The 113,649-nt window shown below is 73.0% G+C and carries 96 protein-coding genes, 8 tRNA genes and 4 pseudogenes (2 of these 108 running past the window's edge); 25 read left to right on the top strand and 83 right to left on the bottom strand.

The features are described 5' to 3' along the window. Together ACH4PU_RS11445 and ACH4PU_RS11440 are read left to right on the top strand one after the other, a co-directional pair. Nucleotides 1-674: pseudogene (locus ACH4PU_RS11445) on the top strand (alpha/beta fold hydrolase) (it extends 178 nt beyond the left edge of the window). 758 nt (nt 675-1,432) lie between these two features. Then, nucleotides 1,433-2,077, top strand: a pseudogene (locus ACH4PU_RS11440) (lanthionine synthetase LanC family protein); the annotation flags it as partial. Nucleotides 2,078-2,310: 233 nt separating this feature from the next. Here ACH4PU_RS11440 and ACH4PU_RS11435 read toward each other — a convergent pair. The 3 genes from ACH4PU_RS11435 to ACH4PU_RS11425 form a co-directional block, all read right to left on the bottom strand. Further along, nucleotides 2,311-2,766 (bottom strand): Lrp/AsnC family transcriptional regulator, encoded by a 456-nt coding sequence (locus ACH4PU_RS11435; protein WP_004948618.1) that lies wholly within the window; start codon nt 2,764-2,766, stop codon nt 2,311-2,313. Nucleotides 2,767-2,855: 89 nt separating this feature from the next. Next, the gene (locus ACH4PU_RS11430; protein ID WP_398269903.1) at nt 2,856-4,448 is read right to left on the bottom strand and encodes an amino acid permease; all 1,593 of its coding nucleotides are present in this window, start codon (nt 4,446-4,448) and stop codon (nt 2,856-2,858) included. Between the two features lie 355 nt (nt 4,449-4,803). Next, nucleotides 4,804-6,246 carry a GuaB1 family IMP dehydrogenase-related protein gene (locus ACH4PU_RS11425; protein WP_398269516.1) on the bottom strand — a complete coding sequence of 481 codons (1,443 nt, stop codon included), beginning with the start codon at nt 6,244-6,246 and terminating at the stop codon, nt 4,804-4,806. A 248-nt stretch (nt 6,247-6,494) separates the two neighbouring features. Between ACH4PU_RS11425 and ACH4PU_RS11420 the strand changes: the two genes are divergently transcribed. Continuing rightward, nucleotides 6,495-7,043 (top strand): GNAT family N-acetyltransferase, encoded by a 549-nt coding sequence (locus ACH4PU_RS11420; protein WP_398269513.1) that lies wholly within the window; start codon nt 6,495-6,497, stop codon nt 7,041-7,043. Here the strand turns inward: ACH4PU_RS11420 and ACH4PU_RS11415 are convergent. Beyond that, the gene (locus tag ACH4PU_RS11415; protein WP_398269510.1) at nt 6,983-8,584 is read right to left on the bottom strand and encodes an MFS transporter; all 1,602 of its coding nucleotides are present in this window, start codon (nt 8,582-8,584) and stop codon (nt 6,983-6,985) included. The genes ACH4PU_RS11420 and ACH4PU_RS11415 overlap by 61 nt on opposite strands. Before the next feature lie 185 nt (nt 8,585-8,769). Between ACH4PU_RS11415 and ACH4PU_RS11410 the strand changes: the two genes are divergently transcribed. Then, nucleotides 8,770-9,762 carry a LysR family transcriptional regulator gene (locus tag ACH4PU_RS11410; RefSeq protein WP_398269507.1) on the top strand — a complete coding sequence of 331 codons (993 nt, stop codon included), beginning with the start codon at nt 8,770-8,772 and terminating at the stop codon, nt 9,760-9,762. Here the strand turns inward: ACH4PU_RS11410 and ACH4PU_RS11405 are convergent. From ACH4PU_RS11405 to fmt, 4 genes are all read right to left on the bottom strand, one after another. Continuing rightward, the gene (locus ACH4PU_RS11405) at nt 9,696-10,682 is read right to left on the bottom strand and encodes a sugar-binding transcriptional regulator (protein ID WP_152265528.1); all 987 of its coding nucleotides are present in this window, start codon (nt 10,680-10,682) and stop codon (nt 9,696-9,698) included. The two genes, ACH4PU_RS11410 and ACH4PU_RS11405, sit on opposite strands and share 67 nt — an antisense overlap. Before the next feature lie 150 nt (nt 10,683-10,832). After that, nucleotides 10,833-11,519: a ribulose-phosphate 3-epimerase gene (gene rpe / locus ACH4PU_RS11400; RefSeq protein ID WP_398269504.1), complete on the bottom strand. Its 687-nt coding sequence runs from the start codon at nt 11,517-11,519 to the stop codon at nt 10,833-10,835. 535 nt (nt 11,520-12,054) lie between these two features. Further along, entirely contained in the window at nt 12,055-13,497 is a 1,443-nt protein-coding gene (locus ACH4PU_RS11395) for an RsmB/NOP family class I SAM-dependent RNA methyltransferase (protein WP_398269501.1), read from the bottom strand. A 40-nt stretch (nt 13,498-13,537) separates the two neighbouring features. Beyond that, complete coding sequence (gene fmt, locus ACH4PU_RS11390) at nt 13,538-14,482, bottom strand: methionyl-tRNA formyltransferase (RefSeq protein ID WP_398269498.1); 945 nt, start codon at nt 14,480-14,482, stop codon at nt 13,538-13,540. Nucleotides 14,483-14,765: 283 nt separating this feature from the next. On the opposite strand from fmt, the gene ACH4PU_RS11385 reads away from it, so the two are divergent. Further along, nucleotides 14,766-15,284 carry a hypothetical protein gene (locus ACH4PU_RS11385; RefSeq protein WP_398269495.1) on the top strand — a complete coding sequence of 173 codons (519 nt, stop codon included), beginning with the start codon at nt 14,766-14,768 and terminating at the stop codon, nt 15,282-15,284. Nucleotides 15,285-15,827: 543 nt separating this feature from the next. On the opposite strand, the gene ACH4PU_RS11380 is transcribed toward ACH4PU_RS11385, so the two are convergent. From ACH4PU_RS11380 to pyrR, 14 genes are all read right to left on the bottom strand, one after another. After that, complete coding sequence (locus ACH4PU_RS11380) at nt 15,828-17,972, bottom strand: primosomal protein N' (protein ID WP_398269492.1); 2,145 nt, start codon at nt 17,970-17,972, stop codon at nt 15,828-15,830. Nucleotides 17,973-18,281: 309 nt separating this feature from the next. Beyond that, on the bottom strand, nt 18,282-19,490 hold the full coding sequence (metK, locus tag ACH4PU_RS11375; RefSeq protein WP_185946194.1) for a methionine adenosyltransferase: 1,209 nt from the start codon (nt 19,488-19,490) through the stop codon (nt 18,282-18,284). 185 nt (nt 19,491-19,675) lie between these two features. Continuing rightward, complete coding sequence (coaBC, locus tag ACH4PU_RS11370; protein WP_398269489.1) at nt 19,676-20,878, bottom strand: bifunctional phosphopantothenoylcysteine decarboxylase/phosphopantothenate--cysteine ligase CoaBC; 1,203 nt, start codon at nt 20,876-20,878, stop codon at nt 19,676-19,678. A gap of 114 nt (nt 20,879-20,992) precedes the next feature. Next, a complete protein-coding gene (gene rpoZ, locus ACH4PU_RS11365) occupies nt 20,993-21,265 on the bottom strand; it encodes a DNA-directed RNA polymerase subunit omega (RefSeq protein WP_004948662.1) in 273 nt (90 codons plus the stop codon). Between the two features lie 86 nt (nt 21,266-21,351). Then, entirely contained in the window at nt 21,352-21,942 is a 591-nt protein-coding gene (gene gmk, locus ACH4PU_RS11360) for a guanylate kinase (protein WP_398269486.1), read from the bottom strand. A 38-nt stretch (nt 21,943-21,980) separates the two neighbouring features. After that, entirely contained in the window at nt 21,981-22,304 is a 324-nt protein-coding gene (locus tag ACH4PU_RS11355; RefSeq protein WP_398269483.1) for an integration host factor, read from the bottom strand. 247 nt (nt 22,305-22,551) lie between these two features. Further along, nucleotides 22,552-23,406: an orotidine-5'-phosphate decarboxylase gene (gene pyrF / locus ACH4PU_RS11350; RefSeq protein ID WP_398269481.1), complete on the bottom strand. Its 855-nt coding sequence runs from the start codon at nt 23,404-23,406 to the stop codon at nt 22,552-22,554. After that, on the bottom strand, nt 23,403-24,518 hold the full coding sequence (locus ACH4PU_RS11345; protein ID WP_398269478.1) for a quinone-dependent dihydroorotate dehydrogenase: 1,116 nt from the start codon (nt 24,516-24,518) through the stop codon (nt 23,403-23,405). Before ACH4PU_RS11345 ends, pyrF begins: the two co-directional genes overlap by 4 nt. Nucleotides 24,519-24,597: 79 nt before the next feature. Beyond that, entirely contained in the window at nt 24,598-27,909 is a 3,312-nt protein-coding gene (carB, locus tag ACH4PU_RS11340; protein ID WP_398269475.1) for a carbamoyl-phosphate synthase large subunit, read from the bottom strand. After that, the gene (gene carA / locus ACH4PU_RS11335; protein ID WP_398269472.1) at nt 27,902-29,059 is read right to left on the bottom strand and encodes a glutamine-hydrolyzing carbamoyl-phosphate synthase small subunit; all 1,158 of its coding nucleotides are present in this window, start codon (nt 29,057-29,059) and stop codon (nt 27,902-27,904) included. Before carA ends, carB begins: the two co-directional genes overlap by 8 nt. Next, on the bottom strand, nt 29,056-29,643 hold the full coding sequence (locus ACH4PU_RS11330; RefSeq protein ID WP_398269470.1) for a hypothetical protein: 588 nt from the start codon (nt 29,641-29,643) through the stop codon (nt 29,056-29,058). Before ACH4PU_RS11330 ends, carA begins: the two co-directional genes overlap by 4 nt. 1 nt (nt 29,644) lies before the next feature. Continuing rightward, nucleotides 29,645-30,937 carry a dihydroorotase gene (locus tag ACH4PU_RS11325; protein WP_398269467.1) on the bottom strand — a complete coding sequence of 431 codons (1,293 nt, stop codon included), beginning with the start codon at nt 30,935-30,937 and terminating at the stop codon, nt 29,645-29,647. Continuing rightward, nucleotides 30,937-31,953, bottom strand: a complete 1,017-nt coding sequence (locus tag ACH4PU_RS11320) for an aspartate carbamoyltransferase catalytic subunit (RefSeq protein WP_398269464.1) — start codon at nt 31,951-31,953, stop codon at nt 30,937-30,939. Before ACH4PU_RS11320 ends, ACH4PU_RS11325 begins: the two co-directional genes overlap by 1 nt. Nucleotides 31,954-32,042: 89 nt before the next feature. Continuing rightward, nucleotides 32,043-32,624, bottom strand: coding sequence for a bifunctional pyr operon transcriptional regulator/uracil phosphoribosyltransferase PyrR (gene pyrR / locus ACH4PU_RS11315; RefSeq protein WP_185946188.1), 582 nt, complete (start codon nt 32,622-32,624; stop codon nt 32,043-32,045). Between the two features lie 222 nt (nt 32,625-32,846). Here pyrR and bldD point away from each other — a divergent pair, with 222 nt between their 5' ends. Next, entirely contained in the window at nt 32,847-33,347 is a 501-nt protein-coding gene (gene bldD, locus ACH4PU_RS11310; protein WP_004948690.1) for a transcriptional regulator BldD, read from the top strand. Between the two features lie 101 nt (nt 33,348-33,448). Here the strand turns inward: bldD and nusB are convergent, their stop codons facing one another. From nusB to rpsD, 15 genes are all read right to left on the bottom strand, one after another. After that, on the bottom strand, nt 33,449-33,877 hold the full coding sequence (nusB, locus tag ACH4PU_RS11305; RefSeq protein WP_185946187.1) for a transcription antitermination factor NusB: 429 nt from the start codon (nt 33,875-33,877) through the stop codon (nt 33,449-33,451). A 2-nt stretch (nt 33,878-33,879) separates the two neighbouring features. Beyond that, entirely contained in the window at nt 33,880-34,446 is a 567-nt protein-coding gene (efp, locus tag ACH4PU_RS11300; RefSeq protein WP_004948697.1) for an elongation factor P, read from the bottom strand. 48 nt (nt 34,447-34,494) lie between these two features. Next, on the bottom strand, nt 34,495-35,601 hold the full coding sequence (locus tag ACH4PU_RS11295) for an aminopeptidase P family protein (RefSeq protein ID WP_398269457.1): 1,107 nt from the start codon (nt 35,599-35,601) through the stop codon (nt 34,495-34,497). A 61-nt stretch (nt 35,602-35,662) separates the two neighbouring features. Next, nucleotides 35,663-36,355, bottom strand: a complete 693-nt coding sequence (locus ACH4PU_RS11290) for an AAA family ATPase (protein WP_398269900.1) — start codon at nt 36,353-36,355, stop codon at nt 35,663-35,665. A gap of 141 nt (nt 36,356-36,496) precedes the next feature. Further along, entirely contained in the window at nt 36,497-36,943 is a 447-nt protein-coding gene (gene aroQ / locus ACH4PU_RS11285) for a type II 3-dehydroquinate dehydratase (RefSeq protein ID WP_398269897.1), read from the bottom strand. 5 nt (nt 36,944-36,948) lie between these two features. After that, the gene (gene aroB, locus ACH4PU_RS11280) at nt 36,949-38,040 is read right to left on the bottom strand and encodes a 3-dehydroquinate synthase (protein ID WP_398269454.1); all 1,092 of its coding nucleotides are present in this window, start codon (nt 38,038-38,040) and stop codon (nt 36,949-36,951) included. A gap of 7 nt (nt 38,041-38,047) precedes the next feature. After that, the gene (locus tag ACH4PU_RS11275) at nt 38,048-38,584 is read right to left on the bottom strand and encodes a shikimate kinase (RefSeq protein ID WP_398269451.1); all 537 of its coding nucleotides are present in this window, start codon (nt 38,582-38,584) and stop codon (nt 38,048-38,050) included. Further along, nucleotides 38,581-39,765 (bottom strand): chorismate synthase, encoded by a 1,185-nt coding sequence (aroC, locus tag ACH4PU_RS11270; RefSeq protein WP_398269448.1) that lies wholly within the window; start codon nt 39,763-39,765, stop codon nt 38,581-38,583. The genes ACH4PU_RS11275 and aroC overlap by 4 nt, the downstream gene beginning before the upstream one ends. Before the next feature lie 177 nt (nt 39,766-39,942). Beyond that, nucleotides 39,943-40,770, bottom strand: coding sequence for a shikimate dehydrogenase (locus tag ACH4PU_RS11265; protein WP_398269445.1), 828 nt, complete (start codon nt 40,768-40,770; stop codon nt 39,943-39,945). Further along, a complete protein-coding gene (gene mltG, locus ACH4PU_RS11260; RefSeq protein WP_398269442.1) occupies nt 40,767-42,761 on the bottom strand; it encodes an endolytic transglycosylase MltG in 1,995 nt (664 codons plus the stop codon). Before mltG ends, ACH4PU_RS11265 begins: the two co-directional genes overlap by 4 nt. A gap of 123 nt (nt 42,762-42,884) precedes the next feature. Next, a complete protein-coding gene (ruvX, locus tag ACH4PU_RS11255; RefSeq protein ID WP_398269894.1) occupies nt 42,885-43,355 on the bottom strand; it encodes a Holliday junction resolvase RuvX in 471 nt (156 codons plus the stop codon). Beyond that, nucleotides 43,352-46,021, bottom strand: a complete 2,670-nt coding sequence (gene alaS / locus ACH4PU_RS11250) for an alanine--tRNA ligase (protein ID WP_398269439.1) — start codon at nt 46,019-46,021, stop codon at nt 43,352-43,354. Before alaS ends, ruvX begins: the two co-directional genes overlap by 4 nt. Beyond that, nucleotides 46,021-46,353 (bottom strand): DUF6167 family protein, encoded by a 333-nt coding sequence (locus ACH4PU_RS11245; RefSeq protein ID WP_185946177.1) that lies wholly within the window; start codon nt 46,351-46,353, stop codon nt 46,021-46,023. Before ACH4PU_RS11245 ends, alaS begins: the two co-directional genes overlap by 1 nt. 7 nt (nt 46,354-46,360) lie before the next feature. Continuing rightward, complete coding sequence (locus ACH4PU_RS11240) at nt 46,361-46,792, bottom strand: DUF948 domain-containing protein (protein WP_398269891.1); 432 nt, start codon at nt 46,790-46,792, stop codon at nt 46,361-46,363. A 216-nt stretch (nt 46,793-47,008) separates the two neighbouring features. Next, nucleotides 47,009-47,623, bottom strand: coding sequence for a 30S ribosomal protein S4 (gene rpsD, locus ACH4PU_RS11235; protein ID WP_004942368.1), 615 nt, complete (start codon nt 47,621-47,623; stop codon nt 47,009-47,011). A 188-nt stretch (nt 47,624-47,811) separates the two neighbouring features. Here rpsD and ACH4PU_RS11230 point away from each other — a divergent pair, with 188 nt between their 5' ends. Then, entirely contained in the window at nt 47,812-48,513 is a 702-nt protein-coding gene (locus ACH4PU_RS11230) for a DUF2470 domain-containing protein (protein WP_398269434.1), read from the top strand. A 253-nt stretch (nt 48,514-48,766) separates the two neighbouring features. On the opposite strand, the gene ACH4PU_RS11225 is transcribed toward ACH4PU_RS11230, so the two are convergent. The 4 genes from ACH4PU_RS11225 to ACH4PU_RS11210 form a co-directional block, all read right to left on the bottom strand. Beyond that, nucleotides 48,767-50,116, bottom strand: coding sequence for a replication-associated recombination protein A (locus ACH4PU_RS11225; RefSeq protein ID WP_398269431.1), 1,350 nt, complete (start codon nt 50,114-50,116; stop codon nt 48,767-48,769). Between the two features lie 83 nt (nt 50,117-50,199). Continuing rightward, nucleotides 50,200-50,859 (bottom strand): vitamin K epoxide reductase family protein, encoded by a 660-nt coding sequence (locus ACH4PU_RS11220; RefSeq protein WP_398269428.1) that lies wholly within the window; start codon nt 50,857-50,859, stop codon nt 50,200-50,202. Nucleotides 50,860-50,917: 58 nt separating this feature from the next. Continuing rightward, nucleotides 50,918-52,180 (bottom strand): histidine--tRNA ligase, encoded by a 1,263-nt coding sequence (gene hisS / locus ACH4PU_RS11215; RefSeq protein ID WP_398269425.1) that lies wholly within the window; start codon nt 52,178-52,180, stop codon nt 50,918-50,920. Nucleotides 52,181-52,190: 10 nt separating this feature from the next. Next, the gene (locus ACH4PU_RS11210) at nt 52,191-52,910 is read right to left on the bottom strand and encodes an MBL fold metallo-hydrolase (RefSeq protein ID WP_398269422.1); all 720 of its coding nucleotides are present in this window, start codon (nt 52,908-52,910) and stop codon (nt 52,191-52,193) included. Nucleotides 52,911-53,101: 191 nt separating this feature from the next. Here ACH4PU_RS11210 and ACH4PU_RS11205 point away from each other — a divergent pair, with 191 nt between their 5' ends. Beyond that, the gene (locus ACH4PU_RS11205) at nt 53,102-53,965 is read left to right on the top strand and encodes a peptidylprolyl isomerase (protein WP_398269419.1); all 864 of its coding nucleotides are present in this window, start codon (nt 53,102-53,104) and stop codon (nt 53,963-53,965) included. A 242-nt stretch (nt 53,966-54,207) separates the two neighbouring features. After that, a complete protein-coding gene (locus ACH4PU_RS11200) occupies nt 54,208-55,437 on the top strand; it encodes a DUF349 domain-containing protein (RefSeq protein ID WP_398269416.1) in 1,230 nt (409 codons plus the stop codon). A 53-nt stretch (nt 55,438-55,490) separates the two neighbouring features. Here ACH4PU_RS11200 and ACH4PU_RS11195 read toward each other — a convergent pair whose 3' ends face one another. From ACH4PU_RS11195 to ACH4PU_RS11140, 12 genes are all read right to left on the bottom strand, one after another. Then, nucleotides 55,491-58,025, bottom strand: coding sequence for a RelA/SpoT family protein (locus ACH4PU_RS11195; protein ID WP_398269413.1), 2,535 nt, complete (start codon nt 58,023-58,025; stop codon nt 55,491-55,493). 155 nt (nt 58,026-58,180) lie between these two features. Next, nucleotides 58,181-58,747: an adenine phosphoribosyltransferase gene (locus ACH4PU_RS11190; protein WP_398269410.1), complete on the bottom strand. Its 567-nt coding sequence runs from the start codon at nt 58,745-58,747 to the stop codon at nt 58,181-58,183. After that, entirely contained in the window at nt 58,744-59,877 is a 1,134-nt protein-coding gene (secF, locus tag ACH4PU_RS11185) for a protein translocase subunit SecF (RefSeq protein WP_398269407.1), read from the bottom strand. The genes ACH4PU_RS11190 and secF overlap by 4 nt, the downstream gene beginning before the upstream one ends. Nucleotide 59,878: 1 nt before the next feature. After that, on the bottom strand, nt 59,879-61,657 hold the full coding sequence (gene secD / locus ACH4PU_RS11180; RefSeq protein WP_398269405.1) for a protein translocase subunit SecD: 1,779 nt from the start codon (nt 61,655-61,657) through the stop codon (nt 59,879-59,881). Between the two features lie 147 nt (nt 61,658-61,804). Beyond that, nucleotides 61,805-62,350 carry a preprotein translocase subunit YajC gene (gene yajC / locus ACH4PU_RS11175; RefSeq protein WP_398269403.1) on the bottom strand — a complete coding sequence of 182 codons (546 nt, stop codon included), beginning with the start codon at nt 62,348-62,350 and terminating at the stop codon, nt 61,805-61,807. A gap of 164 nt (nt 62,351-62,514) precedes the next feature. Then, nucleotides 62,515-63,594 (bottom strand): Holliday junction branch migration DNA helicase RuvB, encoded by a 1,080-nt coding sequence (gene ruvB / locus ACH4PU_RS11170; protein ID WP_398269400.1) that lies wholly within the window; start codon nt 63,592-63,594, stop codon nt 62,515-62,517. A 130-nt stretch (nt 63,595-63,724) separates the two neighbouring features. Beyond that, a complete protein-coding gene (gene ruvA / locus ACH4PU_RS11165) occupies nt 63,725-64,339 on the bottom strand; it encodes a Holliday junction branch migration protein RuvA (RefSeq protein ID WP_398269397.1) in 615 nt (204 codons plus the stop codon). Continuing rightward, nucleotides 64,336-64,887 carry a crossover junction endodeoxyribonuclease RuvC gene (gene ruvC, locus ACH4PU_RS11160; protein ID WP_398269394.1) on the bottom strand — a complete coding sequence of 184 codons (552 nt, stop codon included), beginning with the start codon at nt 64,885-64,887 and terminating at the stop codon, nt 64,336-64,338. Before ruvC ends, ruvA begins: the two co-directional genes overlap by 4 nt. A gap of 201 nt (nt 64,888-65,088) precedes the next feature. Continuing rightward, a complete protein-coding gene (locus tag ACH4PU_RS11155) occupies nt 65,089-65,841 on the bottom strand; it encodes a YebC/PmpR family DNA-binding transcriptional regulator (protein WP_398269391.1) in 753 nt (250 codons plus the stop codon). A 58-nt stretch (nt 65,842-65,899) separates the two neighbouring features. Continuing rightward, nucleotides 65,900-66,493 (bottom strand): pyridoxal 5'-phosphate synthase glutaminase subunit PdxT, encoded by a 594-nt coding sequence (gene pdxT / locus ACH4PU_RS11150; RefSeq protein WP_398269388.1) that lies wholly within the window; start codon nt 66,491-66,493, stop codon nt 65,900-65,902. An 80-nt stretch (nt 66,494-66,573) separates the two neighbouring features. Further along, nucleotides 66,574-67,482, bottom strand: coding sequence for a pyridoxal 5'-phosphate synthase lyase subunit PdxS (gene pdxS / locus ACH4PU_RS11145; RefSeq protein ID WP_398269386.1), 909 nt, complete (start codon nt 67,480-67,482; stop codon nt 66,574-66,576). A 230-nt stretch (nt 67,483-67,712) separates the two neighbouring features. Next, nucleotides 67,713-68,267 (bottom strand): hypothetical protein, encoded by a 555-nt coding sequence (locus ACH4PU_RS11140; RefSeq protein WP_185943568.1) that lies wholly within the window; start codon nt 68,265-68,267, stop codon nt 67,713-67,715. A gap of 254 nt (nt 68,268-68,521) precedes the next feature. Here ACH4PU_RS11140 and ACH4PU_RS11135 point away from each other — a divergent pair, with 254 nt between their 5' ends. Continuing rightward, nucleotides 68,522-69,208, top strand: a complete 687-nt coding sequence (locus tag ACH4PU_RS11135) for a VC0807 family protein (RefSeq protein WP_398269383.1) — start codon at nt 68,522-68,524, stop codon at nt 69,206-69,208. A gap of 412 nt (nt 69,209-69,620) precedes the next feature. Here the strand turns inward: ACH4PU_RS11135 and ACH4PU_RS11130 are convergent, their stop codons facing one another. From ACH4PU_RS11130 to pgsA, 3 genes and pseudogenes are all read right to left on the bottom strand, one after another. Further along, nucleotides 69,621-71,096 (bottom strand): glycosyltransferase family 4 protein, encoded by a 1,476-nt coding sequence (locus ACH4PU_RS11130; protein ID WP_398269381.1) that lies wholly within the window; start codon nt 71,094-71,096, stop codon nt 69,621-69,623. A 239-nt stretch (nt 71,097-71,335) separates the two neighbouring features. Continuing rightward, a pseudogene (locus ACH4PU_RS11125) lies at nt 71,336-72,280 on the bottom strand (phosphatidylinositol mannoside acyltransferase); the annotation flags it as partial. Further along, nucleotides 72,277-72,942, bottom strand: a complete 666-nt coding sequence (pgsA, locus tag ACH4PU_RS11120; RefSeq protein ID WP_398269378.1) for a phosphatidylinositol phosphate synthase — start codon at nt 72,940-72,942, stop codon at nt 72,277-72,279. The gene pgsA and the pseudogene ACH4PU_RS11125, both read right to left, overlap by 4 nt. A gap of 317 nt (nt 72,943-73,259) precedes the next feature. On the opposite strand from pgsA, the gene ACH4PU_RS11115 reads away from it, so the two are divergent. Both ACH4PU_RS11115 and ACH4PU_RS11110 read left to right on the top strand, forming a co-directional pair. After that, on the top strand, nt 73,260-75,473 hold the full coding sequence (locus tag ACH4PU_RS11115) for an elongation factor G-like protein EF-G2 (protein WP_398269376.1): 2,214 nt from the start codon (nt 73,260-73,262) through the stop codon (nt 75,471-75,473). Nucleotides 75,474-75,656: 183 nt separating this feature from the next. Next, entirely contained in the window at nt 75,657-77,306 is a 1,650-nt protein-coding gene (locus tag ACH4PU_RS11110; RefSeq protein WP_398269373.1) for a hypothetical protein, read from the top strand. A gap of 16 nt (nt 77,307-77,322) precedes the next feature. Here the strand turns inward: ACH4PU_RS11110 and ACH4PU_RS11105 are convergent, their stop codons facing one another. The 6 genes from ACH4PU_RS11105 to ACH4PU_RS11080 form a co-directional block, all read right to left on the bottom strand. Beyond that, nucleotides 77,323-78,579 (bottom strand): beta-propeller fold lactonase family protein, encoded by a 1,257-nt coding sequence (locus ACH4PU_RS11105; RefSeq protein WP_398269371.1) that lies wholly within the window; start codon nt 78,577-78,579, stop codon nt 77,323-77,325. After that, nucleotides 78,579-79,367: a polysaccharide deacetylase family protein gene (locus tag ACH4PU_RS11100; RefSeq protein WP_398269369.1), complete on the bottom strand. Its 789-nt coding sequence runs from the start codon at nt 79,365-79,367 to the stop codon at nt 78,579-78,581. Before ACH4PU_RS11100 ends, ACH4PU_RS11105 begins: the two co-directional genes overlap by 1 nt. A gap of 96 nt (nt 79,368-79,463) precedes the next feature. Beyond that, nucleotides 79,464-80,024: an HIT family protein gene (locus ACH4PU_RS11095; RefSeq protein ID WP_398269366.1), complete on the bottom strand. Its 561-nt coding sequence runs from the start codon at nt 80,022-80,024 to the stop codon at nt 79,464-79,466. Nucleotides 80,025-80,092: 68 nt separating this feature from the next. Continuing rightward, nucleotides 80,093-82,072 (bottom strand): threonine--tRNA ligase, encoded by a 1,980-nt coding sequence (gene thrS, locus ACH4PU_RS11090; protein WP_398269364.1) that lies wholly within the window; start codon nt 82,070-82,072, stop codon nt 80,093-80,095. 81 nt (nt 82,073-82,153) lie between these two features. After that, nucleotides 82,154-83,320, bottom strand: coding sequence for a hypothetical protein (locus tag ACH4PU_RS11085; protein ID WP_398269362.1), 1,167 nt, complete (start codon nt 83,318-83,320; stop codon nt 82,154-82,156). Next, entirely contained in the window at nt 83,320-83,922 is a 603-nt protein-coding gene (locus ACH4PU_RS11080; RefSeq protein WP_398269359.1) for a DUF4365 domain-containing protein, read from the bottom strand. Before ACH4PU_RS11080 ends, ACH4PU_RS11085 begins: the two co-directional genes overlap by 1 nt. Before the next feature lie 166 nt (nt 83,923-84,088). Between ACH4PU_RS11080 and ACH4PU_RS11075 the strand changes: the two genes are divergently transcribed. Continuing rightward, nucleotides 84,089-84,814 (top strand): exonuclease domain-containing protein, encoded by a 726-nt coding sequence (locus tag ACH4PU_RS11075; RefSeq protein WP_398269356.1) that lies wholly within the window; start codon nt 84,089-84,091, stop codon nt 84,812-84,814. 41 nt (nt 84,815-84,855) lie between these two features. Here the strand turns inward: ACH4PU_RS11075 and ACH4PU_RS11070 are convergent. Continuing rightward, nucleotides 84,856-84,927, bottom strand: a tRNA-Val gene (locus tag ACH4PU_RS11070). Nucleotides 84,928-85,270: 343 nt separating this feature from the next. Continuing rightward, nucleotides 85,271-85,342 (bottom strand) — tRNA-Val (locus tag ACH4PU_RS11065). A gap of 289 nt (nt 85,343-85,631) precedes the next feature. Between ACH4PU_RS11065 and ACH4PU_RS11060 the strand changes: the two genes are divergently transcribed. Together ACH4PU_RS11060 and ACH4PU_RS11055 are read left to right on the top strand one after the other, a co-directional pair. After that, nucleotides 85,632-86,045: an SsgA family sporulation/cell division regulator gene (locus tag ACH4PU_RS11060; protein WP_004942301.1), complete on the top strand. Its 414-nt coding sequence runs from the start codon at nt 85,632-85,634 to the stop codon at nt 86,043-86,045. Nucleotides 86,046-86,278: 233 nt separating this feature from the next. Beyond that, nucleotides 86,279-86,848: a CGNR zinc finger domain-containing protein gene (locus ACH4PU_RS11055; protein WP_185945900.1), complete on the top strand. Its 570-nt coding sequence runs from the start codon at nt 86,279-86,281 to the stop codon at nt 86,846-86,848. Nucleotides 86,849-86,864: 16 nt separating this feature from the next. Here the strand turns inward: ACH4PU_RS11055 and ACH4PU_RS11050 are convergent, their stop codons facing one another. Further along, a complete protein-coding gene (locus ACH4PU_RS11050) occupies nt 86,865-87,062 on the bottom strand; it encodes a hypothetical protein (protein WP_004942298.1) in 198 nt (65 codons plus the stop codon). 59 nt (nt 87,063-87,121) lie between these two features. Continuing rightward, nucleotides 87,122-87,562, bottom strand: a complete 441-nt coding sequence (locus ACH4PU_RS11045) for a hypothetical protein (RefSeq protein WP_398269352.1) — start codon at nt 87,560-87,562, stop codon at nt 87,122-87,124. Between the two features lie 211 nt (nt 87,563-87,773). On the opposite strand from ACH4PU_RS11045, the gene ACH4PU_RS11040 reads away from it, so the two are divergent. Then, nucleotides 87,774-88,310: a DsbA family protein gene (locus tag ACH4PU_RS11040; protein WP_398269349.1), complete on the top strand. Its 537-nt coding sequence runs from the start codon at nt 87,774-87,776 to the stop codon at nt 88,308-88,310. Between the two features lie 30 nt (nt 88,311-88,340). Here the strand turns inward: ACH4PU_RS11040 and ACH4PU_RS11035 are convergent, their stop codons facing one another. The 3 genes from ACH4PU_RS11035 to ACH4PU_RS11025 form a co-directional block, all read right to left on the bottom strand. Then, a complete protein-coding gene (locus ACH4PU_RS11035; RefSeq protein ID WP_398269346.1) occupies nt 88,341-89,159 on the bottom strand; it encodes a GNAT family N-acetyltransferase in 819 nt (272 codons plus the stop codon). 61 nt (nt 89,160-89,220) lie between these two features. Further along, entirely contained in the window at nt 89,221-90,042 is an 822-nt protein-coding gene (locus ACH4PU_RS11030) for an aminotransferase class IV (protein WP_398269343.1), read from the bottom strand. Continuing rightward, complete coding sequence (locus ACH4PU_RS11025; RefSeq protein WP_398269341.1) at nt 90,039-91,106, bottom strand: chorismate-binding protein; 1,068 nt, start codon at nt 91,104-91,106, stop codon at nt 90,039-90,041. Before ACH4PU_RS11025 ends, ACH4PU_RS11030 begins: the two co-directional genes overlap by 4 nt. A gap of 172 nt (nt 91,107-91,278) precedes the next feature. Between ACH4PU_RS11025 and ACH4PU_RS11020 the strand changes: the two genes are divergently transcribed. The 6 genes from ACH4PU_RS11020 (at nt 91,279) to ACH4PU_RS10995 (ending at nt 91,812) form a co-directional block, all read left to right on the top strand. Next, nucleotides 91,279-91,351, top strand: a tRNA-Gly gene (locus tag ACH4PU_RS11020). Between the two features lie 33 nt (nt 91,352-91,384). After that, a tRNA-Cys gene (locus tag ACH4PU_RS11015) sits at nt 91,385-91,458 on the top strand. A 1-nt stretch (nt 91,459) separates the two neighbouring features. Next, nucleotides 91,460-91,534, top strand: a tRNA-Val gene (locus ACH4PU_RS11010). Between the two features lie 20 nt (nt 91,535-91,554). Next, nucleotides 91,555-91,626 (top strand) — tRNA-Val (locus ACH4PU_RS11005). Between the two features lie 16 nt (nt 91,627-91,642). Continuing rightward, a tRNA-Val gene (locus tag ACH4PU_RS11000) sits at nt 91,643-91,717 on the top strand. A 20-nt stretch (nt 91,718-91,737) separates the two neighbouring features. Further along, nucleotides 91,738-91,812 (top strand) — tRNA-Val (locus ACH4PU_RS10995). A 192-nt stretch (nt 91,813-92,004) separates the two neighbouring features. Here ACH4PU_RS10995 and ACH4PU_RS10990 read toward each other — a convergent pair. Further along, nucleotides 92,005-92,223 carry a hypothetical protein gene (locus tag ACH4PU_RS10990; RefSeq protein ID WP_398269339.1) on the bottom strand — a complete coding sequence of 73 codons (219 nt, stop codon included), beginning with the start codon at nt 92,221-92,223 and terminating at the stop codon, nt 92,005-92,007. Nucleotides 92,224-92,855: 632 nt separating this feature from the next. On the opposite strand from ACH4PU_RS10990, the gene ACH4PU_RS10985 reads away from it, so the two are divergent. Continuing rightward, on the top strand, nt 92,856-94,115 hold the full coding sequence (locus ACH4PU_RS10985; RefSeq protein ID WP_398269888.1) for a protein kinase: 1,260 nt from the start codon (nt 92,856-92,858) through the stop codon (nt 94,113-94,115). A 24-nt stretch (nt 94,116-94,139) separates the two neighbouring features. On the opposite strand, the gene ACH4PU_RS10980 is transcribed toward ACH4PU_RS10985, so the two are convergent. The 10 genes and pseudogenes from ACH4PU_RS10980 to ACH4PU_RS10935 all read right to left on the bottom strand — a co-directional run bounded on the left by ACH4PU_RS10980 (nt 94,140) and on the right by ACH4PU_RS10935 (nt 110,343). Then, complete coding sequence (locus ACH4PU_RS10980) at nt 94,140-95,897, bottom strand: nuclear transport factor 2 family protein (RefSeq protein ID WP_398269337.1); 1,758 nt, start codon at nt 95,895-95,897, stop codon at nt 94,140-94,142. 8 nt (nt 95,898-95,905) lie between these two features. Beyond that, the gene (locus ACH4PU_RS10975; RefSeq protein ID WP_398269334.1) at nt 95,906-96,925 is read right to left on the bottom strand and encodes a terpene synthase family protein; all 1,020 of its coding nucleotides are present in this window, start codon (nt 96,923-96,925) and stop codon (nt 95,906-95,908) included. A 143-nt stretch (nt 96,926-97,068) separates the two neighbouring features. Continuing rightward, entirely contained in the window at nt 97,069-97,893 is an 825-nt protein-coding gene (locus ACH4PU_RS10970) for a TrmH family RNA methyltransferase (protein ID WP_398269331.1), read from the bottom strand. Nucleotides 97,894-97,937: 44 nt separating this feature from the next. Further along, nucleotides 97,938-99,191 carry a uroporphyrinogen-III C-methyltransferase gene (cobA, locus tag ACH4PU_RS10965; RefSeq protein WP_398269328.1) on the bottom strand — a complete coding sequence of 418 codons (1,254 nt, stop codon included), beginning with the start codon at nt 99,189-99,191 and terminating at the stop codon, nt 97,938-97,940. Between the two features lie 339 nt (nt 99,192-99,530). After that, nucleotides 99,531-101,285: pseudogene (gene cobT, locus ACH4PU_RS10960) on the bottom strand (nicotinate-nucleotide--dimethylbenzimidazole phosphoribosyltransferase); the annotation flags it as partial. Nucleotides 101,286-105,236: 3,951 nt separating this feature from the next. Next, complete coding sequence (gene cbiE, locus ACH4PU_RS10955; protein ID WP_398269325.1) at nt 105,237-106,475, bottom strand: precorrin-6y C5,15-methyltransferase (decarboxylating) subunit CbiE; 1,239 nt, start codon at nt 106,473-106,475, stop codon at nt 105,237-105,239. A 139-nt stretch (nt 106,476-106,614) separates the two neighbouring features. After that, nucleotides 106,615-107,271: a GNAT family N-acetyltransferase gene (locus ACH4PU_RS10950; protein WP_398269322.1), complete on the bottom strand. Its 657-nt coding sequence runs from the start codon at nt 107,269-107,271 to the stop codon at nt 106,615-106,617. A gap of 267 nt (nt 107,272-107,538) precedes the next feature. Next, nucleotides 107,539-108,408 (bottom strand): MetQ/NlpA family ABC transporter substrate-binding protein, encoded by an 870-nt coding sequence (locus ACH4PU_RS10945; RefSeq protein WP_398269318.1) that lies wholly within the window; start codon nt 108,406-108,408, stop codon nt 107,539-107,541. Nucleotides 108,409-108,505: 97 nt separating this feature from the next. Next, nucleotides 108,506-109,291: a methionine ABC transporter permease gene (locus ACH4PU_RS10940; protein ID WP_398269315.1), complete on the bottom strand. Its 786-nt coding sequence runs from the start codon at nt 109,289-109,291 to the stop codon at nt 108,506-108,508. Beyond that, complete coding sequence (locus ACH4PU_RS10935) at nt 109,288-110,343, bottom strand: methionine ABC transporter ATP-binding protein (protein WP_398269312.1); 1,056 nt, start codon at nt 110,341-110,343, stop codon at nt 109,288-109,290. Before ACH4PU_RS10935 ends, ACH4PU_RS10940 begins: the two co-directional genes overlap by 4 nt. 476 nt (nt 110,344-110,819) lie before the next feature. Here ACH4PU_RS10935 and ACH4PU_RS10930 point away from each other — a divergent pair, with 476 nt between their 5' ends. Both ACH4PU_RS10930 and ACH4PU_RS10925 read left to right on the top strand, forming a co-directional pair. After that, the gene (locus ACH4PU_RS10930) at nt 110,820-111,179 is read left to right on the top strand and encodes a hypothetical protein (protein WP_398269309.1); all 360 of its coding nucleotides are present in this window, start codon (nt 110,820-110,822) and stop codon (nt 111,177-111,179) included. Between the two features lie 2 nt (nt 111,180-111,181). After that, a complete protein-coding gene (locus ACH4PU_RS10925; protein WP_185945877.1) occupies nt 111,182-111,607 on the top strand; it encodes a hypothetical protein in 426 nt (141 codons plus the stop codon). A gap of 203 nt (nt 111,608-111,810) precedes the next feature. Here ACH4PU_RS10925 and ACH4PU_RS10920 read toward each other — a convergent pair whose 3' ends face one another. The 3 genes from ACH4PU_RS10920 to ACH4PU_RS10910 all read right to left on the bottom strand — a co-directional run. After that, entirely contained in the window at nt 111,811-112,314 is a 504-nt protein-coding gene (locus ACH4PU_RS10920) for a GNAT family N-acetyltransferase (protein WP_398269305.1), read from the bottom strand. Between the two features lie 85 nt (nt 112,315-112,399). Next, nucleotides 112,400-112,960 carry an RNA polymerase sigma factor gene (locus tag ACH4PU_RS10915; RefSeq protein WP_398269302.1) on the bottom strand — a complete coding sequence of 187 codons (561 nt, stop codon included), beginning with the start codon at nt 112,958-112,960 and terminating at the stop codon, nt 112,400-112,402. A gap of 99 nt (nt 112,961-113,059) precedes the next feature. Then, a protein-coding gene (locus tag ACH4PU_RS10910; protein WP_398269299.1) for a glycerophosphodiester phosphodiesterase crosses the window boundary here: on the bottom strand, nt 113,060-113,649 show its final stretch. 610 nt of this gene lie beyond the right edge of the window; only the last 590 of its 1,200 coding nucleotides appear in the window; the start codon falls outside the window, past its right edge; its stop codon occupies nt 113,060-113,062.

Here is a 113,649-nt window from a genome sequence, read left to right as displayed (position 1 = left end):
ACGTCTGGGACATGCCCGGCTACGGGCAGTCGGAGAAGACCGCGGGACAGGACGTCTCCCTGGCCGCCCAGGGTCGCGTCTTCCGCGAACTCCTGGCCCACTGGGAACTGGCCGAACCCCCTGGTCGTGGCGGCCCACGGCTTCGGTGGTGCCGTCGCCCTGCGCGCCCACCTGCTGCACGGCGTCCGCTACCGCGCGCTCGCCCTCGTCGACCCGGTGGCACTGGCCCCGTGGGGCTCGCCGTTCTTCCGCCTCGTCGGTGCACACTCCCCCGTCTTCGAGCAGTTGCCGCCCGCACTGCACGCCGCGCACGTCCGCGAGTACATCGGCACGACCGGCGGGCCCGGCCCACACCCCGCCGTCCTGGAGCGGCTCGCCGACCCCTGGCTCGGCGCGGCGGGCCAACCGGCGTTCTACCGGCAGATCGCCAGGCCGACCAGCGTCACACCGACGAGATCCAGGGCCGCTACGGCGAGACCGACCTCCCGGTCACGGTGTGCTGGGGCACGGACGACGCGTGGATCCCGGTGGAGAAGGGCCGTGAGCTGGCCGCAGCGATACCCGGCGCCTCCTTCGAGCCGATCCCCGGCGCGGGCCACCTGGTCCAGGAGGACGCCCCCGCCCAACTCGCCATCATTTTGCACGAGTTCCTCCGCTCGACGACGGTTTCCTGACCCTTGGAACAGCGGCGCCCCATGGCCGAAAACCGCCCGCGCGCCCGCAACGCGTGGTGCTAGCGTTCCTGACGAGCACCACTGGGACGACGCCTCGGCTGCGGCGTCCCTCACACGGGGGAATATGCGGGGGACAAGAGGGGACCACCTTCACCTGCGACAAGGCCTTCCGGTCGCACGGCCGGCCATCGTGAGCGCACCGGATTCCGCCGCGGGCCCGATGGCCTGATCCCAAGTGCCGTGCGGCACTGCAGGGTTCCGCGCGGCACGGCCGTTCCGCGTCGCGTCGGGTTCCAAACCCCGTTCCCCGATCCCGCGAACGCGTCGCCGCCCCCGGAACCACCGCCGTCCGCACCTCCGCGGCGCACCCGAACCGCGCCCCCCTTCCGCACGACGCCGCCGGACGGCCCCCGAGGAGCGCCCCAGGCCGCCCCGCGCCACCACCGCCGTCCACCGGGCGCCCCCTGGCCCTGATCGGCGCGGCGGAGGAGATCGGCGACCGGCTGCTCCGGCTCGCCGTCACCGGAGGCGACGCGGTGGGCCGGCTCGGCACCCGCTCCCCCGGCCCCGGTGTCCCCGAGGTCGTCCCGGTGGGCACGGACCTCTACGGAGGGCTGTCCGGGATCGGCCTCTTCCTGCTCCGGCTCCCCCGGGTCACCGGCGCCCGCCGCTTCCGCGACCCGGCGGACCACATCGCGGACGAGGTCGCCCGCCGCGTCACCGGCGGCGAGGCCCCCGCCGCCGGGGCCCTCTACCTGATGAGCCACGACCTTCCGGGCGGGCGGCCCCGCCGGCCGCTTCCGGGCGGTCCGCGACGCGGTCCTCCCCACGCTGCGGACGGCCGCCGCCGGGGACACGGCCTACGGCGTGATCGACGGCGCCGGGGGGTACGTCCTGGTGTGCCTGGCGGCGTACGCGGCCGCCGGCGACCCGGAGTCCCCCTGGAGGCGGCCCGGCTCGCGGGGGACCACCTAGCCGCCCACGCCGAACCGACGGGCGCCGGGCTCGGCCGGCGGCACGCGGGCATTCCCGTCTCCAGGCCGCTCACCGGCCTGGCCCACGGCACGTCGGGCGCCGTCGTCGCCCTGTCCCGGCTCACCGCGCTGCGCCCCGACGAGCGGTACGACGCGGTGATCGACGGAGCGCGGGCCTACGAGGTCGGCGTGTTCGAGCCCCACACGGGCAACCGGCCCGACCTGCGGGAGCACGCGCCCGTACGGCACTGGTCGGCCTGGTGCCACGGCGCGGCGGGCGTCGGCCTGGCCCGCGCGGAGCCGCTGACGTCGGCATACCGGCCGACGGCCACCGAGCTCAGGCCGCAGAACTGCGCCGCGCCCGGCCCCGCCCTCGCCGGCCGGGACAACCACAGCCTGTACCACGGCAGCCTCGGCAACCTAGAACCGCTGCTCTACGCCGAGGGCTGGGCCTCGCCCGCCCGGACGGACTCGCGGAACGGCTGTCCGCCGTCCTGGAGCGGGTACGGCGGACAGGCCGGCGCTCGGGTGCCCCGGCGGGCGAGAAGGTGCCCGGTCTGCTCACGGGCCTGGCCGGGATCGGCCACGATCTGCTGCGGTTCGCGGCACCGGAGAGGTGCCGTCGGTCCTGCCGCTCGCACCGCCCGCCTGAGGAGCGGACGTCAGGACGGCGCCCCCGAGCTGAACCGCCGCAGCAGCGGCGACAGCACCAGCACCGACTTCGTCCGCTCGACGAACGGCTCGCCGGCGATGCGCTCCAGGACCCGCTCGAAGTGCCGCATGTCGGAGGCGAAGATCTGGACGATGGCGTCGGCCTCACCGGTGACGGTGGAGGCGGACGCCACCTCCGGGTAGCGGGAGAGGCCGCGGTGGATCGCCTCGGGCGAGGTGTTGCGGCGGCAGTAGAGCTCGATGAAGCCCTCGGTCTCCCAGCCGAGGGCCCCCGGGTCCACCCGGACGGTGAACCCGGTGATGGCCCCTTCGGCACGCAGCCTGTCCACGCGCCGCTTCACCGCGGGCGCGGACAGGCCGACCTCGGCACCGATGTCGGCGTAGGACCGCCGGGCATCTTCGGCCAGGGCGTGCACGATACGTTCGTCGAGCTCGTTGAGTCGCACTGCGGGTGAATCACTTTTCTACGGGATCCTGCTTTTCCTCCAGCAGTAGATCACGTATCCGGTGTCCGTCCCGACTCGCGGCGGCCGGGCTAGCCCTTCGCGGGGGCCTCGACGGCGTCCGGACCGGCAGGACCGCCGGAACCGTCAGGACCGGCCGGGCCGTCGTCCGTCCCGCCGTTCAGACGCGAGTTCCGCATGCCGTAGGCGAAGTAGATGACGAGACCGACGACCAGCCAGGCCCCGAAGACCTCCCAGGTGATCGTGGAGAGCCGGTACATCATGAAGAGGCAGAGCCCGAAGCCGATCACCGGGAAGATCATGCCGAGCCGCAGCCGCACTCCGCCGGGGAGCGGCACGCGGACCCCGGACAGCGGGACGGTGAAGGAGCGCTTCATGTCCGGCCGCTTCACGGCGAGGACGATGACGGCCACGTTGACCAGGGCGAAGGCGAAGAGGGTGCCGATGCTGGTGGCGTCGGCGAGCTCGGCCAGCGGGACCGCGGCGGCGAGGATGCCGCAGAAGGCGCAGGTGATGACCGTGTTGGCCACCGGGACGCCCTTGCGCGGGCTGACCTTGGCGAACGTCTTGGGGATCAGGCCGTCGCGGGCCATCGCGAAGAGGATGCGGGTCTGGCCGTAGAGGACGGTCAGCACCACGCTGGCGATGGCGATGACGGCACCGGCCGCCAGCAGCACGGCCCAGAAGCTCTGGCCGGTGACGTCCTTCATGATCCCGGCGAGCGCGGCCTCGGAACCCTCGAACTGCTTCCACGGCAGGGCGCCGACGGCGATCGCGGCGACCAGGACGTACAGCGCGGTGACGATCAGCAGCGACAGCATGATCGCCTTGGGCAGGTCCTTCTTCGGGTTCTTGGCCTCCTCACCGGCGGTGGAGGCGGCGTCGAAACCGATGTACGAGAAGAACAGGCTGGCCCCGGCGTTGCTGACGCCGGCCAGCCCCAGCGGCATGAACGGCGAGTAGTTGCCGGCCTTGATGCCGGTGAAGGCCACGGCGCAGAAGAGCAGCAGGGCGGCGATCTTCACCCCGACCATGATGGCGTTGGCGCGGGCGCTCTCCTTGGCGCCGCCGAGCAGGAACGCCATGCAGAGGAGCACGACGAGCAGGGCGGGCACGTTGAAGATGCCGCCGTCACCGGGCGGGTTGGCCAGCGACGCCGGGATGGTCACGCCGATCGTGCCGTCCAGCAGCTCGTTGAGGTACTGGCCCCAGCCGACGGCCACGGCCGCGACGGAGACGCCGTACTCCAGGATCAGGCACCAGCCGCAGATCCAGGCGACGATCTCGCCGAGCGTGGCGTAGGAGTACGAGTACGAGGAGCCGGAGACCGGGATGGTGCCGGCCAGCTCCGCGTAGGAGAGCGCGGAGAAGAGCGCGGTGAGGCCCGCGAGGACGAACGAGATCACGACGGCGGGGCCGGCGTCCGGCACGGCGGTGCCGAGCACCACGAAGATGCCGGTGCCCAGGGTGGCACCGATGCTGATCATGGTCAGCTGCCACATGCCGAGCGAGCGGCGCAGCGTGCCGCCCTCGCCCTGGCCGCCCTCGGCGACCAGGCGCTCGACCGGCTTGCGCCGCATCAGACGGGAACCGGTCCCGGCGGGCGGCTGCGGGGGGCGCTTGCCGTTGCCGGCGGCAGGGGGCGCTGTGTCTTGGTCCAGCACGGGGGTCGCTCCGTTCATCGCGGCCAGTGGAGCCACCGGTACCGCAAGCGGCCACCCGTCGGTTGCGTCGGCAGGGGGACGACCGAGAAAGGAGGGGGACCGCGAGCCAGCGGTACCCGCCACTCCACGTACTGCGCGGAACCCTACGAGGTAGGGGCCCGCGCTCGTAATGCACCATTCTTGCGCATGCCCGTACGATCGTTGCGTCTGCGTGCCAAGAATGGGCGTTCGTTGCATGTCACCTTACGAATCGGTACATGTAGGCGTCAACCACAGCAGACGGCGGTCGGGCGGAAAACGACGAAAAGGGGCGCGGCCGGATCGGCCGCGCCCCTCTTCCGGGCAGGTGTGACGACTACTGCCAGCTGGCGTGCAGCGGCTTGCCCTCCGCGTAACCGGCGGCGCTCTGGACGCCGACGACGGCCCGCTCGTGGAACTCCGCGAGGTTGCTCGCGCCCGCGTAGGTGCAGGACGAGCGGACGCCCGCGATGATCGAGTCGATCAGGTCCTCGACGCCCGGGCGGGTCGGGTCGAGGAACATCCGCGAGGTGGAGATGCCCTCTTCGAACAGGCCCTTGCGGGCGCGGTCGTAGGCGGACTCCTCCGAGGTGCGGTTGCGCACGGCGCGGGCCGAGGCCATGCCGAAGCTCTCCTTGTACAGCCGGCCGTCGGCGGACTGCTGAAGGTCGCCCGGGGACTCGTAGGTGCCCGCGAACCAGGAGCCGATCATGACGTTGGAGGCTCCGGCGGCCAGCGCCATCGCCACGTCGCGCGGGTGGCGGACGCCACCGTCGGCCCAGACGTGCTTCCCGTACTTCTTCGCCTCGGCTGCGCACTCCAGCACCGCGGAGAACTGCGGCCGGCCCACGCCGGTCATCATGCGGGTGGTGCACATGGCGCCGGGGCCCACACCGACCTTGATGATGTCCGCGCCGGCCTCGATCAGGTCGCGCACGCCCTCGGCGGCGACGATGTTGCCCGCGACGATCGGGACCCGCGGGTCCAGCGACCGGACGGCCTTGATCGCGGCGATCATCGACTCCTGGTGGCCGTGCGCGGTGTCCACCACGATGGTGTCCGCACCGGCGTCCAGCAGCGCCTTGGCCTTGCCGGCCACGTCGCCGTTGATGCCCACGGCGGCGGCGATGCGCAGCTTGCCGTCGGCGTCGGTGGCCGGGGTGTACAGGGTGGCGCGCAGGGCGCCCTTGCGGGTGAGGATGCCCGCCAGCTTGCCGTCCTTGTCGACGGCGGGGGCCAGCTTGCGGTGGGCCGCGTCGAGCTGGTTGAACGCCTCGCGCGGGTCGATGTCGGCGTCCAGGAGCAGCAGCTCCTTGGACATGACCTCGGAGAGCTGGGTGAAGCGGTCCACGCCGGTCAGGTCGTGCTCGGTGACGACGCCGACGGGCCGGTGGTCCGCGTCCACGACGACGCCGGCGCCGTGCGCCCGCTTGGGCAGCAGGGACAGCGCGTCGGCGACGGTCTGGGTGGGGGCGAGGACGATGGGGGTGTCCAGCACGTGGTGCCGGCTCTTGACCCAGGTGATGACGTCGGTGACGACCTCGATCGGGATGTCCTGGGGGATGACCACGAGGCCACCGCGGCGGGCGACGGTCTCCGCCATGCGGCGGCCCGCGATGGCGGTCATGTTGGCGACCACGAGCGGAATGGTGGTGCCCGTGCCGTCCGGGGCGGACAGGTCCACGCCCTGGCGGGAACCGACCGCGGAGCGGCTCGGCACCATGAAGACGTCGTCGTACGTCAGGTCGTACGGCGGCTTCTGATCGTTGAGGAAACGCATACTGGCTCTCTCACCTGCAGGAATAGAACTACGAAGCGGGTGGGGAGTCAGCTCGAACCAGCGCCGGATCGGGCTGAGGTTCCTGGACCCATCATCCACGATGACTCGGGCTGTTGGCCAATGACTGTGAGATTTCGCGGCATTCCTGTGGATTCGGCCAGCCGGCCGCGACGGCCCCTGTGGCATCGGCCAAGCGTCGGCCGAGCCCGGCCGGAGGGGCCGCCGGCCGGGCTCCGTACGGTGGCGCCATGACGTACCAGGAGATCATCTGCCGCCCCTCGGGACCGGAGGACGACGCGGCCGTGGCCGCCCTCGACGGCTCGTTCACCACCGACACCGTCTACGAGGTGACCGCCTCCCCCGCCGGCTTCGCCCTCCGCCCGGTGCCGGTCGATCCGCCCGTCCGCAAGGTGTTCCCCGACGACGAGCCGGACGGCGACGGCGACGGGGGTGACGGCACCGGCCGCCGGTACGCGGCGTTCGACGGCGACGTGCTCTGCGGCTTCGTCGCCACCTCCTACGAGCCGTGGAACCGCCGGCTGACCGTCGAGGACATCGAGGTGGCCCCGGAGTACCGGGGGCGGGGCGTCGGCCGGGCCCTCATGGAACGCGTCCACGAGCGGGCCCGGGAATGCGGCGCGGGGCATGTGTGGCTGGAAGTCACCAACATCAATGCCCCTGCCATCCGTTCCTATCTCCGCATGGGTTTCTCGTTCTGCGGAATGGACACCACGCTTTATTCCGGTACGGAATCCGCAGGGGAAATCGCGCTGTTCATGAGCCGCCCCTGCCCCTGAGCCGGCCCGCCCTCCGGCGCCTGCGCCGGCCCCCTCGACCCGCTCAAGCCGCCATCCGTACCGGCCGCCTCTCCACCATCCGTACGGGCGGCCGGACCGGCCCCGGCCCGCTCCGGCGCGGGCTCCCCGGCGAGGGCGGCGGCCGCGGCCGCCGCCGTGCGCCGCGCCCTCGGACCGGTGGTCACGGCCCCCAGCACGGCGACGACGACGCCGCACGCCGTGACGATCCACCACCCGCCGTGGCTGGCCGCGGCGAAGTGGGTGCGCGCGGGCCCGTCGAGGTGCGCGGAGACCACCGTGCCGATGACGGCCACGCCGGACGCCTGGCCCACCTGCCGGGCGGTGGACATCATCCCGGCCGCCATGCCGGCCCGTTCGGCGGGCATCCCGGTGACGGCGGTCGTGGTGATCGGCGGGTTCATCAGCCCGAACCCGAGGCCGAACAGCGCGTGGTCGACGAGCAGCCACGCCGTGGGCGTGTCCGAGCCCACCCGGGTCAGCCCCAGGGCGGCCAGCGTGATCGCCGTACCGGCGACCACCAGCGGCAGCCGGGGCCCGCGGGCCGCCACCAGCCGTCCGGACACCGGCCCGGCCACCAGCATCATCGCGGCGAGCGGCAGGGTGTACAGCCCCGCGTCCACCGCCGACAGACCGCGGACGCCCTGCAGGTAGAGCGGTTCCACGAAGAGGAACCCGCCCAGCGCCCCCACTCCGCAGAACCCGATCACGCTCGCCCCGCTGAAGGGCACACTGCGGAAGTAGCGCGGTTCGATCAGCGGCTCCGCGTGCCGCCGCTCGTACCCGACCAGGGCCACCAGGGCGACGGCGGCCAGCGCGAACAGCGCGACGATCGGCGCCGACGCCCAGCCGTGCTCCCGGCCGGTGATCACCGCGTACACCAGGGAGGCCAGCAGCACCACGACGAGGACCTGTCCCACCGGATCGAACCGGCGCACCCGGGACGCCTTGGACTCGGGGACGAAACGGCGGCACAGCACCACCGCCGTGATGCCGATCGGCACGTTGATCCAGAAGATCGCCCGCCAGCCCACCGAGTCCACCAGCGCCCCGCCGGCCACCGGCCCGAGCGCCATGCTGATGCCGAGCACCCCGCCCCACACCCCGATCGCCCGGGCCCGCTCGGCGCGGTCGGTGAAGGTGTTGGTGATGATGGCCATGGCCACCGGGTTGAGCATGGACCCGCCCACCGCCTGCACCACCCGGAAGACGACCAGCCAGCCGAGCCCCGGCGCGAAGCCGCACAGCAGCGACCCGGCGGTGAAGACCACGAGACCGGCCGTGAAGGTGCGCCGCCGCCCGATGCGGTCCGCCGTCGAGCCCGCGAGCATCAGCAGACTCGCCAGCACCAGGAGATACGAGTCGACGATCCACTGCAACCCCGCCATGGAGGCGTGCAGTTCGGTCGACAGCGCCGGCAGGGCGATGTTGACGGCCGAGCCGTCCAGGCTCACCAGCAGCAGACTCGTACAGCAGATCAGCAGCACCAGGACGCGCCGTCGGCGTCCTATATCGTCCGGCATGTGTTCCCCTCCCGTTCCCGGGACCGGCCCGGTGGTTTTCCGGCCCTTTCCCGACGATTCGGGGACGATTTTTCCGGAACTCCCGGAATTCCCGGAGTTCCGCCACCCGCCCCTACGCGTTCCGGGCCGCATTCAGAATCCGGCATTCCTCGCATGACTTCAAATGCAATTCCGGCACTCGTAAGATGCACCACGTGCATACACGCCTGGATCTGAACCTGCTCGTGGCCCTGGACGCGCTGCTGGAGGAGTGCTCGGTCACCAGGGCCGCCGAGCGGCTGGGGATCACCGAGCCCGCCATGAGCCGCGCGCTCGGGCGCATCCGGCGGGCCGTCGGCGACCCGGTGCTGGTCCGCGCGGGGCACGCCATGCAGCCGACGCCGCACGCGGTGGCCGTCCGGGCGGAGGTGCACGCGCTGGTGCAGCGGGCCCGCGCGGTGCTGGCCCCGGCCGCGGGACCCGCCCTGGAGACGCTGGAACGGACCTTCACGGTGGTCGCGAACGACGCGGTCGTCACCTCCGTCGGTGACCACCTGGTGTCCCGGCTGGAGGCCCGCGCACCCGGCGTCACCGTCCGCTTCCTCGCCCAACTGGCGGGCGAGGGCTCACGGTTGCGCGAGGGCGTCACCGACCTGGAGATAGGGGTGCTCCGGTCCACCGCCCCGGAGATACGCACCGAGCACCTGGGCCGCGACCGCCACGTGCTCGCCATGCGGGCCGACAACCCGCTCGCGGAGGGCGAACTCACGGTCGAGCGGATCGCCGCCGCGCGGCACCTCCAGACGTCCCGGCACGGCCGGACCGGCCATCCGCTCGACGACGCGCTGGCCGAGACCGGCCACCGGCGGCGGGTCTCCGCGACCGCGCCGACCTACGCGGCGACACTGCTGCTCCTGATGGGCTCGCGGAGCTTCGTCTCCGTCATCCCCTGGCTGCACCACCGGCACACCGTCGAGACGCTCGGCCTGACCGTCCGCGAACTGCCGTTCGCCCTGCCGCCGATCAACCTCTCCCAGGCGTGGCACCCGCGCGACGACGCGGACCCGGCGCACCGCTGGCTGCGCGCCCAGGTCCGCGAGGCGGTCGGGACGGTCCTCGGACCGCGGGACGCTCAGACGTCCGGGTCGGCGCGCTCCAGCGCCGGGCGGGGGCCGGGGGCGGACTCGGTCAGCAGGTAGTCCGCCGCGGCCGTGTCCGTCACCAGGCTGGTGACCAGGCCCGACCGCAGCACCGCGCCGATCGCCGCCGCCTTGCGCGCGCCGCCCGCGATGGCCACGACCTCGGGGATGCGGCGGAGCCGGTCGGCCTCCACGGTGATGCAGCGCTCGCCCAGGTCCCGCCCGATCCGCCGGCCCTCGGCGTCGAAGAGGTGCGCCGACATCTCGGCGGCGGCGCCCAGCGACGCGTAGTGGGTGCGCTCCTCGTCCGACAGCATGTCGTAGACCGTGGAGATGCCCGGCTCCCAGGAGCCGATGGAGACGGCGGCGACGGTCACCTTGTCGAAGTACTCGAAGGCCCGCGCGATGCCCGTCTGCCCGCGCAGCGCGGCGGCGGTGGCCGGGTCCGGGAGCAGCATCGGGGCGTAGATCGGGTGCGCCTCGCCGCCGGAGACCTGGGCCGCCCGGCGGACGGCCTCGACGGAGCCGCGCTCGGCGGTGCCCGCGTCGTAGACGCCGGTGAGCTGGACGACGGTGCAGGGCGGCAGCCGGTGCAGGGCCGCCGCCATGTGGATGGTGGAGCGGCCCCAGGCGAGGCCGAGGACGTCGCCCTCGTTGACCAGCTCGCCGAGCAGTCCGGCGGCCACCTCGCCCAGGTTCTCCGGGTCGGGGGCGTCCTCGGCCGCGTCGGCCGGGGACTCGACGACGACGGCGTGCCGCAGGCCGTAGCGGGCGCGCAGCGCGTCGGACCGCTCCGCGTCCAGCTCGGCGGGCACCCGGATCTCGATGCGCACCAGATCGCGTTCGAGCGCCGTCTCCAGCACCCGGGCCACCTTGAAGCGGCTCACGCCGAACTCCTCGGCGATCTGGATCTTGGACTTGCCCTCCAGATAGAAGCGGCGGGCCATGGCCGCCGCCTGCACGAGTTCGGCGGGCCCCATCGGCGTCACTGAACGGCCCGTCGACACCGCGTTCTCCTCACTGCTGCGTTCACCTTGTGGACTCGACCGTCACATCCTGTCAGAAAACGGCGGTCCCGATCTTCGTCCGGTCCCGGCCGCGGTCCCCGGCGACCTCCGGACCCGGTGGTGTCAGTGCCCGCAGGCCCAGGGCGCGGCCGAGGTGGCGGCCTCCGCGAGCTCACGCAGTGAGCGTACGGCGGCCGCCGGGTCATCGGTACCGTAAACGGCCGAACCTGCGACGAACACGTCGGCGCCCGCCTCGGCGCACCGCTCGATGGTCTCCGCCGAGACCCCGCCGTCCACCTGGAGCCAGAGCTCCAGACCGTGCCGGGAGATCAGCTCCCGGGTGCGACGGATCTTCGGCAGCATGATGTCCAGGAACTTCTGCCCGCCGAAGCCCGGCTCCACGGTCATGATCAGGAGCATGTCGAGCTCGGGGAGCAGGTCCTCGTACGGCTCGATCGGCGTCGCGGGCTTGAGCGCCATCGACGCCCGCGCCCCCTTGGCCCGGATCTCCCGCGCCAGCCGGACGGGGGCGGCGGCGGCCTCCACGTGGAAGGTGACCGACCCGGCACCCGCCTCCACGTACTGCGGGGCCCAGCGGTCCGGGTCCTCGATCATCAGATGGCAGTCCAGCGGCGTGGACGTGGCCCTGCTCAGCGACTCGACGACCGGCACCCCGAGCGTGAGGTTGGGGACGAAATGGTTGTCCATCACGTCGACGTGGAGCCAGTCGGCGCCCTTCACGGCCTGCGCCTCGTCGGCCAGGCGGGCGAAGTCCGCGCTGAGGATGCTGGGGTTGATCTGGACGGTCATGCCCCAAGCCTGCCATGCGGAGGCGGCCGCCCGGACAGGGAGGGTCGCCCTCGCGGAGGGCGGCGGCCGGTTCCCCGGAGCGGAGCCCGTCGGACGCGACGCCGGGCGGGCGACGAGATCCGGAGGCCGGCGCCGAGCCCGGCCCCTTGCCGCTCCGGCCCGCGGTCGACCGGCTGCCCGGGGCGGGCCCCCGGCCGGGCGGCGACCTCCTCGTGGACAGCACGTTCCCGCACCGCTCACGGACCTCCGTCCGCCGGGCGGCGCGGCTGCGGCGACCTCGCCCACGCCGGAGGCACACCGCGGACCGCCGCGCGTGCGGAGACGGGGACGTCCGCTCCCGGGAGTGGTGTCAGGGGGCCGGTCCGACGCCCGCTGCGGCCGGCCGCTGGGCGGAGCACCGCCGTCGGCGGCCGCCGGGGGCGACTCTCGGGAGGCCGCCCGGCAGCCGGCCGTGCCAGGCCCGCCGGGCACCCGGTCGCGGTCGCGACCGCGAGGCTCCGGCCCCGGCGCCGCGCGGGATCCCGGAGCCGGCCGGTCAGCCCGTGCTCCGCAGCAGCGCCAGGTACATCGCGTCCGTGCCGTGCAGGTGCGGCCAGAGCTGGACGTCCGGGCCGTCGCCGAGCGCGGGGACGCCGCCGAGCAGCGGGCGGGCGTCGATCCACTCGGCCTCGACGCCGTCGCGCTTGAGGACGTCCTGGACGACGGCCCGGGTCTCCGCCGGGTGCGGGGAGCACGTGGCGTAGCCGACGACGCCGCCGGTCCGCACGGACCGCAGGGCCTCGTGGAGCAGGTCGCGCTGGAGCGGCCCGAAGCCGGCCACGTCCTCCGGGCGCCGGCGCCAGCGGGCCTCGGGGCGGCGGCGCAGGGCGCCCAGGCCGGTGCAGGGGACGTCGACGAGGACGCGGTCGAAGGTGCCCTCGCGCCACGGCGGGCGGGTGCCGTCGGCGGTGACGACCTGGTACGGGCCGGGGTTGCCGGCCAGGGCGCGGCCGACCAGCCGGGCGCGGTGCGGCTGGCGCTCGGCGGCCAGCAGGGCGGCGCCGCGCTCCGCCGCCAGGGCGGCGAGCAGCGCGGCCTTGCCGCCGGGGCCCGCGCAGCCGTCGAGCCAGCGCCGGTCGGGGCCGTCCAGCGGCGCCGCGGCGAGGGCGAGGGCGACAAGCTGGCTGCCCTCGTCCTGGACGCCGGCCCGGCCCTCGCGCACGGCGTCGATCGCGCCGGGCTCACCGCCCTCGACGAGCCGGACGGCGTGCGGCGACCAGCGGCCCGGCAGGGCGCGGTCCTCGCCGAGCGCCGTCAGCAGCTCGGCGGCGGAGGCCCGGCCGGGCCGGGCGACGAGGGTGACGTCGGGCCGCTCGTTGTCGGCGTCGAGCAGGTCCTCGATGCCGGCGCGGCTGCCGCCGAGCGCGTCCCACAGCGCGGAGACGATCCAGCGCGGGTGCGCGTGGACGACGGCGAGGTGCTCCTCGGGGTCGTCCTCGTAGGGCGGGGCGACCCGCTCCAGCCAGCCGTCCAGGTCGTGCGCGGTGACCTTGCGCAGCACGGCGTTGACGAACTTCGCCCGGCCGTCGCCGCAGACCACACGGGCCAGTTCGACGGTGGCCGACACGGCCGCGTGCGGCGGGATGCGGGTGCCGAGCAGCTGGTGGACGCCGAGGCTGAGCACGTCCAGCACCGGCGGGTCCACCTCGCGCAGCGGCCGGTCGACGCAGGCGGCGATGACCGCGTCGTACGTCCCCTGCCGGCGCAGCGTGCCGTAGACCAGCTCGGTGGCGAGGGCGGCGTCCCGGGCGTCGAAGTCCTCGTGCTTCTCCCGCGCCTTGCGCAGCAGCGGGGGGAGCACCAGGTTCGCGTACGCGTCGCGCTCGTCGACGGCCCGCAGCGCCTCGAAGGCGAGGATCCGGACCGGGTCCTTCTTGGGCCGGCGGTGCGGCTTCGCAGGGCGGCCGTTCTTCCGGCGAGGCGGCTGCTGATCGTTCACGAAAGGTGCTCCGGAGCTGGGGGTGACGAAGGGGTCCAGCCTACGCCGCCGGGCCGTCCCCGAGCTTCTCGCCTGCGGCGATGCGGACGCCGCGGGCCCAGTCGGCGGCCTGCATGGGCTTCTTGCCCTGCGGCCGCACCCACTGGAGCTCGACGGCGTGCGAGCCGGTGCCGACGTGGACGCTCTTCTTCCCGGCGGCGATCTCCCCGGGCGCGAGGCCCGTGCGCTCCGGCGCGAGCGCCAGCGACATGACCTTCAGCCGCTCGCCGCGGAACACCGTCCACGCGCCGGGGGCGGGGGCGCAGCCGCGGACGACGCGGTCGCAGCGCAGGGCGGGGGCGGTCCAGTCGATCCGGGCGTCCTCGACGCTGATCTTGGGGGCCAGGGAAATGCCCTCGGCGGGCTGCGGGACGGCCTCCAGGGTGCCGTCCTCGATCCCGTCCATCGTCGCGGCGAGCAGCCCGCCGCCGGCGAGCGCGAGCCGGGTCAGCAGGTCACCGCTGGTGTCGGTGGGACGGACCTGCTCGGTGAGGACGCCGTAGACGGGACCCGAGTCGAGGCCCTCCTCGATGAGGAAGGTGGAGGCGCCGGTGACCTCGTCGCCGGCCATCACCGCGTGCTGCACGGGGGCGGCGCCGCGCCAGGCGGGGAGCAGCGAGAAGTGCAGGTTCACCCAGCCGTGCCGGGGGATCCCCAGGGCGGCCTTGGGCAGCAGCGCGCCGTAGGCGACGACCGGGCAGCAGTCCGGCGCGATCTCGCGGAGCCGGGCGAGGAAGTCCTCGTCGCGCGGCCGGTTCGGCTTGAGGACCTCGATGCCGGCCTCCTCGGCGCGCTCGGCGACCGGGCTGGCGACCATCCGCCGGCCGCGTCCGGCCGGGGCGTCCGGGCGGGTGACCACGGCGACGACCTCGTGGCGGTCCGAGGCGAGCAAGGCGTCGAGGGCGGGGACCGCGACCTCGGGAGTACCGGCGAAGACGAGCCTCATGGGTGGCGAACTACCTCTCACGCGCCGAGCGGAACGGCGCACAGTCTAGGACGTGCGCGGCTCGGCCGCCCCGTCGGCCTCACGGCTCGGGCGAGGGGCGTGCGACCGACCGCACGCCCCATTCCGGCGGATGTGCGCCCCCATAGCGTGACCCGTCCGGCCTTGGCGCGTTGGGTCAAGAGAGATTGACCGACCCACCGGGCCGCCACCGCGGCCCGCTCCGACTGTCCGTCAACTCTCGTCCGTAAGCACCCCGTTCACCGCCGGTCCGAGAGGCTTGTTGATGCCCGACCACGCAACTCATGACGCCCAGGCACGAGCCAGCCTGCATCTCCTGGTCCGGGACATCGAGCGGGTCCGCCGGCAGGTGGATGCGCTGCGTACCCTGACCGCTCAGCTGGGCAATGTCTACCGTCCACGCCGCACGGGCCCCTCGGCGGGCTTCGTCGTCTACGGCCGGGCCCCCGCCCCGACCGTCCGGCTGGCGCAGGAGCTGCGCGACAGCGTCGAGACGCTGGTGACGGCGGCGGTGGACTTCGACCGCTCGCTCGGCTTCTCGTGGGACGCGGTGGGCTCGGCGCTGGGCGTCACCAAGCAGGCGGTCCACCGCCGCTACGGCGCCCGCCGCGCCAACGGCCAGACCTCCACGGAGCCGGCCCCGGCCCCCGAGCAGGCCGCGACGGTCGGCGCCCCCCCGGTCGTCCCCGTCGTCCCGGCTGCCCGCTCGGTCCCGGGCCAGCCCGCGAGCTCCCACCGCGAGGAACCGCGCCCGCCGGCGTTCCCGGGACCGCGGAACGGGTGAGGGCCCGCAGGGGCGGTGCGGGCGGTTCCGGTTGCACCCCCTGCGGCCCGACGCGGCTGACGGCGTACGAGCCGGCTGGGTGCCGTCCCCGTGGTCGCGGCCGTCACCGGGCCGGCCGCGTCGGGAGGGCGACCGAGCCGGTCCGACCGGCGGCGACGAAACGGCCGCACGACGGCGTCGACGCGAAGCCGGCCCCGAGTCGCACCCGAGCACTCGACCAGGCCGGTCCACCCGCCCGGGCCGACCGGCCACGAGACAACGCCGGCCCATTCCGCGGCCCCCCAACGACGACCGGCAGCAAACGGCATCAGGGCGAACCGGCAGGAAGCGGCCACCCGGACCCGGCCGCCCCCTCCGGCTGCCGGCGAGCCGGTCCGCCACCGGCATCCCGGGCTCCTCGGACCGTACGCGACGGATCGAGCACCGATCGCCCGCGGACGCCCTGGTTTCGGGGCGGTGCCGACCGGCCGGCGCCCTGCGTCCGTCCACGATGCTCCGGCCCGCGCCGGGAGGCCGGTCGGGCATCCGGTCCGGGCCCTCCGCTCAGCCGATGTCCGGCGGGTCCATCCGCAGGCGCACCGGTTCGCCGTCCCTGCGGGCGAGGCGGACCGCCTGGGCGGTTCTCAGAGCGGCGGCCAGGGCGGCACCCCGGCCGGGGCGGACGCGGACCAGGGCCCGTTCCCAGTGCTCCCCCGGCGGCGGGTCGCCAGGGCGGCGCGGGCGGCCGGCGGCCGCCGGGGGCACCGGGACGGGCCCGAGGACGTCGGCCCCCTCCGGCAGCTCCGCCGCCGCCAGGAACTCCGCGACGGCCTCCGGCGGCCCGCTGACCGCGGCCATCCGGGAGACCGGCGGGAAGCCCAGCTCCGCCCGTTCGGCGAGCTCCCGCACCGCGTGACCCGCCGGGTCCCAGCGGACCAGCGCCTGCACCGGACGCAGCGTCGGCTCGGCCACGACGACGACCGTGCCGCCCGCCTCCTGCCCCCGCACCAGCGCGGACGCCGCCAGCCAGCGGCGCAGGGTCTCCTCCCCCGCCCGCAGGTCGGGCAGGCCGAGCAGCGCCCAGCCGTCGAGCAGCAGCGCCGCGGCGTAACCGCCCTCGGCGACCGGCTCGGCGCCCGGTGTGGCGACGACCAGGGCGGGGGCGCCGGGGACGGTGTCCAGGACGTGGTCGCGGCCCGAGGTGCGGACCGGGACGGCGGGGAACGCCCGGCCGAGCTCCTCGGCGGTCCGCCGCGCCCCCACCACCTGGGCGCGCAGCCGGGACCCGGCGCACTCGGGGCAGTGCCAGTTCACCGCCTCCACCCCGCACCAGCCGCAGTGCAGCGCGCCGTCCGCGCCATGCGCCTCCAGGGGGCCGGCGCACCGGCCGCACCGCGCGGGCTCACGGCAGCGCTCACAGGCGAGCCGGGGGACGTAGCCCCGGCGGGGCACCTGGACCAGCACCGGGCCATGCCGCAGCCCCTCCCGGGCCACCTGCCAGGCCAGCGAGGGCAGCCGGGCGGCACGCGCCGCCTCGTCCCGGGCGAGGTCGCCGTCGCCGACCGTGCGGACCAGCGGCGCGGCGGCCCGGACGCGGGCCCGGTCGGCGGCCAGCGGCAGCGCCCACCCGGTACGGACGAGCTGCGCCGCCTCGACGCTGCACCCGAAGGCGCCGAGCAGGAACGCGGCCTTCTCCTGGGCCGCGCGCAGCAGCAGCACCTCGCGGGCGTGCGGCTGCGGCGCGTGCTGCTCGGCGTGGCTGGAGTCGGCGTCGTCCCAGATCGCGACGAAGCCGAGGTCCTGGACGGGCGCGAACATGGCGGCACGGGTGCCGACGACGGCCCGTATCGCGCCGCGGTTGACCGCGAGCCAGCGCCGGTAGCGCTCCTCCGGGCCGGTGTCGGCGGTCAGCAGGACGTGCCGGCCGGGCCCGAGCAGCGCGGTGAGCGCGGCGTCGACCCGGGCCGCGGCCCGCCCGTCGGGGACGACGACCAGCGCTCCGCGCCGCGAGGCGAGCGCGGCCGCGGCGGCCCGGGCCAGCTCGTCGGCCCAGTGCGGCCCGGGCAGGGCCGTCCACACCGCGCGCGGGCTCTCGCCCCGGGCGACGGCCTCCAGATAGCCGGGGCCGGTCGGGTAGCGGGCCCAGCCGCCGGGGTCCGGCGCGGCCGGCGGGGGCAGCAGCGGCCCGGACGGCTCGCCCTCGATCCGGGCGTGCCGGGGCGGCACGGCCAGCTGGAGGACGTCGGCGAGCGAGCCCGCGTACCGGTCGGCGACGGCCCGGCAGAGCGCGAAGAGCCGCGGGCCGAGGACGGGTTCGGGCGAGAGCACCTGGGCGATGGCGGCGAGCGGCCCCCGGTAGTCGGACTCCGGCACCCGCTCCACGATGAAGCCGTCCAGCAGGCCGCCGCCCTCGCGACGCCCGTCCCGCACGTTGCGCGTGCCCGCGCCGAAGCGCACCCGGACGCGGGCGCCGGGGCGGGCGTCGGCGTCCAGCTCGGCGGGCACCGCGTAGTCCCACAGCTTGTCCAGGTGCACCGGCCCCTTGTCGACCAGCACCTTCGCGACCGGCAACTCCTTCGCCAGCGCGGCGCCGCGCCAGGTGCGCGGCTTGGCCCGGGGCTTCTTCGCCTTGCGCACGGTTTCGCGGATCAGCGCGAGCTGCTCCCCCTGTGGGGGGGCTGTTTCGGGGTGCCCGTTCTCGCTGCTCACAGCTTCAGTCTTAGCAGAGGGGTCGGACAGTGGGGGTGGGTGTGCCCCGGTCCCTCCCCTTCGCCGATTCCTGGGGGCTGTACCCCCAGACCCCCGAAACCGCGCTCCGCGCGGTTGTCCTCAAGCGCCGGACGGGCTGAATCTCAGCCCGTCCGGCGCTTGAGGACGCGCACCGCAGGTGCGCTCGGGGGTGCGGGGGCGCGCCTCCGCAAGAAACGGTGAAAGGGCGGGACCGGGGCCCCCAAAAAAAAAAGGGGACGGCCCCGGAGCGATTTTTCGCTCCGGGGCCGTCCCGATGACCGCAAAGGCCTACAGACCCGCGGCCTTCCGCAGCGCGTCCACGCGGTCCGTCCGCTCCCACGTGAAGTCCTCGTGCTCACGACCGAAGTGACCGTACGCGGCCGTCTGCGCGTAGATCGGCCGCAGCAGGTCCAGGTCGCGAATGATCGCGGCCGGCCGCAGGTCGAAGACCTCGGAGATGGCGTGCTCGATCTTCTCGGTGTCGACCGTGGCCGTCCCGAAGGTCTCGACGAACAGCCCGACCGGCTCCGCCTTGCCGATCGCGTAGGCGACCTGCACCTCGCAGCGGGCGGCCAGCCCGGCGGCGACGACGTTCTTCGCGACCCAGCGCATCGCGTACGCGGCCGAGCGGTCGACCTTGGACGGGTCCTTGCCCGAGAAGGCGCCGCCACCGTGGCGGGCCATGCCGCCGTAGGTGTCGATGATGATCTTGCGGCCGGTGAGGCCGGCGTCGCCCATCGGGCCGCCGATCTCGAAGCGGCCGGTGGGGTTCACCAGCAGGCGGTAGCCCTCGGTCTCCAGCTTGATGCCGTCCTCGACGAGCTCCTTGAGGACGTGCTCCACGACGTACTCGCGGATGTCGGGGGCGAGCAGCGAGTCCAGGTCGATGTCGGACGCGTGCTGCGAGGAGACGACGACGGTGTCCAGGCGGACCGCCTTGTTGCCGTCGTACTCGATGGTGACCTGGGTCTTGCCGTCGGGACGCAGGTACGGGATGGTCCCGTTCTTGCGGACCTCCGTCAGGCGGCGCGACAGGCGGTGCGCCAGGTTGATCGGGAGGGGCATGAGCTCGGGCGTCTCGTCGCAGGCGTAGCCGAACATCAGGCCCTGGTCGCCCGCACCCTGCTTGTCGAGCTCGTCCTCATCGCCCTCGACCCGCGCCTCGTAGGCGGCGTCCACACCCTGCGCGATGTCCGGGGACTGCGATCCGATCGAGACCGAGACGCCACAGGAAGCGCCGTCGAAGCCCTTCTTGGACGAGTCGTAGCCGATCTCGAGGATCTTGTTGCGGACCAGCGTGGCGATCGGCGCGTACGCCTTCGTGGTCACCTCTCCGGCGACGTGCACCAGGCCGGTGGTGATCAGGGTCTCGACGGCGACCCGGGAAGTCGGGTCCTCCTTGAGGAGGGCGTCGAGAATGGTGTCGCTGATCTGGTCAGCGATCTTGTCGGGGTGACCCTCGGTCACGGATTCCGAGGTGAACAGGCGGCGGGACACATCGCTCCCTGGGGTTGCAGCGGCTGCTGGCTGATCATTGGTGGCTCCGGACGAGAGCTGCGCTCGTGCACGGACCGGTGTCAGTTTATCCGGCCTTTGCTCCCTGCGGACCTCCTGTCCAGCATCACTAAGGACCCGACTAGTGACACTCGTCACCCTGTTCGCCGCTGGCGCATGCGAGCGGGTTATGCCAGGCGGCCGGTGACGAGATCCCAGACGACGTCCGCCAGGTCCTCCTTGGGTCCGTGCGGGACGGAGGTCTCGCCGCCGTCGGCGGCCAGGACGACGGCCTCGTTCTCCGTCGAGCCGAAGGTCCGGCTCTCCCCCACCTCGTTGACCACCAGGAGGTCGCAGCCCTTGCGGGCGAGCTTGGCGCGGCCGTTGGCCAGGACGTCGTCCGTCTCGGCCGCGAAGCCCACGACGACCTGCCCGGGCCGGGCCCGGTCCGCCGACAGCTCGGCGAGGACGTCCGGGTTGCGGACGAGTTCGACGGGCGCGGGCTCCTCGCCGTCCCGCTTCTTGATCTTGCCGGGGGCGTACTGGGCGGGCCGGAAGTCGGCGACCGCGGCCGCCATCACCACGGCGTCCGCGTCGGCCGCGGCCTTGAGCACCGCCTCCCGCAGCTGCACCGCCGTCCCCACCCGCACCACGTCCGCGCCGGCCGGGTCGGGCAGTTCGCTGTTGGCCGCCACCAGCGTGACCCGGGCGCCGCGCGCCACGGCGGTACGGGCCAGGGCGTAGCCCTGCCGGCCGGAGGAGCGGTTGCCGAGGTAGCGCACCGGGTCCAGGGGCTCCCGGGTGCCGCCGGCGCTGATCACCACGTGCCGGCCGGCCAGGTCCCGGCCGCCGGTGCCGCGGGCCAGCACGCGTCGGCAGATCTCGAAGATCTCGGCCGGCTCGGGGAAACGGCCCTTGCCGGTGTCCACGCCGGTCAGCCTGCCGACGGCGGGCTCGACGACGACGGCGCCCCGGCGGCGGAGGGTGGCCACGTTCTCCTGGGTGGCCTGGTTCTCCCACATCTCGGTGTGCATGGCGGGCACGAAGACCACCGGGCAGCGCGCGGTGAGGAGGGTGTTGGTCAGCAGGTCGTCGGCGAGCCCGTGGGCAGCTTTGGCCAGCATGTCGGCGGTGCAGGGGGCGACCACGACGAGGTCGGCCTCCTGGCCGATCCGCACGTGCGGCACCTCGTGGACGCTTTCCCACACCTCGGTGCCGGCCGGGTGCCCGGACAGCGCGGACCAGGTGGCCTCGCCGACGAAGTGCAGCGCCGAGGCCGTCGGGACGACGCGTACGTCGTGGCCCGACTCGGTGAGCCGGCGCAGCAGCTCACACGCCTTGTAGGCGGCGATCCCGCCGCTGACCCCCAGCACGACCTTGGGCTTGTCCATCGCTCGCCTCTCCCCGGCTCTCGTTGTGCAGGCTTCCATGACACACCAAGGGCCCGGCAGTGGTGCTGCCGGGCCCTCGGTGAACGTATCCCGTCGCTTGCCGCGCGGAGTCGCTTACTGCGCCGGGGCCTCGATGGCCTCGGAGGTGAGCAGACCCGCATTGATCTCGCGGAGCGCGATGGAGAGCGGCTTCTCGTGGACGTGGGTGTCCACCAGCGGACCGACGTACTCCAGCAGGCCCTCGCCGAGCTGGGAGTAGTACGCGTTGATCTGGCGCGCGCGCTTGGCGGCGTAGATCACCAGGCTGTACTTCGAATCGGTCGCTTCGAGCAGCTCATCAATCGGCGGGTTGATGATGCCCTCGGGCGCGGTGATGGAAGAGGACACTCTCTGCCTTCCGAAGGGGGTGAAGAAAGTCGTGATGCGCGAATGGGGCGTACCGGGTGCACGGGACGTACGGGGTGTACCCCTGCTCATCGGAGCAAGGCTAGCAGCTCCCGCGCGACGGCCTCGACGGAGGTGTTGACCAGGGTGGTGTCGAACTCCGACTCCGCCGCCAGCTCGGTACGGGCCGCGGTCAGCCGCCGCTCGATGACCTCGGGCGACTCGGTCCCCCGGCCGGTGAGCCGGCGGACCAGCTCGTCCCAGCTCGGCGGCGCGAGGAAGACCAGTTGGGCGTCCTCCATGGACGCGCGGACCTGCCGGGCGCCCTGCAGGTCGATCTCCAGCAGCACCGGCTCGCCGGCCTCCAGGCGGTCCAGGACCGCCTGGCGCGGCGTGCCGTACCGGTTGCCGGCGAACTCGGCCCACTCCAGCAGCTCTCCGTTGGCGACGAGCTTGTCGAACTCCGTGTCGTCGACGAAGAAGTACTGGACACCCTCCCGCTCGCCGGGGCGCGGCTTGCGGGTGGTGCAGGAGACCGAGAGCCACACCTCGGGGTGGGCCTTGCGCATGTGGGCGACGACCGTGCTCTTGCCGACCCCGGAGGGGCCGGAGAGCACGGTCAGCCGCGGACGTCTGGCCGGGGGGACGGGGGTCGTCCCCCGGGAGACTGCAGTACTCATGCAGCGATTATCCCGGTTTCCGGGAGTGCCCGGTAACGTCAGGCCGCGGTGCTGCCGAACTCCCGCTCAAGAGCCGCGATCTGGTTCGTACCGAGCCCGCGGACACGGCGGCTCTCGGAGATCCCGAGCCGCTCCATGATCTGCTTGGCGCGGACCTTGCCCACGCCGGGCAGGCTCTCCAGGAGGGCGCTGACCTTCATCTTGCCGATGACGTCATCCTCCTGGCCCTGCTTGATCACTTCGTGCAGCGAGGCGCCGGAGTGCTTGAGCCGATTCTTGACCTCGGCGCGGGCCCGGCGAGCCGCGGCGGCCTTTTCGAGCGCGGCTGCGCGCTGTTCAGGGGTAAGGGGCGGAAGAGCCACGCCTACGTCACCTCGGATGTCGAACTGTCGGATAAGGACCGGTGAGAACCTAGTCGGCCCACACCTGGGGAGCAACGAGCAACGCGCTTGCACGTTCGCTCTTGTCGGAGACTAGCGGCCGATCCCGCTCCAGTCAGCGAGAACAGCGGAAAAGTCCTGGTCAGCCTTGCTCGACCAGGACTTTTCCGGACATAGCGGCCGGGGAAATCTCGTAGGGTGCGGCACACCGGCCCCCGGCGGACCGGGATCAGGCGAGGCCGACCGCCTCCCGCACCTCGTCCGCGAACCGCTCCGCGCTCTCCCGCAGGGCCGCGACGTCGGGTCCGTGCCGGAGCACGCCCCGGCTCACGTTGGGGACGACGTCCCGGACCGCCGCGCCGAAGACCTTCGGCAGATCCGCCGCGGTGGCGCCCTGGGCGCCGATGCCGGGGGCGAGCAGCGGGCCGTTGATGGCCGGATCGACACCGGCCGCGGTGAGCCCGCCGGCGAGCGTGGCCCCGACGACCGCACCGAAGGAGCCCATCGGGGCGGCGTCGGCGTTCTCGGCGCGCAGGTGGTCCAGCATCGTCGCGGCGACGCTCCGCCCGTCCGCGCGGAGCGCGTGCTGCACCTCGGCACCCTCCGGGTTGGAGGTGAGGGCGAGGACGAAGACGCCGGTGCCGGTCGCGTGGGCCAGGTCCAGGGCCGGGCGCAGGGCGCCGTAGCCGAGGTACGGGCTGACGGTGACCGCGTCGGAGAAGAGCGGCGCGGCGGGGTCGAGGTAGGTCTCGGCGTAGGCGGCCATGGTGGAGCCGATGTCGCCGCGCTTGGCGTCCATCAGCACCAGGGCGCCGGCCGCGCGGGCGTCGGCGACGGCCCGCTCCAGGACGGCGATGCCGCGCGAGCCGAAGCGCTCGAAGAAGGCGGACTGGGGCTTGAGGACGGCCACCCGGTCGGCGAGCGCCTCCACGGTGGTGCGGGCGAACCGCTCCAGGCCCGCGATGTCGTCGCCGAGGCCCCAGGCGGAGAGCAGGGCGGCGTGCGGGTCGATGCCGACGCAGAGCGGGCCGCGCTCGTCCATGGCGCGGCGGAGACGGGCGCCGAAGGGTTCCAGGGGGGTCACGCGGTCACCTTCCGGTGCTCGGCGCCGACCGCGTCGGCGAGGGTGGCGTAGGGGCTGGCGGCCAGTTTCTCGGCGAGGCCGCGATGGATGGCGCGGCACCAGAAGGGGCCCTCGTAGATGAAGGCGCTGTAGCCCTGGACCAGGGTGGCGCCGGCCAGGATGCGCTCCCAGACGTCGTCGGCGGTCTCGACGCCGCCCACGCCGACGAGGGTGATGCGGTCGCCGACGCGGGCGTACAGCCGGCGCAGGACCTCCAGCGAGCGCTCCTTGAGGGGGGCGCCCGAGAGGCCGCCCGCGCCGATGGCCTCGACCGTGCGCTGCGGGGTGCGCAGTCCGAGGCCCTCGCGGGCGATGGTGGTGTTGGTGGCGATGATGCCGTCGAGGCCGAGTTCGACGGCGAGGTCGGCGACGGCGTCCACGTCCTCGTCGGCGAGGTCGGGGGCGATCTTCACCAGCAGCGGGACGCGCCGGTCGGTGACGGTGCGGTCGGCGGCCTCGCGGACGGCGGTGAGCAGGGGCCGCAGCGCCTCGGTGGCCTGGAGGTTGCGCAGCCCGGGGGTGTTGGGCGAGGAGACGTTGACGACCAGGTAGTCGGCGTGGGCGGCCAGCCGCTCGGTGGAGGTGACGTAGTCGGCGACGGCCTCCGCCTCGGGGACGATCTTCGTCTTGCCGATGTTGACGCCGACCGTGGTCCGGAAGACCGGATTCCGCTCGGCCAGCCGGCGGGCGACCGCGGCCGAGCCGTCGTTGTTGAAGCCCATGCGGTTGATCAGCGCGCGGTCGGCGACCAGGCGGAACAGCCGCTTCTTGGGGTTGCCGGGCTGCGGCTGGGCGGTGACGGTGCCGATCTCGACGTGGTCGAAGCCGAGCATGGCCATGCCGTCGATGGCGGCGGCGTTCTTGTCGAAGCCGGCGGCGAGGCCGAAGGGGCCGTGCATCCGCAGGCCCAGGGCCTCGGTGCGCAGCTCCTTGCTGCGGGGGGCGAGGACGGCGGCGACGAGGGTGCGCAGGACGGGGATCCGGGCGACCGCGCGGATCCAGGCGAAGGCCAGGTGGTGGGCCTGCTCGGGGTCCATGCGGCGGAAGACCAGCCGGAAGAAGAATCGGTACATTTCGGGCCTTCTGGGCAGCAGAGAAGGGGACGGAGGGCGTACGGAGAGGGGGACACCTCCCGGTGTCCCCCTCCGCGTCCTACGCCTCGCGGGCGGCGGTCAGCCGGCGCGCGTGCTCCTGGAGCGAGCGCACGCCCACCTCGCCGCGGGACAGCGCCTCGATGCCCTGGACGGCCGCGGCCAGCGCCTGGACCGTGGTCAGGCAGGGCACCCCGCGGGAGACGGCCGCGGTACGGATCTCGTAGCCGTCGAGGCGCCCGCCGGTGCCGTACGGGGTGTTGACGATCAGGTCGACCTTGCCGTCGTGGATCAGCTGGACGATCGTCTTCTCGCCGTTCGGGCCCTCGCCCTCGCTCAGCTTGCGGACGACGGTCGCCTTGATGCCGTTGCGCCGCAGCACCTCGGCGGTGCCGGAGGTGGCCAGCAGCTCGAAGCCGTGGGCGACCAGCTCCCGGGCCGGGAAGATCATCGAGCGCTTGTCCCGGTTGGCGACCGACACGAACGCCCGGCCCCCGGTCGGCAGCGCGCCGTACGCCCCCGCCTGCGACTTGGCGTACGCCGTGCCGAAGACGTCGTCGATGCCCATGACCTCGCCCGTGGAGCGCATCTCCGGGCCCAGGACGGTGTCCACACCGCGGCCGGAGGTGTCGCGGAACCGCGTCCACGGCATCACGGCCTCCTTGACCGAGATCGGCGCGTCCAGCGGCAGCGTGCCGCCGTCGCCCTGCGCCGGGAGCATCCCCTCGGCGCGCAGCTCGGCGACGGTGGCGCCCAGCGAGATCCGCGCCGCGGCCTTGGCCAGCGGCACCGCGGTCGCCTTCGAGGTGAAGGGGACGGTGCGCGAGGCGCGCGGGTTGGCCTCCAGGACGTAGAGGATGTCCCCGGCCATCGCGAACTGGATGTTGATCAGGCCACGGACGCCCACGCCCTTGGCGATCGCCTCCGTGGAGGTGCGCAGCCGCTTGATGTCGTGGCCGCCCAGGGTGATCGGGGGCAGCGCGCAGGCCGAGTCGCCGGAGTGGATGCCGGCCTCCTCGATGTGCTCCATGACGCCGCCGAGGTAGAGCTCGTGGCCGTCGTAGAGCGCGTCCACGTCGATCTCTATGGCGTCGTCCAGGAAACGGTCGATCAGCACCGGGTGCTCGGAGATCAGGCCCGCGTGCCGCTCCAGGTAGCCGGCCAGCGAGGGCTCGTCGTAGACGATCTCCATGCCGCGCCCGCCGAGCACGTAGGACGGCCGGACCATGACCGGGTAGCCGATCTCGGCGGCGATGGCCTTCGCCTCGTCGAAGGAGAAGGCCGTGCCGTACTTGGGCGCCGGCAGCCCGGCCTCGGTGAGGACGCGGCCGAAGGCGCCGCGCTCCTCGGCCAGGTCGATGGCCTCGGGCGAGGTGCCGACGATCGGCACGCCGTTGTCCTTGAGCGCCTGCGCCAGGCCCAGCGGCGTCTGCCCGCCGAGCTGCACGATCACGCCGGCGACCGGGCCGGCCTGCTGCTCGGCGTGCACGATCTCCAGCACGTCCTCCAGGGTGAGCGGCTCGAAGTAGAGCCGGTCGGAGGTGTCGTAGTCGGTGGAGACCGTCTCGGGGTTGCAGTTGACCATCACGGTCTCGTAGCCGGCGTCGCTGAGCGCGAAGGAGGCGTGGACGCAGGAGTAGTCGAACTCGATGCCCTGGCCGATGCGGTTGGGACCGGAGCCCAGGATGATCACCGCGGGCTTCTCGCGCGGCGCGACCTCGTTCTCCTCGTCGTACGAGGAGTAGAAGTACGGGGTCCGGGCCGCGAACTCGGCGGCGCAGGTGTCCACCGTCTTGTACACCGGGCGGACGCCCAGCGCGTGCCGCACCTCGCGGACGACCTTCTCGCCGACCCCGCGGATCGCGGCGATCTGGGCGTCGGAGAAGCCGTGCCGCTTGGCCTCGGTCAGCAGCTCCGGCTCCAGGGTGTCGGCCCCGGCGAGCTCCTGGGCGACCTCGTGGAGCAGGAAGAGCTGGTCCACGAACCAGGGGTCGATCCGGGTGGCCGCGAAGACCTCGGCCTGGGTGGCGCCGGCCCGGATGGCGGCCATGACGGTGTTGATCCGTCCGTCCGTCGGGACGGCCGCCTTCGCCAGCAGCTCGGTCTTGTCGCCGGGCGCGGAGACGAAGTCGAACTGCGAGCCCTTCTTCTCCAGCGAGCGCAGCGCCTTCTGCAGCGCCTCGGTGAAGTTCCGGCCGATGGCCATGGCCTCGCCCACCGACTTCATGGTGGTGGTGAGGGTGGCGTCGGCGGCCGGGAACTTCTCGAAGGCGAAGCGCGGGGCCTTGACCACGACGTAGTCGAGCGTCGGCTCAAAGGAGGCCGGGGTCTGCTCGGTGATGTCGTTGGGGATCTCGTCCAGCGTGTAGCCGACGGCGAGCCGGGCCGCGATCTTCGCGATCGGGAAGCCGGTGGCCTTGGAGGCGAGCGCGGAGGAGCGGGAGACGCGGGGGTTCATCTCGATGACGATGACCCGGCCGTCCTCGGGGTTGACCGCGAACTGGATGTTGCAGCCACCGGTGTCCACGCCGACCTCGCGGATGACCTCGATGCCGATGTCGCGCAGCACCTGGTACTCGCGGTCGGTGAGGGTCATCGCCGGGGCGACGGTGATCGAGTCGCCGGTGTGCACGCCCATCGGGTCGAAGTTCTCGATGGAGCAGACGACCACGACGTTGTCGTTCCGGTCGCGCATCAGCTCCAGCTCGTACTCCTTCCAGCCGAGGATGGACTCCTCCAGGAGCACCTCGGTGGTCGGGGAGAGCGTGAGGCCCTGGCCGGCGATGCGGCGCAGCTCCTCCTCGTCGTGGGCGAAGCCGGAGCCGGCGCCGCCCATGGTGAAGGAGGGGCGAACGACGACCGGGTAGCCGCCGAGCGTCTCGACGCCGGCGAGCACCTCGTCCATCGTGTGGCAGATGACCGAGCGGGCGGACTCGCCGTGCCCGATCCGGGCGTGGACGGCCTCGACGACGGCCTTGAACTGCTCGCGGTCCTCGCCCTTGTGGATCGCCTCCACATTGGCGCCGATCAGCTCGACGTCGTACTTCTCCAGCGTGCCCGCCTCGTGCAGCGAGATCGCGGTGTTGAGCGCGGTCTGGCCGCCCAGGGTGGGCAGCAGGGCGTCGGGGCGCTCCTTGGCGATGATCCGCTCGACGAACTCGGGGGTGATCGGCTCGACGTACGTGGCGTCGGCGATCTCCGGGTCGGTCATGATCGTGGCCGGGTTGGAGTTGACCAGGATGACCCGCAGGCCCTCGGCCTTGAGGACCCGGCACGCCTGGGTGCCGGAGTAGTCGAACTCGGCCGCCTGACCGATGACGATCGGGCCGGAGCCGATGACCAGGACGGACTGGATATCGGTGCGCTTAGGCACGCTGGCCCTCCATGAGCGAGACGAAGCGGTCGAACAGGTACGCGGCGTCGTGCGGTCCTGCGGCTGCCTCGGGGTGGTACTGGACGCTGAAAGCCGGCCGGTCGAGCAGCCGGAGCCCCTCGACCACGTCGTCGTTGAGGCAGACGTGGGAGACCTCGACGCGGCCGTAGGGGGTGTCGGCGGGCCCGTCGAGCGGGGCGTCGACGGCGAAGCCGTGGTTGTGCGCGGTGACCTCGACCTTGCCGGTCGTACGGTCCTGCACGGGCTGGTTGATGCCGCGGTGGCCGTACTTCAGCTTGTAGGTGCCGAAGCCCAGCGCGCGGCCGAGGATCTGGTTGCCGAAGCAGATGCCGAAGAGCGGGGTCTTCCGCTCCAGCACCGCCCGCATCACCGCGACCGGGTGGTCGGCGGTGGACGGGTCGCCCGGGCCGTTGGAGAAGAACACGCCGTCCGGGTTGACCGCGTAGACGTCCTCGACGGTCGCCGTGGCGGGCAGGACGTGGACCTCTATGCCGCGCTCGGCCATCCGGTGCGGGGTCATGCCCTTGATGCCCAGGTCGACGGCGGCGACGGTGTACTTCCGCTCGCCGACGGCCGGGACGACGTAGGTCTCCTTGGTGGCGACCTCGGCGGAGAGGTCCGCGCCCGCCATCTCGGGGGCCTGCCGCACCTGCTCCAGCATGGCCTCCTCGCCCGGCAGGGCCGCGCCGGAGAAGATGCCGACCCGCATGGCGCCGCGCTCGCGCAGGTGGCGGGTGAGGGCGCGGGTGTCGATGCCGCTGATCCCGACGACGCCCTGGCGCTCCAGTTCCTCGTCGAGGGAGCGGCGCGAGCGCCAGTTCGACGGGGTGCGGGCGGGGTCGCGGACCACGTAGCCGGCCACCCAGATGCGGGACGACTCGGGGTCCTCGTCGTTGACGCCGGTGTTGCCGACGTGCGGCGCGGTCATCACGACCACCTGGCGGTGGTACGAGGGGTCGGTGAGGGTCTCCTGGTAACCGGTCATACCGGTGGAGAACACGGCCTCGCCGAAGGTGGTGCCCACGGCCCCGTAGGCCCGGCCGCGGAAGACGCGGCCGTCCTCCAGGACGAGTACGGCGGGAAGCGCCCCTTTCCTCTGCGAGGGGTTCCCCGGGTGCGAGGTCGTCATCGTGCGCCTTCCGTCGTGCTGTTCAGGTTCTGCAAGGTGGTGAGCTCCTCGACCCAGGCCGGGTGCTCCGCCACGCGATCGGCCCGGAAGCCGGAGTCGATCAGCCGGTCGCCGTGCTGCCAGGTGATGATCAGCAGGCCGCCCTCGGTGAGGACCTTGCCGGCGATGCCCTTGTCGAGGCGGGCGCCGCGTACGGCGTCGGCGGGGATCAGGAAGTCGGTGGCGCCGGGGCGCAGCACGCTCACGCCCTCGTCCGTGAGGGTGAGCTCGGCGCGGCTGCGGGTGCCGAGGCCCCCGGCGACGATGCGGTCCAGCCACTGTCCGGCGGTGGTGGAGCCGTGGTACCGGCCGGTGAGGGTGAGCCGGGCCGGACCCGGCTCCTCCGGGACGGCGGGCAGCGGGGGCAGGTCGCCCTGGAGCGTGCCGCGCCACTTCCAGCCCTCGCGCATCAGCCAGTAGAGGAGCGCGATGAAGAGCAGCAGACCCACGACCCAGCCGGCGCGCGCCGCCCAGTCGGTGACGGCCTGCGACTTCTGCTCGTCCGCGAGGTTGGAGATCGCGAGGTTGGTGATCAAAGGTGTCACGTCAGATTCCCGTCAGCTTCCCGTCGGCGACCGTCGCCCGGCCCCGCAGGAAGGTGTGGGTGACGCGCCCCGGCAGCTCGCGGCCCTCGTAGGGGGTGTTGCGGCTGCGGGAGGCGAAGCCCGCGGGGTCCACGACACCACGGTAAGCGGAATCGACCAGGGTGAGGTTGGCGGGCTCACCGGCGGCCACGGGCCGGCCGTGTCCGGCGAGGCGGCCGATCCGGGCCGGGGTGAAGGACATCCGGTCGGCGACGCCCGCCCAGTCCAGCAGGCCGGTCTCGACCATCGTGTGCTGGACGACCGAGAGGGCGGTCTCCAGGCCCACCATGCCCATGGCCGCGGCGCCCCACTCGCAGTCCTTGTCCTCGTGCGGGTGCGGGGCGTGGTCGGTGGCCACGCAGTCGATCGTCCCGTCGGCGAGCGCCTCGCGCAGGGCCATCACGTCGGCCTCGGTGCGCAGCGGCGGGTTCACCTTGTAGACCGGGTTGTACGAGCGGACGAGCTCGTCGGTGAGGAGCAGGTGGTGCGGGGTGACCTCGGCGGTGACGTTCCAGCCCTTGGACTTGGCCCAGCGGACGATCTCCACCGAGCCGGCCGTCGAGAGGTGGCAGACGTGCAGCCGGGAGCCGACGTGCGCGGCGAGCAGCACGTCGCGGGCGATGATCGACTCCTCGGCGACGGCCGGCCAGCCGCCCAGGCCCAGCTCGGCGGAGACGACGCCCTCGTTCATCTGGGCGCCCTCGGTGAGCCGCGGCTCCTGGGCGTGCTGGGCGACGACGCCGTCGAACGCCTTCACGTACTCCAGGGCGCGCCGCATGATCACGGCGTCGTCCACGCACTTGCCGTCGTCGGAGAAGACGCGGACGCCGGCGGCGGAGTCGTGCATGGCGCCGAGCTCGGCGAGCTTCTTGCCCTCCAGGCCGACGGTGACGGCGCCGACGGGCTGTACGTCGCAGTAGCCGGACTCCTTGCCGAGCCGCCAGACCTGCTCGACAACGCCGGCGGTGTCGGCGACCGGGAAGGTGTTGGCCATGGCGTGCACGGCGGTGTAGCCGCCGGTGGCCGCGGCGCGGGTGCCGGTGAGGACGGTCTCGGAGTCCTCGCGGCCGGGCTCACGGAGGTGGGTGTGGAGGTCGACCAGGCCGGGCAGCAGGACCTTGCCGTCGGCCTCGATCACGGTCGCGCCGTCGGCCTCGATGCCGTTGCCGACGCGGGCGATGGTCTCGCCGTCGATCAGGACGTCCTGGGCGGGGCCGCCGAGCACCTTGGCACCGCGGATAAGGATCTGGGGCATTACTTGTTCTCCTCGGTGCGGGTGTTCGTGGTGGCGACGGCGGACTCCGAGCCGCCGAGCAGCAGGTAGAGGACGGCCATCCGGATGGAGACGCCGTTGGTGACCTGCTCGACCGCCGTGCAGCGGCGGGAGTCGGCGACCTCGGCGGTGATCTCCATGCCGCGGTTCATCGGACCCGGGTGCATGACGATCGCGTCCTCGGGCATCCTCGCCATCCGCTGGGCGTCGAGGCCGTAGCGGCGCGCGTATTCGCGCTCGGTGGGGAAGAACGCGGCGTTCATCCGCTCGCGCTGGACGCGCAGCATCATCACGGCGTCGGACTTGGGGAGCACCGCGTCCAGGTCGTAGGAGACCTCGCAGGGCCAGTGCTCGACGCCGATGGGCACCAGGGTGGGCGGTGCGACGAGAGTGACCTCCGCGCCCAGCGTGGTGAGCAGGTGGACGTTGGACCGGGCGACGCGGCTGTGCAGGATGTCGCCGACGACCGTGATCCGGCGGCCGTCCAGGTCCTTGCCGAGCCCGGCGTCGGGGCCGACCAGGCGGCGGCGCAGGGTGAAGGCGTCCAGCAGGGCCTGGGTGGGGTGCTCGTGGGTGCCGTCGCCGGCGTTCACCACCGAGCCGTTGATCCAGCCGGAGGTGGCCAGCCGGTGCGGGGCGCCGGAGTCGTGGTGGCGGATGACGACGGCGTCGGCGCCCATCGCCTCCAGGGTGAGCGCGGTGTCCTTCAGGGACTCGCCCTTGGAGACCGAGGAGCCCTTGGCGGAGAAGTTGATGACGTCGGCGGAGAGCCGCTTGGCGGCGGCCTCGAAGGAGATGCGGGTCCGCGTCGAGTCCTCGAAGAAGAGGTTGACGACGGTCCTGCCGCGCAGGGTCGGCAGCTTCTTGATCGGCCGGTCCGCGACGCGGGCCATCTCCTCGGCGGTGTCGAGGATCAGGACGGCGTCGTCGCGGCTGAGGTCGGCGGCCGAGACGAGGTGGCCGCGGGTACGGGGGCTCCCCCCGGAGAGGTGCAGCATCCGGATGCTCCGTGGTTGAGGGTGTGCGTGAGGACGGCCGGGCGTGCGGCGTCGCGGGTCCGGGGTACGGACCCGTGCGGGGAGGGCTGCTAGCGGCCCTCGGCCGGAGCGGTGGCGCCCACGCCGAGGAGCACGCTGTCGCGCCCGTCCTCCTCGGTCAGCTGGACCTTGACCGTCTCGCGCAGCGACGTGGGGAGGTTCTTGCCGACGTAGTCGGCGCGGATCGGCAGCTCGCGGTGGCCGCGGTCGACCAGGACGGCGAGCTGGACCGCGCGGGGGCGCCCGATGTCGTTCAGGGCGTCGAGCGCGGCGCGGATGGTGCGGCCGGAGAAGAGCACGTCGTCGACGAGGACCACGAGACGGCCGTCGATGCCGTCGCCGGGGATCTCCGTGCGGGCCAGCGCCCGGGCCGGGCGGAGCCGCAGGTCGTCGCGGTACATGGTGATGTCGAGGGAGCCCACGGGCATGGTGGCGCCGGTGATCTCGGCCAGCTTCGCCGCGAGGCGGTGGGCGAGGTAGACCCCTCGGGTGGGGATGCCGAGCAGGACGACATCGTCGGCGCCCTTGGCGCGTTCGACGATCTCGTGGGCGATGCGGGTGAGGACCCGGGCGATGTCGGGTGCTTCGAGCACGGGACGCGCGGGACCGGCCGCGGATGCGGTGGTGTCCATGAGAAACGGACCTCCTTCTCCGCCTCACAGGACGGACGTTAAAGGACGTCGGAATTGCGTGGTCCACAGTAGCAGCCGTCCGGGGGTGCCCCGGCCCCGGCCCCTGACGGCGGAAGCCGTGGACCATTCGGCTTGACGAAGCCAGATTACGCTGCGTAACCTCACAGTGAGTTACCAGCCACGCGGCAGAGCCGCACATTGATACCGCGTCCGGGGAGCTTTATGTCCAGCGAATACGCCAAACAGCTCGGGGCCAAGCTCCGCGCCATCCGCACCCAGCAGGGCCTCTCACTCCATGGTGTCGAGGAGAAGTCCCAGGGCCGCTGGAAGGCCGTGGTGGTGGGCTCGTACGAGCGCGGCGACCGTGCCGTGACCGTGCAGCGCCTTGCCGAGCTGGCCGACTTCTACGGGGTGCCCGTCCAGGAGCTGCTGCCCGGCACCACGCCCGGCGGCGCGGCCGAGCCCCCGCCGAAGCTGGTCCTGGACCTGGAGCGCCTCGCCCACGTCCCGGCCGAGAAGGCGGGCCCGCTCCAGCGTTACGCGGCGACCATCCAGAGCCAGCGTGGCGACTACAACGGCAAGGTGCTGTCGATCCGCCAGGACGACCTGCGCACCCTCGCCGTGATCTACGACCAGTCGCCCTCGGTGCTCACCGAGCAGCTGATCAGCTGGGGTGTGCTCGACGCGGACGCGCGCCGCGCCGTGCAGCACGAGGACGCCTAGCCTTATCGGCCCGAGTCCGGCCCGTATGCGAACCGCCAGGGGGCGGGGAACCTTCCGGTTCCCCGCCCCCTGGCGGTTGTCGATGTGGCGGTCGTGGCGCGTCAGGCCCGGCGGATGCCCGGCTTGAGCTCCTTGAACCGGCCGAGCAGACCGTTGATGAAGGCCGGCGACTCGTCGGTGGAGAACTCCTTGGCGAGCTGCACCGCCTCGTCGATCGCCACCGCGTCCGGGGTCCCGTCCTCCCAGATGAGCTCGTAGGCCCCGAGCCGGACGATGTTCCGGTCGGCGGCCGGCATCCGGTCCAGGTCCCAGTCGACCGCGTAGGTCTCGATCAGCTCGTCGATCCGGGCGACGTGCTCGGCGTAGCCCTCGACCAGCTGCATCGTGTACTCGTTGACCGGCGGCTGCCGGTCGTCCGAGCGCGAGTGCCGGATCCAGTCGGCGAGGACGTCCAGCACGGACGCCTCTCGCTGGTCGGCCTCGAAGAGGATCTGGAAGGCGCGCTTCCGGGAGTTGCTGCGGGCGGCCACGGTTAGCTGTTCACCCGGCCGAGGTAATCGCCGGTGCGCGTGTCGACCTTGATCTTCTCGCCCGTGCTGACGAACAGCGGGACCTGGATCTCGTAACCGGTCTCCAGCTCGGCGGGCTTGGTGCCACCGGTGGAGCGGTCGCCCTGCACACCCGGGTCGGTGTGCTTGATGGTGAGCTCGACGGCGGCCGGGAGCTCGACGTAGAGCACCTCGCCCTCGTGCGTGGCGACCGTGGCCTCGAAGCCCTCGATCAGGAAGTTCGCGGCGTCGCCGACGGCCTTCCGGTCGATCATGAGCTGGTCGTAGTCCTTCATGTCCATGAAGACGAAGTACTCGCCGTCCATGTACGAGAACTGCATGTCGCGGCGGTCGACGGTGGCCGTCTCGACCTTCACGCCGGCGTTGAAGGTCTTGTCGACGACCTTGCCGGACAGCACGTTCTTGAGCTTGGTGCGCACGAAGGCGGGGCCCTTGCCGGGCTTGACGTGCTGGAACTCGACGACGGACCAGAGCTGGCCGCCTTCGAGCTTGAGCACCATGCCGTTCTTGAGGTCGTTCGTGGAAGCCACGGTTGCGGAATCTCCTGGACTGAAGCTGCGACCCCGAAGAGGCACGCGCTACAGCGCGAGCAGCTCCTTGGTCGTGATGGTGAGTAGCTCGGGACCGCCGTCCGCCTCGGGGCGGACGACGAGCGTGTCATCGATCCGGACGCCGCCCCGCCCCGGGAGGTGAACCCCCGGATCTACGGTGACCGGCACGCAAGCGTCCAGTTTACCCATGGCCGCGGGCGCGAGCCGAGGGTCCTCGCCGTTTTCGAGTCCGACCCCGTGACCGATCCGCGGACCGAGCCGCTCGCCGTGGCCCGCGGCCTCCAGGACGCGCCGTGCCGCGCGGTCCACGTCCCGGTACGGCGTCCCCGGCAGCAGCGCCTCCCGCCCGGCCCGCTGGGCCGCGAAGACCTGCTCGTACAGTTCGATCTGCCAGTCCGCCGGAGAGGTGCCGATGACGAAGGTACGGGCGATCTCGCTGTGGTAGCCGTGGTAGTCGGCGCCCAGGCAGACCGAGAGGAAGTCGCCCTCCTCCACCCGCCGGTCCGAGGGTACGTGCCCGGCCAGCCCGGAGTCGGGCCCGGTCCCCACCGAGGTGGGGAACGCCGGCCCGGACGCGCCGTGGTCCACCAGGCGGCGCTCCAGCTCCAGGGCGAGGTGCCGCTCGGTCCGGCCGACGAGGATGGACTCCAGCAGCTCCCCCAGCGCCTGGTCGGCGATCTCGGCGGCGATCCGCAGGCAGGAGATCTCCTCCTCGTCCTTCACCAGCCGCTGCTGCTCCACGGCCGGCCCCAGGTCGTCCAGCCGCAGCCCCGGCGCGACGGCCCTCAGAGCGCGGTGACGCCGTACGGTCAGGTGGTGCTCCTCCACCGCCAGCGAGCCGGCCCCGGCCGCCGCGGCCCGCTCCGCGCCCGCGACGGCCGGGTCGCCCTCCGTGCCGGGCAGGACGAAGACGCGCAGATCGCCTGCGGGCCGGGCGGCCGACGCGGCGTCGAACGGGTCGGAGGCGCAGAGCAGCACGTCGTGGACGGGCCCGACCAGCAGGGCGGCGTCGGCCGGGGCATGGCCGGCGAGGTAGCGGACGTTGGCCCCGCCGGTGACCAGCGCGGCCTCGCTCCCGTTCGCCAGGCACCGCTCCAGCAGCCGTGAACGGCGCGCCGCGTACACGTCGGACATGCCCCGAGCGTACGTTCGGCGGCCGGAAGCGGCCGCTCCGGCGCGTCCGACCGGGGTGCGGCTACCAGGCCGGCGGAGTGGCGAAGGAGCGGGCCACGGCCTCGTCGATCAGCCGCGCCGTGGTGGCCACGTCCTGCTGCGAGTTGTCGATGATCGGCAGCCCTGAGCCGTACCAGCCGGCCATCCGCCCGTGGATGCGCGCCACCTCCTCGTCGCCCAGCCGCCGGTTGCCGCGCCGCTCGGCGTTGCGCTCCAGCACCACGTCGAGCCCCGGCAGCAGGACGACGGGCAGCAGGCCCGGGCCGATGTGCCGCTTCCAGCCGCCCAGGCCGACGGCGGGCCGGTCCGGGAAGACCGCGTCGTCGAGGATGCAGGAGATGCCGTTGGCCAGGAAGTTCCGGGCGGCGAAGCCGCAGGTGCGGCGGGCCAGCCGGTACTGGGCCTCGGACCGTTCGTTCCACCCGGCCTGCGGGTCGGCGAAACCGGCCCGCACCCACTCCCGGACGTCGTCCAGGCTGATGTGCGCCGTGGGCGCCCGACGGGTGTCGGCCCAGTACCGGGCCGCCGTCGTCTTCCCGGCACCGGCCGGGCCGATCAGCAGGACCGCGACGGGGGCGGTGGCGGGGTCCAGGGGTACGGGCGCGGGCATCGGCGGGGGGATGGGGGGTAGCGGCTGTCCCACTGGGCGCTGCATCCGGTGGCACTCCGTCTCGTGCGGTGGGTCGTTGTGGTGGGGGGTGCCCCGGTCCCTCAGACCCTCTTGTCCTCAAACGCCGGACGGGCTGACTGTTCAGCCCGTCCGGCGTTTGAGGACAAAGGGGTCTGGGGCGCAGCCCCAGGAAACGGTGAAAGGGCGGGACCGGGGCACCCTACCCCCTCAACCCAGACGCTCCGCTCAGCCCCGGAGTTCCTCCGCGAGCGCCCGCAACGCGAGCCGGTACGACCCGACACCGAACCCGGCGATCGTCCCGGACGCGACAGCGGAGATCACGGACGTATGCCGGAACTCCTCCCGCGCATGCGGATTGGAGATGTGCACCTCGATCAGCGGAGCGGTCCGCTGCGCCGCCGCGTCCCGCATCGCGTACGAGTAATGCGTGAACGCACCCGGGTTGATGACGACGGGCAGCCGCTCGTCCGCCGCCTCGTGCAGCCAGCGGACCAGCTCCCCCTCGTCGTTGGTCTCGCGGACGTCGACGTCGAAGCCGAGCTCCGCGCCGAGCCGGGCGCACTCCTCGACGAGCCCGGCGTACGAGGTGGACCCGTAGACGTCGGGCTCACGGGAGCCGAGCCGCCCGAGGTTCGGCCCGTTGAGCACGAGAACCCGACGGGCGGCGCTCACGCCGCTCACGCCGCGATCTCCGCATGCGCGGCCAGCAGCATCGCCGGATCCGGAGCCTCCAGCACCACCGGCTTCGCCAGCCCGTCGAGCACGATGAAGCGCAGCCGGTCGCCCCGCGTCTTCTTGTCGATCTTCATCGTCTCCAGCAGCTTGGGCCACTGGTCGCCCCGGTAGGTCACCGGCAGCCCCACGGACTCCAGCACCGCGCGGTGCCGGTCGGCTGTCGCGTCGTCGAGCCGGCCGGCGATCCGGCCGAGTTCGGCGGCGAAGACCATGCCGACGGCGACGGCCGCGCCGTGCCGCCAGTTGTACCGCTCGTTCTTCTCGATGGCGTGGGCGAGGGTGTGCCCGTAGTTGAGGATCTCGCGGAGGCCGGATTCCTTGAGGTCCTGGGAGACGACGTCGGCCTTGACCCGGATGGCGCGCTCGATGAGCTCGGCGGTGTGCGCACCGGACGGGGTGCGGGCGGCCTCGGGGTCGCTCTCGATCAGGTCGAGGATCACCGGGTCGGCGATGAAGCCGGCCTTGATGACCTCGGCGAGCCCGCTGACGTAGTCGTGGACCGGCAGCGACTCCAGCGCGGACAGGTCGCAGAGCACCCCGGCCGGCGGGTGGAAGGCGCCGACGAGGTTCTTGCCCTCGGCGGTGTTGATGCCGGTCTTGCCGCCGACGGCGGCGTCGACCATCGCCAGCACGGTGGTGGGCACCGCGATCCAGCGCACACCGCGCAGCCAGGTGGCGGCGACGAAGCCGGCCAGGTCGGTGGTGGCGCCGCCGCCGACGCCGACGACGACGTCGGTGCGGGTGAAGCCGGACTGCCCGAGCGCCTTCCAGCAGTAGGCGGCGACCTCGGCGGTCTTGGCCTCCTCCGCGTTCGGCACCTGGATGGCGATGGCCTCGTAGCCCTGGTCGGCCAGGTCGGCGCGGAGGACCTCGCCGGTCTCGGCCAGCGCCTCCGGGTGCAGGACGGCCACGCGCCGGGCGTCCGTCCCGATGAGCGCGGGCAGTTCGCCCAGCAGCCGGTGCCCGATCAGGACCTCGTACGGCGCGGTGCCGGCGGTGCCGGCGACCTGGATACGGGTGGGTGCGTCGGTCATGCGTTCCTCACTGCGAGGTGTCGTGGGTACGGGCGCCGGGCGGGCGCAGGCTGTCGAGTACCGCGTCGGTGACCTCGGCCGGGCTCCGGCCTCCGGTGGCGACGACGAACCGGGCGACCTCGGTGTAGAGCGGGCGGCGGGCCTCCATCAGCTCCCGCCACCGCTTGCGCGGGTTGACCGCCAGCAGCGGGCGCGGCGCGTCCAGCCCCACCCGCCGTACGGCATCGGCCAGGTCGACGTCGAGGAAGACGACGGGCAGCCCCTTGAGCAGCGCCCGGGTGTCCGGGTCCATGACGGCGCCGCCGCCGAGCGAGAGCACCCCGGGGTGCTCCGCCACGGCGGCGCGCACGGCCTGCCGCTCCAGCTCGCGGAAGTGCGGCTCGCCCTCGTCCAGGAAAATCTCCGGGATGGGCTTGCCGGCGGTCCGCTCGATGTCGGCGTCGGTGTCCCGGTAGCCGGTGCCGAGCCGCTCGGCGAGCAGCGCTCCGACGGTCGACTTCCCGGCTCCGGGCGGGCCGACGAGGACAGCGACCGGCCCGGTCACTTGATGGCCAGGTTGTCGAGGTAGCCCTGGACGTTGCGGCGGGTCTCGGTGACGCTGTCGCCGCCGAACTTCTCCACCACGGCGTCCGCCAGGACGAGCGCCACCATCGCCTCGGCGACGATGCCGGCCGCGGGGACGGCGCACACGTCGGAGCGCTGGTGATGGGCCTTGGCGGCCTCGCCGGTGGTGACGTCGATGGTGGCGAGCGCCTTCGGCACGGTGGCGATGGGCTTCATCGCGGCGCGGACGCGCAGCAGTTCGCCGGTGGTCAGGCCGCCCTCGGTGCCGCCGGAGCGGCCGGACGTGCGGCGCACGCCCTCCTCGGTGGCGACGATCTCGTCGTGCGCCTTCGAGCCGGGCACCCGGGCCAGGTCGAAGCCGTCGCCGAGCTCGACGCCCTTGATCGCCTGGATGCCCATCAGGGCGGCGGCGAGCCGGGCGTCCAGCCGCCGGTCCCAGTGCACGTGCGAGCCGAGGCCGACGGGCACGCCGTAGGCGAGGACCTCGACGACGCCACCGAGGGTGTCCCCGTCCTTGTGCGCCTGGTCGATCTCGGCGACCATCGCCTCGCTCGCGGCGGCGTCGAGGCAGCGCACCGGGTCGGCGTCCAGCCGCTCGACGTCCGACGGCTTCGGGTACACGCCGTACGGCGCCTTGGCGGCGGCCAGCTCGACGACGTGCGAGACGATCTCGATGCCGGCCGCCTCCTTCAGGAAGGAGCGCGCGACGGCGCCGAGCGCGACGCGGGCCGCGGTCTCCCGCGCGGAGGCCCGCTCCAGGACCGGACGGGCCTCGTCGAAGCCGTACTTCTGCATGCCGGCGAGGTCCGCGTGGCCGGGGCGCGGCCGGGTCAGCGGGGCGTTGCGGGCGAGCTCGGCGAGCTCGGCCGGGTCCACCGGGTCGGCGGCCATGACCTTCTCCCACTTGGGCCACTCGGTGTTGCCCACCATGACCGCGACCGGGGAGCCCATGGACAGGCCGTGCCGCACCCCGCCGAGGAAGGTCACCTCGTCCCGCTCGAACTTCATCCGGGCGCCGCGCCCATAGCCGAGGCGCCGCCGGGCCAGGTGGTCCGCCACCATCTCCGTGGTGACCGGGACGCCCGCGGGCAGCCCCTCCAGCGTCGCCACCAGGGCCGGACCGTGCGACTCCCCGGCCGTCAGCCAGCGCAACCTGCTCAACGGAACTCCTCTTGCTCGCGCCTCGGATCGTGGGACGGCGCGACCGACCCGTGGTACGGTCCGCCGCCCCCGATCCTCCCATGGCCGGGGCGGTATCCCGGCGCCGGTCCGCGTTCCGGACGTTTTCCGCCCGTTCCGGGAGCCGTCGGGAGCGGTCGAGGAGCCCTCGGGAAGAGGTCAGCGGGCCGCGAGGGCCGCTTCCCCGGCGGCCCGCATGGCCGCGAGCGGTGCCGGCGAGACGCCCGTCATCCGCTCGACCTGGAGCACCGCCTGGTGGACGAGCAGGTCGAGGCCGCCCAGGACCGTGCCGCCGCGCGCGGCCCAGGCCGCCGCCAGCGGGGTCGGCCAGGGCTCGTAGAGGACGTCGAAGAGGGTGCCGGGCCGGTCCGGGACGGCGGCCGCGAGCGCGTCCGCGGCCCCGGCCGGGGTGGTGGCGACGACCAGCGGGGCCTCGAACGCCTCGGCGGCGCGGGACCAGTCGGCGGTGCGGACGGGCACCCCGAGCCGTTCGCCCCACTGCCGCATCTCGGCGGCCCGCTCGGCGCTGCGGACGTAGGCGGTGACCTCGCCGGCGCAGATCCCGGCGAGCGCGGCGAGCGCCGAGGAGGCGGTGGCCCCGGCGCCCAGCACGGCCGCCGAGGCGACCTTGTCGACGCCGCGCTCGCGCAGGGCGGCGACCAGGCCCGGGATGTCCGTGTTGTCGCCGGTGAGCCGGCCGTCCGCGCCGACGAGGACGGTGTTGACGGCCTCGACGGACCGCGCGGTGTCGCTGATCCCGTCCAGCAGCGGGATGACCGCCCGCTTGAGCGGCATGGTCAGCGAGAGGCCGGCCCAGCTGTCGTCCAGCCCCTCGACGAAGGCCGGGAGCGCGGCCTCGTCGATCTCGTACCGGTCGTACGTCCACTCCCCCAGGCCGAGCGCGGCATACGCGGCCCGGTGCAGGACCGGGGAGAGCGAGTGGGCGATGGGCGAGCCGAGGACGGCGGCCCGGCGGCGCGCGGTCACTGTCCGGCCGCCTTCCGGTGCTCCTGCTCGTACTGCTGGCGGTTCCTGTTGTGCTCCGCGTTGGTCACCGCGAACAGCGTCTTGTCCTCGTTGATCGAGACGAAGTAGTACCAGGGCCCGGAGGCGGGTTCGAGCGCGGACTTCAGGGCGTCCATGCCGGGGTTGCTGATCGGCCCGGGCGGCAGGCCCTTGGCGTAGTAGGTGTTGTACGGGTCCTTGAACTTGCGCAGGTCGTTGACGGAGCCGGTGTCCAGGGTGGACTGGCTCTTGGCGTAGTTGACCGTGGAGTCGAAGTCCAGGAGGCCGTACGTCTCCTTGTTGTCCGGCTTGAGCCGGTTGTAGACGACCCGGGCGATCTTGTCGAAGTCGTGCTTGTACTTGCCCTCGACCTGGACGAGGCTGGCGACGGTGATCACCTGGAGCGGGGACTTCAGGCCCAGCTCCTTGGCCTTGCCCTCCAGGTCCTGCTGCTCGTAGTTGGCCTTGGCCCGCTTCACCATCTGCCGGAGGATCTCCTCCGGCTTGGTGCCCTTGCCCGCGTTGTACTGCGACGGGAAGAGGAAGCCCTCCAGCGGGTCCTTGACGTTCGGGTCGGCGGTCGCCCAGTCGGGCAGGCCCAGGTTCTTCGCCTGCGCCTTGGCGACGTCCTTGGTGGTGCCCGGCTTGAGCTCCAGCTTCTTGTCGATGGAGCCGTAGACCTCGGCGGCCCGGATGCCCTCGCGGATGGTCAGCAGGTTCTTGGTGTCCGTCATCATCGTGACGGCGGACTCGGCCGACATCTCCTTGTGCAGGGTGTACGTACCGGGCTGGATGAGCTTGGTGCCCGCCGCCTCGGTGAACGCCCGGGCGCTCTTGACCACGCCGTTCTTCTGGAGAAGGTCACCCATCTGGGTGAGACCGGTGCCCTTGGGGATGTCCACCTGGACGGATCCGGTGCCCTCGCCCTCGTAGTCGGGCGCGGGGCCGTAGTTCGTCTCCCAGTAGTCGTAGCCCAGGTAGCCGAGGCCGCCGACGGCGCCGATCAGCACCACCGCGACGACCAGGCAGGCCGTACCGCTGCGGCGCTTGGGCTGCTTCTTGCCCTTGCCGCCGGACCCGCCGCCGCGCCGGCCGCGCCGCGGCTCGTCGTCGGCTGTGTCCCCGTCGGCCTCGTCAGTCTCGTCCGCGAGGCCGCCCGGGAGGAGGTCTATGGCCGGGGACGACCGGGGGGCCGGGGCCGTGGCGGACTTGGAGAGCAGGGAGTGCTCGCCGGAGGACTCCTCCAGCCACTCCTCGTGCGGCTCCTTGGCGGGCGCCTGCCGCGGCACCCGCTGCTCGCCCGGACGTGGGTGCTGACCCGTGTCATAGGACTGCTGCGGATGCTGACCCGTGTCATAAGACTGCTGCGGATGCTGACCCGTGTCATAAGACCGCTGCGGATGCTGACCCGTGTCATAAGACCGCTGCGGGTGCTGACCCGTGTCATAAGACCGCTGCGGGTGCTGCCCGGTGTCGTACCCCTGCTGCGGGTGCTGCCCGGTGTCGTACGACGGATGCGGGTGCTGACCCGTGTCATAGGACGGCTGCGGATGCTGACCCGTGTCGTACCTCTGCTGTCCGCCCGGCTGCGGGTGCTGCCCGGTGTCGTACGTCTGCTGCTGTACGTGCGGGTGCTGACCCGTGTCGTAGGGCTGCCCGTCCTGCCCCGGGTATCCGCCGCCCGGCCCGTAGTAGCCGCCGGAGCCGCCCGAGGGGCCCGCCTGCTGCTGTCCGTACCCGGCATGGCCCTGGGACTGCGTGTGGGGGTCACCGTAGTGGCCCCCACCGCCCTGCGACGACTGCTCCCAGCCGTACTGCTGCTGTTCGGGAAACCCCTGGTCCGGATGGTGCTGCTGACCGTAGTACGGCTGCTGCTGCGGAGGATGCTGCTGACCCTCGTACCCCGGGTCCCCGTGGTGGGGGTCGCCGGGATTCCACGGTTGGGAGCCGGAACCCCGGCCGTACTCAGTCATCTATCCCCTAGAGCCGCACAGCGGCAGCCGGGCGCCCCGGAGGGCGCGGGTCCGATCGTCTGGTCCTGTAGGGATGGCGTTCGAACTAGCTGCCATGTCGCGCGGAAGGTTACCGTATCGCGATCAGATGACCACTTCGACGGGTTCGCCCGGAGGGCGCCCCGACGTCCTTTCGATCTCCAGGGCGTTCTGCAGGATGATGACGGCCGCCGCCTGGTCGACGACGGACCGGCCCTTCTTGCTGCTGACTCCGGACGCGCGCAGCCCCTGGGCCGCGGTGACCGTGGTCATCCGCTCGTCCACCAGCCGGACGGGCACCGGCGCGACGCGCCGGGCCATCTCCTTGGCGAACGTGCGCACCTTGGCCGCGGCCGGCCCCTCTCCCCCCTTGAGGGAGCGGGGCAGGCCGACGACGACCTCGACGGGCTCGTACTCCGCGACGATCGCCGCGAGCCGCTTGTGGGCCTGCGGGATGTCCCGTCCTGGCACGGTCTCGACCGGCGTGGCGAGGATCCCGTCGGGGTCGCACGAGGCGACCCCGATCCGGGCGTCCCCGACGTCGACGGCGATGCGTCTGCCACGTCGCACGGTCAGGCCGCTTCCGCCACGAGGCGCTCCACGGCGGCGATGGCGTCGGCCACGGCCTCCGGGTTCTGGCCGCCGCCCTGGGCGACGTCCGGCTTGCCGCCACCGCCGCCGCCGAGCGTCTTGGCGGCCGTACGGACCAGGTCGCCGGCCTTGAGACCGCGCTCGCGGGCGGCCTCGTTGGTGGCGATGACGGTCAGCGGGCGGCCGTTGGCCACGGTGAACAGGGCGACGACGGCCGGGCGGCCGCCGGTGATCCGGCCGCGGACGTCGAGGACCAGCTTGCGCAGGTCGTCGGCGCCGGTGCCGTCCGGGACGGTGCCGGTGACCAGGGCGATGCCGTGGACGTCCTTGGCACCCTGGGCCAGCCCGGCGGCGGCCTGGAGCACCTTCTCGGCGCGGTAGCGCTCGATCTCCTTCTCGGCGTCCCGCAGCTTGGCGAGCATGCCCGAGATCTTCTCCGGCAGCTCCTCCGGGCGGCCCTTGACCAACTCGGTGAGCTGGGCGACGACCGTGTGCTCCCTGGCCAGGAAGTCGTACGCGTCGGCGCCGACCAGGGCCTCGACGCGGCGCACGCCGGAGCCGATCGAGGACTCGCCGAGCAGCTTCACCAGGCCCAGCTGGGCGGTGTTGGCGACGTGCGTACCGCCGCACAGCTCCTTGGAGAAGTCGCCGATGGTCACGACGCGTACCCGCTCGCCGTACTTCTCGCCGAACTCGGCGATCGCGCCGGACTTCTTGGCCTCGTCCAGACTCATGACCTCGGCGTGGACGTCGAGTTCGTGCGAGAGGACCTCGTTGATCCGCTGCTCGACGTCGGTGAGGACGGTGCCGGGCACGGCGGTCGGGGAGCCGAAGTCGAAGCGGAAGCGGCCGGGCGAGTTCTCCGAACCGGCCTGGGCGGCCGTCGGGCCGAGCGCGTCGCGCAGCGCCTGGTGCGTCAGGTGGGTGGCGCTGTGGGCGCGGGCGATGGCCCGGCGGCGCTTGACGTCGATGACGGCGTACGCCGAGGCGCCGACCGTCACCTCACCGACCTGGACGACGCCCTTGTGGACGTTGACGCCCGGAACGGGCTTCTGCACGTCGCGGATCTCGACCACGGCGCCGTTGTGAAGCTTGATACGCCCCTGGTCGGCCAGCTGGCCACCGCCCTCGGCGTAGAACGGCGTACGGTCGAGGACGATCTCGACCTCGTCGCCCTCGGAGGCGGCCGGCGACGGCACGCCGTCGACGAGCAGGCCCACGACGGTGGCCTCGTTCTCGGTGAGGGTGTAGCCGGTGAAGTCGGTGACACCGGCGGTGTCGGCCACCTCGCGGTAGGCGGACAGGTCGGCGTGGCCGGTCTTCTTCGCCTTGGCGTCGGCCTTGGCGCGGTCCCGCTGCTCCTTCATCAGGCGGCGGAAGCCGTCCTCGTCCACGGAGAGGCCCTGCTCGGCGGCCATCTCCAGGGTGAGGTCGATCGGGAAGCCCCAGGTGTCGTGGAGCAGGAACGCCTTGTCGCCGGAGAGGACCGTGCCGCCGGCGGCCTTGGTCTCGGTCACGGCGGTGTCGAGGATGTTCGTGCCGCCCTTGAGGGCCTTGAGGAAGGCGGCCTCCTCGGCGAGCGCGACGGTCTCGATGCGCTTGCGGTCCTCGACGAGCTCCGGGTACTGCTGCCCCATCGTGTTGATGATCACGTCGAGCAGGTCGGCGACGACCGGGCCGGTGGCGCCCAGCATCCGCATGTTGCGGATGGCGCGGCGCATGATGCGGCGCAGGACGTAGCCGCGGCCCTCGTTGCCGGGGGTGACGCCGTCGCCGATGAGCATCACCGAGGTGCGCATGTGGTCGGCGACCACGCGCAGCGAGACGTCGGAGGCGTCGGCCTTGCCGTAGGCGACGCCGGTGAGCTCGGTGGCCTTGTCGATGACGACGCGCAGGGTGTCGGTCTCGTACATGTTCCGGACGCCCTGCAGGATCATCGCGAGGCGCTCGAGGCCGAGGCCGGTGTCGATGTTCTTGGCGGGGAGGTCGCCGAGGATCGGGAAGTCCTCCTTGCCGTCGCCGGCACCCCGCTCGTACTGCATGAAGACCAGGTTCCAGATCTCCACGTACCGCTCGTCGTTGACGGCCGGGCCGCCCTCGGGGCCGAACTCGGGGCCGCGGTCGTAGTTGATCTCGGAGCAGGGACCGCAGGGGCCGGGGACGCCCATGGACCAGAAGTTGTCCTTCTTGCCCAGGCGCTGGATGCGCTCGGCGGGAACGCCGACGGTGTCCCGCCAGATCCGCTCGGCCTCGTCGTCGTCCTGGTAGACGGTGATCCAGAGCTTCTCGGGGTCGAGGCCGTAGCCGCCGTCGGCGACGGACGAGGTCAGCAGCTCCCAGGAGAGCTTGATCGCGCCCTCCTTGAAGTAGTCGCCGAAGGAGAAGTTGCCGCACATCTGGAAGAACGTGCCGTGCCGGGTGGTCTTGCCGACCTCCTCGATGTCCGGCGTGCGGACGCACTTCTGCACGCTGGTGGCGCGGCTGAACGGCGGCTTGACCTCACCCAGGAAGTAGGGCTTGAAGGGCACCATGCCCGCGGGCACGAGGAGCAGCGTCGGGTCGTCCGCGATGAGCGACGCCGACGGCACGACGGTGTGCCCACGCTCTTCGAAGAAGCGCAGCCAGCGGCGGCGGATTTCAGCGGACTCCATCAGTGGTCCTCTTTCCGGGTGAGCGAGTGGTGGGGATGGGTGGGTTCGACGACGACGAGGTGCGGGCGTCCGGCGGGCAGCGCCCGGGCCTCCTCCGGCTCCGGCCCGGCGGTGAGGCCGAGAGCGTCCTTGAGCGCCGCCTCGCGGTGCGCCATGCCGTCGCGGACGTCGAGCGCGAAGTGCTTGACGCGGCGGCCGGCGAGCACGGCCCGGTCGGCCGCCTGGAGCGCGAGGCTCTCGGGGGTGAGCTTGTCCAGGGTGCGGTTCACCTTGGTGGTGGCCCACACTCCGGCGGCCACCCCGGTGGTGAACCAAAAAGCACGGCGGAACATTTCCGGATCAGCCCTTCCCACGGGTACGACGGCCGCCGCGCCGGGCGGACGGCAGCTTCTTGCCGACGCTCCGGCCGGTGATCACGGTGCGCTCGGATTCGGCGGGGGCGCCCTTGCGCCCGATCGCCTGCCGCACCCCGTAGCCGAAGGCGGCGACCTTCACCAGCGGTCCGCCGAAGGCGGAGGAGACGGTGGAGGACAGCGCGGAGGCGTTGGCCGTGACCTCCTGGACGTCCGCGGCGATCGAGTCGACGCGGGCGAGCTGCGTGTGGGCGGACCGGACGGTCGCCGAGGCGTCGGCCAGCAGCGGCACGGCCTGCTCGGTGACGTCGGCGACCAGCTTGGTGGCCGCCTTCAGCGTCTGCGCGAGCCGTACCAGGACAAGGGCGATGAAGGACACCAGGATCGCCCAGAAGACGGCCACGAGGATCCCGGCCACCTCTCCACCGGACACTGCACCGCTCCCTGCTGTCGTCGCTGGTCACACGTTGGAAACGTCGGGTACCGACCATATCGCGCCGTGGGTGGCGGCCCGTACTCCGTTTCGAGGCCCGGAGCGCCCCGGAAAACGCGGTGGCCCGCCACCCTGCCGCCACGAGGGCGGAGGGGCGACGGGCCAGGCGTGCAGAAGGTTCCCGCGGGTCCTACGGCCGGCTTAGCGGGCGTAGTACTCGACGACGAGCTGCTCGTCGCAGATGACCGGGATCTCCTTGCGGTTCGGGTCGCGGTCCAGGCGGAAGGCCAGGGCCTGCAGGTTGACCTGCAGGTAGCGCGGGGTCTCGCCCTCACCCGCGTAGCCACCCTCGCGGGCGACCTGGAAGGGGTGCTTGGCGCGGCTGCGCTCGCGGACCATCACGACGTCGTCGGGACGGACGCGGAAGGACGGCTTGTCGACCTTCTTGCCGTTGACCTCGATGTGGCCGTGGACGACCATCTGGCGGGCCTGGTAGATGGTGCGGGCGATGCCGGCGCGCAGGACCAGGGCGTCCAGACGACGCTCGAGCTCGATGACCAGCGCCTCGCCGGTCTTGCCCTCGGCCTTCTTGGCACGGTCGTAGGCGCGCGCCATCTGGCGCTCGCTGATGTCGTACTGCGCGCGCAGACGCTGCTTCTCGAGCAGACGGACCTTGTAGTCCGAGTTCTGCTTGCGGCCGCGGCCATGCTCGCCCGGCGGGTAGGGACGGGCCTCGAAGTACTTGACGGCCTTCGGCGTCAGGGCGATGCCGAGCGCACGAGACTTCTTGACCTTGGGACGCGACTGGTTAGGCACGTTCTCCAGACCTCCGAAATAGGTTAGGTTAGGCTCACCTTACTCAAGGAGATCGCATGTCTCGCCCGGGGAACACCAGTCACGTCACGGACAGCACGAAGAAGGCCGGCGCAACTGATGGCGCCGGTACGACGGAGGTCCGATCAGATCGTGGTCAGCCGCGTCCCAGCGGACTTGAAACCGCCCGGATGCCGTCAGCAGCCGAGCGCACACGAACTCTCGTACAGAGTACATGCTCCGCGGTACTGCTCGTCCCCGGCCTGGAGGCCGCCCGCCCCGAACCCCTCACCCCCGAGGTACGGACCGTCGGCCCCGACGGCGACGTGTACCTCGTCCACCCGGCCGACTCCCCCGTCGTCCGCGCGGCCACCCACGCCGAGGCCGACGACCTCCCCGCCGTCCTGGAGCTCACCGACGTCGCCCCCGTCTCCGTCCCCAACCGCATCCGCGGCCGCGCCTGGCTCTCCGGCTGGCTCACCTGCGTCCCCGGCGTCGCGGAGCCGGGCCGCATGATGGTGCGGCTGGAACTCGGGAACATCTCCGTGGACGACCTCTGGGGCATCGACACCGTCTCGCCCGACGACTTCGCGGGCGCCGCGCCCGATCCGCTCGTGGAGTACGAGACGGAGCTCCTCCAGCACCTCCACGCCGGGCACGGCGACCAGGTACGCGGCCTGTGGCGCCTGCTCGACGCCCAGCGCCGGAGCACGGGCGCCGCCGTACCGCTGGCCCTGGACCGCTTCGGCTTCCGGGTCCGCTTCACGCGCGACGGCTCGGGCAGCCCGGCTGAGCGGTCCTTCGACGCACGGTTCGAGTTCCCGGAGCCGGTGCGGGATGTGGCGGGGTTGCGGCGGGAGATGCACCGGCTGTTCGACGCGGCGGAGGAGTGAGGGGCGGGATGCCCCGGTCCCGCCCTTTCTCCCCCGGCTACCGCTGGGAGGTGCCCCCAGTTTCTTGCAGGGGCTGCGCCTCCGCATCCCCGAAACCGCGCTCCGCGCGGTTGTCCTCAAGCGCCGGACGGGCTGGAGTGTGCGCCCGGGCGCGCTAATCAGCCCGTCCGGCGTTTGAGGACGAGCGGCGAAGCCGCGACAAGCGGGGTCTGGGGCGCAGCCCCAGGAATCGGCGAAGGGGCGGGACTGGGGCTCACTCCCCCCGCAAACGCTCCCGCACCCGCTCCACCACGTCCGCGTACCGCCCCTCCGCCCCATGCCGAGTAGGCGAGTAATACCGCCGACCATGCACCGCATCCGGCGCATACTGCTGAGCCGCAATGCCACCCGGCAGATCATGGGGGTACTGATACCCCTCCCCGTGCCCCAGCTTCGCGGCCCCCTTGTAATGCCCGTCCCGCAGATGCGCGGGCACCGGCCCGGCCAGCCCGCCCCGCACATCGGCGAGCGCCGCGTCGATGGCGAGATAGGCCGCGTTCGACTTCGGCGCGAGCGCCAACGCGATGGCCACCTGCGAAAGAGTGATCCGCGCCTCGGGGAAACCGATCATGGCGACGGCCTGCGCCCCGGCGACCGCCGTCTGCAGCGCGGAAGGATCCGCGAGCCCGATGTCCTCGCTGGCGGAGATCATCAGCCGCCGGGCGATGAACCGAGGGTCCTCCCCCGCCTCGATCATCCGGGCGAGATAGTGCAGCGTGGCGTCCACGTCCGACCCGCGAATCGACTTGATCAACGCACTCGCGACGTCGTAGTGCTGGTCCCCGTCGCGGTCGTACTTCACCGCGGCCCGGTCGACCGTCTCCTCCAGCGTCTCCAGGGTGATCTCGCCCTCACCCTTGTCGAGCGCCGCCCCCGCCGCCGCCTCCAGGGCGGTGAGCGCCCGCCGCGCGTCGCCGCCAGCGATCCGCAGCAGGTGTGCCTCCGCGTCCTCGGGGAGGGTGACCGCGCCGCCGAGCCCGCGCTCGTCGGCGATGGCGCGGTGCAGCAGTCCGCGCAGGTCGTCGTCGGTGAGCGCCTGGAGGGTGAGCAGCAGGGAGCGGGAGAGGAGCGGGGAGATGATCGAGAAGTAGGGGTTCTCGGTGGTGGCGGCGATGAGGGTGACCCAGCGGTTCTCCACGGCGGGCAGCAGGGAGTCCTGCTGGGCCTTGCTGAAGCGGTGGATCTCGTCGAGGAAGAGGACGGTCTCCTTGCCGTAGCCGCCGGAGGCCCGGCGGGCGCCGTCGATGACGGCCCGGACCTCCTTGACGCCGGCGGTGATCGCGGACAGCTCGACGAAGCGCTTGTTGGTGGCCTGGCTGACGACGTACGCGAGGGTCGTCTTGCCGATGCCGGGCGGGCCCCAGAGGATCACCGACGAGGGCCCGGCCGGCCCGCCGCTCGCCTCGCCGACCAGCCGGCGCAGCGGCGATCCCGGCTTCAGCAGATGGCCCTGCCCGACGACCTCGTCGAGGGTGCGGGGGCGCATGCGGACGGCCAGGGGACTGCTCGACGGGTCTTTCTCCCGGCGGTCCTCTTCTGCGGCGGTGAACAGGTCGGGTTCCACGCTCGAAACCCTATGCCACCCCACTGACAACGCCGCCGGACGGTCGTCGTCCGGCGGCGTTGTAGCAGGTCAGAAAGGCGACCTCAGGACTGGCCGGTCCAGAACGACCACCAGTTCGTCAGGATCGCCAGCCCGATGACGCCGATCCACAGCACCGGTACCACCCAGTGGAACTCCAGCACCACGTTCCGCACCGCGTTCGGCAGCGGGATGAAGCGGTGGCGGATGTTCTGCACGGTGACGTAGCAGAACATCACGATGGTGGCGACCCAGGCGAGGCAGCACCACAGGCAGAGCGAGCCGATGACGTACAGCGACTGGTACTGGAGCCAGGTGCAGAAGCCGACGCCGAAGAGGGTGCCGGCCTGCATGCCCAGCCAGTACCAGCGCGGGAAGCGGGCGCCGGAGAGCACCGCCAGGCCGATGGCGATGATCGCGCCGTAGCAGACCAGGCCGAGCATCGGGTTGGGGAACCCGAAGGCGTGGGCCTGCTCGCTCTCCATGATGTTGCCGCAGGCGACGACCGGGTTGAGGCTGCACCCGGGGGTGAAGCTTTTCCCGGCCGCCTTGGCCTCGAGGATCTTGTTCTTGTCGATCGTGATGACCCAGGCGGCCAGCAGCCCCATGGCACCGGTGATGACCAGCAGCAGTCCGAAGGCACGACTGCCGCCCACCGCACCGGTGGCGGGCCCGTCCCGCTCCGCGCCGTCGGTGTCGGAGCGGTCTAGAGCCGAGGTCGTCATAGCGCCATAGATCCCATCAGTCGTCCGATGCGCCCATTCTGCACCAGGCGGCGGTCGATCAGCCCTGCCTGTCCCGGAGTTCACTCACGACGGTGCCGACCGGGACGGCGGTCTGCTCGCCGCTGCCCAGGTCCTTGAGCTGGACGACGCCTTCGGCCAGGTCGCGTTCGCCCGCAACCAGGGCGTAGCGGGCGCCGGAGCGGTCGGCCGATTTCATGGCGTTCTTGAGCCCCTTCCCGCCGAACGCGAAGTCGGCGGCGATGCCGGCCCGGCGGAGTTCGGTGACGACGCCGAAGAGGACCCGGCGGGCCTCGTCGCCCAGCGGGACCGCGTACACCTCGGTGGCGGCGGGGAGTTCGAGCTCGATGCCCTCGGCCTCCAGTGCCAGCACCGTGCGGTCGACGCCCAGCGCCCAGCCGACGGACGGCAGGGCCGGGCCGCCGATCATCTCGGACAGGCCGTCGTAGCGGCCGCCGCCGCCGACCGCGGACTGCGCGCCGAGGCCGTCGTGGACGAACTCGAAGGTGGTGCGCGTGTAGTAGTCCAGGCCGCGCACCAGCTTCTCGTCGTCCTCGAAGGCGACGCCCGCCGCGGTCAGCAGCGCGCGCACCTGCTCGTGGTACTCCTTGCACGCCTCGCAGAGGTGGTCGCGGAGCATGGGGGCGCCGACGAGCTGCTTCTGGACGGCCTCGCGCTTGTCGTCGAGGACCCGCAGCGGGTTGATCTCGATGCGGCGCCGGGTGTCGTCGTCCAGGTCGAGGCCGCGCAGGAAGTCCTGGAGGGCGGCCCGGTAGGCGGGGCGGCACTCCTTGTCGCCGAGCGAGTTGAGCAGCAGACGGAAGTTCTTCAGGCCGAGCGACTTGTACGCGTCGACGGCCAGGATGATCAGCTCGGCGTCCAGCGCCGGGTCCTCGGCCCCGATGGCCTCGGCGCCGACCTGCGAGAAGTGGCGGTAACGGCCCTTCTGCGGGCGCTCGTAGCGGTAGTACGAGCCGGAGTACCAGAGCTTGACCGGGAGGTTGCCGCCCTTGTGGAGGTTGCCCTCCAGCGCGGCGCGCAGCACGGAGGCGGTGCCCTCGGGGCGCAGTGCGAGCTGGTCGCCGCCGCGGGTGGTGAGGGTGTACATCTCCTTGGTCACGATGTCGGTGGACTCGCCGACGCCGCGCGCGAACAGCTCGACATTCTCGAAACCGGGGGTCTCCACATAGCCGTAGCCGGCCCGCCGCACCGGCGCGGCGATGGCCTCGCGCACGGCGAGGTAGACCGCCGAGTCCGGCGGGGTCAGGTCGTAGGTGCCCTTGGGGGCCTTGAAAGTGCTCACGAAAGCTTCGTCACATTCCTCGTCGCGGAGCCGGGGTGCCGGTTCCGGGGCCGTACTGCGCCTGGGCCACTTCCCGCAGGTAGGGGTTGGTGGCGCGCTCGCGGCCGATGCTGGTCTGGGGGCCGTGGCCGGAGAGGACCACGGTCGAGTCGTCGAGGGGCAGGCACACGCGGGCCAGGGACTCGAGTATCTCGGCGTGGTCACCGCCGGGCAGGTCGGTGCGTCCGATGGAGCCGGCGAACAGCAGGTCGCCTGAGAAGAAGACCGACGGGATGTCGCTCGACTCGGGCAGCCGGAAGGTCACCGACCCCTTGGTATGGCCGGGCGCGTGCGCGACGGTGAACTCCAGACCGGCGAGGTCCAGGGTGCTGCCGTCGGCGAGCTCCTTGACGTCGTCCGGTTCCCCCACGGTCAGCTCGCCGAGGAGCTGCGCGCCGATGGAGCGGCCGAGTGCCTTCTCCGGGTCGCTCATCATGTAGCGGTCGGCGGGGTGGATCCAGGCGGGGACGTCATGGGCGCCGCACACCGGGACGACCGAGGCGACGTGGTCGATGTGGCCGTGGGTGAGAACGACCGCGACGGGCTCGAGCCGATGCTTCCTGAGTGCTTCCTCGACTCCCTGGGCGGCCTGGTGGCCCGGGTCGATGATCACGCACTCCTCACCGGCGGCGGGGGCGACCAGATAACAATTGGTCCCCCAGGCCCCGGCGGGGAACCCGGCAATCAGCACATTCGTCCTTAAATGTCGGCCTGCGTTGGCGTGGCAGGGATCCGGCAGGCGTGCCCGGCCGGTGCGCCGGTCACGTTTATGCCGGTTCAGAGCCTACCGGCGGCACCTCCGCCGCCGCGAACCCGTATACGGTACGGGCACGCTCGCAACAGGCGTTCCGACGGATCGATACGGCACGAGGAGACGACCCGGTGGTCACTAACGAGCAGCGGCGGCGGCAGCTCGCACGGGAGAAGTTCGAGCGGCAGCAGCAGCGCCGCGAGGCGCAGCGGCGCAAGGCCCGCAACCGGAACGCGTTGATCGCGGCCGGCCTCGCCGTGCTGATCGCCGCGGGCGGTACGGCGGTGGCCGCCGGCGCGCTGGGCGGCGACGACAAGAAGGACGACAAGGCGTCGGAGGCGACCCCGAGCGAGCTCCCCACTCCCTCGAAGGGCCCGGACCCGTGCGCCAAGCCCGCCGCCGGCAGCCCGGCGAAGAAGACGTGGAAGTCGGAGCCGTCGATGACGGTCGACACGTCCGCCTCCTACACCATGGACCTCAAGACCACCTGCGGGTCCATCGACCTGAAGCTGGATGCGGCCAAGGCCCCCCACACCGTCAACTCGCTGAACTTCCTGGCGGGCCAGGGGTACTTCGACCACACCAAGTGCCACCGCCTCACCGGTGAGGCCGCGGGCATCTACGTCCTCCAGTGCGGCGACCCGCAGGGCACCGGCGCGGGCGGTCCGGGCTACACGCTCGCCGAGGAGAACCTCAAGAGCGACCTGCTCCAGGAGCCCAAGGACGAGCAGCTCAAGCAGGCGAAGATGAAGATCTACCCGGCCGGGACGATCGCCATGGCCAAGACCCAGCAGCCGCATTCGACGGGCAGCCAGTTCTTCCTCGTCTACAAGGACAGCCCGCTGCAGCCGGACTACACCCCGGTCGGCACGATCGGCACCGAGGGCCGCAAGACTCTCGACAAGATCGCCGGCGCCGGGATCCAGGGCGGGGCCCCGGACGGACCCCCCAACGCCACCGTCGTGGTGGACAAGGCGACGGTGACGAAGAGCTGATTCCGCACCCGTGGCCGAGCGGCGAAATTCCGGTCGCGGGATACGGACAGCCGGGCCACCGGTCGCCTATGTTGGCGTTGTGTAGGGTGCCTGCTCCGGCGGCTGCGAGGCACCCGAAACAGCACCGAACGCCAGTGAAATGATCAAGCCGCCGGACCGGGCGGGGCGCGGCTCCACCGGGGACAACTGTGGACGATGCGCGCGGGCCGCGAACGGCCCCCGCATCATGTGGAGGAGGCGCTGTGAGCAGCGACCCGTGGGGCCGCGTCGACGAGACGGGGACGGTGTACGTGCGTACCGCCGACGGCGAGAAGGTCGTCGGCTCGTGGCAGGCGGGGAGTCCGGAGGAGGCTCTCGCTTACTTCGAGCGCAAGTACGAGGGCCTGGTCGTCGAGATCGGCCTCCTCGAACGCCGGGTCAACACCACCGACCTGTCGACCAAGGACGCGATGACCGCGATCGACCACCTGCGTTCGCAGGTCGACGAGCACCACGCGGTCGGCGATCTGGACGCGCTGCGCGGGCGGTTGGACAAGCTCGTCGAGACGGTCGACAAGCGCCGCGAGGAGCGCAAGGCGGCCAAGGCCAAGCAGACGGACGAGGCCAGGACGGCCAAGGAGGCGCTGGTCGCCGAGGCCGAGGAGCTGGCCGCGAGCGAGCAGTGGCGCTCGGCCGGCGAGCGGCTGCGGGCCCTGGTGGACACCTGGAAGGGCCTGCCGCGGCTGGACCGCAAGACCGACGACGAGCTGTGGCACCGCTTCTCGCACGCCCGCTCGGCGTTCTCCAAGCGCCGCAAGGCCCACTTCGCCTCGCTGGACGCCCAGCGCGAGGAGGCCCGCAAGGTCAAGGAGAAGCTGGTCGCCGAGGCCGAGGCGCTGTCCGGCTCGACGGACTGGGGCGCCACCGCGGCCCGTTACCGCGAGCTGATGGCCGACTGGAAGGCCGCCGGGCGCGCCCAGCGCGAGGCCGAGGACGAGCTGTGGGCCCGGTTCCGCGGCGCGCAGGACGTCTTCTTCCAGGCGCGCGGCGAGGTGTTCGCGGAGCGCGACGCCGAGCAGCAGGCCAATCTGGGGCTCAAGGAGGACCTGGTCGTCGAGGCGGAGAAGCTGCTGCCGGTGACCGACCTCAAGGCGGCCCGGGCGGCGTTCCGTTCGATCAACGAGCGCTGGGAGGCCATCGGCCACGTGCCGCGGGACGCCCGGCCGAAGATCGAGGGCCGGATGCACGCCGTGGAGCGCGCCATCCAGGAGGCCGAGGAGGCCGAGTGGCGGCGGACCAACCCGGAGGCGCGGGCGCGCGCGGCCGGGCTGACCGGGCAGCTCCAGGACGCGGTCGACAAGCTCCGGGCGCAGATCGACAAGGCGCGCGCGGCGGGCAACGAGGCGAAGGCCGAGAAGCTCGGCAAGGAGCTGGCGGGCCGTGAGGCGCTGCTGGACCAGGCGCTGAAGGGCCTGCAGGAGTTCGGCGGCTGACCGGCCGCGCATGACGAAGGCCCCCGGCATCCGCCGGGGGCCTTCCGTCGTTCCTACGGCCTGCGGGCCGACGTCACGCGGTACACGTCGTAGACGCCCTCCACGCCGCGCACCGCCTTCAGCACGTGCCCCAGGTGCTTGGGGTCGCCCATCTCGAAGGTGAACCGCGAGGTGGCCACCCGGTCCCGGGAGGTCTGCACCGCCGCCGAGAGGATGTTGACGTGCTGGTCCGACAGGACCCGGGTGACGTCCGACAGCAGCCGGGACCGGTCCAGCGCCTCCACCTGGATGGCGACGAGGAAGACGGACGACTGGGTGGGCGCCCACTCGACGTCGATGATCCGCTCCGGCTGCTGCGACAGCGAGTCGACGTTGACGCAGTCCGCGCGGTGGACCGAGATGCCGTTGCCGCGGGTGACGAAGCCGATGATCGGGTCGCCGGGCACGGGCGTACAGCAGCGGGCGAGCTTGACCCACACGTCGTCGACGCCCTTGACGACCACGCCCGGGTCGGCGGACGAACGCCGCTTGGAGCGGCCGCGGATGGGCGCCGACTCCTCGATGTCCTCCGTCGCCGCGTCCTCGCCGCCGAGCGCCTGGACGAGCTTCTGCACCACGCCCTGGGCGGCCACATGGCCCTCGCCGATGGCCGCGTAGAGCGAGGAGATGTCCGGGTAGCGCATCTCGTGCGCGAGGGTGACCAGCGAATCGCCGGTCAGGATGCGCTGGATGGGCAGGTTCTGCTTGCGCATCGCGCGGGCGATGGCGTCCTTGCCCTGCTCGATCGCCTCGTCCCGGCGCTCCTTGGAGAACCAGGCGCGGATCTTGTTGCGCGCGCGGGGGGACTTGACGAAGCCCAGCCAGTCGCGGGAGGGGCCGGCGCCGGGCGCCTTGGAGGTGAAGACCTCGACCAGGTCGCCGTTGTCCAGGGTCGATTCGAGCGGCACCAGCCGCCCGTTGACCCGGGCCCCTATGGTGCGGTGGCCGACCTCGGTGTGCACGGCGTAGGCGAAGTCGACCGGCGTGGCCCCGGCGGGCAGCGCTATGACGTCGCCCTTGGGCGTGAAGACGAAGACCTCGTTGCGCGACAGGTCGAAGCGGAGCGACTCCAGGAACTCGCCCGGGTCCTCCGTCTCCTTCTGCCAGTCCAGCAACTGCCGGAGCCAGGCCATGTCGTTGACGGTGTCCTGGTTCTTGCCGGCGTTCTTCGGCACGTCCGTACGGATCTTGGAGGCACCGGCGACGGCCTCCTGCTTGTACTTCCAGTGCGCGGCGATGCCGTACTCGGCGCGGCGGTGCATGTCGAACGTCCGGATCTGGAGCTCGACCGGCTTGCCGCTGGGCCCTATGACCGTCGTGTGCAGCGACTGGTACATGTTGAACTTGGGCATCGCGATGTAGTCCTTGAACCGCCCGGGCACCGGGTTCCACCGGGCGTGGACGGTGCCGAGCGCCGCGTAGCAGTCGCGGACGGTGTCGACGAGGACGCGGATGCCCACCAGGTCGTAGATCTCGGCGAAGTCCCGGCCCCGCACGATCATCTTCTGGTAGACGCTGTAGTAGTGCTTCGGCCGGCCGGTGACCGTGGCCTTGATGCGGGCGGCGCGGAGGTCGGCCTGGACCTCGTCGGTGACGATCGCCAGGTACTCGTCCCGCTTGGGCGCGCGCTCGGCGACGAGCCGGACGATCTCGTCGTACATCTTGGGGTAGAGGATCGCGAAGGCGAGGTCCTCCAGCTCCCACTTGATGGTGTTCATGCCCAGCCGGTGCGCCAGCGGGGCGTAGATCTCCAGCGTCTCGCGGGCCTTCTTCTCCTGCTTCTCCCGCTTGAGGTAGCGCATGGTGCGCATGTTGTGCAGCCGGTCGGCGAGCTTGATCACGAGGACCCGGGGGTCCTTGGCCATGGCGACGACCATCTTGCGGACCGTCTCGGCCTGGGCGGCCTCGCCGAACTGCACCCGGTCCAGCTTGGTGACGCCGTCGACGAGCAGGGCGACCTGGTCGCCGAAGTCGCGGCGGAGGTCGTCGAGGCCGTACTCGGTGTCCTCGACGGTGTCGTGCAGCAGCCCGGCCATCAGCGTCGCCGGGTCCATGCCCAGCTCGGCCAGGATGGTGGTCACGGCGAGCGGGTGGGTGATGTACGGGTCGCCGCTCTTGCGCTTCTGCCCGCGGTGCCAGCGCTCGGCGACCTGGTAGGCGCGCTCGATCTGGCGCAGCGTGGAGGCGTCCGCCTTGGGGTCGTTCCCGCGGACGATGCGGAGCAACGGCTCCAGCACCGGGTTGTACGGGCTCTGCCGCTGTACGCCCAGCCGGGCGAGGCGGGCGCGGACCCGGCTGGAGGAGGCGGAGCGGGCGCTCGGCGGCGGCGTGGGGCGCGGGCCGGCGCTCTCCTTGACCAGGTCGCCTCCCGGGGCGGCCTGCGGCCGGTCCCGCTTTCCGGGATCGGGCGCGGCCGCGCCCTGCGGGCGGCCCGTGGGCTCGGGCGTGCCCGCGGCAGCCGCGGCGTCCGGCGCCGGCTGGTCGGGCTGTGCCGCTGGGGATGCCCCCGGACGGAGTCTGGGGGAGAGCGGCTGGGCCTTGTCTGGCAAGAGCACTCCTCATGCGGGGTCCGGTCCCCGAACAGGTCCGGACTGCCATGGTATCGATCCGGGCCGTGAAGCCGCCTCCCGCCCGGCGGGGGCGAGGACGCACGGAACGGGCCCCGGGGTTCTCCCCGGGGCCCGTTCCGTGCGTGCGGTACGGCTCAGACGCGGATCAGCGCGTCCACCGGCGCGTCGCCGAGCACCTTCTCCAGCCGCTCACGGCCGGGGAGGAAGCCCAGCTCCATCAGGACGGCGACGCCCACGGGCTCGGCGCCGGCCCGGCGGATGAGCTGGAGCGACGCCTCGGCGGTGCCGCCCGTGGCCAGCACGTCGTCGATGACCAGGACCCGGTCGCCGGGGGCGAACGCCTCGGCGTGTATCTCGATCTCCGCCGTGCCGTACTCCAGCTCGTACGCCTGCGACAGGGTCGCGCCGGGCAGCTTGCCGGCCTTGCGGACGGGCACGAAGCCGACCCCGGCCCGGACGGCCACGGGGGCCGCCAGGATGAAGCCGCGGGCCTCCAGGCCGACGACCTTGTCGGCCCGGTACCGGGCGCACAGCTCGGCGAACGCCTCGGTGAGGGCGGTGAACGCCTCGGGGTCGGCGAGCAGTGGCGTGATGTCCTTGAACACCACGCCCGGCTTCGGGTAGTCCGGCACGTCGTGGATGCGGGCGAGCAGCAGCTCGCGCAGGCCCTCCGCGGCGCCTTCGGCGCTCCAGGCGGTCATCGGCGCTTCCCCCCGCGTCCGCCGCGGTTGCGGCTCACCGGCTGCCGGCGCTGCCCGACCACACCGGCCGGGGACGCGTCCTGCGGCTCGTCCTCGGCCTCGTCGGCCTCGTCGGCCTCCTGGGCCCCGCCCTCGTCCTGCGCCGAGTCCGCCTTGGCGGCCTGCGCGGCGCGCTTGGCGTGGACGCGCCGGGTGAGGGCCTTCATCTGCGGGTCGCGTTCCTTGAGGTCGGCGACCAGCGGGGTGGCGATGAAGATCGACGAGTAGGCGCCGGCCGCGAGGCCGACGAACAGGGCGAGCGAGATGTCGTTCAGCATGCCCGCGCCCAGGAAGCCGCCGCCGATGAACAGCAGACCGGCGACCGGCAGCAGGGCGACGACCGTGGTGTTGATGGAGCGCACCAGGGTGCCGTTGAGGCTGCGGTTGGCGATCTCGCTGTACGTCCAGCGGGTCTGCTTGGTGAGGTCCTTCGCGCTCTCCTTCAGGCCGTCGAAGACCACGACGGTGTCGTAGAGCGAGTAACCGAGGATGGTCAGCAGACCGATGACCGTACCCGGGGTGACCTCGAAGCCCACGAGGGCGTAGATGCCCACGGTGATGGTGAGGTCGTGGATGAGGGCGACGAGGGCTGCCAGCGCCATGCGCCACTCGAAGGCGATGGCGAGGTAGATCACCACCAGGATCATGAAGACGCCGAGGCCGGTCCAGGCCTTGTCGGCGATCTCCTCACCCCAGCTGGGGCCGACGATGTCGGTGTTGATCTTGTCGGGGTGGACGCCGAGCTTCTTGGCCAGCGCCTCCTGGGTGACGTGCGACTTCTTCTCGTCCAGCTCGCTGACCTGGACGCGCAGCTTGCCTTCACCGGTCTTCTGGACGATCGCCGTGTGGCCCGAGGCGGTCTCCACCGTCTCCTTGGCCGCCTCCACCGAGACCGACGTCTTGTCGGTGGTGTTGAAGATCGCGCCGCCGGAGAACTCGATGCCCATGTTCAGGCCGCGCACCGCCAGGCCGACGATGGCCGTGATGGTGATGAGGATCGAGATGCCGTACCAGATCTTCCGCTTGGCGACGAAGTCGTAGCCGACCTCGCCTCGGTAGAGCCGGGCGCCGAGGGTGCCGAGTCGTGACATCTCACGCCTCCTTCGGGTCGACAGGGGCGGAGGGACGACGGCGGGAGGCCCGCAGCGGCGGCTTGGCGCCGAGCCGCTTGGGGTCGAGACCGGACCACGGGTGGCCGCTCGCGAAGAACTTGCGGCGGGCCAGGAGCGTCATCAGCGGCTTGGTGAAGAGGAAGACCACGACGACGTCGAGCAGCGTGGTCAGACCGAGGGTGAACGCGAAGCCCTGGACCTTGCCGACGGTGACGATGAAGAGCACCGCGGCGGCGAGGAAGGACACGAAGTCGGAGACCAGGATCGTCCGGCGGGCGCGCGGCCAGCCGCGCTCCACGGCGGGGCGCAGGCTGCGGCCCTCGCGGATCTCGTCCCTGACCCGTTCGAAGTAGACGATGAACGAGTCGGCGGTGATGCCGATGGCCACGATGGCACCGCAGACGGCCGGGAGGTTCAGGGCGAACCCGATGGCCTTGCCGAGCAACACCATGATCGTGTACGTCAGGACCGCCGAGGCCGCGAGGCTGGCGAGCGCGACGAGCGCGAGGCCGCGGTAGTAGACCACCAGGTAGATGACGACGAGCGCGAGGCCGATGGCGCCCGCGATCAGGCCGGCGCGCAGCTGCTCGCCGCCGAGCGCGGCGGAGACGGTGGTCTCCGTGACGATGTCGAAGGACAGCGGCAGGGCACCGTACGACAGGATGTTGGCGAGGTCGTCCGCGCTGGACTGGTCGAAGTTGCCGCTGATCTCGGCGCTGCCGCCGGGGATCGGACCGTTGACCCGGGGGGCGGAGACGGCCTGGCCGTCCAGGACGATCGCGAACCGGTTCTGCGGATCGGGCTTGGCGGCGAGCTTGCCGGTGATGTCGGCGAACTGCTTGGAACCGCTGCCGTTGAACTTCAGCTGGACCTGCCAGCCGGTGGCCCGCTGGGTGTCGAGGGCGGCCTTGGCGTCGGTGACGTCCACGCCCTTGACGGCGACGGGGCCGAGGAGCAGCTTCTCCTGGCCGTCCTTGTCGCACACCACGATGTCGTTCTCGGGCTTGGCGTCGCCGGCCGCCTTCGCCGCCTGGGACCGGGCTTCCTTGGTGGAGCAGTCCAGGGCGGCGAACTGCTTCTGCAGGTCGTTGGAGGCGCCGTCCGAGGGCTTGGGGGACGGCGTGGGCGGCTTGGGCGCCTGCGGGGCCTTCAGGGCCTCCGTGACGGCGCGGCCCTGGCTGTGGGACCCGGACGGGGTGGCCGAGGAGCCGGGGGCGGACGCGGTGGGCGTGCCGGAGGGCTTGCCCTTCTTGTCCTTCTCGGCGTCCTTCGCCTTGTCCTTGCTCTTGTCGCCCTTGTCCTTGCCGGTGCCGGCCGACGCGCTCGGCGTGGGCTCGGGCAGCTTGCCGGCGGGCGCGGCGACCAGCACCGGACGGAAGGCGAGCGAGGCGGTGGTGCCGACCTGCTCACGGGCCTGCTTCGCGTTCGTCCCCTTGGGGATGTTCACGATGATGTGCTTCTTGCCCTGCGTCTGGACCTCGGACTCGGTCACGCCGAGACCGTTGACACGCCGCTCGATGATGCCCGCGGCCGTGTTCATGTTGGTCGTGGTGATCGCGTTGGGCTGGCCCGGCTGGTTCTTCGCCTCGAGCGTGAAGCTCGTGCCGCCCGCCAGGTCGATGCCCAGGCGGGGGGTGGTCTGCCCGGAGGCGAACATTCCCCCGACGAGCGCCACCATGGCGATCAGGATGAAGGCCAGGACTCTGCCCGGCCTGCCCTGGCCGCCCGGGGACCTGCGGCCCTTCTTCGGTGCTGCCACCTTGTCGTTTCTCCCTGTCCAACCGCCCGGCGTCGGGTGTTCGCCGGGCGGCCACGAAGTTTGTGGGGACCTGCCCCCCGCCGGAGCCTAGACCGTCAGCGAACCGCGACGCACCGAGCGGTGGGTGCGTCGCGGTTCGGGGTGGGGCTACTTCGCGTCGGAGTCGCCGTCCCGCTTGCCGTCCTTCGGCTCGGCCTTGGGCTCCGCCTTGGCGGCGTCCGCGGGCTTCTCCGCCGTCACGGCCTTGTCCTCCGCGGCGGCGTCGGCCTTCGCGGGGGCGTCGGCGGCGGTGTCCTTGCCGAGGTCGATCTTCTTCTCGCCGGCCTTCTCGGCCACCCCGTCCTTGTCGGCCCCCTCGGTCAGGGACGAGAGGTCGTCCGGGACGACCGGGGCGTCGTCGTCGGACCCCTCGATGCCGTGGATGATGCGGTTGTACTCGTCGTCCGGCAGGACGGCACCGATGGCGTTCTTCGCGTAGATCGCGTGAACGCCCGGGGCGACCTCCAGGAGGACGGAGTCCTCGCTGACCTCCTTGACGGTGGCGTACATGCCGCCGATCGTCCGCACACCGGTGCCCGGCTGCATGTGGTCGCGCATCTGCGCAGCCTGGCGCTGCTTGTTCTTGGCCGACCGGGTCATCAGGAACATGGCCCCGATGAGCACGATGAACGGCAGGAGAGTCACGATATTCACGGGACGGGATTTCCTTCACACGACCGCTTGGGGATGCGGCCTGGTCTACGGGGGTGGTATGCCGCGCCATACGGACGGCATCGGCGGAGTCTAAGCGAGTCCGCACCAATGGAACAACGCCCAGCATGGCACCCCGGTTCCTGGCCGGACCAGCCCCCGCGCCGTCACTCCGTGAACAGGGAACGCTGCCCGGGCCCGCCCTGTCCGGCTCCGCCCGCACCCCCGGCGACCTGCGGCGGCACCATCCCCAGGTGCTCCCAGGCGGCGGGCGTCGCGATCCGGCCTCTGGGGGTGCGGGCCAGCAGCCCCTCCCGGACGAGGAAGGGCTCGGCGACCTCCTCGACGGTCTCGCGCTCCTCGCCGACGGCCACGGCCAGCGTGGACAGGCCGACCGGGCCGCCGCCGAACAGCTTGAGGAGCGCGGTGAGCACGGCCCGGTCCAGCCGGTCCAGGCCGCGGCCGTCCACCTCGTACACCTCCAGGGCCTGCGCCGCGATCTCCCGGGTGATCAGGCCGTCGGCCTTCACCTGCGCGTAGTCGCGGACCCGGCGCAGCAGCCGGTTGGCGATCCGGGGCGTGCCGCGCGAACGCCCGGCGATCTCGGCCGCCCCGCCGTCCTCCACGGTCACGTCGAGCAGCCCGGCGGACCGCCGGACGACGCGCTCCAGCTCGGCGGGGGCGTAGAACTCCATGTGCCCGGTGAAGCCGAAGCGGTCGCGCAGCGGGGGCGGCAGCAGGCCGGCCCGGGTGGTGGCGCCGACCAGGGTGAAGGGCGGCAGCTCCAGGGGGATGGCGGTGGCGCCTGGGCCCTTGCCGACGATGACGTCGACGCGGAAGTCCTCCATCGCCATGTACAGCATCTCCTCGGCGGGCCGGGACATCCGGTGGATCTCGTCGAGGAAGAGGACCTCGCCCTCGGTGAGCGAGGAGAGGATCGCGGCGAGGTCACCCGCGTGCTGGATGGCGGGGCCGGAGGTGATGCGGATGGGGGCGCCCATCTCGGCGGCGATGATCATCGAGAGGGTGGTCTTGCCGAGCCCCGGGGCGCCGGAGAGCAGGACGTGATCGGCGGTGGCACCGCGCTGCCGGGCCGCCTTCAGCACCAGGTCGAGCTGCTCGCGCACGCGCTCCTGGCCGATGAACTCCTCCAGGTCCTTGGGCCGCAGGGCGGCTTCGACGGCCTGGTCGTCATGATCGGCGACGGCACCGACGAGCCGCTCGCCCGCGGGAGCTTCGAAGTCCACGGTGAAACCTCATGGTTGGGGACAGTTCCAGCCCGTCCGGCGTTTGAGGACAACCGCGCGGAGCGCGGTTTGGGGGCGCGGGGGCCCGCCCCCGCGAGAAACGGGTAGGGGCGGGGAGAGACCCCCTTCCTCACCGAGCCCGGTTCAGGCTCTGCAAGGCAGCCCGCAACAGCTGCCCGACCTGCGGTGCACCCCCGGCGGCCGCCGCCTGCGGAGCCACGGCCTCAACCGCTTCCTCCGCGTCGCGCGGCGCGTACCCGAGCCCGACGAGCGCGGCGTGCAACTGCTCGCGCCAGCCGGCGGGAGCCGAGGAGACGGCCGCGGCGGCCGGCGCGGACCCGACCGGCGCCCCCAGCCGGTCCTTGAGCTCCAGCAGCAGCTTCTGCGCCCCCTTCTTGCCGATGCCCGGCACGGCGGTGAGCGCCTTCTCGTCACCCGCGGCGAACGCGCGCCGCAGCGCGTCCGGGGAGTGCACGGCCAGCATGGCCTGGGCGAGCCGCGGGCCGACGCCGCTGGCGGTCTGCAGCAGCTCGAAGGTCTGCCGCTCGTCGTCGTCGGCGAAGCCGTAGAGGGTCAGGGAGTCCTCGCGGACGACGAGGGAGGTGGCCAGCCGCGCCGGCTCCCCCACGCGCAGCGTGGAGAGCGTGGTGGGCGTGCACTGGACGGCCATGCCGACGCCGCCGACCTCGACGACGGCGGTGTCCGGGGCGAGGGCGGCGACGGGGCCGGAGACGAAGGCGATCATCGGGTGCCCTTCGGAAGGCGTACGGGAGCGGTGGTGCGGCGGTGGGCGGCGACCGCCTGCTGGAGGCGGCCCGTGGCGGGGGCGCGCCAGATGTGACAGATGGCCAGGGCGAGGGCGTCGGCGGCGTCGGCCGGCTTGGGGGGCGCGTCGAGCCGGAGCAGCCGGGTGACCATGGAACCGACCTGCGCCTTGTCGGCCCGTCCCGAGCCGGTGACGGCCGCCTTGACCTCGCTGGGGGTGTGCAGGGCGACGGGCAGCCCGCGGCGGGCGGCGCACAGCATGGCGACGGCGCTGGCCTGGGCGGTGCCCATGACCGTGCGCACATTGTGCTGGCTGAACACCCGCTCGACGGCGACGTACTCGGGCCGGTGCTCGTCCAGCCACGCCTCTATGCCGCGCTCCACGAGCACCAGCCGCTCGGCGGTGTCCGCCTCGGCGGGCGTCCGGACGACGCCGACGCCCAGCATGCGCAGCGGGCGTCCCGCCGTGCCCTCGACGACGCCGACGCCGCACCGCGTCAGCCCCGGGTCCACCCCCAGCACGCGCACCGCGCCCCTCCTTCGGTCAACTGTTCCGGCAGGCTACCGGGCGGCACTGACAACGCCCCGGAACCGACAGCGCGACGGGCCGACGGGAGGTGTCCCGTCGGCCCGTCGGCGGCCGCTCGACTGTCGTGCGCCAGGCGCCCGCTGAGGATCACGCGCCTGCTGAGGACCAGGCGTCCACTGAGGATCGGGCGTCCCCGGGGATCAGGCGTCGACCTTCGCCATGACGTCGTCGGAGACGTCGAAGTTGGCGAAGACGTTCTGCACGTCGTCGCTGTCCTCCAGGGCGTCGATCAGCTTGAAGATCTTGCGCGCGCCCTCCTCGTCCAGCTGCACCTGCATGGTGGGGACGAAGTTGGCCTCGGCGGAGTCGTAGTCGATGCCCGCCTCCTGGAGCGCGGTGCGGACCGCGACCAGGTCGGTGGCCTCGCTGAGGACCTCGAAGCTCTCGCCGAGGTCGTTGACCTCCTCGGCGCCCGCGTCCAGGACCGCGCCGAGGACGTCGTCCTCGGTCAGCTCGCCCTTGGGGACGATGACGACGCCCTTGCGGTTGAACAGGTAGGAGACCGAGCCCGGGTCGGCCATCGAGCCGCCGTTGCGGGTCATGGCGACGCGGACGTCACCGGCGGCGCGGTTGCGGTTGTCGGTGAGGCACTCGATGAGGACGGCCACGCCGTTGGGGCCGTAGCCCTCGTACATGATCGTCTCGTAGTCGGCGCCACCGGCCTCCAGGCCGCCACCGCGCTTGACCGCGGAATCGATGTTCTTGTTCGGGACCGACTGCTTCTTCGCCTTCTGGATGGCGTCGTAGAGGGTCGGGTTGCCGTCGATGTCGACGCCGCCCATGCGGGCCGCGACCTCGATGTTCTTGATCAGCTTCGCGAAGAGCTTGCCGCGCTTGGCATCGATCACGGCCTTCTTGTGCTTCGTCGTAGCCCATTTAGAGTGGCCGGACATCCGCCTGTCTCCTTCGCGTAACCCATACTGAACGAACGACAGAGATCCTACCGGGATCTCAGCCGCGCGAGGCGCGGACCATGTCCACGAACAGCCCGTGCACCCGGTGGTCTCCGGTCAGCTCCGGATGGAAGGACGTGGCCAGCACGTTCCCCTGCCGCACGGCCACCGTGTGGCCGTCGTGCACGGCCAGGACCTCGACGGGCGCCCCGGTGGACTCGACCCAGGGGGCCCGGATGAAGACGCCCTCGACCGGGCCGCCCGGCACACCGGTCATCTCGACCGACGCCTCGAACGACTCGTTCTGGCGGCCGAAGGCGTTGCGGCGCACGATCATGTCGATGCCGCCCAGAGTCTCCTGGTCCTCACGGCCGTCCAGGATCTTGTCGGCGAGCATGATCATGCCGGCGCAGGTGCCGTAGACGGGCATCCCGGACCGCACCCGCTCCCGGAGCGGTTCCAGCATGCCGAACACCACGGCCAGCTTGGACATGGTGGTGGACTCGCCGCCGGGTATCACCAGGCCGTCGACCTCGGCGAGCTCCTCGGGGCGGCGGACCGGACGGGCCGTCGCGTCGGCGGCCGCCAGGGCCACGAGGTGCTCGCGGACGTCGCCCTGGAGGGCGAGGACACCGATGGTGGGGGTGGACACGATCGTCCTGCCTCTCGGTCGTACGGGCCGGTGGGCGGCCCGCGCCTGTGCCGCGGGCCGCCCACCGGGGACTGCGGGGACTACCAGCCGCGGTTGGCGTACCGCTCGGTCTCGGGGAGGGTGTCGCAGTTGATGCCGACCATGGCCTCGCCCAGGTTGCGGGAGGCGTCCGCGATGACCTTCGGGTCGTCGTAGAAGGTGGTGGCCTTCACGATGGCCGCGGCGCGCTTGGCCGGGTCGCCGGACTTGAAGATGCCGGAGCCGACGAAGACGCCCTCGGCGCCGAGCTGGCGCATCAGCGCGGCGTCGGCCGGGGTGGCGACACCACCGGCGGAGAACAGCACGACCGGCAGCTTGCCGAGCTCGGCGACCTCCTTGACCAGCTCGTACGGGGCGCGCAGCTCCTTGGCGGCGGCGAACAGCTCGTTGTTGTCGAGGGCGCGCAGCTTGCCGATCTCGTTCTTGATCTGGCGCAGGTGGCGGACGGCCTCGACGACGTTGCCGGTGCCGGCCTCGCCCTTGGAGCGGATCATGGCCGCGCCCTCGGCGATGCGGCGCAGGGCCTCGCCCAGGTTGGTGGCGCCGCAGACGAACGGGGTGGTGAACGCCCACTTGTCGCTGTGGTTGACCTCGTCGGCCGGGGTCAGGACCTCGGACTCGTCGATGTAGTCGACACCGAGCGACTGGAGGACCTGGGCCTCGACGAAGTGCCCGATGCGGGACTTGGCCATCACGGGGATGGAGACGGCGCCGATGATCTCTTCGATCATGTTCGGGTCCGACATCCGGGCCACGCCGCCGTCCTTGCGGATGTCGGCCGGAACCCGCTCCAGGGCCATGACCGCCACCGCGCCCGCGTCTTCGGCGATCTTCGCCTGCTCGGCGTTGACGACGTCCATGATCACGCCGCCCTTGAGCTGCTCGGCCATGCCGCGCTTGACGCGCGCGGTGCCGGTCTCGGGGTTGGGGGACGTGCTGGTGGTGGACACGATGCGACCTCACTATCCGGGGCGTTGATCCTGCAGCGTCATCAAAGCCGTCCGGGCGGTGGGGTGAAAGGGCCAATTTCGGGTGGGTGGCCTGTGCGGGGCGGGAGGTGGCCCGTCCCGGCGGGGTACGGGGGCGGGGCGGGAGGTGGTCGTTCCTGCGGGCTACGGGGGCGAGGCCGGAGGTGGTCCGTCCCAGTGGGGTACGGGGGCGGGGCGTGTGCCGGCGGCCGTCAGCCGCCCGGCCGGTCGACGAGGGCCGCGGGGGGCTCGTCGTCCATCTCGAAGGCGAGCGGGAAGGGGGCGTGACCGGCCAGCCGGAACCAGCGCACCACCCGGTGGCGGCGCACGGCCCGGGCGGCGCGGACCGCGTCGTTGTGGAAGCGGCGGGCCATCGGCACCCGGCGGACCGCCTGGTCGAGCTCCACCAGGGACTCCTCCCCGCCCGGCGCCTCGCGGACGGCCGTCGTCTGCGCGGTCTCGGCGAAGACCGCGCGCAGCGCCTGGCTCAGCTCGCTCTCGGCCACCTCCCGCTGCTCCTCCTCCGCCTGCCGGGCCGCGTGCGCGGCCTGGTAGAGGACGATCGACGCGGCCGGGTCGAGGACCCCGGCGGTGGCGAGCTCCTGGGCGACCGAGGCGCGGCGCAGCAGTTGGGCGTCCAGAGCGGCGCGCGCCGCGTCGATGCGGCTGTGCAGGCGGTCCAGGCGGCCGGCGGTCCAGCTGAGGTAGATGCCGACGAGGACCAAGGCGGCCACCGTCCACACGAAGATCCAGAGAGAATCCGTCACGCCGGGTCACAGTACCCGCCCGGGCGGCGGCCGACGGCCACCTCCCCGGGCTCCCCGGACCGCCTCCCCGGGCTCCTCCGGCGGCCTCTCCACCCGTGGGTGGACGACGGGTGGAGACGGGTCCCGGAGGAATCGACCCGTGCTCCGATCCGTCTCCACCCGGCCCGCGCCTAGCGTCGTGAGTGGCAGAACTCCCGTCCTCGCGGCGGGGTTTCGCCACTCCCGGGAAACCGTCGAGGCAAGGGGGTCGCCCCATGCGACCGCACGTCCCGCGCGCCAGGCGCGCCCTGCTCACCACACCGATCGTCGTCATCGTCCTCCCGCTGGTGCTGTACTACGTGCTCCGCGCCCAGGGAGCCCCCGCGTGGCAGGCGTTGCTCCTCAGCAGCCTCCCGCCGGTCGCGCACTCCGTTACGGCGGCCGTCAGGGACCACCGGGTCGGATACATCGACCTGCTGGTGATCGGCCTGCTGGTCATATCCGCGGCGACCTCGCTGGTCAGCGGGGATCCCCGGGTGCTGCTGCTGAAGGACGCGGCACTCCCGGCGGCTCTCGGGCTGGGCATGGGAGCGACCCTGTGGACCGCCCGGCCGTTCGCCTTCCAGTTCGGCCACCAGTTCCGCTCGGGCGCGGCGGCCGAGCGGGCGGAGCGGTACTGGCGGGAGTCCTCCGCCTTCCGGCAGGCGCTGCGGTCGCTCACCCTGCTGTGGGCCGCCGCGGAACTGCTCGACGCGCTGCTGAGCACGACGGAGGCGCTGCTCCTGCCCGTCGACGCGGTACCGCTGCTGGGCCGCGTCCAGTCACTGGCCGTCGTGGGCGCGGTGGCGGTCCTCAGCATCCGCCGCAGCCGGCGGTTCCGCGACCGGCACGGGATACCGCTGTTCGGCTTCCGGGAACCGGCGGAGGCGGAGATACGGGACCGGGCCCCGGACCCGGTGTGAACCGGGGGCCGGCGGGCACTCGGGGCGCGGCGTCGGGGGCCCGGGGGCTCCGGCCGCCACGTCCGTCAGGCCGGCGGACGCGGTGCCGGGGCGACGGGAAAGCTGCCGAAGCCGGCGTCCGGGTGCACTCACGGCGCGACGGGAGGACCGGAGCGCTGCCCGGCCGTTGCACGTCGCGGTCTTGGGAATCGGGGCCGGTACGGGGGTCCGGCTCCGGGAACGGGAACCGTGTACGGGCATGCCGGCTACGGCCTTCACGGCCGTCCTGGGCTGTCCCTCCGGCGCCCGGCCGGTAGGGGATGAGCGGGTCCCAGGGCCGGTCGCCATGGAACCGGACCGGGACGGCCGGGGGGGGATCCGTGGCCGGGACCGGGACCGGGGCCGGGGCCGGGCCACGCGCCCCGGCCCGGGTTCAGTCCCGGGCAAGGCCCAGCCGGGCCCGCAGGCCGGTCCGTTCGTCCGTGGCCACGGAGGCCGCGCCGGCGGTGACCGTCTCGTAGACGGCGAGGATGTCGGCGCCGACGGTCGACCAGTCGAAGCGCCGGACGTGCCGGCTGCCCCGCTCGCTCAGTTCCGCCCGGCGGGCGGGGTCGGCGAGGAGGCGGACGGCCGTGGCGGCCAGCGCGTCGGCGTCCTCGTTGGCGAACAGCTCGCCGGCGGCGCCCCGGTCGAGGACCTGGGCGAAGGCGTCCAAGTCGCTGGCGAGGACGGGAGCGCCGGCCGACATCGCCTCGACGAGGATGATGCCGAACGACTCACCGCCGGTGTTGGGAGCCACATAGAGGTCGACGCTGCGGAGCAGCCGGGCCTTGTCCTCGTCGCTGATCATGCCGAGGAACTCGACGGCGTCCCGCGCTTCGGGGGGCAGGGCGGCGACGGCCTCCTCCTCGTCGCCGCGGCCGGCCACCAGCAGCCGGGTGCCGGGGCGCTCGGCGAGGATCTTCGGCAGGGCGCGCATCAGGACGGGCAGGCCCTTGCGGGGCTCGTCGATCCGGCCGATGAAGCCGATCGTCGCCGGGCGCGTGGGGCCGGTGGAAACGCCTGTGGGGAGGGAGCTCGGGCCGGGGTCTCCCTCGCCCTCGGGAGCGGCGGCGGCAGGGTCCCCGGGGGCCGCGGCGGCGGAGCCCGCCGCACCGAGGCGGGGGTCAACGGACTGGGGTGCGCCCGGTCGCCCGGCCCCGGGCTCCGGGGCAGCGGGCTCGGCGGCACCGGACGCCCGCGCAGCGGAAGCCGAAGGCGCGCCGGGAGTCGAGGGCGCGGCGGGATCCGGATTCCCGCCGGAGGCCGGGCTCCCGCCCGTGCGGTCACCGGCACTCGCCCCCGTCCCCACGCCCGTCCACTCCGGGCGCGGCTCGGCGCGGGCGAAGAAGTCGACGTCGACGCCGTTGGGGATGACGACCGCGTCCCCGCCCAGGTGCTCGACCAGGGTCCTGCGGGCGTACTCGCTCACGGCGATGCGCGCGCTGATCTTCTCCAGGGCGGGCTGGAGGATCGGATAGGCGGCGATCATCGCCCGCGAGCGGGGGTTGGAGGTGTGGAAGGTGGCGACGATGGGCCCCTGGGCGGCCCAGCAGGCCAGCAGGCCCAGCGAGGGGGAGGTGGGTTCGTGGATGTGGATGACGTCGAAGTCGCCGTCGTGGAGCCAGCGGCGCACCCGGGCGGCGGAGAGGAAACCGAAGTTGAGGCGGGCCACCGAGCCGTTGTAGGGGACGGGGACGGCCCGGCCGGCGGAGACCACGAAGGGCGGCAGCGGCGTCCCGTCGTCCGCCGGGGCCAGGACGGAGACCTCGTGTCCCCGCCGGATGAGGTGTTCGGCGAGGTCGCGGATGTGGAACTGGACGCCGCCGGGCACGTCCCACGAGTAGGGGCAGACGATCCCGATCCTCACGGCGCCTCCGTTCCGGGGCCGGCGCCCGGATGCGAGCCGCCGTCAGGACCCGGCGCCGGGTCGGGGCTCGGACCGGCGTCGGGGTGCGAGCCCGACGCGGAACCCGCCGCCGAGTCGGTGCCCGATCGGGCGTCGGAGCGCGAGCCGGCACCGGAGCCCGAACCGGCGTCCGGGCGCGGTTCGTCGTCGGCACCTGGGCCGACGGCGGCTCCCGGGCCGACGGCCGGGCGGGGACCGGCGTCCGAGCCCGGCCCGGCGGCCGAGCCCGGCCCGCCGTCCGTGTTCGGCCCGTCCCCCGTCGGGGCCAGGTCGGCGAGCCAGAGGCGCTGGAGCATGTGCCAGTCCTGTGGGTGCTCGGCGATGCCGGAGGCGAACGCGTCGGCCAGGGCCTGGGTCATCGCGGCGGCCTTCTCCGGGCGGGTGCCGGTCTCCGGGACCTCGACGGGCGGGTGCACCCGCCCCTGGAGCACCGGGGAGCGGTCGTACCAGAGGGTGACGGGCAGCAGGACGGCGCCGGTCTGGACGGCCAGCCGGGCCGGGCCGCCGGGCATCTTGGCGGCCTCGCCGAAGAAGGAGACCTCTATGCCGTGGGCGGACAGGTCCCGGTCGGCGACCAGGCAGACCATCCCGCCGGCCCGCAGCCGGCGGGAGAGGACGCCGAAGGCGGTGCCCCCGGCGTGCGGGAGGACCTCCATACCGAGGCCCTCGCGGTAGGCCACGAAGCGGTCGTAGAGCGACTCCGGCTTCAGCCGCTCGGCGACGGTGGTGAAGGGCACGCCCAGCCGGGTGGTGACCCAGGCGCCGGCCAGGTCGTAGTTGCCCATGTGGGGCAGGGCGAGGATCACACCACGCCCGTCGGCCAGCGCCTTCTCCAGGTGGTGCAGGCCCTCGGGCGCGAATCCGGCGCGGACCCGCTCACGGCTCCAGGCCGGCAGCCGGAAGGATTCCATCCAGTAGCGCATGTAGGAGCGCATGCCCTCCCGGGACAGCCGGGCGAGGCGGGCGGGCGAGGCGTCGGGGACGACCCGGGCGAGGTTGGCCTCCAGCCGGAGCACCCCCTTGCCCCGCCGCCGCCAGGCGGCATCGGCGATCTCGCGGCCCAGCCGCGTCGCCACCGGTTCCGGGAGCCGCTTGACGGCACCCCACCCCAGCCCGTACAGGGCGTCCGTCAGCTGGTCCTTCACCCGGTCTCTCCCCCTCCCACCGGCAGCGCGGCGTCCGCCTCGGCCGCCTCGCGGCGGACGGTCACCACGCGCTGGATCAGTGTCACGAGACTGCCCGCGGCCACGATCCACAACGCGATCGGCAGCAGCACCTGGATGCCCGGGACGCCGAACGTGTGCAGCCCGGAGAGCCCGCACGCCACAAGCGAGATGACCAGCCGCTCCGCACGCTCGACCAGACCGTTCACCTTCACCGGGAGGCCGATGCTCTCCCCGCGCGCCTTGGTGTACGACACCACCTGGCCGCTGGCGAGGCAGAAGATCGACACCGCGCACAGCAGGATGTCGTGCCCCTCGTAGCTCGCGTACCAGAGGGCGAGTCCGCCGAAGATGGCCGCGTCGGCCACCCGGTCCAGCGTCGAGTCGAGGAACGCCCCCCACCGGCTGGAGCGGCCGAGCTGCCGCGCCATGTTCCCGTCGACCAGGTCGGAGAAGACGAAGAGGGTGATGGTGACCGTGCCCCAGAAGAACTCGCCCAGGGGGTAGAAGACCAGCGCCCCCGCCACCACACCACCGGTACCGATGAGGGTCACCGCGTCGGGACTGACGCCGAGGCGGATGAGCAGGGCGGCGAACGGCGTGAGAACACGCGTGAAGAACGCACGCGCGTACTTGTTCAGCATGGCCTTCCCGGAGGGTCGTGTGCGGGCCGCGTGGCCGAAGGGCCACCGGCTGGCCCATCGTAGCCAGGCCGCGGGAGCCCGCCGCGCCCACGTCGGGCACCTCGGCCATGGCACGGATCACTCCGCGGGCGGAGCGGGGCGGAGCACGGCCCGGCACGGCGGGGCGCGCCACCCGAATGGCCGCGCTCCCCGGGGGAGCGCCGACGGCGGCGCGCGCCGGGGCGGGCGGTCGCGCCACCGTGTGCGACGTATGGACGCAGCGTGACCACGGTGGAAAGCTCGAAGGATCGCAAGGTGTCAACCGGAAGGCGAGGCACATGGGCGAGAAGACGAACCACACCGGTCACCCCGGGGCCGCCGGCAGAGCAGCGGCGGCCGACCGGCCCGGCGACCTACGCAACGTGGTGCTGGTCGGCCACAGCGGTTCCGGCAAGACGACCCTCGTGGAGGCACTGGCCCTGGCCACCGGCGCGGTCACCCGCGCGGGCCGGGTCGAGGACGGCGCCGCCCTCTCCGACTACGACGAGATCGAGCACCGCCAGCAGCGCTCGGTGCAGTTGTCGGTGGTCCCGGTGGAGTGGTCGGGCATCAGGATCAATCTGCTGGACACCCCCGGCTACGCCGACTTCGTCGGGGAGCTGCGGGCCGGGCTGCGGGCGGCCGACGCCGCGCTGTTCGTGGTGTCGGCGGCGGAGGGCGGCGAGGGCGTCTCCGGCGCCACCCGCGCCCTGTGGGAGGAGTGCGCGGCCGTGGGCATGCCGCGCGCGATCGTGGTGACGCACCTGGAGGCGGCGCGGGCGGACTTCGACGCCATGACGGAGACCTGCCGCGCCGCCTTCGGCGGTGACTCCCCCGAGAGCGTGCTGCCGCTCTACCTCCCGGTGCACGGCCCCGCGGGCCCCGACGGGCACCGGCCCGTCACCGGCCTGACCGGCCTGCTCTCCCGCCGCGTCTTCGACTACGCGGCCGGCGAGCGCACCGAGGCCGAGCCGGGCCCGGACCTGCTCCCGGTGCTGGAGGAGGCCCGCAACCGGCTCATCGAGGGGATCATCGCCGAGAGCGAGGACGAGACCCTCATGGACCGCTACCTCGGGGGCGAGGACATCGACGTCAAGACCCTGATCGAGGATCTGGAACGGGCGGTGGCGCGCGGCTCGTTCCACCCCGTGCTGCCCGCCGCCCCGGCCGTGGACGGCGCCCGCCAGGGGCTGGGCACGGTGGAGCTGCTGGAGCTGGTCACCGGCGGCTTCCCCACCCCGGCCGAGCGCGAGATCCCGGTGGTCACCGGGCTCGACGGCTCCCCGCTGCCCGCGCTGACCTGCGACCCGGCCGGTCCGCTCGCGGCCGAGGTGATCAGGACCGCCTCCGACCCGTACGTCGGCCGGATCTCGCTCGTCCGCGTCTTCTCGGGCACCCTGCGCCCCGACGAGACCGTGCACGTCTCCGGCCACGGCCTCGCGGACCGGGGGCACGAGGACCACGAGGCGGACGAGCGGGTCGGCGCCCTCTCGTCCCCGTTCGGCAAGCAGCAGCGCCCGCTCCCCCAGGCCGTCGCCGGCGACATCGCCTGCGTCGCCAAACTGGTCCGGGCGGAGACCGGCGACACCCTCTCCTCCCCCGGCCGGCCGCTGCGCATGGAGCCCTGGCTCATGCCCGACCCGCTGCTGCCGGTGGCCATCCAGGCGCACAGCAAGGCGGACGAGGACAAGCTGTCGCAGGGCCTGTCCCGGCTGGTCGCCGAGGACCCCACGATGCGGCTGGAGCACAACCGCCACACCCACCAGGTCGTCCTCTGGTGCCTCGGCGAGGCCCACCGGGACGTGGCGCTGGAGCGGCTGCGCACCCGCTACGGCGTTCAGGTCGACGTGGTGCCGCACCGGGTGGAGCTGCGGGAGACGTTCGGGGGGAAGGCGGCCGGGCGCGGCCGGCACGTCAAGCAGTCGGGCGGCCACGGCCAGTTCGCGATCTGCGAGATCGAGGTGGAGCCGCTGCCCGGCGGTTCGGGCATCGAGTTCGTGGACAAGGTGGTCGGCGGGGCGGTGCCGCGGCAGTTCATCCCCTCCGTGGAGAAGGGGGTGCGGGCCCAGGCGGTGAAGGGCGTCGTGGCCGGCTGTCCGCTGGTGGACGTCCGGGTCACCCTCCTCGACGGCAAGGCGCACTCGGTGGACTCGTCCGACGCGGCGTTCCAGACGGCCGGCGCCCTCGCCCTCCGCGAGGCGGCCGCCGCGGCCCGGGTGCACCTGCTGGAACCGGTCGCGGAGGTACGGGTGCTGGTCGCCGACGAGTTCGTGGGCCCGGTGATGAGCGACCTGTCCGGGCGGCGCGGCCGGGTGGTGGGCACCGAGCAGTCGCCGGGCGGCCGGACGCTGATCCGCGCGGAGGTGCCCGAGCTGGAGATCGGCCGGTACGCGGTGGACCTGCGCTCGCTGTCGCACGGCACGGGGCGGTTCAGCCGCGCGTACGCCCGGCACGAGCCGATGCCGCAGCAGGTCGCCGACCGCGTACGCGAACAGCAGCAGAACGACGCATAGTTCACAAGCCGCCCACTCCAACTCGTTCCGGAGCGGGCGGCTTTCCCATCCCCTGCGACAGGCGGTGGTCCGCACCGTTACGCTGGGCACGCGGCCCTCCGGCGTCCACCGCACCGGCAACGAGCGCGGACGGACAGCCGGTCCGGGCCGTCGCAGCAGCGGCGTGCGCCTTGGGGGGCATCAGTGACAGACGGGTTCGACTTCAGCCCGGGCGCCCAGATCCCCATCTCGGGCGGGGCGGGGCAGACCGCGGCGACGCAGGCGCTCGCCTCCGCCGCCTATCGCGACGGGCCGATGGAGGAGCTCCTCAAGGCCAACTCCGACTGGGCCACCTCCTCCGTCAAGCCACCCCGTATCTCCCTCTTCGAGCCCAACCTCGGCGAGGCGTTCGCCCGCGCCGTGCAGCAGCGGATGCTCGGCGGCGGCCGGAAGCCGCTCATCCAGTCCTTCGGCACCGAACCGCAGGTCATCGTCGAGCACTGCCTCGCCGCCAGCCGCATCCGCAGACAGCGCGACGCCCGGCTGACCGTCCTCATGGTGGTCTTCGGCGTGCTCTTCCTGCCCGGCGTCCTCATCTGGCTCGGCGTCTTCCAGCTCCGCCGCACCCTCGCCGGCGCGCAGAACAAGCGCATCGGCGCCCTCGGCACCGCGCTCCTGCTGGTCCTCGCCGTCCTCGGCGCCGTCCTCATGGTCAAGATGCCCTTCCACGGCTTCCTCGGCGTCTACCTCCGCGCCATGATGGTCGCCCCCATCATCGGCTGGGCCTGGGCCAAGACCATCTGCGAACGCACCGCCAAGGACCTCCGCGGCCGCTGGACCGGCCTGCTGGACGGCGGCGGCATCGGCGCCAAGATCCCCGAGGCCGTCCCCAAGAACCCCGGCGAGAGCGCCGCCGAACAGCTCCGGCAGAACCTGGAGCGCCTCTCCGCCGAGCAGAAGAGCAACGTCGTCTTCTACGCCGGCCCCAAGGGCATACTCGGCATGGGCACCCGCTGGGGCAGCTGGCAGCTCGCCGAGGAACTGGCCCCCGCCGATCCCGACAAGGAGATCCACCCCTTCCGCAGCTGGGACATCATGCGCGCCGTCCACGACCAGCTGCGCCTGCTCGAACGCACGCCCATCAACACCGGCGGCCTGACCCCGCCCTTCGTCGAGCACTGGGTGGTCTCCCCCATCGGCGAGGGCGCCGGCGCCGTCTCCCGGCCCGCCAGTGCGGACGCCTCCTTCCAGATAAGGGGCGCCGCCCTCCAGAAGATTTGCAACGAGCAGCACTTCGGCAGCGGCGACCGCCACTACCTCGGCGTCCAGTTCGTCCTCTGGGACGGCCAGTTGGTCATCACGCTGCTCATCAACGTGACCGTCCTGCACAAGACACTGCGCATCGAGGTCACCGGCCACGCCCTCGGCCCGATCCACCCGGTCTTCAACGGGAAGCCGAAGAACCGCACCAAGACCTTCCGCAAGGGCCTCAAGTTCTGGGAGACCTGGGAGCGCCAACTCCCGGTCGTCGAGGCCCGCGAGGTCGTCCGGCTGGCCGCCCGAGCCCCCCTGACCTGGTACCCGCCGCTGCTGGAGTACTGGGGCGGCAAGCTCGTCCTCCCCGAGCCCTTCGGCCTGCGGCACGCCTGGGCCGACAAGCCCTGGCGCCACCGCTTCATGGCCGACGACGCCCTGCGGGCCGCCACCCCCGTCCTCCGCGTGGTGCACGAGACCGCCGTGCGCTTCCTCGCCGAACACGGGGTGAACACCGAGCGCTTCAGCAGCCGCGCCGGCAGCCTCAGCGGCGCCGTCCAGGACCTGTCACCCCGTCAGGCCGACGTCTACAACGCGTAGTCGGACGAGGCGGGACTCACCGGAAGATCCCGGTGTGCCCCAGCGAGTACCGCCCGGGCTGCGGATAGACGGCGAGCCCGTGCGGCCCCGCGCCCACCGGGATGCGGGCGATCTGGTGCCCGTCCGTGGTGTCGATCGCGTACACCTCGCTGTTGTACCGCCCGGACAGCCACAGCACCTTGCCGTCCGCCGACACCCCGCCCATGTCCGGGCTGCCGCCGTCCGGCAGTTCCCACTTGTGCACCAGCTTGCGGCTCTTCAGGTCGAGCACCGAGATCGAGCCCTCGCCCCGGTTGGAGATGTACATCGACTTGGAGTCCCGGCTCACATAGAGGCCGTGCGCCCCCTTGCCGGTGGGCATCAGCCACGGCTCGGTGAACTTGTCCCCGTCCAGCACCCACAGCCCGTCGGCCATCATGTCGGCGATGTACCAGGTCCGCCCGTCCGAGGCGATCTTCACGTCCTGCGGCATCGCCCCGTCGAACGGCAGCTTCTGCTGCCCGATGACCTTCATCTTCTCCGTGTCGACCTTCAGCAGCTCGCCCGAGAATTCACAGGAGACGATGAAGTACCGCCCGTCCGGCGAGAAGTCCGCGTGGTTGACGCCCAGGCAGCTCACCGGAACCGTCTTCTTCCGCTTCATGGTGTGCGCGTCCCGGAACACCAGCTCCCGGTCCATCGACGCCATCACCACCGCGTACTTGCCGTCCGGCGTGAAGTAGAGGTTGTACGGGTCGTGCACCTGCACGGTCTTGCCCGCCCGGCCCGTCGCCGGGTCGATCGGCGTCAGCGTGTGCCCCCGGTCGTTGTTGACCCACAGCGTCTTCAGATCCCACGACGGCACCACGTGCTGCGGCTGCGACCCCACCGGGATCGTCTCGATCACCTTGTACGTCGTGGGATCGATGACGCTGACCGTGTCCGACTCCGTGTTCGGCACGTACACCCGGGACGGGAAGTCCTTCACCACCGGGGACAGCGCGTTCGGCCGGTCCGCCGCGTACACGTCGTTCGGGTCCAGCAGCGGCGGCATCCCCGGCAGCCCCTGCGGCACCCCGCGCGCCGCGCCCTGCCGCTGCTGCTCGGGGTGTGGACGGCGCCCGGCGGCCTCGTCGCTGCTGCCGCCGCCGCAGCCGGCCGCGGCCAGCAGCACCCCGCCGGCGGCGAGCACCGCGATCCGGCGGAGCCCGCGCGGCAGCCGGCGCGGGCGGGGCCGGTCACCGGGGCGGAAAGGAGGACGGAGACGGGGACGGACGTGCGAGAACTGGATCATCAGGTCAGCAGCTCCGAAGTCGTCACCGCACGCAGACCGCGGCGGTGCAGGCCGTCGAGGATCGCGGGCAGCGCGGCCACCGTGCCGGGATGCCCGAAGTGCAGACTCACCACCGACCCCGGACGCACCCCGTCCAGCACGGCGCGCCCGACGGCCGCCGCGCCCGGATCGGTGAAGTCGAGGGAGTCGACGTCGTACGACAGAAGGTGCGGGTAGCCCGCCCTGCGCGCCAGCGCCACCACCTGCTCGGTGGCGAGCCGCGTCTTCGACGGCCGGAACCAGCGCCCGATGCCTCCGGTCAGCCGGCGCAGCCGCTCCGCGCACTCGGTGATCTCGGCGTACGCGGCCGTGGCGCTCATCGAGCAGATGTCCAGGTGGCGCATGGTGTGGTTGCCGAGTTCGTGCCCGCCGTCCAGCACCCGGCGGGCCAGCTGCGGCTGGGCGTCCAGCCAGTCCCCCACCGCGAGCACGGTCACCCGCGCTCCCGCCCGTTCGGCCTCGGCCAGGCAGCCGGTCGCGGTGTTCGCGTCGCCCCGGCCGTGGAAGGTGAGGGCGACGGCCTTGCGGTCGCGCGGCCCGTTCTCGATCTGCGCGGGCAGCCCGGCCGGCAGCGGCGGCAGGGCGGGCGGCCGGGCGACGGACCCCGGCGGCGCCGCGCGGTCGGACGCCCGCGCCCCGGCGGCGGGCCGCCGCTCCTCGTCACAGCCGACGAGCGGTGCCCCCGCCAGTCCGGCGAGGACACCGCTCGCGGCTGCGCGCAGCAGGGTACGGCGATGCGGGAAGGTCACCGCACCATTAGAGCCTTTTTGTACGGTTTTGTGGTGATTTCCGACTCAAGGGACCGGCGCGTGTCCCCGCCGCGCCCCCGGCCGGCACCCCGGCGGCTACGCCTCCGGCCAGGCGTCGGCCAGCATCTTCCGCGTGTCGGCGAGGAGTTGGGGCAGCACCTTGGTGTGGCCGATGACCGGCAGGAAATTGGTGTCCCCGCCCCAACGGGGGACGACGTGCTGGTGCAGGTGCGCGGCGATCCCCGCCCCCGCGACGCCCCCCTGGTTCATCCCGATGTTGAACCCGTGCGCCCCGGACGCCTCGCGCAGCGCCCGCATCGCCCGCTTGGTGAAGTCGGCCAGCTCGGCCGTCTCCGCCGCGTCGAGCTCCGTGTAGTCGGCGACGTGCCGGAACGGGACGACCATCAGGTGCCCGCCGTTGTACGGGTAGAGGTTGAGCACCGCGTAGACGCGCTCGCCCCGGGCGATGATCAGCCCGTCCTCGTCCGACTTCTCCGGAATGGAGCAGAACGGGCAGCCGTCGCCGGCACCGGGCCCGCTGGGCTTGTTCTCCCCCTGGATGTAGGCCATCCGGTGGGGCGTCCACAGGCGCTGGAAGGCGTCCGGGGACCCGACTCCGATCTGCTGCTCCGGCTCACTCGTCATGGTGAGCAGCATATTCCTTGGCGGGGACGCGGCGAGGGGCGGCCCTGTAGGGGCCGCCCCTCGCCACACACCGGAGCGCGTCACACCTGGACGCGGCGCTCCACGACATCGAGGAGCTCGGCCAGGGCCTCGTCCTTCGGGATGCCGTTCTTCTGCGAACCGTCGCGGTAGCGGAAGGAGACGGCGCCGTTGGCCACGTCCTCGTCACCGGCGATGATCATGAACGGGACCTTGGACTTCTGGGCGTTCCGGATCTTCTTCTGCATCCGGTCCGAGGAGGCGTCCACCTCCACCCGCAGGCCCTTCTTCTTCGCCTCGGCGGCGAACTCCTGCAGGTACGGGACGTGGGCGTCGCCGATCGGGATGCCGACCGCCTGCACCGGGGCCAGCCACGCCGGGAAGGCGCCCGCGTAGTGCTCCAGCAGCACGCCGAAGAAGCGCTCGATGCTGCCGAAGAGCGCCCGGTGGATCATGACCGGCTGCTGACGCGAGCCGTCCGCCGCCGTGTACTCCAGGCCGAACCGGCGGGGCTGGTTGAAGTCGACCTGGAGGGTCGACATCTGCCAGGAACGGCCGATCGCGTCCTTCGCCTGCACCGAGATCTTCGGGCCGTAGAAAGCGGCCCCGCCCGGGTCCGGGGTCAGCGGAAGCCCCTGCTTCTCGGCGGCAAGGCGCAGCGCCTCGGTGGCCTCCTCCCACTCCTCGTCCGAGCCGATGAACTTGTCCGACTCGGGGTCGCGGGTCGAGAGCTCCAGCTCGAAGTCGGTCAGACCGTAGTCGCGCAGCAGGTCGAGCACGAAGGTGAGGAGCGTGTCGAGCTCGTCCGGCATCTGCTCCTTGGTGCAGTAGATGTGCGAGTCGTCCTGCGTGAAGCCGCGGGAGCGGGTCAGGCCGTGGACGACGCCGGACTTCTCGTAGCGGTAGACCGTACCGAACTCGAAGAGGCGCAGCGGCAGCTCACGGTAGGAACGCCCGCGCGACTTGAAGATCAGGTTGTGCATCGGGCAGTTCATGGCCTTGAGCCGGTAGTTCTGCCCGTCGAACTCGATGGGCGGGAACATGCCTTCCGCGTAGTGCGGCAGATGCCCCGAGGTCTCGAAGAGGTGTTCCTTCGTGATGTGCGGGGTGTTGACGAACTCGTAGCCGGAGTTCTCGTGCTTCTTGCGCGAGTAGGTCTCCATCTCCTTGCGGACGATGCCGCCCTTGGGATGGAACACCGCCAGGCCCGGGCCCAGCTCGTCCGGGAAGGAGAAGAGGTCCAGCTCGGCACCGAGCTTGCGGTGGTCGCGGCGCTCGGCCTCGGCGAGGAACTCGACGTACGCCTTGAGCTCGTCCTTCGTCGGCCACGCGGTGCCGTAGATGCGCTGGAGCATGGGGTTCCGCTCGCTGCCGCGCCAGTACGCGCCCGCGTTGCGCATCAGCTTGAACGCCGGGATGACGCGGGTCGTCGGCAGGTGCGGACCGCGGCAGAGGTCCTTCCAGCACAGCTCGCCGGTCTTCGCGTCCAGGTTGTCGTAGATGGTGAGCGCGCCGGCGCCCACCTCGACGTTGGCGCCGTCCTCCTGGGAGGCGGAGCCCTTGAGCCCGATCAGCTCCAGCTTGTAGGGCTCGCCGGCGAGCTCCTCGCGGGCGGCCTCGTCGGTGACGACGCGGCGGGAGAAGCGCTGGCCCCGCTTCTGGATCTCCTGCATCTTCTTCTCGATGAGCTTGAGATCGTCGGGGGTGAAGGGCTTCTCGACGTCGAAGTCGTAGTAGAAGCCGTCCTTGACCGGCGGGCCGATGCCCAGCTTGGCCTCGGGGAAGAGCTCCTGCACGGCCTGGGCCATGACGTGCGCGGTCGAGTGGCGGAGGATGTCGAGGCCGTCCGGGGACGAGATCTCGACCGGCTCCACCTCGTCGCCGTCCGCGACCTCGTACGCCAGGTCCTTCAGCTGACCCGCCACCCGCGCCGCGACGATGGTGCGCTCGCCGGCGAAGAGGTCGGCCGCGGTGGTGCCCGTCGTCACCACGCGCTCTTCCCGCTCGGAATCGCGTTGGATGATCACACGGACGTCTGACACCGGACTCTCCTGACTCTGGGCACGGCAGCGGACGCTGCGCGTCTGAATCGTACCGAGCCCGGCGCCCGGGCCGCTAAACGGTCAGACGCCGTCCCCGTCCCGGGCCCCGAAGCCGTCCGGGTCGGTGTGGAGGGCCTTCAGCAGCCGCTCCCGTTCGGCGTCGTCCACCGGCAGGGGCAGCACTCCCCCGGCACCCGCGAGCCGGCGGAAACCGCCGCCGCTCTCCAGCCGGCCGTCGAGGCGTACGGGCCGGCCCGCCAGGTGGGCGTGGCCGGCGGCGCGGTAGTCCGGCTCGCCGAGGTCGGCGCGGACTTCCGCGACGTCCGCCCCGGAGAGCACCCGGAGCCGCACGCTGCCGCCGCCGCCCGGGGTCTCGCGCCACAGGTGGACCACGGTCCCGGTGAGGCGGACGGGGACGGCGGGTTCGCCGTGCAGGTAGCGGGCGCTCGCGGCGCGCAGGGCGGGCAGGTCCCCGGGGGAGAACTCCACCGGCTCGGGGTGGGCGGCGTGGCCCGGCGGCGGCCCGGCGGCGGGGGCCCAGTGGAACCGGACGCGGATCCCCTCGGTCCCGGTGACCAGCGCGACGAGGGCTTCGGTCAGCTCCCGGCAGACGCCCGCCCGCACGGCGGCGGTGAACGCGTCGGTACGTCCGGTGGCGCGCTGGTAGTCGGTGGCGTCGCGCGCGGCGTACAGCGCGGTGAGCAGGGCGGCCACGGCCGGACGGCCGTCGGTGGGGCCGGGTCCGAGCGGGGCGAGGACGGTCAGTTCGCGGGCCGAGCTCGCGGGGCCGAGCAGCAGTCCGGCGAGGGCGGCCTCGGCCGTGCGGCGGTGGCGGGCGCCGTGGTGGCCGGCGGCCGCGCGGGCGGCGAGGGCGCCGGCGGTCAGCAGGGCGCGGACGCCGGCGCGCAGCCGGTCCTGGGCGGCCCAGTCGGCGTCGGGCGCGGGGGTCCGGCGTGCGCAGCGGATCTCGTCGCCGGGTGTGCCGAGGGCGAGGAGGATGTGGCGGGCGGTGGGGTCGGCGCTGCGTTCCAGGGCGGTGCGGGCCTCGGCGAGGAGGTCGGCGGTGTCGGGGAGGGCGGGGTCCTCGGGGACGAGGAGGCCGGGGCCGCTGGTGCCGTTCGATGGGGGCGGGGTCCAGCGGCCGTAGCGTCCGGGGGTTCCGCCGCGACGGCGCCAGCCGTGGCGGGCCAGCAGGGCGGCGAGAACGGCGGGTTCGGCGGGACGGGGTGCGTCGGCCGACGGTCGCATCAGGGTCTCCCTCCCGCCCCGACGCGCGTCATGATCTCGCAGAGGGCGTGGTCGTCGAAGACGTGCGCGGTGGGGATTCGCACGGTGGTTCTGTGCCGGCCGGTGACCGGGTGGCCGGCGAGGTTGGTCCAGTAGCAGCAGTGCCGGACGGCGAGCCGGTCCGGGCCGGCGTGGACCCAGTCGTCCCTGGCGCGGGGGACGAGCATGACGACGAGGATGCGGTGGACGGCCACGGGGGTGCGGGCGAGCTTGACGAGGTGCTCGTTGTCGAGCGTGAAGGGGAAGGTGGTGCCGGGCGGCCGGGGCGGCACCTGGTAGGTGGCCTTGAGCTGCACCTTGATGGTGACCTCGTCATCGGTGGTGTGCCCGGGGGCGGTGTGGCTGACGTGCCAGTCGATGCCGTGGTCGGGAAAGGGCTGGGCGAGGGTGCAGCCGGCCGCCGCGGCGACGGCGTGCAGATGGCCGATCTGGAGCGTCTCCATGCAGGCGGTGGTGGCCAGGGTGCCGCGGCGGGGCGGGGCGGGGCCGTGCGGGGGGCGCCGCCCGTCGGCGCGGGGTGGCCCGTCGGCCGGAACGGCCGGTTCGGGCCGGATGAGGGCCATGTCCGAAACACCTTCCGGGAGCGCGTCCACCGGTGTCTACACCGCTGTTTTCTCCACCCGAACTCCTTCGCAAACAAGGGCGGTTCGGGCCGCACTGAGACCGGGTATCACTCGACGGAGGGAGGGGATTCACGCCAAATTCCGGTCAAGCGCGAGGAGTTGTGACATGCCGAGCTGGTTCGAGGGGCCGCTCGCCGCCTTCGACACGGAGACCACCGGGGTGGACGTCGAGCACGACCGCATCGTGTCCGCGGCCCTGGTGGTGCAGTCACGGGCGGGGGCCTCGCCGGCGGTCACCCGTTGGCTGGTCAATCCGGGCGTCCCGGTGCCGGAGGGCGCCACGGCGATACACGGGCTGACGGACGTGCACCTCCAGCGGTTCGGGCGGTGGCCCGCGCCGGTGATGGAGGAGGTGGCCCGGGCCCTGGCCGAGCAGTCGGCGGCGGGGACCCCCCTGGTGGTGATGAACGCGCCGTTCGACCTGACCCTGCTGGACCGGGAGTTGCGCCGGCACCGCGCCGCGTCGCTCGCGTCGTACCTGGGGTCCGCGCCGCTCTGCGTCCTCGACCCCTGGGTGCTGGACAAGCACCTGGACCGCTACCGCAAGGGCCGTCGGACGCTGTCCGACCTGTGCGCGCAGTACGGGGTCGAGCTGACGGGCGCTCACGACGCGGCGGCGGACGCGACCGCCGCGATGGCGGTGGCCCGGGCGATAGGGCAGCGGTTCGCGGTGCGGCTGGAACGGCTGAGCGTGGCGGAGCTGCACGCGCGCCAGGCGGTGTGGCACGCGGCGCAGGCGCGCGGGCTCCAGGCGTGGTTCGCGAGGAACGGTTCGGAGGAGCAGTGCGATCCGGCGTGGCCGGTGCGGGCGGAGTTGCCGTCGGCAGCATGACGAGGCCGGTCCTTCTGGTGAAGGACCGGCCTCGTGGTGTGTGGGCGATACTGGGATCGAACCAGTGACCTCTTCGGTGTGAACGAAGCGCTCTCCCGCTGAGCTAATCGCCCGGGAGTTTCTCGGGGTTGCCCCCGGGAACGCACTGAACAATACAGGTCGGAGCGGCCCTCCATCAAATTCCGGCCGGGGGCCGGAGGGGGATGCCCCGGACCCGCCCCTTCGCCGTTTCCTGGGGCTGCGCCCCAGACCCCGCTTGTCGCGGCTCCGGCGCTCGTCCTCAATCGCCGGACGGGCTGTATATCAGCCCGTCCGGCGATTGAGGACAACCGCGCGAAGCGCGGTTTCGGGGGCGCGGGGGCAGAACCCCCTCAGAAACGGTGAAGGGGCGGGACCGGGGCACGACAAAACACCCGTGGCCCACGAGGGCTTGCCTCGCGGACCACGGGTGGGATGTGGGCGATACTGGGATCGAACCAGTGACCTCTTCGGTGTGAACGAAGCGCTCTCCCGCTGAGCTAATCGCCCGGGCGCACCGCAAACATTACCGCATGTCAGGCGGTACCCAGAACCGCCGCCGGGACGCCCGGGCCGGAGCCGGTCACCGGCCGTCACCCTGGGTGATGAAGGGGGCGGGGCGCACCCTTGACGGAACTCACCGGAACGGCCGTACGCGGAGCGCGACGGGTCGGCCGTACGAGGTATCCGAAGAGTCCCAAAACGGTCAGAGGGGTTTACAACGGCACCGTAGGTGGCATGTCGATTTCGCCGACGTGCGAATCCCCGAGCGCACACTGAGCGAAAGGCCCTGGCGCTTATGAACACCACGGTCAGCTGTGAGCTGCACCTGCGCCTCGTTGTGTCGAGCGAATCGTCACTGCCTGTACCCGCAGGTCTGCGGTACGACACTTCCGATCCGTATGCCGTACACGCCACCTTCCACACCGGAGCCGAGGAAACGGTCGAGTGGGTCTTCGCCCGGGACCTGCTCGCCGAGGGTCTGCACCGGCCCACCGGCACCGGCGACGTCCGCGTCTGGCCGTCCCGCAGCCACGGTCAGGGCGTCGTGTGCATCGCGCTCAGCTCTCCGGAGGGCGAGGCCCTGCTGGAGGCGCCGGCGCGAGCCCTGGAGTCGTTCCTGAAGCGGACCGACGCCGCCGTCCCGCCCGGTACCGAGCACCGGCACTTCGACCTGGACACCGAGCTCTCCCACATCCTGGCGGAGAGCTGAGGCGGTCCACACCAGGAGGTCCGGTCCCTGCGCGCCGCCCACTCGGGGAGGCGGCGCGCGTCCCGTCCCGCTGACACGTCCCTCGCGCAGCCGCCGCACGGCCGCGCCGCCGCCACGGAGACCACCGTGGCCGACGGCGCGGCCGTGTGGCGTTTCCCCCGGAGCCAGTAAGGTCGGTGCCCACCGTCGAACAAGTTGCCGCCCCACCGGCCGGGCCAGGGAGCGAACCAACCGTGCTGATCAATCACGACACCGGGTGCGCGCTCGACGCCGTCGTCGACCTGCTCAACAGCTCCCCCGCCGGGGCACCGGCCGCCGTCAGGGACGACGGGCTGCCGGACGTGGCCGCGCTGCGGGCCTTCGTGGAGCGGCACGACATCAGCGGGGTGGGAGAGCTGGACGAGGGCGATCTGCGGGCCGTGCGGGAGCTCAGGGGGCGTTTCGCGCGGGTCTTCGACACCGAGGGCACGGCGGAGGCCGCCGAGCTGCTCAACGCCCTGGTCGCCGAGGCGGGCACCACGCCCCGGCTCACCGATCACGACGGTTACGACTGGCATGTGCACTACTTCGCGCCGGGAGCCTCGCTCGCCGAGCACCTGGCGGCCGACGGCGGGATGGCACTGGCGTTCCTCCTGGTGGCGGGCGAGCGCGAACGGCTGCGGCGCTGTGGGGCGCCGGGCTGCGGGCGTGCCTTCGTGGACCTGTCGCGGAACCGGTCCCGCCGCTACTGCGACGGCCGGACCTGCGGGAATCGGCTGCATGTGGCCGCGTACCGGGCCCGGCGGCGCGGCGCGGCCGACTGAACGGGCTGTCCACGGCTCACCACCGGTAGAGGTCGTGGACCGCGGTCACCAGGATCAGCGTCGCCACGAAGGCGAGGAACAGCATCAGGGGCGGCTGGGAGAGGGCGAAGAGGCAGCCTCGCGGTTCCTTGGCGAGGTCGCTCAGGTCGAGGTCGTTCAGGTCGGACAGGTCAGCGGTCAGTTCCGCGGTCATCTCGGCCGGTTCGTCGTTCATCTCCGGCAGATGATGGCGCAGCGCGTTCCCTCAACGGGCCGATCGTGTGGAGGTGTTCGTCAGATCCCGTGCTTTTTGAGGATTGCCTCGATGTCGTCGAACTCCCCTCCGGTATCCTTCCGCCCCTTCGTCCCGGAGCGCCCCTTCGGGCGGTCGGCCGGCCGGCCGGCGGGCGCGCCTATGGCGGGGGCGCCGGGCGCCAGGGCGTCGGGGCCGCCGGCCGGGGGCAGGTCGCGGCCTCCGGAGCCGCGCCGCTCGGCGGCCCGGCTCACCAGGAAGAGCAGGGCGGAGAGGGCGAGGACGCCGAAGCCGGCCCAGACGGTCGGCTTGAAGACCAGGTCGGTGACCCAGTCGATGATCCCGGTCATCACGAGGCCGATGGGGATCAGGGCGAAGGCCGCGATGCGGGTCGCGGCGAGGAAACGCTTGCGGTAGGCCGTCAGCAGGGCGATGCCCAGGCCGCCCGCGGACACCGCGGCGCAAACGGTCGAGGTCAGCATCCGGTCCTCCTGCCGATGGTGGGCTCCTGTGTCCATCCTGCACCGGGCGGCGGCCCGGAGGCCACGACGGGGGCCGGGGATCAGGGAGAACTCCGGGTCGTCCCCTGGGGGCTCTCCTCCTCAGGGCCGACTCGGGGCCGACTCGCAGCCGGGCCTTCCGTGATCGGGGCTCCCGGGGCCGGTCTCCCGGCCGGGCTGGGAGACTGGGGGCATGAGCGAGACCAACAGCCCTTCCGCCCCGTCGTCCGCCGTTCCCGCCGGCCCCGCCGTTCTCGACGTCTGGTGCGACCTCCAGTGCACCGACTGCCACGCCGCCCTGGAGGACCTGCGGGCGCTGCGGGCCCGTTTCGGCGACCGGCTGGACGTCCGGCTGCGGCACTTCCCGCTGGAGAAGCACCGGCACGCCTACGCCGCCGCGCAGGCCGCCGAGGAGGCGGCCGAGCAGGGCCGGGGCTGGGAGTTCGCGGAGGCCGTGCTGGCGCGCGCCGGGGAGCTGGGCGAGCGCGGCGAGGCCGTGCTGGTGGAGGTGGCGGCCGGGCTGGGGGTGGACGCCGAGGAGGTGGACACCGCGCTGATCGACGGCCGGCACCTGCTGATCGTCGACGCCGACCAGGCCGAGGGCAAGGCGATCGGGGTGACGGGCACCCCGACGTACGTCATCGGCGGTGAGCGGCTGGACGGCGGGAAGAGCCAGGAGGGGCTGCGGGAACGGATCGAGGAGATCGCGGACCGCTTGCTGGCCGGCTAGCCGACGCGGGCCGGAGGTGCGCCCTCCGTCTCACAGCGTCTTGTGGAAGTACAGGTTCGTGGTCTCGTAGCCCAGGGACTCGTAGAGCCGCCGGGCCGGGGTGTTGCCGGCGAAGACGTTGAGGCCGATGCGGTCGTGCCCCAGGGCGAGGGCCTCGCGTTCGGCGACGAGCATCAGGGTGCGGCCGTGCCCCCGGCCGCGGTGTTCCGGTGCCACCCTGACGTCGAAGACGTAGCCGATGCCGTCGTGCGTGCTCAGCCAGAGGGTTCCGACGTCGGTGCCCTCGTGGGCGAGGACGCGCAGGGCGACGCCGGGGGTGGCGATGCCGTGCGGCAGCAGGGCCGCGTGGTCGGCGTCGCACTTGGCCTCGGCCTCGGCCCGGGGCACGCCGCGTTCGGTCAGCGACTCGACGTAGCCCACCTTCTCCCCGGCGAGCCACGCCGGGAACCGGTCGTCGTCCATGGGGCGGATCTCGCTCCCGGCGGGCAGGGCGGGTGGGCCGGCGAGCGGCTTGGCCATGTTCCGGCTGCGCTCGGTGTAGCCGAGGGCGGTCACCAGGCCGAGCGTGGCCGTGTCCCCGGCGGGGACCCCGACGCCCACCCAGTGGCAGCCCCAGCCGCGCAGCACCTCTTCGGCCGCGAGGGCGGCGACCGTGCCGCGCCCCCGGCGGCGTTCGGCCTCCCGGACGAAGAGCCGCTCTATGGAGCCGGCCCGGGGACCGAAGCGGGGGTGCGTGGCGAGCTCGGCGTCGCCGACGGGCCTGCCGTTGACGCAGATCTCGTAGCCGCGGCGGCGGTGGCCGCCGTCGGCGCGCTGTTCGGGTGCCGTGGGGCGCAGGGTGGTGGTCATGCCGCTGTTCTACCCACGCGCCGGGGCGGATGTCGCCGGGTTTTCCCCGGCCGTCCCCGGGTCAGGGGTCGATGTCCGCGGCCGACCGCTCGGCGAAGATCCGCATGGCCTCGGTGGTCACCGGGCCCGGGGCGCCCGGGAGTTGGCGGCCGTCCAGGGTGCGGAGGGCCTGGACGTCGCGCAGGCTGGAGGTCAGGAAGACCTCGTCGGCGCGGTCGAGGACGTCCATGGGCAGGTCGGTCTCGCGGGCACCGGTCCACTCGACGACGAGGGCGCGGGTGATGCCGGGGAGGCAGCCGGAGGCGAGCGGCGGGGTGTGGAGCTCGCCGTCGAGGACGACGAAGACGTTGGTGGCGGTGCCCTCGCAGAGCGCGCCGGAGGTGTTGGCGAGGAGGGCCTCGGTGGCGCCCTGCTCCTTGGCGCGGGCCAGGGCGACGACGTTCTCGGCGTACGAGGTGGACTTGAGGCCGGTGAGCGCGCCGCGTTCGTTGCGGGTCCAGGGGACGGTGACGGCGGCGGTGGCGGCGGGGCGGGGCTCGATGGGCGCGGCGGCGACGAGGAGGGTGGTGTCGGCGGCGCCGCGGCCGGAGCCGAGCGGGGAGAGGCCGCCGGTCAGGGTGATGCGGAGGCGGCCGAGGGCAAGCGGGTGGGCGTCGAGGACGGCGGCGCAGGCGCGGCGGGCCTCGTCGGCGTCGGGGGCGGGGAGGCCCAGGCCGCGGGCCGAGGCGGCGAGCCGGGCCAGGTGCCGGGTGAGGGCGAAGGGACGGCCGTCGACGACTTTGAGGGTCTCGAAGACGCCGTCGCCGACCGTGAGGCCGTGGTCGAACACCGAGACGCGGGCGGCGTCCTCCTCGACGAGCTTCCCGTTGAGCCAGACGGTCACCGTTGCCTCCCGGCGGTCGGACTGTGCGCGGTCGGGCTGTGGGTGCCCGACGCTATCGCGAGCAGCCGGGCCGCCTTGAGTTCGGTCTCGGCCCATTCGCCCTCGGGGTCGGAGCCCCAGGTGATGCCCGCTCCGGTGCCGAAGTGGAGAGCGGGGCCGCCGGGGGCGGCGCGGTCGATCCAGAAGGTGCGGATGCCGACGGCGAGCTCGCCGGTGCCCCGGTCGGCGTCGACCCAGCCGATGCCGCCGCAGTAGGGGCCGCGCGGGCCCTGTTCCAGGCGTTCGATGATCTCCAGGGCGCTGGCCTTGGGCGCGCCGGTGACGGAGCCGGGCGGGAAGGTGGCGGCGAGCAGTTCCGTCCAGCCGGTGCCTTCGGCGAGTTCGCCGCGGACGGTGGAGACGAGGTGGACGAGGCCGGGGTGCTGTTCGACGGCGCAGAGCGCGGGGACGGTGACGGATCCGGTGGAGCAGACGCGGCCCAGGTCGTTGCGGACCAGGTCGACGATCATCACGTTCTCGGCGTGGTCCTTGTCGAGCAGGTCGGCGGCGGTGCGGCCGGTGCCCTTGATCGGTCCGGACTCCAGGACGCGGCCGGTGCGGCGCAGGTAGAGCTCGGGCGAGGCGGTGACCACCTCGGTGCCGTGGGCGGGGAGGCGGACGGTGCCGGCGTACGGGGCCGGGTTGCCGGCCGCGAGGTGGGCGGCGAGGGCGTCCACGTCGGCGTGGTCCGGGTCGGGCAGCGGCGCGCCGAGCACGCGGCAGAGGTTGGCCTGGTAGACCTCGCCGGCGGCTATGTGCTCGCGGATCCGCCGGACGCCCGCGATGTAGGCGTCCCGGTCGAGGGAGCTGGTCCACGTCTCGGGGGCGGGGCCGCGCCAGTGCCCGGAGGCGGGGAGGGGCGCGGGGCGCACGTCGCCGAAGCGGGCGCACCGTACGTCTCCCTCGAAGTCCGCGACCACGGCCCACCAGCCCCGGGAGTCGAGGGCCTCGGGGTCGCTGGTGACGTCACGCAGATCGGTGGCGAGGAGGCCGCCGAAGCGGGCCATCGGAGGGAGGTCATGCACGTCATCGAGTCTATGGGCCGGTCCCCGGCGCTGAGCCGGGTGAAGGAAGAGGGCAGCACGCTGCGGAAACGGAATTTGAGCTGGCGCGGGAATCCGCTAGAGTTCAACACGTCGCCGGGACGCGGAAGCGAAACGGCGGGGCAGCTTCCGGATCATGGTCCGGAGGATGTGTGCGGACATAGCTCAGTTGGTAGAGCACCACCTTGCCAAGGTGGATGTCGCGAGTTCGAGTCTCGTTGTCCGCTCGAGTGGGGGATCTTCCCGACCCCCGCACTCCTGGTGGAGTGGCCGAGAGGCGAGGCAACGGCCTGCAAAGCCGTCTACACGGGTTCAAATCCCGTCTCCACCTCCAAGGACGATTAGCTCAGCGGGAGAGCGCTTCCCTGACACGGAAGAGGTCACTGGTTCAATCCCAGTATCGTCCACCAAGGTCCTCGCGGACCTTCCCGCGCGATTAGCTCAGCGGGAGAGCGCTTCCCTGACACGGAAGAGGTCACTGGTTCAATCCCAGTATCGCGCACGCGGCACACCCTCCCGGACGATTAGCTCAGCGGGAGAGCGCTTCCCTGACACGGAAGAGGTCACTGGTTCAATCCCAGTATCGTCCACCAAGGTCCTCACGGGCCTTCCCGCGCGATTAGCTCAGCGGGAGAGCGCTTCCCTGACACGGAAGAGGTCACTGGTTCAATCCCAGTATCGCGCACCATGATCGGCCGGAGGCCGGGGCTTCGCGCTCCGGCCTCCGGCCGTTTCCGCATGTCACGGCGGTGCCGAGCAAAAGACGGGCCAGGCACCTCCCCAGGTGCCCGGCCCGTCATGCCGTCCGCCGCACCCCCGTCCCCACGGGGTTATGGCCGGCCCGTCCCCGACCCGGACCGCTCTTCCGGGAGCGGGGCGCTCAGCGCCCCAGCATGCCGGCCACGGACGACGCTTGGGTGACGACGGCATCCCAGCCGCCGAAGGCGACGGCCAGGACGGCCGCGCAGGGCAGCACCATGGCCAGAGCGACCAGAGGGTGCCGGTTGTCGGCGGGGCGGCCGCCGGGGAGGTCGGGAAGGCTCCGGTGGACGTCCGTCCGCCCCGGCGCGCGGGTCACGCGTCGTACCGCCTGAGCCATGGCGCCCCTCCCTTCCGGTCCCGTCGGACCCGCCCCCGCCCGGCGCGGCCCCGCTGTGCGCGGGCCGCCGGGCGTGCCGAATGGTGGTGGCGGCGGGCGTTCCGACCTCGGGGGACGAGTGTTGCGCCCGCCGCTCGGGATCCACACTAGGCGGCCGGGAGGGGGCCGGGCGTCATGCCCTCGTACCCCTTGCACCGCCTCCACGAGGAGGAGGGAGGGGGCGGATCGGTACTCCCCTGGGTGGAGAACAGAGGAGCGGTTCGCCGGGGTTGCCCCAAGGCGGGCATCCGGGTTCTCCCCCAGGGGACCACGGTGGAGTGATCTGCCTCACGTCCGGTTCCCTTCGGCCGTGCCACCCGGACCGACGGGGTGTCAGGTGTTCGAGCGGCGGGCGGGCCGGGGGCGCCGGCCGGCGGAGTGCGGGCCGTCGGCCCGTCAAACCCCGGGTGTGTGGGGGAGCTTGACGGCCGGCGGCCGGCGGACGGGCGCGGGGCGGGCGCCGGGGAGCGGGCGAGCGCGGGCGCGCGGCGGAAGCGGTCATCCGATCGCCGACGCATGCGCGGCCTCTCAGCACGGCCGCCCGTCAATCCGTAAGCTGTGGCTCGTCAGACGGACCGGCAGCGGGGATGAAGATGACGATGATGCGGCTCCGGCGCGAGGACCCGCGTGTCGTCGGCTCGTTCCGGCTTCACCGCCGGCTGGGCGCGGGCGGCATGGGCGTGGTGTACCTCGGCTCGGACAAGCGCGGCCAGCGGGTGGCTCTCAAGGTGATCCGGCCGGATCTCGCCGAGGACCAGGAGTTCCGCTCGCGCTTCGCGCGCGAGGTGTCCGCCGCGCGGCGCATCCGCGGCGGCTGTACGGCACGGCTGGTGGCCGCCGATCTCGACGCGGAGCGGCCGTGGTTCGCGACGCAGTACGTGCCCGGGCCCTCGCTGCACGACAAGGTGACCGACGAAGGGCCCCTGTCGGCGGCTCAGACGGCGTCCATCGGGGCGGCGTTGGCGGAGGGGCTGCTCGCGGTGCACGACGCCGGGGTGGTCCACCGCGACCTGAAGCCGTCGAACATCCTGCTCTCCCCCAAGGGCCCGCGGATCATCGACTTCGGCATCGCCTGGGCGACGGGGGCCAGCACCCTGACGCACGTCGGCACGGCGGTCGGCTCGCCGGGCTTCCTGGCGCCGGAGCAGGTCCGGGGCGCGACGGTGACGCCGGCGACGGACGTCTTCGCCCTGGGCGCCACCCTGGCGTACGCCTCGACCGCGGACTCCCCCTTCGGGCAGGGCAGTTCGGAGGTCATGCTGTACCGGGTGGTGCACGAGGAGCCGCAGCTCATGGGGGTGCCGGACGCGCTGGCGCCGCTGATCCTCGCCTGCCTGGCGAAGGACCCGGAGGAGCGGCCGAGCACGCTCCAGCTGTCGTTGCGGCTGAAGGAGATCGCCGCGCGCGAGGCGCACGGGCTGCCGGACGGCCGTCGGGTGCCGGCGCGGCGCGAGCCCGAGCGGCCCTCGGACCGGCGGGCCGCGGACCACGCCCACCAGCCCACGGAGCCGCGCCCGGCGGCGGCCGCGCAGGGGGGCGCCTCCCCCGCCCGGCCGCCCGCGACCCGGCCGCTGCGGCAGCCCCGCCCCGACCGGCCGGCCGCCCGGCCCGCGGGCCGGCCGCGGCCCGGCGCCCGTACGGGAGCCCGCGCCGGGGCGGCCGGGCGCCGGACCGGCGGCGACCCCCGGCTGCTGCGGCAGCGGCTGATCGTCTTCGTGGTGGTGACGCTGCTGGTGGCCCTGGGCATCGCGGCGGCGCAGGGGTGCGACGGGCCCAAGAAGTCGTCGGGGCTGGGGCGGGACCTGGGGCGGGGGCAGTCGTGCGTGGTCGCGGTGGATACCTGCGGTACGTGAGCCCCGCCCCCTGCATCCGCGTCCTCAGTCCTGGGCGTCCGGGGTCCGCCGCGGGATGAGTGGCTGCCCCGCGCGGGCGAGGCCCAACAGGTCGTAGTAGTCGGCGCAGCGGGTGATCGACCCGTCGGGGGCGAGCGCGAGCACGGTCGCCGCGTGCACCCGGAACGGCGGCCCGGGCGGTTCCGCCACGGGAGTTCCGGTCCAGAGCAGGGTCGCGCAGGCCCTCCCGTCGTCGGTGCCGAAGCCGTCCTCGACCTCGGCCGTCAGGTCGGGGATGGCGGCGCGGGTCTCGCGGTGCCAGTCCGTGATCGCGGTACGCCCCCGGCGGGCGCGCCCGGCCGCGACGTCGGTGTAGACGGCGTCCGGGGCGAACAGCGCGCCGAAGGCGGCGGAGTCGGGCCCGGACCAGGCGCGGGCGAGGCGGGTGGCGGCGGTACGGGCGTCCATGGCGGGAACCTTCGTGTGGGTGCCGGGGGTCTGTCCGGTCGGGGTGCGGGGCATGACCGGCTCGGTGGGGTTCCTCGCGACGTGCCGTTCCGGGGGCGCCGCCGAGGCCCGTCCCGCCGGGGTCGGGGGCGTGTCCGGCTCGGTGGGGGGAGTGCGCGGTGCTGCGCGGGCCCGGTTCCGGGACGCGGCGGAGGGCCGTACCGCGCGGGCGGCGGAGGCGGGTTGCCCGGGGACGGCCCGGTCGCGTCGCTCGCGGGGCGGCGTCGGAGCCCGGTCGGTGGTGGCGGGGAACTCGGCGTGTTCGGCGATGGCCGTGCCGGGGGTGGTCATGGGGGCGTAGGGCGCGGTGGTGGTGAGTTCGGCCGGGGTGGTGAAGCGACGGTACCGGTGGGGGCCGGGTTTCCGGGGTGGGTCCAGGGCCGTCGGCGGGCCCAGGAAGGCGTGGACGCGGTCGTGCCAGCGGATGTCCGCGTGGTCGGAGTGAGGGGTGAAGGAGACCCCGGTGGCCGTGGCCGCGAGTCGTTCCGTGGCCCGGGTGAGGACGAGCAGCGGGGTTCGGCCGCCGCCGTGGGTGCGCAGTTCGGCGCAGGCGAGGGTGAACGGGCCGGCGTGCAGCCGGGCCCAGTGCCATGCGCGGAGGTCGGCGCCGAAGTCCAGGGTGCCCCAGTTCTTGTCGTGGTAACCGGTTCCGCGCACCCGCCAGGTCCGGCCGGGCACCGAGAGCCGGCCCTCCACCCGGCCCCGGGGCACCGCCACCAGCCAGCCGAGGTAGCGGCCCGGGTCGTCGGCGAGCGTGACGGTCCCGGTGCCGACGCGGGAGGGCGGGGCGGTCGAGGTGAGCGTGAGGTCCGCGGCGGCCGACGGCGTTCCGGCGCGGATGCGGTACCGGACGAGGTCGCCGTGGGCGCGATGCGGGCCGAGGACGACGTCGCAGTGGTCGCGCGCGGCGCGGAAGGAGGCCGGGTCGTGGCGGGTGCGGCCGGCGTGGACGCGTCCGTCGGGGGTGCGGACGGTCAGCGACAGCCGGGGGGCCAGGGGGCCGGCGGAGGCGTCGAGGGACTTGGTCTCGAAGACGACGACGGCCCGGCTGCCGTCGTCGCACTCGGCGTCGAAGTACCACCATTCGAAGGTGCCCGGCCGCGGCGTCTCGCGAAGGCCGTCCTCCCAGGGTTCAGGTTCGCGGGTCAGGCCCGCGCGGCGCAGGTCCGCGTCGCTCTCCCGGACGATCAGGCCACCGGCCCGGCCGGTCGCGGCCGCCGGGTCCTCGGGTGCCGGGTCCTCGGGTGCCGGGTCCTCGGGTCCCGGGTCCTCGGGTGCCACGTCCTCGGCTGCCATGGCGGGCCTCAGGGTGTGGTGGGCAGCAGCAGGTTCTCGGGGTAGCCCGGCCGGTCCGGGGGGACGACGGTCTCGGGGAAGTGGCGGCGGGTGTCGGCGCCCCACGCCATATAGCCGGAGACGAGGAACTCCAGGTCGCGGACGTACCGTTCGACGGCGGCGCGCCGCGGGGCGTCCAGGCCCAGGGTGCGGGCGAGGGCGGGGACGCCGCGCCGGATCGCGTCGAAGCGGCGCAGCCGGTCGTTGACGAGCGCGTAGGCGGTGTCGATCGCGGCGGCGCGCGAGCGGTTCCCGTCCCGCTCCAGGACGAGGACGAGGTTGACGACGTCGCCGCGCGGCTCCTCGCGGTCCAGGGTGTAGACGTCGTTGGCGAGGCAGGGCAGTTCCTCGGTGAGCCGCCGCAGTTCGATCAGCGGCAGGCTGTGGAAGGCGACGGCCGGGACCTCGTAGCCGCCGATCCGTTCGACGAGGTCGCAGACGACGCTCATGGCGCTGACGCCGATCCGCAGCCGCAGGAACGTGGGGAAGTCGGGGACGGTGCCGGCCAGGCGGGCGGCCGACTCCTGGGCGTAGGAGGCGAAGTAGTACTCCCAGTCGTGGGCGGCGCGGGCGCGCCAGGCCGGCGGCATGCCGTCGGCGGCGCGCCGCCAGATGTCCGCGAAGGCGCGGGCGGCGGCGGTGGGCCGGGGGCCGGTGGTGCCGTGGTGGACGACGGCGATCAGCTCTTCGCAGGCGCGGGCGGTGGCGGCCGGGTCGAGGCCGAGCGGGCTGTCGAACTGGTCGTCGAAGGGGTACCAGAAGCCCATGTGGTCCGTGACGAGCCGCAGTCCGGGGCCGGTGGCGTACGGGTACATGCAGGCCGAGACCCGGGCCAGGTCCCAGGAGTCGTACAGGGCGGTGGCCTCGGGCCCGTCGGCCATCCGATGGGCCCGGGCCCAGGCCCGGTTGCCTGCCCGGGCCTCCTCCAGGTGCGGGCTGACGGCGAAGCGGAAGCCGGCGGGGAAGCGGATCCTGGTGTCGGCGGGCATGGGCCCTCCCGTGGTCGGTGATGCCGTAGGGCACTCTCCGTGCGGGACCGAGCGGTGTCGCGGACGCTCCGCTTCGGGCTGTACCCATGGGAGGCCGGTGCGGAAACGATTCGCCGCGCCGGCCTCCGGGTCGGGGCCCCGTGCTACGCCGGCGTCCCCGCCGTCACGGCGTAGAAGGCGACGGCCGCCGCCGCGCCGACGTTGAGGGAGTCGACGCCGTGGGCCATCGGGATGCGCACCCACTCGTCGGCCGCCCGCAGGGCCTTGGCGGACAGGCCGCTGCCCTCGGCACCGAGCATCAGGGCGACGCGTTCCAGGCGGTGCGGGGCGGCGGCGTCCATCGCGGTGGCCTGCGCGTCCGGGGTGAGGGCCAGGACCCGGAAGCCCGCCGCCCGGACCGTCTCCAGGTCGCGCGGCCAGTTCTCCAGCCGGGCCCAGGGGACGGAGAACACGGCGCCCATGGACACCTTGACGGACCGCCGGTAGAGCGGGTCCGCGCAGTCCGGGGAGAGCAGGACTGCGTCCATGCCCAGGGCGGCGGCGCTGCGGAAGATGGCGCCGATGTTGGTGTGGTCGTTGACCGCCTCCATGACCGCGACCCGGCGGGCCGAGGCCAGCAGTCCGGCGGCGTCGGGCAGCGGCTTGCGCCGCATGGAGGCGAGCGCGCCGCGGTGCACGTGATAGCCCGTCACCCGCTCGGCGAGCTCCGGCTCCACGACGTAGACGGGTGCGGGGACGTCCTCCATGACATCGCGCATCACGTCCACCCACTTGGCGGAGAGCAGCATGGAACGCATGCCGTAACCCGCGTCCACCGCCCGGCGGATGACCTTCTCCCCCTCCGCGATGAACAGGCCCTCGGCGGGCTCGCGCCGGCGGCGCAGCTCGACATCGGTCAGGCCGGTGTAGTCGTGGAGCCGGGGGTCGTCGGGGTCGTCGATGGTGATGACCTGGGGGGACTGCGTCATGGGGCTCACGTGTCTCGTGGTGCGTACGGGTAGGATACGGGGGCTCAGCCGGCGGCGTCCGAAGGGGCCGCCGCCTCCCGGCCGATCGCCACGACCTCGCCGATGACGATCACGGCCGGCGGGCGTATGCCCTCGGCCCGCACCCGCTCCCCCACCGTGCCGAGGACGGCGTCGACGCGCCGCTGGGCGGCGGTCGTGCCCTCCTGGATCACCGCGACCGGGGTGTCGGCGGACCGGCCGTGCCGGATGAGCGTCTCGGCGATGGCGCCGCACTGCTCGACGCCCATGAGCACCACGAGGGTGCCGCCGAGGCGGGCGAGAGACGGCCAGTCGACGAGGGACCGCGGGTCGTCGGGCGCGACGTGCCCGCTGACGACCGTGAACTCGTGGGCGACGCCGCGGTGGGTGACGGGGATGCCGACCGTGCCGGGGACGCTGATCGAGCTGGAGATGCCGGGCACGACGGTGCAGGGGATGCCGTGTTCGGCGAGGGCCTGCGCCTCCTCCTTGCCGCGGCCGAAGACGAACGGGTCGCCGCCCTTGAGGCGGACGACGGTCTTCCCGGCCTTCGCGTGCTCGATCAGGGCGTCGTTGATGGCCTCCTGGGCCATCGAGCGGCCGTACGGGATCTTCGCGGCGTCGATCACCTCGACGTGCGGCGGGAGTTCGTCGAGCAGGTCGCGCGGGCCCAGCCGGTCGGCGACGACGACGTCGGCCTCGGCGAGGAGGCGCCGGCCGCGCACGGTGATCAGGTCGGGGTCACCGGGGCCACCGCCGACGAGGGCCACCCGGCCGCCGCCCGGGCGGGTACGGCGGTGGGGCGCGGCGATCGAACCGTCGCGCAGCCCCTCGACGATGGCGTCCCGCAGGGCCGCCGTGCGGCGCGGGTCCTGGCCGGTGAGCACGGCCACGGTGACGCCCGCGCTGCGGCCGGTGGCCGGCGTCCAGGCGGTGGCCGCCTCCGCGTCGTCGCTGCGGACGGCCCAGACACGGCGGGCCTCCGCCTCGGCGGACGCGGCCCGGTTGGCCTCGGGGTCGTCGGTGGTGATCAGCGCGTACCAGGCGCCGTCCAGGTCGCCCTCGCGGTAACGGCGGCGCTCCCAGCGCAGTTCGCCGGCCTCCGCCATGGCCTCCACGGACGCGGTCGCGGACGGCGACACGAGCAGGACGTCGGCGCCGGCCGCGATGAGGGCGGGCAGCCGGCGCTGGGCGACCTGGCCGCCGCCGAGGACGACGACGCGGCGGCCCCGCAGGCGGAGTCCGACGGGGTAGGCGGCGGGTTCTGGGTGCTCGGCCATGGGGGGTGCGGGTCTCCTCGCTGGTCAGGGGCGCTGGGCATACCCTACGTGGGCTTTGTTAGCGGGGGGTTTCGCCCCGGGCCCTCCCCCAGAGGGGGCACCCCCACTTCGCCGTTTCCCGGGGCTGCGCCCCAGGCCCTCTGATCGCGGCTTCGCCGCTCGTCCTCAAACGCCGGACGGGCTGGATGGTGCCCGAGCCGGCACTTTCGGCCTGTCCGGCGTTTGAGGACAGCGCGCGGAGCGCGCTTCGGGGGTGCGGGGGCGCAGCCCCTGCGAGAACGGTGAAATGGGGGTCCCCCTCTGGGGAGGGGCCGGGGCACCAGCCGCCCGCAGGCCCCCCTACCCCTTCTCCGCGACCCCCGCGCTGTCGAACGTCGCCACCTCATGCATGGCCCGCGCGGCACTCTGCACCACCGGCAGCGCCAACAGCGCACCCGTACCCTCGCCGAGGCGGAGGTCGAGGTCGACCAGCGGCCGCAACCCCAGCTTCGTCAGAGCGGCGACATGACCCGGCTCCGCACTGCGATGCCCCGCGATGCACGCGGCCAGCGCCTCGGGCGCGATGGCCCGCGCCACCAGGGCGGCGGCGCCGGCGCTCACGCCGTCCAGGATCACCGGCGTGCGCAGCGAGGCGGCGCCGAGGATCAGGCCGACGAGGGCGGCGTGTTCGAGCCCGCCGACGGCGGCGAGGACGCCGATCGGGTCGGCCGGGTCCGGGCGGTGCAGTTCCAGCGCCCGGCGGACGACGTCGATCTTGCGGGCGTGCATCTCGTCGTTGATGCCGGTGCCGCGCCCGGTGACCTCGCCGGGGTCGGAGCCGGTGAAGACGGAGATCAGGGCGGCCGACACGGTGGTGTTGGCGATGCCCATCTCACCGGTGAGGAGCGCCTTGTTGCCCGCGGTGACGAGGTCGCGGGCGGTCTCGATGCCCACCTCGACGGCGCGCAGCGCCTCCTCGCGGGTCATCGCCGGGCCGGCGGTGAAGTCGTCCGTGCCCGGACGGATCTTGCGCGGCAGCAGGCCGGGGCGGGCCGGCAGGTCGCCGGCGACGCCGACGTCCACGACGCAGACCTCCGCGCCGACCTGGTTGGCGAACGCGTTGCACACGGCCCCGCCGCCCAGGAAGTTGGTCACCATCTGCATGGTGACCTCCTGCGGCCAGGCGGTGACACCCTGGGCGTGCACGCCGTGGTCGCCGGCGAAGACCGCGACGGCGGCGGGCTCCGGGATGGGCGGCGGGCACTTGCGCGACAGGCCGCACAGCTGCGCGGAAATGATCTCCAGCATGCCGAGCGCGCCGGACGGCTTGGTCATCCGCTTCTGCCGCTCCCACGCCTCGCCGAGCGCCTTGGCGTCCAGCGGGCGGATGCCGCGCAGGGTCTCGGCGAGCAGGTCGTGCGGGTCCTCGCCGGGCAGCGCGCGGCGGCCGTACGTCTCCTCGTGGACCACCCAGGACAGCGGGCGCCGCTTGGACCAGCCGGCCTGCATCAGCTCGGGCTCGCCGGGGAACTCGTCGACGTACCCGACGCACAGGTACGCGACGACCTCCAGGTGCTCGGGGAGGCCGAGTTCGCGGACCATCTCGCGCTCGTCGAAGAAGCTGACCCAGCCGACGCCGAGCCCCTCCGCGCGGGCGGCGAGCCAGAGGTTCTCGACGGCGAGGGCCGACGAGTAGGGGGCCATCTGCGGCTGCGTGTGCCGGCCGAGGGTGTGCCGGCCGCCCCGGGTGGGGTCAGCGGTCACCACGATGTTGACCGGGGTGTCGAGGATCGCCTCGATCTTCATTTCCTTGAACTGCTTGGCCCGGCCCTTGGGCAGCGAGGCGGCGTACGCGTCGCGCTGGCGGGTGGCCAGGTCGTGCATGGTCCGGCGGGTCTCGGCGGACCGGATGACGACGAAGTCCCAGGGCTGGGAGTGCCCGACGCTCGGTGCCGTGTGCGCGGCCTCCAGGACGCGCAGCAGGACGTCGTGCGGGATGGGGTCGGGGCGGAAGCCGTTGCGGATGTCGCGGCGTTCGCGCATCACGCGGTGGACGGCTTCCCGCTCGGCGGCGGCGAAGCCGTCGGCCGGGGGGCCGAGGGGGACGCGGGGCTCTTCGGCGGGCTCCGCGCTGTCGGCCTGCTCGGCGGTGCCGGGCTGCCCGTCCTGCGGCTCGTCGTCGCGGACGAGGGCGAGGTGCACGGGCGCGGGCGCCTCCTCCGCGGCGGAGGCGGCCGCCTGCGCCGCGACGGGCTCGGCGGGCTGACCGGCCGGCTGCGCCGGTACGGGGGCGGGCTCGCCGTCCGGGGCCACGGCGGGTGCGGGCGCTTCGTCGACGGGCTCGGCGGGAGCGGGCGCCTCGGTGGACGCCTCGGCGGGTGCTGCCGGAGCGGAGGGGGACACGGCCGTGTCGGAGGCGACGGGCGCCCCTTCGGTCACGGTGGGAACGGCCGCCTCAGGGGCCTCCGTCGATGCGGGGGTCTCGGCGGGCACGGAAGTCTGAGCAAGCACAGCGGTCTCGGCAGCCACGGGGTTCTGAAGGGGCGGGACGCCCTGGGCGGACATGGCGTTCTCGGCGGGCGCGGTCGTCCCGGCGGTGGCGGAAGCCTCCGCGGGGGCGACGGCCTCCGCAGCGGCGGCTGCCTCTGCGGGGACGGCTGCCTCTGCGGCGCTCACGGTTTCTGCGGAGTCAACAGCCCCTGCGGGGGCGGGAGTCTCCGCTTGGGCGGGTGCGTCGGCCTTGGCGGGCGCGCCGGGCGGGGTAGAGGCGTCGGCGTAGGCGGAAGCGTCGGCCGGCGCGGAGGCGTCGGCTGAGGCGGGTGCGTCGGCCGAGGCGGGTGCGTCGGCCGAGGCGGGTGCGTCGGCCGAGGCGGGTGCGTCGGCCGAGGCAGAGGCATCCACGGGGAGGGAAGCGTCCGCCGGGGAAGACGAACCCGCCGGGAGAGAGGCGTCGGTCGGGACGGGAACACCGGCCGCGACGGCAGCATCCGCCGGGACGGAAGCGGCCGCCGGAGAGGGCGAACCGGCCTGCGCGTATGCGTCCGCCGGGACCGGTGCGCCGGCCGAGGCAGGAGCGCCGGCCGACACGGCGACACCCGCCGGGGCAGGGGCCTCGGCCTGAGAGGACGGACCCACCTGCGCGAGCGCTCCCACCAGGACGGGTACGCCGGCCGGGACGGAGGCGTCCTCCGGAGAGGCCGAACCGGCCGGGACGGACGGGTTCTCCAGGCCAGGTGCGCCGACCGGGGCAGACGCATTCGCCGGGGCGGAAGCGTCACCGGGAACAAACGCACCAGCCGAGGCAGAAGCATCGGCCGACGCGGTGGCAACGGCCGGAACGGAGGCGTCCGTCTGAGAGGCCGAACCGGCCGGGGCGGAAGCGGCTCCCGGAACAGACCCCTCGGCCGAGGCAGGAGCGTCAGCCGGCGCAGAGGCATCCGTCGAAGCAGAGGCATCGGCCTGGGGGGACGAACCAGCCGGGACGGAAGTACCCCCCGGGACGGCTGCGTCAGCCGGGGCAGGAACGCCAGCCGACACGGCGGCATCCACCGGAACAGAGACATCGGCCTGAGAGGACGAACCAGCCGGGACGGAAGCGGCCCCCGGAACAGACGCGCCGGCCGAGGCAGGAGCGTCAGCGGACGCGGAAGCGTCCGCCGGAATGCCGGCATCCGTCGGAGAGGACGCACCGGCCGGGGCGGAAACGTCCCCCGGGACGGTTCCGTCGGCCGAGGCAGGAGCGTCGGCCGACGCAGAGGCGTCCACCTGGGTGGGTGCGCCTGCCGGGGCAGACGTATCAGCAGGGGCGGAGGCGTCCGTCGGGACGGAAGCGCCGGCCGGAGAGGACGGGCCGGCCTGGACGGAAGCATCCCCTGGGGCCGCTGCGCCGGCCGAGGTTGCCGTGTCCGCCGGGGCCGAGGCGTCCGCCTGAGGTGAGGGGCCTGCCGGGGCGGGTGTGCCGGCTGAGGCAGACACGTCGGCCGAGGCGGAGACGTCCGCCTGAGAGGAAGGGGCTACCTGGGCGGGTGCGTCAGCCAGGACGGATACGGCCTGCGACGCGGAGGCGTCCGCCTGGGCCGGCGCGTCGGCCGCCGCGGAGTCGTCGGCCTCGACGGGAGCGCCTGCCACGGCGGAAACACCGTTCTCACCCGGCGCATCGGCCGGCCCGGTCGCGTCGGCCTCGCCCGGCACATCGGCCGCCACCGAAGCCCCGGAGTGGACGGGGGCACCGGCCGAGATGGGGGCCTCGGCCTGGACGGGTGCGTCAACCGGTGCCGCTGCGCCCGCCGGCGCGGAGCCGTCACCCTGAGCCGACGCGTCGGCCGGAGCGGAAGCGCCGGGCTGAACCGGTGCGTCGGCCGGGGCGGGGACGGCCGCCGACGCGGAGGTGTCCGCCTGTGCCGGTGCATCAGCCGGAGCGGAGACACCAGGCTGAGCGGGGGCGCCGGCCGATGCGGAGGCGTCACCCTGAGCCGACGCATCAGTCGCTACAGGCGCGTCGGCCGGCGCGGGTTCGGCCCCCGGCACGGGCGCGTCGGCCTGCGTCGGAGCATCGGTCGGAACGGGTGCGCCGGACACGGCGGAAGCGTCGCCCCGAACGAGAGCGTCAGCCAGGGCCGGCCCGCCCTCCGGTGCGGACGCGTACGCCTGGGCCGGCGCGTCGAACTGAACGGGCGTCTCCGCCGGGGCTCCGGACGGCGCGGGCGCGGTCTCAGACGCGGCGGTCTCCGCCGCAGTGGCCTGCGGCGCCTCCACACCCGGCGTGACGGGCACGGTGCCGGACGGAGCATGCGTCGCGTCGGCCACCGGCGCCTCGGCCGGCGCGGGCGTACCGGCGTCGGCGGCGGGTTCCGCCGCGGGCGTCCCGGCGGCCGCCACCGCGTCCGGTGCGGACGTGCCGGCACCGGCCTGCTCCGCGGCGTCCACCGGATCCACCGGAGCCGCGGGCCCCGGAGCGGTCGCGTCCGCGACCGGAGCCGTCTCCCCCGGCCCCGGGGTACGGGCCGGCGGAACGGTCTCCTGCGGGAGGGCCACGGCCTCGACGGCCTCCACCGGCGCGCCCTGGGCGGGCACCGTGGCCGCGGGCACGGCCTCGCCTGACGGTGCGTCAGCGAATGCGGCACCGGCGGAAGGATCGGGCGCGCCCTGCGGCGGCACGGTCCCGCCCGTGTTCTGCGGCGGGACGAAGGCCACGAGCGGCTCGGCCGCCGCGTCCACCGCCTGCTCCTGGTCCTGCTCCTGGCCGTGGTGCTGCGGCTGGGCGTCCCATATGCCCGGCTGGGTCACGGGCTCCGCGTCGGCCTGCGCGGCGTCGAGGTATTCCGGGCCGGCTCCCTGGCCCGCGGCCGGGGAGCCCGGGGGGTGCGGAACCGGGGAGCCGACCGGCTGCTGCGGGGCGGCCGGGCCGCGGTCCGCGAGGGAGCGGACGACGCCGCTGGACGACGGGTCGGGCGGGCCCATGTGGAGCGGGCGGCGGGGCGCGGCGGGGGCGGCCGGGGGCGTGCGGACCTCTTCGAAGACGGCGGCGCCGGTGTCCCGGCCGCCCGTCTCGTGGGTGCCGCCCTGGGCCGGCTGCTCGCTCCAGGCGCCCTGGGCGCCCGGCATCAGGAGCAGGTCGTCCTCGTCGGCGGCGTCCGGGTCGGCGAGGAACGCGTACGTGGAGGGTCCCGTCGTGGGGCGCCCGCGGGGCGCCTGGGGGACGGCGGGATGTGCCGGGATTCCGGTGTCGGCAGGAGCCGCGGCGTCCGCGGTGAGCGGGTGCCCGGGCGTCGCGCCTGCGTTCTCCGGCTGTCCCTCATCCGGGAACCGGCCGGTGTCGGTCATGCGTACCCCTCGCCCATCGGTAGTGCTCCTTCCAACCGCTCACGCCCATAGCAAGAACGAGCGTCCAACTCTCGCGGCACGTTGCGTGCCGCCCCGGTGCCACCCTGCCCTGCGCACCGCCAAAAAGGAGGGGCGTTCCGGACATTGGTGACTGTGGTCTTTGACACCGAGCCGCCGCACAACGATCCGCCAGCCTACCTTCCGCACGGCGTGTCGGGATCACGGGTGCGGGCGGCCCGGGGGTCATGGATGCGGACGGCGGCCGCTCAGCAGGAAGGTGACGGACCGCTCGGCTTCGGTCCAGTCGGCGGTGTCCAGGCGCACGGCCTGGAGCAGGGTGCATTCGACGGCGTATCCGCCCTCGGTGAGCGCGCGTCCGATGGCCTCGGCCTCGTCGCGGGTGACGGCGTGCGCCACGATGGCCTCGGGGCGGCGGTCGGCGCAGGCGGCGACGACGGGCGCTCCGCCGCCGCCGACGCGGACGACGTCGGGTTCGGGCAGGTCCTCCAGGACGTGCGGCGCGGTGCCGTGCACGGTCTGGAGCTGGACGCCGTAGTGGCGGGCGGCGGCGAGGGTGCGGGCGCAGGCGTCGGCGTCGCGGTCGACGGCGATGACGGCCGCGCCGAACCGGGCGGCCTCGACGGCGGCGGCACCGCTGCCGGAGCCGATGTCCCAGACGAGGTCGCCGACGCGTGGGGCGAGCCGGGCGAGTTGGGCGGCGCGCAGTGCGGTGCCCTCGCCCTCGCCGAGGACGGTGCCGTAGGCGTCGCCGGGCAGGGCCCAGCCGCGCGGGCCGGGGAGCCGGCCGGGGTCGCGGCCGGCGATCCAGCCGCCGGCGCGCTGGCCGGGGACGGCGGGGGCGTCGTCGGGGCCCGTCCCGGTGCCGCCGATGACGATGACGACGTTGGGGTCGCGCCAGGCGTGGTCGGCGACCTTGTCCGAGGTCAGGACGGTGACGCGCTCGCGGGCGGTGCCCAGTTGCTCGCAGATGACGAAGGTGCGGTGGACCGGGCCGAGCAGCAGGGCCAGTTCGGCGGGGCCCGCGCCGGGCGAGGTGAGGACGGCGACCTTGGGGTGGGCGCGGCAGACGTTGACGGCCCGTCGCAGGTCGCGGCTGTGGGCGACGACGATCTGGGCGTCGTCCCAGGGCATGCCGGTCCGGGCGAAGGCGGCGGCGACGGAGGAGACGGCGGGCACCACCTCGACCTCCAGGCCGTGCTCGGGGGCGCGCAGGGCGCGGACGACGCCGAAGAAGCCGGGGTCGCCGTCGGCGAGGACGACGGCGGTGCCGCGGTGCCGGGCGATGCGGCGGGCGGCGAGGTCGACGCTGCCGAGCCGGACGCGTTCGGCGGCGGGCGGGATCTCGGGCAGCGCGAGGTGGTGCGCGGCTCCGGCGACGAGGGTGGCGGCGCCCACGGCGGAGCGGGCCGCCTCCGTCAGCGGTGAGCCGTCCCATCCGATCACCGTGACCCGGTCGGCCATCGTCGTCTGTCTCCTGGGGGTGTCTCGGGAGGAAGTCCACAGTGGGGGTGCCCGCTTCCGCGGCGGGCATGGTGAGAGTACCCCGGCAGGTCCGGACCACCGTCCGGAGCGCGGGGCGGATGGTTGCGCGTGGGGGGCGTCAGCGCCAGCCGGGCGACCATCCGGGGAACGCGGCGGCGTAGCCGGTGCCGTCCCCGGTGTGCCGGTCGCGCACCTCGTCGAGGTCCTCGGGGAGCAGGCTCCAGACGATGAGGTCGGTGCGGATGTCGGTCCAGCCGCCGTCCTCGGTGCGGCTGCGCGCTATCCAGGCGTTGCGGAGGACGCCCTCGCTGATGCAGCCGATCTTCTGGGCGACCTGCTGGGAGGCGGTGTTGTCGGCGGCGGTGCGGAGTTCGAGGCGTTCGAACTTCTGGTCCCGGAAGAGCCAATGGGCGACGGCGAGGACGGATTCGCAGGCGTAGCCCTCACCGCGGGCCCAGGGGGCGGTGACGTAGGCGATCTCGCTGGAGAGGGTGTGCCAGTCGGTGTGGTGGAGGCGCACGGTGCCGACGAGGCGGTGGGTGAGGAACTCGGTGACCGCAAAGACGATTCCGCGTCCCGAGACGCGTTCGGCGGGGGCGGTCCGGAGGACCCATTCGCGGGCGTCGGCGGTGGTGTACGGGTGCGGGGCGGACGTCCACGCGGTGATGAGCTCGTCGTTCATCATCTCGGTGAGCGCGGGGACGTCCGTCGCGTCGAACGGGCGCAGCACCAGCCGGTCCGTACTGATGGAGATGTCCGGAAAGGTGGAAGTCATGCGCTGCTCCAACGCCGGAGGGGGTCCCCCGCGCCGTGCGGGCGCGGGGAGGGTGGCCGGGTTCCGTCCCGGCGGTCGCGCCGGTCTCGGGTGCACCAGCATGCAGTATGGCCACAGTGGTGCGCCAAGCGCGGCGGCCCCGCGCACGCGTGGCGTGTGCGGGGCCTGCGTCCGCCGAGACGGCTGAGAGTACCGGCGGTTCCTGCGCTGCGCAGGGCGGGCGGCGCGATCCGGCGTCCGTTTCGGCCGGGGCCGTCCGTTCGGGCGTCAGCTCTTGGCGGGGCCGAAGGCCGGGATGACGGCCCCGTTGCTGAACTTCTCCTCGATGAACTTCTTGACCTCGTCGGAGTTGAGCAGCTTGGCGAGCTTGACGATGCGCGGGTCCTGCTCGTTGCCCTTCTTCACGGCGAGGAAGTTGGCGTAGGGGTTGCCCTCGGCCTTCTCCAGGGCCAGGGAGTCCTTGGCCGGGTTGAGCTTGGCGCCGATGGCGAAGTTGCCGTTGATGACCGCGGCGTCCACGTCGGCGAGGCGGGCCGGGATCTGGGCGGCCTCGATCTCGGTGAACTTGATGCCCTTGTCGTCCTTGATGTCCTTGAGGGTGGCGCCGGCACCCACGCCGTCCTTGAGCTCGATGACCTTGTTGTCGGCGAGCAGCTTGAGGGCGCGGCCCTCGTTGGTGACGTCGTTGGGGACGGCGATGGTGGCGCCCTCGCCCAGCTCGGAGGTCTTCTTGACCTTCTTGGAGTAGAGGCCCAGCGGCTCGATCTCGACGTTGACGACGGGGACGATGTCCGTCTTGTTCTTCTTGTTGAACTCGTCGAGGTACGGCTTGTGCTGGAAGAAGTTGCCGTCGACCTCGCCGCTCTGGGTGGCCGTGTTCGGCACGTTGTAGTCGTTGTACTGCTTCACCTCGAGCTTCAGGCCGGCGTCCTTCGCGAGGTGGTCGCGGACGTACTCGAGGATGACGCTGTGCGGCGTGGGGCTGGCCGCGATGAGGAGCTTGGCCGCCGGGTCGGCGTCCTTGCCCTTCTTGGTCGAGGACGAGGAGGTGTCGGAGGGGGCACTGCAGGCGCTCAGGCCGAGGGTCAGCGCGGCGGCTGCGGCGACGGCGGCGGTGAGCTTGAGGGTGGTACGCACGAAGAGTGCCTCTTTCTTGTTCTCACGAGGTGATGCCGCCCGGCAAAGGGTCCGGGCTCGTGGTGTCCCCGGGGCCGTCGACGGGCCCCGCGGAGGTTCAGTGGGCGTCGACGGCCGCCTTGGGCTCGTCGGCGGCGCGCTGGGCGGGGACGTCCGCCGTGGCCTTGGGGGCCTGCGCGGTACGGGTCCACAGGCGGCGCAGTCCGGCGGACGCGGCCTGCCGGCCGGTGCGGCGGGCGAGGCGGCGGACCGCGAGGTCGCCGGCCAGCTGGACGACGGTGACCAGGACGATCAGCAGCACGATGGTGATGTTCATCAGCCCGTGCTCCTGCCGCTGGTAGCCGTAGTTGATGGCGACCTGGCCGAGCCCGCCGCCGCCGACGGCGCCGGCCATGGCCGAGTAGCCGATGAGGGCGATCACGGTGGTGGTCAGGCCGGCCACGAGGGAGGCCAGGGCCTGCGGGAGCAGCACCTTGAAGATGATCGTCCAGGTGCCGCCGCCCATCGACTGGACGGCCTCGATCAGTCCGCCGTCGACCTCGCGGAGGGAGGTCTCGACCAGCCGGGCGAAGAACGGGATGGCGCCGATGGCGAGGGCGACGACCGCGGCGCTCGGGCCGATCGACGTGCCGATGACCATGCGGCTGAAGGGGATCAGCCAGACGATCAGGATGATGAACGGCACGGACCGGGCGATGTTGACTACCGCGCCGACGACCTTGTTGACGACCAGGTTGCGGAGGAGTCCGCCGCGGTCGGTGAGGTAGAGCAGGATGCCCAGCGGCAGGCCGCCGACGACGGTCCAGACCGCGGACCACCACACCATGAAGAGGGTGTCGAGACAGGCGTCGCGCAGCAGTGGCTGCATCTCGTTCCAGGTCACTTGGCACCTTCCTTAAGGAGGGCGTCGGCCGCGGCCTCCGCACCGGCGGTCACGGGTGCCACCTCGACCTGGAGGCCCTGCTCACGCAGGAAGCCGATGGGGACCACGTTCTCCTCGAAGCGGCCGGGCAGCTCGATGCGCATCCGGCCGACCTGCCGTCCGGCGATGGTGTCCATCGCGGCGCCGAGGATCGAGATGTCGATGTTGTACGTGCGCGAGAGCTGCGAGATGACGGGCTGAGTGGCCGCGTCGCCGTGGAAGGTGACGTCCACGACCGTGCGGTCGGGGCCGGACGGCTCGCCGCCCACGGGGAACAGCTCGGCGGCCAGCTCGGAGCCGGGCGTGGCCAGCAGCTCGGCGACGGTGCCGGACTCCAGGACCCGGCCCCCCTTCATCAGGGCCGCGGAGTCGCAGATGGACTTGACGACGTCCATCTCGTGGGTGATCAGCAGCACGGTCAGGCCGAGCTGCCGGTTGAGGTCGCGCAGCAGCTGGAGGATCGAGCGGGTGGTCTCCGGGTCGAGCGCGGAGGTCGACTCGTCGGAGAGCAGCACCTTGGGGTCGCCGGCCAGGGCGCGGGCGATGCCGACGCGCTGCTTCTGGCCGCCGGAGAGCTGGCCCGGGTACGCCTTGGCCTTGTCGGCGAGGCCGACCAGGTCCAGCAGCTCCAGGGCCTTGCGGGAGCGCTCCTTGCCGGACAGGCCGAGGATCTCCAGCGGGAGCTCGACGTTGGCCTGGACGGTCCGCGAGGACAGCAGGTTGAAGTGCTGGAAGACCATGCCGATGCGGCTGCGTGCCTGCCGGAGGGCGGCGCCGGCGCGCGGGCCGCGGCCGGCGAGCGCCGTGAGGTCCTGGCCGGCGACGGTGACCGTGCCGGACGTGGGCCGCTCAAGGAGGTTGACGCAGCGGATGAGCGTGGACTTGCCGGCGCCGCTCTGGCCGATGACGCCGTACACCTCGCCCTCCCGCACGTGCAGGTCGACGCCGTCGAGGGCGGTGACCTCGCGGCCGCGTGAGCGGTAGACCTTTGTCAGGCCCGTAGTGGTGATCACAGGGGTTTCCGTCACTGTCGAGTGCGCGGCTTGTGGGGCGCCGGCGCACGGGAATTCATTGCGGAACGCGGCGTGGGACCCCGTCGGCGGCCGTCGTCGTCGACGGCGTGGCGGGGATCCGGTGTCGCGGAGGGTGGAGAGCGGGCGGTCCGGGGATGGACGCGGGCTCTACGGGTCTCGCTTCGGGGCGCGAGGCTCGGAACGGGGGCCCTCAGCGGTCACACATTCGACACATGCGACGAGCAGCACCGGGCGTCGTCATCGCCTCGGTCGCAGAGATGCGGGTGCTCGTCGTGGTCATGCGGGCAAGTAAAACAGACGTACGCGCGAACAGGCCAAGGTTGTCCGAATGGCGGACACTTCCGGTCACCCCGTGGACAGTGCGGGCCGGGCGCGGCGGGCGCGCGGGGGCCGTCTAAAGTCGTCCCCATGCCTGTCACGCCCCATCCGCACGCCGGTGCCGCCCGGGGGTCACGGTGATCGACGCGCTGACGCTCGCGGTCGGTGTGACCGCTCTCGCGCTCGCCGCCTGGTGCGGCCATGCCGCGTACCGCGACCAGCCGACCAAGGACTGGCACTTCATCGGCATGGCCGTCGTCTCCGTCCTCGCCCTCGCCCAGCTGGTCGTCGGCGTGGTGCAGCTCACCCGGGGCGAGCGGCCCGCGAAGGGCACCGTGCTCTTCGTGGCGTACCTCCTGGGCGCCGCCGCGTGCGTGCCGGGCGCCGGATTCATGTCGCTCGCCGAACGCACCCGCTGGGGGTCCGCCACCGTGGCCGCCGGCGCCGTCATCCTCGCCGTGCTCCAGGTACGGCTCTACGACATCTGGGGAGGCTGACCGTGACCGAACCCGCCACCACCGCCGAGGGCGGCGGCCTGGGCAAGGGCCCGGGCCGACTGCTGGTCTGGCTGTACGGGGTGTTCACCGTGGCGGCGGCGTCGCGGTCCATCGTGCAGATGGCTCTTCACTTCGGGGACGCGCCGTTGGCGTACGTGCTGTCGGCTGTCGCCGCCGTGGTGTACGCGTTCATCACATACTCGCTGGTGCGGGGTGGGGAGGGGGCTCGGCGGGTGGCGTTGGTGTGCTGCGCGCTGGAGTTGCTCGGGGTTCTCACGGTGGGGACGTGGACCCTTGCGGATCCTGGGGCGTTCCCTGACGCGACCGTGTGGTCGGACTACGGGATGGGGTACCTGTTCATTCCGGTGATCCTGCCGGTGACGGCGATGGTGTGGTTGCGGCGGGCGCCGGTTTCCGCTGCGCGGTGAGGTTGCCCCGGTCCCGCCCTTTCGCCGTTTCCTGAGGGCAAGCCCCCAGCCCCCCTTGTCGCGGCTTCGCCGCTCGTCCTCAATCGCCGGACGGGCTATATCAGCCCGTCCGGCGATTGAGGACAACCGTGCGGAGCGCGGTTGCGGGGGTGCGGGGGCTTGCCCCCGCAAGAAACGGCGAAGGGGCGGGACTGGGGCAACCCTCACCCGGCCGCGGCCAGCTCCCCCACCTCGGCGGACTTCTCGAGCGTCACCACCGTCAGCGCCTTGCTGACCACTTCCGTCCCCACCGCCTCATACCCCCGCTTCCGGCACAGCCGCAGCATCAGCTCACTCCGTCGCCCGACGGCGAGCCGGAAGCGCCGGGCCGAGCCGTCCGCGGCGAGGCGTTCCTCCACGGCGGCCAGGAGCCGGCCGCCGAGGCCATGGCGGCGGAGGCGGGGGTGGACGATGAGACCGTTGAGGGTTGCGGTGCCCTCGGAGTCGAGCGTGCCGCGCACCGATCCGACGACCTCCTCGCCGAGGCGGGCCACCAGGACGCAGCCGGCGGCCAGTTCGGCCCGCAGTTCGTCGAGGGTCTGGGTCAGCGGGTCGAGGGAGTAGTCCCCGTACAGCTCGGCCTCGCCCTGGTAGCAGAGGTACTGGAGTTTCAGGATCCGTTCGGCGTCGTCCTCGGTCGCCGCCGCGATGGTCACGCTCATACCCATGTGCGCATGCCTCCCCTGGTCAGTCCCGTACGTTCCGTCTGACAGGAGCCGCCGCGGTACACGCCGCCTCCGTGGCGCCTGTTGTCTACCGCTCCTTTCCCCAAGGTCCAGGAGCCGCAATCGCCGCCGTCAGCATTCTGCGCAGGCATCCCAGGCAACGGGAACGGATCGGCCCCAAAGATCCTTGTGAGATACCCAACTCTCCTGCGATTTCTCGGTAGGTCGGGTCTCCGGGAGAGAGGAGGGCACGCATCAGGCCAGGGCAGCGGCCGGGGAGGCGGCGGACCGCGGCGCGGAGTTCGCGGCGGGATTCGGCGGCCAGGACCGCCCGTTCGACACCGGAGCCGAGCGCGTCGGCGTGGTCGGCCGGTTCGGCGGCGATGGGGTCGTACGGCACCTCGCGGCGGGCGAGGCGGCTCGCGGCGCGGGCCTCGGCACGGACGGCGGCGCGTAACCGGAGGGCGGGCGGCTCGGAACGACGGCGCCCCCGCCGGCCGGCGGGGGCGCCGTCGTTCCGGTCGCTCAGCAGGCGGACCCAGACGGCCTGTTCGAGGTCGGCCGCGTCGATGCCGGCCGCCGGCGCCTCGGCGGCGCATTCGGCGGCCAGCAGCGGCCGGAGCGAGGTGACGAGGTCGTTCGGTGTCATGCCCGGCGGGACGTGGGGCCGTGACCCGCCGGTTGCCGACCTCGTCGGGCGTCACTCGTCCGTGTGGAATCCGTCGGGATTCCCGGGGTAGCGGAAGCTTCAGCCCTTGCGACCCTTCAGGAACTCCTCCCGCGCCAGCACCGCCGTGTCGCAGTTGTCCGAGAAGATGCCGTCGATCCCCGTCGCGTAGTAGGTCTTGAAGGCGCCGATGGCGTCGCCGTACGCGTTCGGGTCGGTGCCGCGCCGGAAGTCGGCGGGCAGGAAGCTGTTTTCGTTGCGCATGGTGTAGGGGTGCAGGACGAGACCGGCCGCGTGCGCGTCACGGACGAGCGTCGTGGGCTTGGTGAGCCGGTCGTTCTTGTCCCGGGGGATGATCAGGTTGAGCCACGGACCGATGCCCTGGGCGAAGCCGGAGACCCACTTCAGGCCCTTGGGGGTGATGAGGTCCGCGACCGTACGCGGGTCCTTGGCCTCGACGAAGTCCCAGGGGCGGGTGGGCAGGTCGTCCAGGAGCAGGATCTTCGGGCAGTCGAGGCCGAGCCGGCCCAGCCGCTGGAGGCTGCTCGGCTCGAAGGACTGGAGGAACGTATACGAGTTCCGGCCCGCGCGGCCGTACCGGCGCAGCAGCTTCGCCAGCCGCTCCTCCAGGCCCAGGCCCAGCTTGCGGAAGTAGGTGGGGTGCTTGGTCT

This window comes from Streptomyces sp. NPDC021100 (genome assembly GCF_044333095.1).
Classification (GTDB): Bacteria; Actinomycetota; Actinomycetes; order Streptomycetales; family Streptomycetaceae; genus Streptomyces.
The sequence above is the reverse complement of the archived record's forward strand: the minus strand, read 5'-3'. Positions and strand labels throughout refer to the sequence as shown.

What these genes read in the sequence shown, in the direction of transcription:
- ACH4PU_RS11060 (WP_004942301.1), top strand. Translation starts at nt 85,632, where the DNA reads ATGAACACCACGGTCAGCTGTGAGCTGCACCTGCGCCTCGTTGTGTCG.
- ACH4PU_RS11345 (WP_398269478.1), bottom strand. Translation starts at nt 24,518, where the DNA reads ATGTACCGATTCTTCTTCCGGCTGGTCTTCCGCCGCATGGACCCCGAG.
- ACH4PU_RS10980 (WP_398269337.1), bottom strand. Translation starts at nt 95,897, where the DNA reads ATGGCAGCCGAGGACGTGGCACCCGAGGACCCGGGACCCGAGGACCCG.
- ACH4PU_RS11050 (WP_004942298.1), bottom strand. Translation starts at nt 87,062, where the DNA reads ATGAACGACGAACCGGCCGAGATGACCGCGGAACTGACCGCTGACCTG.
- ACH4PU_RS11105 (WP_398269371.1), bottom strand. Translation starts at nt 78,579, where the DNA reads ATGATCCAGTTCTCGCACGTCCGTCCCCGTCTCCGTCCTCCTTTCCGC.
- aroB (WP_398269454.1), bottom strand. Translation starts at nt 38,040, where the DNA reads ATGACCGACGCACCCACCCGTATCCAGGTCGCCGGCACCGCCGGCACC.
- ACH4PU_RS11415 (WP_398269510.1), bottom strand. Translation starts at nt 8,584, where the DNA reads ATGCCGGACGATATAGGACGCCGACGGCGCGTCCTGGTGCTGCTGATC.
- pgsA (WP_398269378.1), bottom strand. Translation starts at nt 72,942, where the DNA reads ATGCTGAACAAGTACGCGCGTGCGTTCTTCACGCGTGTTCTCACGCCG.
- ACH4PU_RS11405 (WP_152265528.1), bottom strand. Translation starts at nt 10,682, where the DNA reads ATGGGGCCCGCCGAACTCGTGCAGGCGGCGGCCATGGCCCGCCGCTTC.
- bldD (WP_004948690.1), top strand. Translation starts at nt 32,847, where the DNA reads ATGTCCAGCGAATACGCCAAACAGCTCGGGGCCAAGCTCCGCGCCATC.
- ACH4PU_RS11385 (WP_398269495.1), top strand. Translation starts at nt 14,766, where the DNA reads ATGCCCGACCACGCAACTCATGACGCCCAGGCACGAGCCAGCCTGCAT.
- coaBC (WP_398269489.1), bottom strand. Translation starts at nt 20,878, where the DNA reads ATGGACAAGCCCAAGGTCGTGCTGGGGGTCAGCGGCGGGATCGCCGCC.
- secF (WP_398269407.1), bottom strand. Translation starts at nt 59,877, where the DNA reads ATGTCACGACTCGGCACCCTCGGCGCCCGGCTCTACCGAGGCGAGGTC.
- ACH4PU_RS11085 (WP_398269362.1), bottom strand. Translation starts at nt 83,320, where the DNA reads ATGCGACCGTCGGCCGACGCACCCCGTCCCGCCGAACCCGCCGTTCTC.
- ACH4PU_RS11220 (WP_398269428.1), bottom strand. Translation starts at nt 50,859, where the DNA reads ATGACGACCTCGGCTCTAGACCGCTCCGACACCGACGGCGCGGAGCGG.
- alaS (WP_398269439.1), bottom strand. Translation starts at nt 46,021, where the DNA reads ATGGAGTCCGCTGAAATCCGCCGCCGCTGGCTGCGCTTCTTCGAAGAG.
- ACH4PU_RS11245 (WP_185946177.1), bottom strand. Translation starts at nt 46,353, where the DNA reads ATGTTCCGCCGTGCTTTTTGGTTCACCACCGGGGTGGCCGCCGGAGTG.
- ACH4PU_RS10985 (WP_398269888.1), top strand. Translation starts at nt 92,856, where the DNA reads ATGACGATGATGCGGCTCCGGCGCGAGGACCCGCGTGTCGTCGGCTCG.
- pyrR (WP_185946188.1), bottom strand. Translation starts at nt 32,624, where the DNA reads ATGGACACCACCGCATCCGCGGCCGGTCCCGCGCGTCCCGTGCTCGAA.
- ACH4PU_RS11135 (WP_398269383.1), top strand. Translation starts at nt 68,522, where the DNA reads ATGCGACCGCACGTCCCGCGCGCCAGGCGCGCCCTGCTCACCACACCG.
- ACH4PU_RS11115 (WP_398269376.1), top strand. Translation starts at nt 73,260, where the DNA reads ATGGGCGAGAAGACGAACCACACCGGTCACCCCGGGGCCGCCGGCAGA.
- rpe (WP_398269504.1), bottom strand. Translation starts at nt 11,519, where the DNA reads ATGACCGTCCAGATCAACCCCAGCATCCTCAGCGCGGACTTCGCCCGC.
- ACH4PU_RS11420 (WP_398269513.1), top strand. Translation starts at nt 6,495, where the DNA reads ATGACGTACCAGGAGATCATCTGCCGCCCCTCGGGACCGGAGGACGAC.
- ACH4PU_RS11320 (WP_398269464.1), bottom strand. Translation starts at nt 31,953, where the DNA reads ATGCTGCACCTCTCCGGGGGGAGCCCCCGTACCCGCGGCCACCTCGTC.
- ruvA (WP_398269397.1), bottom strand. Translation starts at nt 64,339, where the DNA reads ATGATCGCCTTCGTCTCCGGCCCCGTCGCCGCCCTCGCCCCGGACACC.
- ACH4PU_RS10950 (WP_398269322.1), bottom strand. Translation starts at nt 107,271, where the DNA reads ATGACTTCCACCTTTCCGGACATCTCCATCAGTACGGACCGGCTGGTG.
- ACH4PU_RS10990 (WP_398269339.1), bottom strand. Translation starts at nt 92,223, where the DNA reads ATGGCTCAGGCGGTACGACGCGTGACCCGCGCGCCGGGGCGGACGGAC.
- mltG (WP_398269442.1), bottom strand. Translation starts at nt 42,761, where the DNA reads ATGACTGAGTACGGCCGGGGTTCCGGCTCCCAACCGTGGAATCCCGGC.
- ACH4PU_RS10915 (WP_398269302.1), bottom strand. Translation starts at nt 112,960, where the DNA reads ATGACACCGAACGACCTCGTCACCTCGCTCCGGCCGCTGCTGGCCGCC.
- ACH4PU_RS11230 (WP_398269434.1), top strand. Translation starts at nt 47,812, where the DNA reads ATGCCGTCAGCAGCCGAGCGCACACGAACTCTCGTACAGAGTACATGC.
- ACH4PU_RS11080 (WP_398269359.1), bottom strand. Translation starts at nt 83,922, where the DNA reads ATGGCCCTCATCCGGCCCGAACCGGCCGTTCCGGCCGACGGGCCACCC.
- cbiE (WP_398269325.1), bottom strand. Translation starts at nt 106,475, where the DNA reads ATGGCCGACCGGGTCACGGTGATCGGATGGGACGGCTCACCGCTGACG.
- ACH4PU_RS11095 (WP_398269366.1), bottom strand. Translation starts at nt 80,024, where the DNA reads ATGCTGCTCACCATGACGAGTGAGCCGGAGCAGCAGATCGGAGTCGGG.
- ACH4PU_RS10975 (WP_398269334.1), bottom strand. Translation starts at nt 96,925, where the DNA reads ATGCCCGCCGACACCAGGATCCGCTTCCCCGCCGGCTTCCGCTTCGCC.
- ACH4PU_RS10970 (WP_398269331.1), bottom strand. Translation starts at nt 97,893, where the DNA reads ATGACGCAGTCCCCCCAGGTCATCACCATCGACGACCCCGACGACCCC.
- ACH4PU_RS11040 (WP_398269349.1), top strand. Translation starts at nt 87,774, where the DNA reads ATGAGCGAGACCAACAGCCCTTCCGCCCCGTCGTCCGCCGTTCCCGCC.
- cobA (WP_398269328.1), bottom strand. Translation starts at nt 99,191, where the DNA reads ATGGCCGAGCACCCAGAACCCGCCGCCTACCCCGTCGGACTCCGCCTG.
- ACH4PU_RS11325 (WP_398269467.1), bottom strand. Translation starts at nt 30,937, where the DNA reads ATGCCCCAGATCCTTATCCGCGGTGCCAAGGTGCTCGGCGGCCCCGCC.
- fmt (WP_398269498.1), bottom strand. Translation starts at nt 14,482, where the DNA reads ATGAGGCTCGTCTTCGCCGGTACTCCCGAGGTCGCGGTCCCCGCCCTC.
- ACH4PU_RS11295 (WP_398269457.1), bottom strand. Translation starts at nt 35,601, where the DNA reads ATGTCCGACGTGTACGCGGCGCGCCGTTCACGGCTGCTGGAGCGGTGC.
- ACH4PU_RS11075 (WP_398269356.1), top strand. Translation starts at nt 84,089, where the DNA reads ATGCCGAGCTGGTTCGAGGGGCCGCTCGCCGCCTTCGACACGGAGACC.
- ACH4PU_RS11035 (WP_398269346.1), bottom strand. Translation starts at nt 89,159, where the DNA reads ATGACCACCACCCTGCGCCCCACGGCACCCGAACAGCGCGCCGACGGC.
- ACH4PU_RS11155 (WP_398269391.1), bottom strand. Translation starts at nt 65,841, where the DNA reads ATGTCCGGCCACTCTAAATGGGCTACGACGAAGCACAAGAAGGCCGTG.
- ACH4PU_RS11190 (WP_398269410.1), bottom strand. Translation starts at nt 58,747, where the DNA reads ATGACCGCCTGGAGCGCCGAAGGCGCCGCGGAGGGCCTGCGCGAGCTG.
- carA (WP_398269472.1), bottom strand. Translation starts at nt 29,059, where the DNA reads ATGACGACCTCGCACCCGGGGAACCCCTCGCAGAGGAAAGGGGCGCTT.
- ACH4PU_RS11410 (WP_398269507.1), top strand. Translation starts at nt 8,770, where the DNA reads ATGCACCACGTGCATACACGCCTGGATCTGAACCTGCTCGTGGCCCTG.
- ACH4PU_RS11425 (WP_398269516.1), bottom strand. Translation starts at nt 6,246, where the DNA reads ATGCGTTTCCTCAACGATCAGAAGCCGCCGTACGACCTGACGTACGAC.
- gmk (WP_398269486.1), bottom strand. Translation starts at nt 21,942, where the DNA reads ATGAGTACTGCAGTCTCCCGGGGGACGACCCCCGTCCCCCCGGCCAGA.
- ACH4PU_RS10920 (WP_398269305.1), bottom strand. Translation starts at nt 112,314, where the DNA reads ATGGGTATGAGCGTGACCATCGCGGCGGCGACCGAGGACGACGCCGAA.
- ACH4PU_RS11045 (WP_398269352.1), bottom strand. Translation starts at nt 87,562, where the DNA reads ATGCTGACCTCGACCGTTTGCGCCGCGGTGTCCGCGGGCGGCCTGGGC.